This window comes from Sorangium sp. So ce1153 (assembly GCF_051521595.1).
Taxonomy (GTDB): Bacteria; Myxococcota_A; Polyangia; order Polyangiales; family Polyangiaceae; genus Sorangium.
In genome coordinates this window covers 13,602,808-13,718,150 of record NZ_CP150361.1, presented here as the reverse complement: position 1 = coordinate 13,718,150, position 115,343 = coordinate 13,602,808, and the positions used below count along the sequence as shown (strand labels likewise).

79 protein-coding genes and 1 pseudogene (1 of these 80 running past the window's edge) are annotated in these 115,343 nt (G+C 70.4%); 38 read left to right on the top strand and 42 right to left on the bottom strand.

Features of this window, described 5'->3' with window-relative positions; all coding sequences use genetic code 11:
• Positions 1 to 31: 31 nt before the first annotated feature.
• The gene (locus WME85_RS49950) at positions 32 to 241 is read right to left on the bottom strand and encodes a hypothetical protein (protein ID WP_437832450.1); all 210 of its coding nucleotides are present in this window, start codon (positions 239 to 241) and stop codon (positions 32 to 34) included.
• Between the two features lie 1,018 nt (positions 242 to 1,259).
• On the opposite strand from WME85_RS49950, the gene WME85_RS49945 reads away from it, so the two are divergent.
• The 7 genes from WME85_RS49945 to WME85_RS49915 all read left to right on the top strand — a co-directional run bounded on the left by WME85_RS49945 (position 1,260) and on the right by WME85_RS49915 (position 13,244).
• Complete coding sequence (locus tag WME85_RS49945) at positions 1,260 to 2,588, top strand: metallophosphoesterase family protein (protein ID WP_437832448.1); 1,329 nt, start codon at positions 1,260 to 1,262, stop codon at positions 2,586 to 2,588.
• Positions 2,589 to 2,626: 38 nt separating this feature from the next.
• The gene (locus WME85_RS49940) at positions 2,627 to 5,653 is read left to right on the top strand and encodes a hypothetical protein (protein ID WP_437832446.1); all 3,027 of its coding nucleotides are present in this window, start codon (positions 2,627 to 2,629) and stop codon (positions 5,651 to 5,653) included.
• 985 nt (positions 5,654 to 6,638) lie between these two features.
• Positions 6,639 to 7,475 carry a hypothetical protein gene (locus WME85_RS49935; protein ID WP_437832444.1) on the top strand — a complete coding sequence of 279 codons (837 nt, stop codon included), beginning with the start codon at positions 6,639 to 6,641 and terminating at the stop codon, positions 7,473 to 7,475.
• Between the two features lie 672 nt (positions 7,476 to 8,147).
• Positions 8,148 to 9,335: a hypothetical protein gene (locus WME85_RS49930; protein WP_437832441.1), complete on the top strand. Its 1,188-nt coding sequence runs from the start codon at positions 8,148 to 8,150 to the stop codon at positions 9,333 to 9,335.
• A 507-nt stretch (positions 9,336 to 9,842) separates the two neighbouring features.
• Entirely contained in the window at positions 9,843 to 10,754 is a 912-nt protein-coding gene (locus tag WME85_RS49925; RefSeq protein ID WP_437832439.1) for a hypothetical protein, read from the top strand.
• Complete coding sequence (locus tag WME85_RS49920) at positions 10,748 to 12,304, top strand: serine/threonine protein kinase (protein WP_437832436.1); 1,557 nt, start codon at positions 10,748 to 10,750, stop codon at positions 12,302 to 12,304. Before WME85_RS49925 ends, WME85_RS49920 begins: the two co-directional genes overlap by 7 nt.
• Positions 12,305 to 12,353: 49 nt before the next feature.
• The gene (locus WME85_RS49915; protein WP_437832434.1) at positions 12,354 to 13,244 is read left to right on the top strand and encodes a hypothetical protein; all 891 of its coding nucleotides are present in this window, start codon (positions 12,354 to 12,356) and stop codon (positions 13,242 to 13,244) included.
• A gap of 1,029 nt (positions 13,245 to 14,273) precedes the next feature.
• On the opposite strand, the gene WME85_RS49910 is transcribed toward WME85_RS49915, so the two are convergent.
• From WME85_RS49910 to WME85_RS49900, 3 genes are read right to left on the bottom strand one after another with little or no spacing between them, the layout of a single operon-like run.
• Positions 14,274 to 14,840, bottom strand: a complete 567-nt coding sequence (locus tag WME85_RS49910; protein WP_437832431.1) for a hypothetical protein — start codon at positions 14,838 to 14,840, stop codon at positions 14,274 to 14,276.
• The gene (locus WME85_RS49905; protein ID WP_437832429.1) at positions 14,837 to 15,610 is read right to left on the bottom strand and encodes a hypothetical protein; all 774 of its coding nucleotides are present in this window, start codon (positions 15,608 to 15,610) and stop codon (positions 14,837 to 14,839) included. The genes WME85_RS49910 and WME85_RS49905 overlap by 4 nt, the downstream gene beginning before the upstream one ends.
• Positions 15,607 to 16,047, bottom strand: coding sequence for a hypothetical protein (locus WME85_RS49900; protein ID WP_437832426.1), 441 nt, complete (start codon positions 16,045 to 16,047; stop codon positions 15,607 to 15,609). The genes WME85_RS49905 and WME85_RS49900 overlap by 4 nt, the downstream gene beginning before the upstream one ends.
• 764 nt (positions 16,048 to 16,811) lie before the next feature.
• Here WME85_RS49900 and WME85_RS49895 point away from each other — a divergent pair.
• Entirely contained in the window at positions 16,812 to 17,378 is a 567-nt protein-coding gene (locus WME85_RS49895; RefSeq protein ID WP_437832423.1) for a hypothetical protein, read from the top strand.
• 1,603 nt (positions 17,379 to 18,981) lie between these two features.
• Here WME85_RS49895 and WME85_RS49890 read toward each other — a convergent pair.
• Together WME85_RS49890 and WME85_RS49885 are read right to left on the bottom strand one after the other, a co-directional pair.
• Positions 18,982 to 19,905 (bottom strand): hypothetical protein, encoded by a 924-nt coding sequence (locus WME85_RS49890; RefSeq protein ID WP_437832421.1) that lies wholly within the window; start codon positions 19,903 to 19,905, stop codon positions 18,982 to 18,984.
• On the bottom strand, positions 19,902 to 23,822 hold the full coding sequence (locus WME85_RS49885) for an RHS repeat-associated core domain-containing protein (RefSeq protein ID WP_437832418.1): 3,921 nt from the start codon (positions 23,820 to 23,822) through the stop codon (positions 19,902 to 19,904). Before WME85_RS49885 ends, WME85_RS49890 begins: the two co-directional genes overlap by 4 nt.
• Positions 23,823 to 24,662: 840 nt before the next feature.
• Here WME85_RS49885 and WME85_RS49880 point away from each other — a divergent pair.
• Both WME85_RS49880 and WME85_RS49875 read left to right on the top strand, forming a co-directional pair.
• Positions 24,663 to 25,265, top strand: coding sequence for a TetR/AcrR family transcriptional regulator (locus tag WME85_RS49880; RefSeq protein WP_437832415.1), 603 nt, complete (start codon positions 24,663 to 24,665; stop codon positions 25,263 to 25,265).
• A 99-nt stretch (positions 25,266 to 25,364) separates the two neighbouring features.
• Complete coding sequence (locus WME85_RS49875) at positions 25,365 to 26,774, top strand: glycosyltransferase (RefSeq protein WP_437832412.1); 1,410 nt, start codon at positions 25,365 to 25,367, stop codon at positions 26,772 to 26,774.
• Between the two features lie 37 nt (positions 26,775 to 26,811).
• Here WME85_RS49875 and WME85_RS49870 read toward each other — a convergent pair whose 3' ends face one another.
• From WME85_RS49870 to WME85_RS49845, 6 genes are all read right to left on the bottom strand, one after another.
• The gene (locus WME85_RS49870; protein WP_437832409.1) at positions 26,812 to 28,344 is read right to left on the bottom strand and encodes an MFS transporter; all 1,533 of its coding nucleotides are present in this window, start codon (positions 28,342 to 28,344) and stop codon (positions 26,812 to 26,814) included.
• Positions 28,337 to 29,143, bottom strand: a complete 807-nt coding sequence (locus WME85_RS49865) for a PEP/pyruvate-binding domain-containing protein (RefSeq protein WP_437832407.1) — start codon at positions 29,141 to 29,143, stop codon at positions 28,337 to 28,339. The genes WME85_RS49870 and WME85_RS49865 overlap by 8 nt, the downstream gene beginning before the upstream one ends.
• Positions 29,140 to 30,882 carry a PEP-utilizing enzyme gene (locus tag WME85_RS49860; RefSeq protein WP_437832405.1) on the bottom strand — a complete coding sequence of 581 codons (1,743 nt, stop codon included), beginning with the start codon at positions 30,880 to 30,882 and terminating at the stop codon, positions 29,140 to 29,142. Before WME85_RS49860 ends, WME85_RS49865 begins: the two co-directional genes overlap by 4 nt.
• 344 nt (positions 30,883 to 31,226) lie before the next feature.
• Entirely contained in the window at positions 31,227 to 32,462 is a 1,236-nt protein-coding gene (locus WME85_RS49855; RefSeq protein ID WP_437832402.1) for a pectate lyase family protein, read from the bottom strand.
• A 53-nt stretch (positions 32,463 to 32,515) separates the two neighbouring features.
• Positions 32,516 to 33,790, bottom strand: a complete 1,275-nt coding sequence (locus WME85_RS49850; RefSeq protein ID WP_437832400.1) for a pectinesterase family protein — start codon at positions 33,788 to 33,790, stop codon at positions 32,516 to 32,518.
• A 475-nt stretch (positions 33,791 to 34,265) separates the two neighbouring features.
• Positions 34,266 to 36,047, bottom strand: a complete 1,782-nt coding sequence (locus tag WME85_RS49845; protein WP_437832398.1) for a hypothetical protein — start codon at positions 36,045 to 36,047, stop codon at positions 34,266 to 34,268.
• A gap of 195 nt (positions 36,048 to 36,242) precedes the next feature.
• Between WME85_RS49845 and WME85_RS49840 the strand changes: the two genes are divergently transcribed.
• From WME85_RS49840 to WME85_RS49825, 4 genes are all read left to right on the top strand, one after another.
• Positions 36,243 to 36,836 carry an RNA polymerase sigma factor gene (locus WME85_RS49840; RefSeq protein WP_437306099.1) on the top strand — a complete coding sequence of 198 codons (594 nt, stop codon included), beginning with the start codon at positions 36,243 to 36,245 and terminating at the stop codon, positions 36,834 to 36,836.
• Positions 36,833 to 38,113: a FecR domain-containing protein gene (locus WME85_RS49835; RefSeq protein ID WP_437832396.1), complete on the top strand. Its 1,281-nt coding sequence runs from the start codon at positions 36,833 to 36,835 to the stop codon at positions 38,111 to 38,113. The genes WME85_RS49840 and WME85_RS49835 overlap by 4 nt, the downstream gene beginning before the upstream one ends.
• A gap of 3 nt (positions 38,114 to 38,116) precedes the next feature.
• Positions 38,117 to 39,136: a hypothetical protein gene (locus WME85_RS49830; RefSeq protein WP_437832394.1), complete on the top strand. Its 1,020-nt coding sequence runs from the start codon at positions 38,117 to 38,119 to the stop codon at positions 39,134 to 39,136.
• Between the two features lie 289 nt (positions 39,137 to 39,425).
• Complete coding sequence (locus tag WME85_RS49825; RefSeq protein ID WP_437842586.1) at positions 39,426 to 39,902, top strand: YbhB/YbcL family Raf kinase inhibitor-like protein; 477 nt, start codon at positions 39,426 to 39,428, stop codon at positions 39,900 to 39,902.
• Positions 39,903 to 39,947: 45 nt separating this feature from the next.
• On the opposite strand, the gene WME85_RS49820 is transcribed toward WME85_RS49825, so the two are convergent.
• A complete protein-coding gene (locus WME85_RS49820) occupies positions 39,948 to 41,318 on the bottom strand; it encodes a pectate lyase family protein (protein ID WP_437832392.1) in 1,371 nt (456 codons plus the stop codon).
• Between the two features lie 427 nt (positions 41,319 to 41,745).
• Positions 41,746 to 42,765, bottom strand: a complete 1,020-nt coding sequence (locus WME85_RS49815) for a hypothetical protein (RefSeq protein WP_437832391.1) — start codon at positions 42,763 to 42,765, stop codon at positions 41,746 to 41,748.
• 116 nt (positions 42,766 to 42,881) lie between these two features.
• Here WME85_RS49815 and WME85_RS49810 point away from each other — a divergent pair, with 116 nt between their 5' ends.
• The 5 genes from WME85_RS49810 to WME85_RS49790 all read left to right on the top strand — a co-directional run bounded on the left by WME85_RS49810 (position 42,882) and on the right by WME85_RS49790 (position 47,821).
• On the top strand, positions 42,882 to 43,511 hold the full coding sequence (locus tag WME85_RS49810; RefSeq protein WP_437832389.1) for a TetR/AcrR family transcriptional regulator: 630 nt from the start codon (positions 42,882 to 42,884) through the stop codon (positions 43,509 to 43,511).
• A gap of 191 nt (positions 43,512 to 43,702) precedes the next feature.
• Positions 43,703 to 44,503 (top strand): HPF/RaiA family ribosome-associated protein, encoded by an 801-nt coding sequence (locus WME85_RS49805; protein WP_437832387.1) that lies wholly within the window; start codon positions 43,703 to 43,705, stop codon positions 44,501 to 44,503.
• A gap of 204 nt (positions 44,504 to 44,707) precedes the next feature.
• Positions 44,708 to 45,301 carry an HdeD family acid-resistance protein gene (locus tag WME85_RS49800; RefSeq protein WP_437832385.1) on the top strand — a complete coding sequence of 198 codons (594 nt, stop codon included), beginning with the start codon at positions 44,708 to 44,710 and terminating at the stop codon, positions 45,299 to 45,301.
• 100 nt (positions 45,302 to 45,401) lie between these two features.
• Positions 45,402 to 45,743 carry an SCP2 sterol-binding domain-containing protein gene (locus WME85_RS49795; RefSeq protein WP_437832383.1) on the top strand — a complete coding sequence of 114 codons (342 nt, stop codon included), beginning with the start codon at positions 45,402 to 45,404 and terminating at the stop codon, positions 45,741 to 45,743.
• 23 nt (positions 45,744 to 45,766) lie between these two features.
• Positions 45,767 to 47,821 (top strand): amylo-alpha-1,6-glucosidase, encoded by a 2,055-nt coding sequence (locus WME85_RS49790; protein ID WP_437832382.1) that lies wholly within the window; start codon positions 45,767 to 45,769, stop codon positions 47,819 to 47,821.
• A 201-nt stretch (positions 47,822 to 48,022) separates the two neighbouring features.
• Here the strand turns inward: WME85_RS49790 and WME85_RS49785 are convergent, their stop codons facing one another.
• From WME85_RS49785 to WME85_RS49730, 12 genes are all read right to left on the bottom strand, one after another.
• Entirely contained in the window at positions 48,023 to 49,033 is a 1,011-nt protein-coding gene (locus tag WME85_RS49785; RefSeq protein ID WP_437832381.1) for an aldo/keto reductase, read from the bottom strand.
• Between the two features lie 75 nt (positions 49,034 to 49,108).
• A complete protein-coding gene (locus tag WME85_RS49780) occupies positions 49,109 to 50,104 on the bottom strand; it encodes a C-terminal binding protein (protein WP_437832379.1) in 996 nt (331 codons plus the stop codon).
• Positions 50,105 to 50,130: 26 nt separating this feature from the next.
• Entirely contained in the window at positions 50,131 to 51,906 is a 1,776-nt protein-coding gene (locus WME85_RS49775) for an IlvD/Edd family dehydratase (protein ID WP_437832377.1), read from the bottom strand.
• 32 nt (positions 51,907 to 51,938) lie between these two features.
• Entirely contained in the window at positions 51,939 to 53,078 is a 1,140-nt protein-coding gene (locus WME85_RS49770; protein WP_437832375.1) for a glucose 1-dehydrogenase, read from the bottom strand.
• A gap of 374 nt (positions 53,079 to 53,452) precedes the next feature.
• Positions 53,453 to 55,324, bottom strand: coding sequence for a glycoside hydrolase family 15 protein (locus WME85_RS49765; RefSeq protein ID WP_437842583.1), 1,872 nt, complete (start codon positions 55,322 to 55,324; stop codon positions 53,453 to 53,455).
• A 245-nt stretch (positions 55,325 to 55,569) separates the two neighbouring features.
• A complete protein-coding gene (locus tag WME85_RS49760; RefSeq protein ID WP_437832372.1) occupies positions 55,570 to 57,786 on the bottom strand; it encodes a hypothetical protein in 2,217 nt (738 codons plus the stop codon).
• A 9-nt stretch (positions 57,787 to 57,795) separates the two neighbouring features.
• Complete coding sequence (locus WME85_RS49755; protein ID WP_437832371.1) at positions 57,796 to 59,841, bottom strand: DCC1-like thiol-disulfide oxidoreductase family protein; 2,046 nt, start codon at positions 59,839 to 59,841, stop codon at positions 57,796 to 57,798.
• Positions 59,838 to 60,938, bottom strand: coding sequence for a tryptophan 2,3-dioxygenase family protein (locus tag WME85_RS49750; RefSeq protein ID WP_437832368.1), 1,101 nt, complete (start codon positions 60,936 to 60,938; stop codon positions 59,838 to 59,840). The genes WME85_RS49755 and WME85_RS49750 overlap by 4 nt, the downstream gene beginning before the upstream one ends.
• 343 nt (positions 60,939 to 61,281) lie before the next feature.
• On the bottom strand, positions 61,282 to 61,965 hold the full coding sequence (locus WME85_RS49745) for a hypothetical protein (protein ID WP_437832366.1): 684 nt from the start codon (positions 61,963 to 61,965) through the stop codon (positions 61,282 to 61,284).
• 64 nt (positions 61,966 to 62,029) lie between these two features.
• A complete protein-coding gene (locus WME85_RS49740; RefSeq protein ID WP_437832365.1) occupies positions 62,030 to 62,608 on the bottom strand; it encodes a hypothetical protein in 579 nt (192 codons plus the stop codon).
• Positions 62,609 to 62,730: 122 nt separating this feature from the next.
• Complete coding sequence (locus tag WME85_RS49735; RefSeq protein WP_437832363.1) at positions 62,731 to 63,063, bottom strand: hypothetical protein; 333 nt, start codon at positions 63,061 to 63,063, stop codon at positions 62,731 to 62,733.
• 124 nt (positions 63,064 to 63,187) lie between these two features.
• The gene (locus WME85_RS49730) at positions 63,188 to 64,657 is read right to left on the bottom strand and encodes an MBOAT family O-acyltransferase (RefSeq protein WP_437832361.1); all 1,470 of its coding nucleotides are present in this window, start codon (positions 64,655 to 64,657) and stop codon (positions 63,188 to 63,190) included.
• 229 nt (positions 64,658 to 64,886) lie between these two features.
• Between WME85_RS49730 and WME85_RS49725 the strand changes: the two genes are divergently transcribed.
• Genes WME85_RS49725 through WME85_RS49715 form a run of 3 tightly spaced genes read left to right on the top strand, consistent with a single transcriptional unit; the run spans position 64,887 to position 67,046 of the window.
• A complete protein-coding gene (locus WME85_RS49725) occupies positions 64,887 to 65,444 on the top strand; it encodes a hypothetical protein (RefSeq protein WP_437832358.1) in 558 nt (185 codons plus the stop codon).
• Between the two features lie 2 nt (positions 65,445 to 65,446).
• Positions 65,447 to 66,256, top strand: coding sequence for a polysaccharide deacetylase family protein (locus WME85_RS49720; protein WP_437832356.1), 810 nt, complete (start codon positions 65,447 to 65,449; stop codon positions 66,254 to 66,256).
• A gap of 46 nt (positions 66,257 to 66,302) precedes the next feature.
• A complete protein-coding gene (locus tag WME85_RS49715; RefSeq protein ID WP_437832354.1) occupies positions 66,303 to 67,046 on the top strand; it encodes a SirB1 family protein in 744 nt (247 codons plus the stop codon).
• 119 nt (positions 67,047 to 67,165) lie between these two features.
• Here the strand turns inward: WME85_RS49715 and WME85_RS49710 are convergent, their stop codons facing one another.
• Positions 67,166 to 68,890 carry an ATP-binding protein gene (locus WME85_RS49710; RefSeq protein ID WP_437832353.1) on the bottom strand — a complete coding sequence of 575 codons (1,725 nt, stop codon included), beginning with the start codon at positions 68,888 to 68,890 and terminating at the stop codon, positions 67,166 to 67,168.
• 97 nt (positions 68,891 to 68,987) lie between these two features.
• Between WME85_RS49710 and WME85_RS49705 the strand changes: the two genes are divergently transcribed.
• Complete coding sequence (locus tag WME85_RS49705) at positions 68,988 to 71,570, top strand: PAS domain S-box protein (protein WP_437832350.1); 2,583 nt, start codon at positions 68,988 to 68,990, stop codon at positions 71,568 to 71,570.
• 30 nt (positions 71,571 to 71,600) lie between these two features.
• On the opposite strand, the gene WME85_RS49700 is transcribed toward WME85_RS49705, so the two are convergent.
• From WME85_RS49700 to imm31, 3 genes are all read right to left on the bottom strand, one after another.
• A complete protein-coding gene (locus tag WME85_RS49700) occupies positions 71,601 to 73,088 on the bottom strand; it encodes an amino acid permease (RefSeq protein WP_437832348.1) in 1,488 nt (495 codons plus the stop codon).
• A gap of 122 nt (positions 73,089 to 73,210) precedes the next feature.
• Positions 73,211 to 74,668 carry a hypothetical protein gene (locus WME85_RS49695; protein WP_437832345.1) on the bottom strand — a complete coding sequence of 486 codons (1,458 nt, stop codon included), beginning with the start codon at positions 74,666 to 74,668 and terminating at the stop codon, positions 73,211 to 73,213.
• Between the two features lie 171 nt (positions 74,669 to 74,839).
• Positions 74,840 to 75,127 carry an Imm31 family immunity protein gene (gene imm31, locus WME85_RS49690; protein WP_437832343.1) on the bottom strand — a complete coding sequence of 96 codons (288 nt, stop codon included), beginning with the start codon at positions 75,125 to 75,127 and terminating at the stop codon, positions 74,840 to 74,842.
• Between the two features lie 518 nt (positions 75,128 to 75,645).
• Between imm31 and WME85_RS49685 the strand changes: the two genes are divergently transcribed.
• Positions 75,646 to 78,267, top strand: coding sequence for a diguanylate cyclase (locus WME85_RS49685; RefSeq protein WP_437832340.1), 2,622 nt, complete (start codon positions 75,646 to 75,648; stop codon positions 78,265 to 78,267).
• Between the two features lie 76 nt (positions 78,268 to 78,343).
• Entirely contained in the window at positions 78,344 to 78,700 is a 357-nt protein-coding gene (locus tag WME85_RS49680) for a hypothetical protein (protein WP_437832337.1), read from the top strand.
• A gap of 59 nt (positions 78,701 to 78,759) precedes the next feature.
• Here the strand turns inward: WME85_RS49680 and WME85_RS49675 are convergent, their stop codons facing one another.
• From WME85_RS49675 to WME85_RS49640, 8 genes are all read right to left on the bottom strand, one after another.
• Positions 78,760 to 80,013, bottom strand: coding sequence for an outer membrane protein assembly factor BamB family protein (locus tag WME85_RS49675; RefSeq protein WP_437832334.1), 1,254 nt, complete (start codon positions 80,011 to 80,013; stop codon positions 78,760 to 78,762).
• A 222-nt stretch (positions 80,014 to 80,235) separates the two neighbouring features.
• Complete coding sequence (locus WME85_RS49670) at positions 80,236 to 80,706, bottom strand: hypothetical protein (protein ID WP_437832332.1); 471 nt, start codon at positions 80,704 to 80,706, stop codon at positions 80,236 to 80,238.
• A gap of 450 nt (positions 80,707 to 81,156) precedes the next feature.
• The gene (locus tag WME85_RS49665; RefSeq protein WP_437832329.1) at positions 81,157 to 81,546 is read right to left on the bottom strand and encodes a DUF6334 family protein; all 390 of its coding nucleotides are present in this window, start codon (positions 81,544 to 81,546) and stop codon (positions 81,157 to 81,159) included.
• A gap of 269 nt (positions 81,547 to 81,815) precedes the next feature.
• Positions 81,816 to 82,916, bottom strand: a complete 1,101-nt coding sequence (locus tag WME85_RS49660; RefSeq protein ID WP_437832328.1) for an RHS repeat domain-containing protein — start codon at positions 82,914 to 82,916, stop codon at positions 81,816 to 81,818.
• A gap of 116 nt (positions 82,917 to 83,032) precedes the next feature.
• Positions 83,033 to 83,425, bottom strand: a complete 393-nt coding sequence (locus WME85_RS49655; RefSeq protein WP_437832325.1) for a hypothetical protein — start codon at positions 83,423 to 83,425, stop codon at positions 83,033 to 83,035.
• 20 nt (positions 83,426 to 83,445) lie between these two features.
• A complete protein-coding gene (locus WME85_RS49650; protein WP_437832323.1) occupies positions 83,446 to 84,900 on the bottom strand; it encodes an RHS repeat domain-containing protein in 1,455 nt (484 codons plus the stop codon).
• A gap of 21 nt (positions 84,901 to 84,921) precedes the next feature.
• Positions 84,922 to 85,422: a hypothetical protein gene (locus WME85_RS49645; RefSeq protein WP_437832321.1), complete on the bottom strand. Its 501-nt coding sequence runs from the start codon at positions 85,420 to 85,422 to the stop codon at positions 84,922 to 84,924.
• 18 nt (positions 85,423 to 85,440) lie between these two features.
• On the bottom strand, positions 85,441 to 94,530 hold the full coding sequence (locus WME85_RS49640; RefSeq protein WP_437832318.1) for a SpvB/TcaC N-terminal domain-containing protein: 9,090 nt from the start codon (positions 94,528 to 94,530) through the stop codon (positions 85,441 to 85,443).
• A gap of 252 nt (positions 94,531 to 94,782) precedes the next feature.
• Between WME85_RS49640 and WME85_RS49635 the strand changes: the two genes are divergently transcribed.
• Genes WME85_RS49635 through WME85_RS49620 form a run of 4 tightly spaced genes read left to right on the top strand, consistent with a single transcriptional unit; the run spans position 94,783 to position 99,437 of the window.
• The gene (locus WME85_RS49635; protein WP_437832315.1) at positions 94,783 to 95,346 is read left to right on the top strand and encodes a hypothetical protein; all 564 of its coding nucleotides are present in this window, start codon (positions 94,783 to 94,785) and stop codon (positions 95,344 to 95,346) included.
• Between the two features lie 8 nt (positions 95,347 to 95,354).
• Positions 95,355 to 95,852 carry a DUF2505 domain-containing protein gene (locus WME85_RS49630; RefSeq protein WP_437306047.1) on the top strand — a complete coding sequence of 166 codons (498 nt, stop codon included), beginning with the start codon at positions 95,355 to 95,357 and terminating at the stop codon, positions 95,850 to 95,852.
• Entirely contained in the window at positions 95,849 to 98,467 is a 2,619-nt protein-coding gene (gene sppA / locus WME85_RS49625) for a signal peptide peptidase SppA (protein ID WP_437832312.1), read from the top strand. Before WME85_RS49630 ends, sppA begins: the two co-directional genes overlap by 4 nt.
• A gap of 4 nt (positions 98,468 to 98,471) precedes the next feature.
• The gene (locus WME85_RS49620; RefSeq protein ID WP_437832309.1) at positions 98,472 to 99,437 is read left to right on the top strand and encodes an ABC transporter ATP-binding protein; all 966 of its coding nucleotides are present in this window, start codon (positions 98,472 to 98,474) and stop codon (positions 99,435 to 99,437) included.
• Between the two features lie 335 nt (positions 99,438 to 99,772).
• Here WME85_RS49620 and WME85_RS49615 read toward each other — a convergent pair whose 3' ends face one another.
• Positions 99,773 to 100,366 (bottom strand): RNA polymerase sigma factor, encoded by a 594-nt coding sequence (locus WME85_RS49615; RefSeq protein WP_437832307.1) that lies wholly within the window; start codon positions 100,364 to 100,366, stop codon positions 99,773 to 99,775.
• A 941-nt stretch (positions 100,367 to 101,307) separates the two neighbouring features.
• Between WME85_RS49615 and WME85_RS49610 the strand changes: the two genes are divergently transcribed.
• The 4 genes from WME85_RS49610 to WME85_RS49595 all read left to right on the top strand — a co-directional run bounded on the left by WME85_RS49610 (position 101,308) and on the right by WME85_RS49595 (position 105,246).
• Positions 101,308 to 102,033, top strand: a complete 726-nt coding sequence (locus tag WME85_RS49610) for a Crp/Fnr family transcriptional regulator (protein WP_437832304.1) — start codon at positions 101,308 to 101,310, stop codon at positions 102,031 to 102,033.
• 98 nt (positions 102,034 to 102,131) lie between these two features.
• Positions 102,132 to 102,860: a Crp/Fnr family transcriptional regulator gene (locus tag WME85_RS49605; RefSeq protein ID WP_437832302.1), complete on the top strand. Its 729-nt coding sequence runs from the start codon at positions 102,132 to 102,134 to the stop codon at positions 102,858 to 102,860.
• A gap of 278 nt (positions 102,861 to 103,138) precedes the next feature.
• On the top strand, positions 103,139 to 104,035 hold the full coding sequence (locus WME85_RS49600) for a hypothetical protein (RefSeq protein ID WP_437832300.1): 897 nt from the start codon (positions 103,139 to 103,141) through the stop codon (positions 104,033 to 104,035).
• On the top strand, positions 104,029 to 105,246 hold the full coding sequence (locus tag WME85_RS49595; protein WP_437832297.1) for a hypothetical protein: 1,218 nt from the start codon (positions 104,029 to 104,031) through the stop codon (positions 105,244 to 105,246). The genes WME85_RS49600 and WME85_RS49595 overlap by 7 nt, the downstream gene beginning before the upstream one ends.
• 1,135 nt (positions 105,247 to 106,381) lie before the next feature.
• Here WME85_RS49595 and WME85_RS49590 read toward each other — a convergent pair.
• The 3 genes and pseudogenes from WME85_RS49590 to WME85_RS49580 all read right to left on the bottom strand — a co-directional run bounded on the left by WME85_RS49590 (position 106,382) and on the right by WME85_RS49580 (position 110,619).
• The gene (locus WME85_RS49590; RefSeq protein WP_437842634.1) at positions 106,382 to 106,669 is read right to left on the bottom strand and encodes a hypothetical protein; all 288 of its coding nucleotides are present in this window, start codon (positions 106,667 to 106,669) and stop codon (positions 106,382 to 106,384) included.
• Positions 106,670 to 107,113: 444 nt separating this feature from the next.
• Positions 107,114 to 107,443, bottom strand: a pseudogene (locus WME85_RS49585) (DUF1835 domain-containing protein); the annotation flags it as partial.
• Between the two features lie 1,208 nt (positions 107,444 to 108,651).
• Positions 108,652 to 110,619 (bottom strand): NACHT domain-containing protein, encoded by a 1,968-nt coding sequence (locus WME85_RS49580; RefSeq protein WP_437832294.1) that lies wholly within the window; start codon positions 110,617 to 110,619, stop codon positions 108,652 to 108,654.
• Positions 110,620 to 111,017: 398 nt separating this feature from the next.
• Here WME85_RS49580 and WME85_RS49575 point away from each other — a divergent pair, with 398 nt between their 5' ends.
• From WME85_RS49575 to lepB, 5 genes are all read left to right on the top strand, one after another.
• Positions 111,018 to 111,671, top strand: a complete 654-nt coding sequence (locus tag WME85_RS49575; protein ID WP_437832291.1) for a hypothetical protein — start codon at positions 111,018 to 111,020, stop codon at positions 111,669 to 111,671.
• Positions 111,664 to 112,827 (top strand): glutamate 5-kinase, encoded by a 1,164-nt coding sequence (gene proB / locus WME85_RS49570; RefSeq protein ID WP_437832289.1) that lies wholly within the window; start codon positions 111,664 to 111,666, stop codon positions 112,825 to 112,827. Before WME85_RS49575 ends, proB begins: the two co-directional genes overlap by 8 nt.
• A gap of 128 nt (positions 112,828 to 112,955) precedes the next feature.
• Positions 112,956 to 113,483, top strand: a complete 528-nt coding sequence (locus tag WME85_RS49565) for a hypothetical protein (protein ID WP_437306022.1) — start codon at positions 112,956 to 112,958, stop codon at positions 113,481 to 113,483.
• A gap of 397 nt (positions 113,484 to 113,880) precedes the next feature.
• Positions 113,881 to 114,717, top strand: coding sequence for a trypsin-like serine peptidase (locus WME85_RS49560; RefSeq protein WP_437832285.1), 837 nt, complete (start codon positions 113,881 to 113,883; stop codon positions 114,715 to 114,717).
• A gap of 72 nt (positions 114,718 to 114,789) precedes the next feature.
• Positions 114,790 to 115,343, top strand: partial view of a signal peptidase I gene (gene lepB / locus WME85_RS49555; protein ID WP_437832284.1) — the 5' portion only. 85 nt of this gene lie beyond the right edge of the window; only the first 554 of its 639 coding nucleotides appear in the window; its start codon is at positions 114,790 to 114,792; the stop codon falls past the right edge of the window.

Here is a 115,343-nt window from a genome sequence, read left to right as displayed (position 1 = left end):
CGAATTTGCGGTGGCGAACGGGCGCGAGCCGTCACTTCGCTCGGGATTTCGGGGGCACCAGACCGCCGATCGCACCCGTTCGGAAGGTATCGACCCAGCCCGGGCCCAGCCGCCGGCGCTTGAGCATGGCGAGCTCGCGCCAGCCGACCCGTCGCCTCGGGCCGCCGTGGTCGCCTCGCTCGCCGGCACCCTGAGCCGTGCCGTCGCGCTCGGCGATGAAGAGGCGGCCCGGGTCGTTCACGAGGCGATCGGGCGGCTGCTCGGGCCCCCTGTGGCACCGGAGAGGTGCGTAAGCTCGCGCTGACGCTAACCCGCCGTAACGAGACGGCCTGTCTCCGCCGCAGGCGAAGGCGGCTGTCCGGCCGCCGTGCTCCCGCGCAGCGGACAACGGCGCCGGTTGTGCGCCGCCGGATAGGGAGAGCTTTCCGTCACGAATCGGCGGGCCTACATCTCCGGTAGTAACGAGTGCCATAAGGACGAAGTTGCAGAGGCGAACCGTCGCGATGCGTCGGAACGAATTTGCCGTGGCGAACCGTCGCGATCCGTCGCATTCGTCCAGCTTTTTGGAAGACGTGAACCCGGATTGCCCCCGCTCGGAGGGAATGGCCCAACCCGGGCTCAACCTCCGGGCCCCGGGGTCGAGAGCTCGCGCCCATCGAGACGTCGCCACGGGCTGCGGTGATCACCGAGCTTGCCAGCACCCTGAGCCGCCCCATCGCGCTCGCGGACGAGCAGGCGGCCCGGATCGTTCATGAGCCAATCGATCGGCTGCTCGGCCTGACGCCAGCACCGGGCGGGCGAGCGAGGTCGCGCCGACAGTAGCAGTCCGCATGGACGGGGCGCCAAGGTAGGATAAACGCGGAGATCCGCGGAGGCCGAACCACGTCGTCTTAATCCGCTTAGTCCTCGATCTGCCGCGGCCCGGGTACTGCTGATCCCTAGCGGCGCAGCGCGCCGACGACGCGCCCGCGCCCGGTCAACGAACTGGGGCGAGGTCCGAGAAGCCCTGCGACCGGATGAACGTCGCCCCAACATCACCGCCGCGGACAGGCATAATGTGCTCGTGATACCGGGGATCCCGGCCCAGGCCCATCAGGTTGTGCCTGCCGCTCCCGGCGGGCCTCAGGTCCCGCACGCCACGCCGCTAGGGCGACGCGGTGCGGTGGAACTGGGGCGAAAGGCGCTGCTTCCCGCGAGTGCAATCCCTGTGCAGCGGCTTACACTTTAGGTGTAGCCGCACCGCAGGACGCATCTCTAACATGAGCGACGTAGACCGCGCACTCCACGGTACCAGAACCGTGGCGATTGCCGGCGGCTGTCATCTCGTGCAACGATCCAGCGCCACCGTGCCGAGTGGAGCAGCTGGTGAAGCTGCGGCTCGCAATTCAACCCAGGCTATGCCGACCATGACCGCCCCCTCGCTACCTCGCTTCCCCCTTACGCTCCTCCATCTAACGGACCTTCACTTCGGCGATCCCGCTGGGAAGGGACACTACTGGAACACCGAGTCACCGGATCTGCAGCTCGCCATCCACAACCAACGTGGCCTGCTCAAAAGCATGATCCGCGACCTCCGTACGCAAAAGCTAGAGCCTGATCTCGTTTTCGTGACGGGCGATCTACTTGACAAGGCCGACCCTAGGGGCATCCCGCTCGCCATCAATTTTCTCGCCGAGCTTACCGACCAGATCGAACTCCCTCGGACGCGCGTCGTGCTCATTCCGGGGAACCACGACGTGTCCCGCGACCCTGACTTAACAAAGAAGTACGCTGCGTTCGGCGACATCTGGACCGGATTCTACGGTTCTCTACTTCCCTCGTTCAATCCAGCGACGCCGGCGCACTTACGCGTGGAGCGCTTTGACTATACCAGCGACTTGGGCGTCGAGGTGGTCGGCTTCAACTCGTGCGAGGAACTCGACGACTCTACGAACCAGGAGCACGGCAGCGTCAAGACCGGACAGCGCGACCGCGCTGAGGATCTTCTCATGGCCTCCGAAGGTAAAAATCTCTTCCGGATTGCACTTATGCACCATCACCTCGAGCGGCCGGAGGGTAGCATTCGTCATGACTATAGCGTGATGGATGATGCAGCAGCGATGATCGAATGGCTCGCGAGCCACCGCTTCCAACTTGCTCTCCACGGGCACCAGCATGTCGATTGGGACTCGATTCGCATCGTCGACGGATGGACGATTGCGATCGTGGCCGGGGCGAGCGCGGGTGTGGCGAATTACGGCCGTGTCGAGTGGAACCTTCCGCTCGGATATCAGGTCATTGTCCTTGATGAGGCCACGAGCGGGCGGCGTATCCGTCGGGAGTACAACCCCCAGCGCCGGGAGTGGACAGCAGCGGGACGCGGCGCCGCCGAGAAAATGCTGCGCTTCGGGCCAGAACTGACGAGAGCGGGGTTCGTAAAGGGACCCGAAAGCGCGGATGGTGGGGGGGACATCTCGATCGAGCGTGCGAAAAGTCGCACGGGTGGTCTTCGCGCGCATGCCGCCGGACCCGGTAACGTCACGCTCAAGCACATCGATGTTGAGAGAGACATCATCGCGAGCACGGGAGTTCGTGACCCAAAAGCTTAACCCCCGGAGCAAACCCGGGGGCAAGCAGCAACATCTCGATGCGTGGAATCGTGGCCGGGCGAGATGTCATCTTCGCAACCGAGGGCGTCCACATTGTGACGACGACGCCCTCTCCAACTGGTTCAGGCGACCAGCAGCGGCTGCTACCTGCGCAAGGTGGCCGCCGATCCAGCGATGAGTTGCGCCTCATTGCGAAGCGGCTCCTCGAGGACGCGACACCAGCTTCACTGGTGCCACTCTTTTCGGACATCCCTTCCACCATTACCAGCGCGATCGAGGAACTCGCACGCCAACCCCGTCGAGCTCGCTACGACGAGCGTACGACGTTCACAGTCTCTGAGCTAACGAATCGCCAACGCGGCAGGCAGCTGCTCATCGCACCCAGAGGCGCCGGCAAAAGCTTCGCTCTGTGGCACGCTGCTAATACGATGATGACCGACTCCTCGACCATCCCGCTGTTCCTTTCCCTTGGACGGTTCGAATCATGGAGCGAAGCTCTCAATCATATCAAGCTGTTCACACCGGAACCTGACGACATATTGAAGGACCCGCGCATCGTAGTGTTCCTCGACGGCTGGTCCGAGTTTGCGCGTGGGGGAGGAGGCGATTCCGACGCGCATAGGAAGGTGCTCTCAGCGCTCGGTGATCTCCGGATCGTTGCGTCTGCACGCCAAGGCTCCGAGCACGATGCGCGCTTCGAGATCACACATCTCGAGCCGCTTCCTGGAGACGCAGTGCGGCGCGTCCTAAGGATAGCCTTCCCCAAGGCAGCCGCTCCCGCCGGAGCGCTGCTCGAGCTACTGCGACTCCCGCTCGCGCTCATGCTTCACTTGTTGCTGGGTGGCCCAGCAGCGAGTCGCGGAGAGTTGCTTGCAGCACTCCAGCAGCAACTCTCGTTTGGTCTTCCCGCGTCACTCACGACGGCTATCGCCTGCGCAGCGGCAAGGACGGCGCTCGCCTCGGAAACACCTCGCCGTGCCGTGTTCGAGGCCGAGTTGCGGCGAGCGGGAGCCGAGTTCGCTATTTCGGATCCAATAGGACTCACCCGCCGCCTGGGCACCTTCGGGACTAGCTCGACCGACGTCCGTCCGGTTCACGATCTTTATTGGAGCTGGCTGGTCGGCATTGGCTTGATCGAGATCGGCCTGGTGGCTCCAGCCATTGCTCGACTGGATTTGCATGAATCGATCGAGTTGGCAATCGAGGCTGGCACTCGGGTGCCCCAAAATTTGGTCGATGAGACCAGGATGCGAGACGCTGTGCTGGCAACGCGCCTCGCTGCGGCCGTCACGGTTGGCGCAAGCGCGGAACTGTCCGCGCAGACGCAAAGAATGTTAGCAGACGGTCGCGCAGCGATGCGGCGTCGAGGAATTTTGGCTGGCATAAGATCGACCAATTCATCGCTCTTCCGTAGCGCGCTCGACGCCCTGGCGGAGCTCCGCAATAATGGAATTTACATCGATGGCTTTGCAGACGACTTACGCATGGATATCATCTGGGGTCAGCGCGCCGAGCTCGCTGCCTGGATCGGGGCGAAAGGCACGGAGCAACTCCTAGGAACGATCGCGGTTCGAGGCGACAGCCGGTGGGTGAACTGGCTTGAGCAGCTCGTCTCGTCAGGAAGACTTGCAGGCAAAATAGCCGGTCCGATTGCGATCGCGTGCTCACAGACGATCCCCGGGTGGACGAGGCCGTTGCTCGCTAACCTTGGAGATGAACTGTATCGGCTTCGCCATGCGGCAACGCGCGGCACAAACGTCGAGCTGGCCCGGTGGGCGGCTGAGGAGTACCAGAAATTTCCGAGATCGAACTCCGACCCATGGATGGAGTTAAATAATATTCTCGTGCAGTGCGGCGATGATGCCGTTTTCGAGGGGTTGCTACGTGGATTCGACACGCTATCGGCCAAGGCTCAACAGACTCTTGGGTATGCGATTGTGGAGCGCGGGGAGCCTTGGATATCAAAATTTCAGCGCCGGGCATTCGCGGCCGGAACCTGGGGCCACAGTTATCGGCTTTATGATCATGTATCGTCCCTCATCGACGATGATACCGCGCGTCGCTGGATCGCGGAAGGCCCCGTTGTGCTGGGCTGGCAGGTGCTCATCAAGCGGTATGGTAACGCCGTCGTCCCCGAAATTCTCTCGCGATTACCCCAGTCGTTCTCAGGTCTTCACAACATCCCCGAACTGCGTGCGCTGGCATCGCTTGATGACGCGCCTGAAGAAATCGTGGATGAGTTATGGAACCGCCTCCATGGAACTGTAATGGAGTCGGTCTTAGAGGACATGCTCGGTGCCCTCGCACGTGTTCGATTGAAAGGCATCCCTAGCATGATAGCACGCCTTCGATTCGAACCATTCTTTCTCCCTCCGTTAAGCTTCAGTCGCTTCCTGGTTCTGCTTGCCGAATGGGAAGTTAGGATGGGTTTCGTAGTACGAGCCTCGGATGGCCTGACCGATAGGCGGTTCTCCGAATGGATCCGACTGGTGCGCTGGGAGAAAGAGCGGAACCAGCCACTTGTGGGTCACCGCCTCCATCAAGCCGCGTTGCCAATTTCCGACGACGTGCTCGACGACTGGGCAGCTGGTGCGGAATCCCTGAAAAAGTTCGTTTATTTGTCGCGCCCACTCGACCGCTACCATGCGAAGGCGGTCGACTTCCTAATGACACAACCTTCGGGTGGCAAGGAGGTGCTAGTGCTCTTCGGGGACGTGCTTAACAAATTCCCCGAGGCGGCATTGCTCCGGTTATTTGAGAAAATCAAAGAGGAAGGATCTGAAGGCTATCACCGATTACTCCGCGCGGTAGCGGCTTCCAACGAACCGTCCCATCGTGAGTTCCACGCCGCATTGGTCCGTTATTTTCTCGACCAGCCGTTGCTCGATATGCATGCATCGTATGTATTGGCGAACGTGCTTCGCGTGCACTCTACGATCGTGCTTAGGGCGCTGCTGCGCGATGCAGTTGATGTGGCGGCCGGGCTGTGGTTGCTACGTGACGTGGAGCAGACTGCGGGAACGTTGCTAATCGACGAAGAAGGACAGTGGTTGCCACTGCCGTAGATTACGGCACTGATGCTCCATCCTTCAACAATCTCGATGGCTTCGCCGGTACGGGCATGTGCCTCCAGGGCAACGGCTCGGCTGGCTCTGTCCTGCTGGCCTCGGGTGGTGCTACGAACGTGAGCCGGGCAAGACCTGGATGTCCCACCCGATAGTTGCAAGCTTGCTCCCCGCGAAGGTGGTTGCCCGACCCAAGGAGTGAAGCGTTGGAGCTGCGAACTCCACCTGTCAACTAAGGCACTCATCTGCGTGGAGCGCAATGCGAAGACGGGCCGCATCGCGTGGACCGTACGACCGGCGGGACCAGGATCGTCGCACGAACGGCGATGACGAGCGACGTAGCGGAGGAACGTCGAGCCAGACCGTCCGCACGAATTGCGGTGGCGAACCGTCGCGATCCGTCGCATTCTTCGGGATTTCTGGAGAGCGTGAACCCCGATCGCACCCGCTCGGAGGCCATGAGCCCAAGCGGGGCTCAACGGCCGGGTAGAGGGTGTGCCCCCAGCATTGGACGGCCAAAGAATGGGCCGATCCGGCCAGGCAGGGACTTCACGGCCGCCTACAGTACCGTGCTGCAGAGTTTGCCTGCTCGGTCTTCTGGTGGGCCCCGGCGTCGCAGACTCCGACCTGGAATCCGCTCGCCGTCCCAGTGCCTGCCTGGAACTCCGTTTCTGAGGGGCCATGCCTCTGAGAGGCCATCCGGGCCTCAGCCCTCGGCAGGGGGGCGCCCGGCTGACCGAGCTACCGGCGAGCGACTCCTGGTCGTTCCGCTGTGGGCGCACGTGGGCTCCCGGATTCCACTTGCCGCGAGGCACGCACGCTCCAACAGGATACCGGAGCCCGATGGACAGGGAGAGGGTTTCAGCCTCAATGAGAACGACGTGGTGGCCGGACCTGACAAATCGCGGAAATTTCAACGGCCCGGCTGAGCGGCAGCTCCCATCCCCTCTTACGATCTCGGCGCCGCCCTTGTAGGCTCCTCGCCATGAGCGAGGGGATCGATCCTAAGGATGCCGTCGAGGTGGGGGCCACCGCCGCGATCGAGGTAAGCAAGGCGGCAGCGCCGGCTGTGGTCGCCAGCACCGGGCTGACCTTCGCTGCGGGTAGCGTCGCGACTGCAGCCCTGATCGCGACTCTGCTGCCTGGGGCCCTAGGAATGGCGTGGCAAGCGTGGACGACGCGCTACCAGCGCCGGGCCCTGAACCTGCTCGAGACCATCAAGGCCGAGTGGGCAGCCGATGCGGGCGTCACCGCCGAGGAGATCGCTGGGAAGCTGGACGCTGAAGCCCAGCAGAACCCTGACTTTGCGGACGCGATCAGCCGCGCCGTGCGCGCGCTGATGGACGCTCCGAGCGATCGCGCCGCCGTTGCTCTTGGCGTCCTGGTCGCGGAGTACGGTCGTGAAGAGAAGAGCGCAGACGCATTCTTCCGGGGCGTGGTGCGCCTCTTCTCCGAGCTCGACAACGCGGAGCTGGACGAGCTCGCGGGCATCCTGGAATGGCTGCTCGCAACCGTGAAGCGCGAGGAAGTGATCATTCGCGCAGTCGACAGCACGCAGGGCCCCGGTAAAACGTGGGCTCGCATCCCGTGGACTATCTCGATTAATGTCGACGACCCCAAACAGCCTAACCTCCCTCACCAGAAAGGCGAACGAGCGACCTATGAGCTGCACCCGGCCAATGGCGAGCGCCTCCTTCACGTGCTGAAATGGGCCGGTCTCGCCTTCGAGTATGCCAGCGGCGGATTCGGTGGATCCCCACCTCTGGCGGACGTGCGCCGGAGCGTGGCCGGTCGCCTTGCGCGGCTCCTTCGCGTTGCATAGGCGCTCGGGGCGGACGAGTACATAAAACCAGCGCCTCGGTCGGGGGTGCAGCGGGCGCTTGCGCACGGCGTCGACGTACCTGCGGACGGGCCTTGATCGTTTCCTGCCGAAAGCGAAATTCCAGCCTGGCGCGTGACCGGAGCCGCAGGTCACAATCGGGATCCTCGGCATGAAGCCGGCTACGACATCCGTAGGATCCAGGAACCTCCTCGGCCACCGCGACGTGAGCACGACGAGAATCTACACCCACATGCTGAACCACGGCGGACTGGCCGTCCGCAGCTCCGTCAACGGCCCTTTCGGTCCGAGGTGGTGAACGGACCGGGTTGTGTCCGGCAACCTCCCGATGAGACGGACACGCCATGTCATCCAGGCGCGACGCGACGTCTCCGGCTGCGCGTCCGCCGTGCCCCCTCCAGTCGCCTCCGGTCCCCAAAGAGGCGGCGACTGCCGCCAGCGTTAGGTGAATATCGCCTATGGCTCTGGACAGCGTTTGCCTCTTGCCGCGTCGAGCCGATCCGTAAGATTTTCGGTCGGGAAGGTCGCAACGGGCGACGAACTAGACAGACCTGGGCCGGCGGTTTCAGTTGGCCAATCAACTAATAGTTAGGCGCATCCTCTGCCCCGTGCCAGAAACGAAGAACGCAGATGTCGCACCAGGGAGATATTGACATGCCGGAAGCACTCACCGTATACATTCTCGAGGAGGCGGGACTCTCGAAGGGTGCGCTTTCTGCTTACACCACGCGATTTCGTACTGGCGCTCAGCGGAACGCCCTTGCGCTGTACCATACATTCTCCACGGCCGCTGAGCTTGAGCGAGGACTGTTGCGCCTTGCCGAAGCGATTGCGAAACCGCATTGCGGGCGCGCCACCGATGCCCGCACTCATCTTATTATTATCAGTGCACACGGCGCCAAACTCACTGGTACACGTCTCACACTTTCGGGAGCCGACGAGTCAGATCAGTCAGCGAGTGAGATCGATCTGAAGCTGCACGAGGATTACTTTCGGACACTGCCAGTGCAGTGCGTGATTTACCTTTCCGTTTGTTGGGGTGCATATCCTGGACCGATTGGAGCCATCTGCGGCCATTCGAAAACCAGCTCACAGCATATACTTATTGGACCGCTGGTTGAGATTCATTGGAAGCATGCCGTAGAGGCGCAAAATAATATCATTGATTCGATTCTATCCGGGGCTGACATCGAGAGCAAATTCATCGCCCTCATCGAGAAATGGAATAATAGATGGTTTACTAACTATGTCAAGCCCGCCATGCGGGTAGTCACCCTTGATGGGAAGTGGATTCCAGAGCAGGGCAAGGCAGGTCTCGCGACTGAAATTTACAGCGCAAAATGCGAGGTTGTTGCTCTGCAAGGGGGCAATGAGCAGAACCCGACCTATGCGATTCTTCACGACGACAAATCTTTCTTGGAAGTCCGCCTCGCTGGTCTGCTCGCTGTCCTGAACAAGACAGAGATCGGCAGAGAAGATCTAATTGGAACATGGCTTGATATACGTGCAAAGGTATCATTTCCAGCGCTTGCACCGTCGTTCGCCGGACGAGCCGAGATTCTGAAGGCGACACGGCTTCTTGAGCCCCCCGCGGGCAGGGCCAGGTATGTGCCGCTATACCCGCACATGCGAGAGCGAGCCCACGGTTCTGCGCACGCAGGCGTCGAGATGACGCCAGAGGCTATCGGTCGCGCGTGCGGAGCATGCAACTGGGCCGCACTGAGATGGACGAATGTGATATCCGGCAACGAGCGGCGTCCGGTAGTCTCCGCGGGGTGTCGCCGGGATAGCTGTCCCGAACGCGAGCCGGACAGCTCGCAAGAGGAACCTGGCACCACCTAATCCGCCGCTGGTCTGACGCCGCGTCGAGCCTTGCTTCGCTCGGCGCGATGCGGCGCAGCACAGCGGCAGACGTTGAGCAGGCAGACGTGTACAGCCACCCGGAGCCGACGGCGCCAGCGGCCGGCACGGCGGAGCGGAGGATCTCCCCGACGGAGCGGGGGCGGCGGGCAGGACGCATGCTCCGCCGTAACCAGACGACGCGGGCGGACGGCCTGGACGCGCGTATCCGGTGCAGCGCGTCTCGCCCCTCTCGCGGTCATGGGCCGCCGCGAGAGTCGTCACCGGTCGCGGTGTCTTTTAGGTCGCAGATGAGAAATTTTGTCGCTCGATCACAATGCTTGCCACGGAGCACGCGGCACTTCTGCACGCTCGACCGCGTCGCCGCGGTGGTATGAAAAGCAGCGCCGCGCTGGATGGGCCAGCGCGGCGCTGTGGTCCCCCTCGTTTGCCCCGAGGTGAACCGTGCGTGCTTCTATTCTACCGGTCCATCGACGGCAAGCGGCGGCCATGGCCCTCGCCCTTGCTTCCGCGTTCCCCGTACAGGCCGCGGCCGTGGACCCTCCTCCCCGGTCCCGCGAGGTCCAAGAGCTCATCGAGGAGGCGGAGAAGGCCGCCAAGCGGCTCGACCTCGCTCGCGCCCGCGAGCTCTGGGCGCGGCTCAACGAGCTCGAGCCCTCGACGATGGCCATGTGTCAGCTCGGCGTGTTCGACCTGCGCCTCGGCCGGCTCGAGGAGGCCGCGGCCGAGCTCTCCACGTGCGTCGCGCAGATGCCCGCGCCGACCAACGACGTCGAGCGCCGCCGCTACGAGGTCCGACGCGCCGACCTCGCGGCCGTCCGGCAGCGCGTGGCCGAGCTCCACGTGAGCGCCCCGCCGGGCACGGCGCGGCTCCTGGTGGACGGTCGCGAGGTGCGCGCGGGCGGCCCCGTCTTCGTCGCCCCTGGACAGCACGAGGTCACCGCGACGGGCAAGCAGGGCCAGGTAGCCCGTGCGCTCGTCAAGGTGACGGCGGGGCAGTCGCGGCGCGTCGCCCTTGCCCTCGAGGCCCCGAAGGCCGCCAGCGCTCCAGCGCGGGCGCGCAACCCGTGGACCATCGGCACCGGCGCGGCCGCCTCGGCGGCCCTGCTCGGCGCCGGCGTCGGCCTTCACCTGGCCGGCGACGCCGCGGAGAGCGAAACGGCCGCCAAGGTGTCGCGCCTCTCGGACGGCTCCATGCTCCCGAGCAGCGCGCAGTTCCGCAAGACCTACGACGAAGCGCACGCGGCGAACACACGAGCGAGCCTGTTCCATGGCTTCGGCTCGGCTGCGCTCGTCGTCGGGGCAGCGGTCGGCGCCGCAACGGTCGTGTATGTCGTCTGGCCGCGGAAGGCCGAGATCCGCACGAGAGGCGCCGGCGCGGAGGTCAAGCTCGTATGGTAGCCGCCGGCGACGTGTGGGAAGGCCACGAGCTGCTCAACGAGGAGCGCGGCTTGCTCCGTCACTTCCTCGCGCGGCAGGTCGGCGACACGGGGGCTCTGGTCTGGCTGCACTTCCGCGATGGCGCGCGCCTCGATGCGGGCCTGTTCGCCGAGGAGATCGCGCGCCTGCAGCGCCTCGCAGGCGAGGTCCCGGAGGTCGTCCCCATGCTCGACGGAGGGGTGAACGGCGACGTCGCGTGGGCAGCGTCGCCTGTACTAGGCGACGCGATCCCGCTCATCGACGCCACGCGGGGAAATGACCTCGGGCCGGCGGATCTCGAGATGCTGATCGACGTCGGCCGCTGTCTCGTGCGTGCGCATGAGCTCTCCTTCATCCACGGCACCCTCAGTCCGGACCGGGTCTTCATCGGGGGCGATGGCCGATACGCGATCACCCACTTCGGCTTTGCCCGTCTCTTTCAGCTCGGCCCGGAGGACGCTCGTCAAGATCCGTACGGGTACGCACCGCCCGAGCTCTTCTCGGGTGGTCAGCTGGGACGTCGCGCGGACGTGTACGGCTTCGGTACGATCATGTACGAGCTCTTGTGCAGACGCGCCCTCTCGCCGTGGACCCGTCCCCCGAGCTTTCCCAGCGGGATCCCTCCGATGCTTCAGGCAATGATGCAGAGGGCCCTTGAGGAGGACCCCAATCGACGGCAGCCGAGCATCGACAAGATGCTCTCTGTCCTGACTCCCTTTGCCCGCGCGTGGGAAGAGCTCGGCGCACCGCCGGCCCCTCCCCACGCGGACAGCTTCGCCGGACCGTCCGGCGCTCGGCGCAAGCCGGACGAGGCGGCGCCCATCCTCGTGGAGGACGTGGAGGACGAGGCGAACGCGTTCGCCTCGGGCGAAGAGGGAGGGCGAGTTGGCGAGTTCCCCACGCCCCGCCCTTCCGAGGTGCCCGACACGGTCAAGAGCGTGCCGCCGTGGGACGCGGCGGACAGCGTCACCGACGCATCCCCGGTCGCCACGCGGCGCCCTTCCGAGACGCCCTCCACCCTCAAGAGCGCGATTCCGTCGCGGGACGCGCGGGACAACATCACCCACGCGCCTCCGGTCGCGCTGCGGTCGTCTCCGGCGCCCGAGCTACCGGACCTCGAGCCGCTGCTGCCGGTACCGCCGGTGCCCTCGACCCTTCCGTGTTCGAGCCGCACCCCAGGGCGACGTTCGCCCCCGCGCTGGTTCGGCGCGGTGCTCGCGCTGGCGTTCGTGCTGGGCGGCGCGGCCACGGTCCTGTGGTGGGAGCCCGCTCGTCGAACTGTGCCGCGCCTGGGGCCAGTCGTCCGAGCCGCCGCGGTTCGAGCCACCCCGCCACCCTCAGTTCGACCGCTCGATCAATGCCCTGAGCGGCTCGCAGGGGCCGCCGCGCCCCCGGACGCTGCCCCGCCGCGTGTCGTGCCGCGGTCCCCCACGAACCGCCCCGCTGCTCCCACACGGCAGGCGAGGAAGACGCCGGCGCAGGAGCCGGATCTCTGCGACGGTCTCGTTCCTTGCCAGAAGGTCTTTTACTGAGCAGCGGGAGGGGTTCTCGATGCGATCAACGCCTTGTTTTGCCTTCAGCATGGCTGCGCTGCTCGGCTGCGGGGAGGACCTCATGATTCCCAGGCCCCGGACCGATGACAACCCCGTGCTGTTATGGGTGGGCAAAACGCCAGATTTCCCCATCTGCCCTGATGGTCGGCTCGATTACTGGGATGGCTGGGCCGACGTGCGCACGGATCCTCAGTACCAGAACGAATGCGGGACGTGCACCTGCGGCCCCGCCGCGTGCGCGCTGCCGGACGGGATGCTGGTGCACGAGGCGCCGCTCTGCGCGGTCGAAGGGATCAAGATCGACCTCGCCGGTGCAGCCGACCCGCCCGGGCACTGCGTCGAGATCTCGTCCCCTGTCCCGGGCGACGCGTTCGCCGCGGTCACCCTCAAATCGCCTACGATGGCTCGCACATGCGATCCCGCGAAGGACCTTGATCCGCCGCCCCTCAGCGGAACGTTCGCACGAGCTTGCCCGTGGACCGGTGAGTATGAGTCAGCCTTCAACGGGCTGGTATGTATCGCCCCCGAAGACGATGGCTCGTGCCGGCCGGGCTTCTCCACGCGCTTCGAGTTTCAGGAGAAGATCCAAGACGCGCGTACCTGCACGCCCTGCGCGTGTAGCGCCCCCGTCGGTGGAAGCTGCGTGGCGGACGTGCTGCTCTTCAGCGACGCGAGCTGCTCTCACATGCTGTTCTCGGGCAACGGTATCGGCACAAGAGAGGGTGCCTGTTATGTAACACACGAAGATTCGCCTCTGGCAGGGGTGCGTGTGGTGTTCGCGGAGGACGAGCCGGGCACGTGCTCGCCAACAACCGATGTCTCCCTGGTGGATGGCACGATCGAGAGCGGCGAGACCCGAACGTTCTGCTGCTCCAGCGCGACGATGGTGGAGGTGATTCATGCCAATGCTGACAATTAACCCAGGCCGTGGGGTAATAGCCGCGCTGCGCTCGGTCGTGCTCCCTATGCTGGCCACGTGTGTGCCCATCGGTTGCTCCTCGCCGGTGCCCCCCGACAACCTGCCGGAGCCAGATCCGAGCCAGCTCATCCTGCTGTTCGTCGGCCGGCCCGAGAACGCTCCCCGATGTGGTCCACACGGCGACAGCAATCTCTTATGGGAAGGGTGGGCAGGGACACCTGGGCAAGAGGAATGCGAGCCCTGCACGTGTGGACCGTCGCGATGCGTGCTCCCGCATACGATACTGGTACACTCCTCGTCCCTTTGCTCCATCAGCGACCTGGTAGCCACAATCGATCCGGGCATCTCCTGGGATGGGACATGTTTCCCTCTCCCCCAGCCCATTCCGAGCGACTCCTATGCCTTTGTGACCATCGACCCGCCTGGTGCGTCGGGGTGCCAGCCTATCCCCGAGGTTCCTGCGCTGCGGCGAACGGGCATGCGCTTCGTCCGGGCTTGTGGTCCAGATGTGGACTTCCCTTGGCCGGACTTTCTTCAATGTTACCCGCCGCAGCTGAACGGAGAGTGCTGGGAAGCCCACGAGACGCGGCGGGAGTTCCCCCTCTACAACGACACGCGCACGTGCAGCCCGTGCTCCTGTGGGGAGCCGAGCCGCGGCGATTGCCGCGTGCAGACCACGTTGCACCGGCAGGTAGACTGCTCCGAAGATCTCGGAACCGTTCTCATCTCCGGGCTGGATGAGCCGCTCTGCACGGAGACGATCCAGGGGCGCATCGGCGCGGTGAGGTCGATCTTTACGAAGGACGAGCCTACCTGCGCCCCCTCGACCAATTCCATGGTGGTGAGCGGGACGATCGAACCCGGTGACACGCATGTACTCTGCTGCAACCGTTGAGACGAGCATCGCCCCATCCTCCTGGACCGGACCTTCACCGCGACGGGGATGCGGTCGCGCCCCGAGCGCGGCCAGGGGACGATGGCGATCGCACCGAGCTCGGCCAAGTGGACGGCGGCCTCCCAGGGGAATAGCTACGGGTCCACCCAAGTCCAGACGCGCGAGAACAGGCACACATAGATCGTCGCCTCGCCCATAAATGCCCAATCCATCGACACGTCTGGCACGATCTCATTACCAAGCTCCGGGGGGATCGTTTGGTAGCCGGGGTACGTGGCCTCGATCTCTTCTGCAACCGCCGCCGATATCTCGTCGGGCTCACCCCTATTGTGGACTCCATAGTAAGGCCCGAGGAGGCTTACGTGGAAGCTGAGCGAAGCTCTGCTGCTGAGCGAGGGAGCGGGCTCGAAGTCCTTTGGGCGATAGATGCGGGCCGAGTAGGCCGGTTCCATCCCTCCCGACACCAGGCTGAGCGACTCGTTATGAAGGCTGTATCGGTCCCCCAGGCGATGGATCATCGCTTCCCACTTCGGGTAGTCCGCTCGCCCGCGGTTTGCGGCTTCCACCAGGCGGCGGTGCTCCTCGGTGTCGCCGTAGAAGGGCTCGTTGGGGGGTACGTGGATGCGATCGAAGCAATGTACGCCCCGCGGGTAGTAGCAGTAGACGACATTGAGCAGATCGGAACGAGACACCATCATCATTGCTTCACCGAGGAACCGAGTAGGGGGTATCTGAACTTAAATGTAGCCTCCACATCGAGTCGAAACCTGTGACAGAAGATCCCCGGCGGGAGATTGTAATCCATGCGGTTTGCTACGTCCTCCGTGATCTCCTCGCTGAGGGTGGCTGCACGAATTGGATCGATCTTCCCCATGAACTCAGTCCGGAGCGGCATCTGGATCGTGAGAGGGCAGTACCACTCGGTGGTGCTTCGGGCGCCGCGCTGAACAACGGTATACGTGAACTTCAGGTTGGCCTTGGCGACTTGATACCCGCCGGCCTTACCTCGGCCGTCATCCTGGACGGTAGTAACAAATGGAAAGTCCGACGGTTCGAAATTTACGTATAGGAATGAGGCCATTCCAGGCGGCGGACACTTCGAGCTGCATGCATCACTGCAGCCCCATGAGGTCGCCCCATCTCCGGCCAAGTCGCCGACTCCAAAACACTCGTCTCGCGGGCTCTCCGGGCTGTTCGTCGGACGCGGGTCCTCCTCTTCCTCGTCTTCGAGCTCCCACTCGTTGCACGCGATCTTGCGCTCGCTGCCGTCGTTCGGGCCGTCCGGCGGCTCGGCCCCGTAGTCACCGGATGCGGCGGAGGTGTAGACGGGGCGTGGCTCCGAGCCTGGGCCGGCACCTGCGCCCGAAGTTCTTTCCCCGACAGGGTAGCAGTCTCCGATCGTCCAGTTGCACGCCGCCAGCGTCCAGACCGATATGACCACGACCAATAACAGGACTGTTCTCGCGTTCATTTAGCACTCCATCGAAGCACAGGACCAGCAACAACGACGACGGACACGTAGCCCGGCATCACCAGACTGCCCCGACCGACCCAATCCACGTTGGCGCTCACCGACACCCCCAGCGGTCCAGCAACGTACGCGTTGGTCTGCACGTGGCCGCCTACGGCCAAGCCACCGACGCGGCCGCACAAGGTGATGCCACACGCCGGCATCACGTAGAACGCGACCGAGGGCCCCGCGCTGACGTTGCCGTCCTTCCACGCGTACCCGAGGTCAACCGAGGTCTGGTTGTAGACCCAGGGCCCGTCCTCCTGGGTCGGGGGTAGGATCGTGCACAGGTCGTGCACCGTGAACAGGATGTCTCGCTGGATGGGCCACGCTATGCCCGCGTGCGGCCCCACCGCGAGGCGCGGAACGGTGCCGGCCTGGAACCACCCGAGGCTCACACCGGCGCTCAGCTCGTACGCTTCTACGCGCGCCGGGACAACGAGGAGCGGGAGGACAACCCCTGATGCCCGTAAGATCCATCGCTGTGACGCCCTCACCGTTCCCCCCGGTTGGAAGCCCTTGGCCGCTGCGCGCGATGGGCGCTGAGGGCCGCGGGCCATTTCTCTGAGCGTTTCGTGGGCGTCAAAGATAAACTTTGAGGCGAAACCGGAAAGCATGCGGGTCGGCCCGTCCTGGGCATGCGCAGGTACGCACGCGGTTGCGCGGCGGGGGTTTTGGCCAACCAGCTGCTCGATGAACGGCCGGTCACCAGCGCCCGATGGATCCCTCGACCTTCACGGCCGCTCCGCGGCCCGGCCAGGTGACACCGCCGGCCCCGAGCCCGTTCACCTCACCCCCGCGGCCGCTCCCCCGTCAGGCGCCGCCCCAAGCGAGCGGCACGCCCCTGCGGGGGTACAGCCGGCCTTCCATGTCAACGACGGCGCTGAAAGCGGAGAACGAGCGCGGCGCCCATGCCGACGAGCACAAGCAGGACCACGCCGACCCACACCCAATCCCGGGGATCCGAGCTGAAATCGATGGCCACCGCGCCGCACCCGGGAGAACACGCTCGTATCATCAGGCAGCCCATCCTCTCATCAACCACCCCCTCCGGTCCGCCGGAAGGTGCGGACCACGTCGCGGTGCTCCTCGACGCCGCGGCCCCGCTATCTGCTCGGGTGCCATCTACGACGGCGAGTTCGCCGGTGTCCAGCGCCGCGACGTGGCCGAGCTCGACCAGGTGGACGGCGACGGCCCCGAGCACGCGGAGCTGAGCGCCGGTGTCCAGTCACCAGCGCCCGATGTCGCCCTCGACCTGCGCGGCCGCTCCGAGCTCGCCGGCATCCTCCTCAACACCGCGACCGCTCCGCCATCCGACCCGCTCAAGGCATCGGCAAACGCGGGCGTCAAAGGGGAACTCGGCAAGCAGATCCCCATGCTCTGGGGTCGACGCGTCCCGGGCGGCGCAAGTGCGCATGTGGTTGCGCAGCGCGGATTTCCGTCACGGTCGACGAACGGTCACGGTCGACGAACGGCCAGTCACCAGGCCCGCCTTGGGGGCTGCGCCGCGCTCACGCTCGAGAAATCCCGTCCTGGTCGTCACAACGTGCCGAGCAGGCTCAGGGATCAAGGCCGCGCCGACGTGCGCCTCGACCTCCGATGGTCCGCGCCGAGCTCGGCCGCGACGATGTGCAACCCGCTGCGCTCAGCTCGAGCTCGGCTTCGGACCGGAACGAGATTGGCAAGCCGTACCCGCAGGGGCGCAATCCATGCCCTGGATCACGGTTGACGCCGCGCCTCCGCACACGCATCTGAAAAAACTTGGAGGATGAGCATGCGCCACAGGCTGAGTGCACGCCCGACGAGACATGCACAGACATGTTCGTCGATTGCCAAGACATCGGCGGCAAGTGCATCACGGGATATCCATGCTGCGACAAATGGCGCCATACATCGTGCAGGAGTTGCTTTGAAGCCTGCGAATCGGGCACACCATACCCGCCAGCGTGCAAATGCAGATCATGCGGATTCAGATGATGAATGATCCGATAGAGGGCGCAGTCTACGTTGCCATGAGCAGGGTTGCCGGAGCGGCTCTAGCCAAGGTGGCATCCCCCGTCGTGGTCGACGATGACGAGCTCCTGCTGGGGCCATCAAGAATCGATCCGAAACGTCATCGCGCTGCGCGCGTTAGATACCTGGGTGGAGAGCCGTCTACCGATCTCAATGAAGTGCTTGCGCGTTCCGATGGGCCGCCGGTCTGTGTGGCGCTTCCGCCGACACCAGGTGGCCTGATGAGCCTCTGTCGGATCTGCGCTTCCGTGGTCGAGGGCGGGCGCACGGTGTTCGTCGTTGATCTCAGCCCAGAGGCCGCCGGAGCATTTCCGCAGGGGCCCGGCCCAGGCAGGGCCATCTCCCTCAATGTCGCGGCTGCTCTGCTACGCAAGCCGCCCGTGGTCCGATGGTCGAAGCTCGAGACAGCTCTCGCGGCTACGCTCTGGAAGTTGTGGTGCCGCCGCTCACCCGTCGCCTTCTCCAGGTTCTGTGCATCCGGGAGCACGTTCCACCCGCAGTTGGCCAACCTTGGACGCTATCACGCCGGGCTCTTTCCCCGACGGGAAGGCCATGGGCTCTTACTATCGCGCTTTGACGAGCTCCTCCTGCGACAGCTATCGCAAGAGTGGCTCTCGCCGGTCAGAGTGTTTGCCAACGCAATCGACGCCAGATCTGAGCTCGATGCATGGTTTTCACACACGGGAGATCTGTACGTGGCCGAACGGCTCAATGAGTGGTATCGCCATACGCGAGGCCGTATCATCGAACGTCGAAACGCGCATCATCCAAGACCTTCCGAGATGACGAGATGGTCCTTTCGATGGCGCGCGGGGAGCGAGGAGATCCTCGAGGCGCTGCCGAGTGTGCAAGCGGCCCCGCCTGTATCTATTGGAGGTGCTACCGCGTATGATCCTGACCGCGCATGGGTATGCCAATTTGACGCACGAGGCACACCTTACCTGAGCCGACTTGGCACCGCATCGTCGGACGACAGGCTGGAATAGGGCGTATCGGATGGCGCCGGCGACGCGTCTTCGTAGGAAAGTGGGGCAGCAACTCATTGCCGGTTCGCAACGGGGCGGCGCGCTCCAGAGACCACCTCCGACGCGCGGGAATTACTCGACCTGAGCTGTTCGAGACCACGGATTCAAGGCTGAACATCCGCTTGCACGACACGCGCGCGACCTTCATCACAATCAAGCTCGCGAACGACCGCACGGAGACGTGGATCTCCGAGCGGACCGGGCACAAGTCGAGCGGCCAGATCCATCACTACAAGCGCGCCGCCATCGTCGCCTCGTGCCCTGCTCGCGCGTCAGGGGCGCAGGCGATGACGCTCACCGGAACGGCCACGGCTCGCCGACGCTCCGCGAGGCGATGCGGTAGTCGCCGGGCTCGCCCCACACCGCGGCCTCTCTGTCGGACGCGTTGGGCCCCATCGCGAACGTGAACGACAGGACAGGCCGCTGCCCCGCACGCGGCCGCCGCTGGGGCCCCGACCAGCGCACTTCCAGGTTCGTGGCGAGCGCCACCTCCAGGGCGGCGACGGCCTCGTCGGCATCGGTGGTCGTGACCCGGGTGCCGACGAAGAAGCCGGGGGTGTTCTGCTCCACGATGTGGAGGTGCTCGCGCAGCCACGCGGCCCCGTGCGCTCCCGATGCCGGGGCGAACGGCGGCGCGTAGAAGACCTCGGCGACCGCGGCGCCGACCAGGCCGGCCACGCTGATGTGGTGCCACTGCAGGCGCTCCGGCTCGGGCGGCCAGGGCTCCGTCTCCAGCTCGATGGCGAGCGCCTCGAGGTACTGCGCCGGCCCGTCGAACGCCGGCGCCACGCCCGCAGCCTCGGTGTCGACCAGGTACACCTTGCCGTCCTCGCCGATCCAGACCGAGGGATACCCCTTCGCCACGACCGGCAACAGCACCTCGCCCTCTCCGAACGCTCGCCGCGGGGCGCGCGGCAGCTTCTCCGGCCCGAGCGGCCGCCCGCCTTCGAGCGCCTTCAGCGAGGCGAACACGCCGAGCCGCTTGTCCGGCGGGAGCGGCGTGCCCCCGGCGAGGCCCTCGAGCTCGAGCGCGCCCTCGTAGGCGGGCAGCCCGCGCGCTTCCAGCAGGGCCCGCAGCGCGTCGGGCGACGTGGTGTGCTCGGGATCGCGGCAGAGGTCGAGCTCCTGGAAGACCTCGACCGCGTGCCGGCTCAGCCGCCGGCGCGCGCTGTCGGCGAGCCGGATCGAACGGTCACTGCCTCTACGTGCCTTGCTCATCTCCGTCGCTCCCGGCGGCGCTGCTGCCGCATGCCCTGCGCCCATCGCGGGTCAGGCGGCGTGCTGCGAAGCGAGTCTGTCCCGGTCTCGCTGCTGGCGCCTGGCTGCACCACGCGCTCCCGCGGCGCGCCCCAGCGGTCGCGCAGGTTCTGCAGGAGCTGCGAACAGTTCGGGCACGGCGCGCGCGCCGTCCCGTCGGGGTGCTGCGCCTGGATCGAGGTGATGTCGCCCAGGCAGCGCTGTATCCGCCGACGATCGCGGGGGTTGTTCGGATCGAGCGGGCGGCCGTTGTTGTTCTGGCGCTCCCAGTTGCGGATGTACTCGCTCATCGCGCCGGGTTCCGCGCAGGTCTCCGGGCTCCGTCGCTCGGCCGGATAGAAGGGCTCGCCGCGGAGATCGACCGGCGGCGGCATCGCAGCGACGACGACCGGGTGTAGCGCCGGGTCGCTGCTCCGGCCCGCGGCACTGGCGCCGCGGCCCCTGACGCCGTGCCCCGAGACGGTGCACAGCACCGGCGTGAGCCCCTCCGGATCAACGACACGGAAGGGCTGCCCTCGGGCGTACTCGAATGCGTTCAGCCCGCCGGCGATCCCCAGCGGGTCGGGGCTCAGGTACAGGCCGACAGCGGCGTCGTAGAAGCGGTAGCGGTTGTATGCGAGCCCGGTCTCATCGTCGTGGTACTGGCCAGGATAGCGCCAGGGGGTCGGAGCCGGCGTGCCAGTCGGGGTATCGAGCGCGCCCCAGACGCGGAGCCGGAGGCGCGCGAGCACCTCGCCCGTGTCCGAGAGCAGCAAAGAGGGCGCGCCGCCGGCGCCGAGCACATAGTGAACCCACCGGCTGACCTCCGGCTCGCCCCCCGGAACCTGCTCCCGGTGCGCGAGCGGGCCCTCGCCCTGCTCGCTCCAGAGGTAGTCGCGCACGCGGACAGCGCGCCGCTGCCCCGCGACGACCTCTTCTGTGATTTCCTGGAGCAGGTCGTCACCGCTCCAGACGAAATGGGTCTCGATCAATGCTCCGTCGGCGCGACATACGCGCTTGAGCAGGCGGCGCGCAGACGCGTCGTGGACGTTCTCGACCCGGGTCCCGTCCGGCAGCACCACCGCGGCGAGCAGCCCACGACCGCTCCACGCGTACCTGTCGCGCTCCCCCGTGGTCCTGTCAACGCGCGCCGTGCGGCGCGCCTCCGCATCGTGCTCGTACGCGATGTCGCCACGCGAGAGGAGCACGCCGCCCGGGCCATAGTGGCGGGCCGGCGCGTCGTTCCCTGCCTCCAGCAGGCGCCCGCCGCCGCCGTGCGAGAACCGCTCGGCCGGGGCGTGCGTCGACAGCCGCGCGAGGATGCGCCCTGCCGCATCGTGCGTGAAGCGCGTTCGCTCGCCGCCCGCCGCGACATGCTCCACCACATCACCTCCTGGCGAGTGCGCGAAGCCCTCGGCGTACGTCGTGCCTGGCGGCAACGGGCCCACCCAGTCCGGCTCTGGCCCGCGCGCAGCCGACCGCCCGAGCACGCGGCGCTCCACCAGCGAGCCGACGCCATCGTAGCGGCAGAGTATGCGGCCACCGCCCGGGAGTTCGCGCACGAGCTCCCGCCCGAAGGCGTCGTAGGTGCGCTCGATCGCGGCGCCGGAGGTCACAACGCGCCGGGCGCGGCCCATTCGGTCGCGCTCGTAGCGCGCCTCGTGCCCTGTCGAGGTCCGGAGCGCCGTGCGACGCCCGGCAGCGTCGTACGCGCTCTCGATCACGACCCTGAGGCCCGCGCAGACCTGCACCTCGCGCACGAGGTTGCCGCGCTGGTCGTACGTGAACTCGCGGCAGGTGGCCTCGGTCTCCGCGCGGATCAGGCGGCCCACCGGGTCGTAGTCGAACGCGTCGAAGGTGTCGTCGGCGTACCCGCGCCGGACAACCCTGCCGCACGGGTCGCGCTCGATCTCGGTCGTGTCCGCGGCCGCGCCCCGGATGTGCTGGACGCGACCCGCGGCGTCGAGCCGGTAACGGAGCTCGCGGCCATCGAAGAAACGCTCGGCCACGATCCGTCCTGCCGCGTCGCGCTCAATGCGGTGCACCTCCCCGCGCTCATTCTCCACCTCGACAAGCTGGCACTCCCGATCATACCGGAAGCGGGTGGTCTCGCCGTTCGGCCTGCGCAGCTCGTGGACGAGGTTGTACCCGCCCCACACGAGCTCGTACGCACCGTCTGGCCCGCGGTAACGCGTGATCCGACCGTCCTCATCGCGCTCGATAGCGACCTCGGCGCCGCCCGGGAAGCGCAGCCCCCAAAGGGCGCCGCGCTCGTCGTAGTGGAAGGTCGTCCTGTGCCCCTCCTCGTCGGTGACAGCGAGCACGCGGCCCACATCGTCGTACTCCATGCGGCGCGGCTTGCCGTGCGGCTCCACGAGCTCGACCAGGTTCCCTTCGGCGTCGTGGCGGAAGAGGGTGACGCCCCCATCCGGCAGGACGGCGCTCATGCGCAGTCCCCGCTCGTCGTACGTGAAGCGCAGCAGCTCGCCGAGCGCGTCCCGGACCCCGAGCAGGTTCGCGGCGTCATCGTAGCTGTAATGGCACGCAGCGCCGAGCGCGTCGGTGGCCTCGACCACGTTGCCCTGCGGGTCGTGGCGATGCTCCATGCGTGCGCCCGTCGGATCGACGATCGCGACGATACGGCCCGCCGCGTCCCGCTCGTAGAGGGTGCGCGCGCCGGTCGGGTCGCTGTACGCGACGAGATCGCCGCGCGCGTCGTACGCGGCCCCCTCGACCCACAAGCCGGCAGCGAGGTCGATCTTGCCGAAGGCGTTGCTATCGAATCGCCGCGCCTGCCGGGAGTCGTACACCATGGTGAAGCTGTCGGCGTACTCCAGGCGGCAGTGGAGCATGCCCCGCGCGGGCGTCCGCCCGTCGGCGAGGACCGTCGGGCTTCCTTCGGCCAGGGCCGGGTCACGTGCGCCAGGGTGTGCGCACCAGGTCTCGGTGCAGCGGCCCTTCTCGTCGTAGCGGTAGAAGACGCGCAGCCCCGAAGGGGACGTTTGCTCGACCAGGCGATGCTCGCTGTAGGCGTAGCGGACGCTCCGGCCGGCGGCGTCCGTGGCGGCGACGAGGTCACCTTGGCCGTCGTAAGCATAGGTCCGGCAGCGCACGGTGCGCCCCCGCACGGTGACGAGATCGAACGCCTCAATCCGCCCGTCCGGGTAGCGGCGGACGCGCACGGTGCGGCCAGCGCTGTCGCGCAGCGATTCAAGCAGGTCGCCCTGGTAGACGAGATCAATCCGATTGCCCGCCCGGTCGACGATCGTGGCGAGCCGGTGGCGCTCGCGGGACGCGGCGAAAGGCTCGAAGAGGTAAACGAGGCCGTCCTCGCCCGTGATCAGGAATCCGTTCTCGTCGCGGCGGAGGCGGCCGCCGTCGTTGAGCGCGACCTCGCCGCCCGGCGACGGGATATCGCGGAGAGACGCGGCGCCGCTCGGCGCGTGGACGACCAGCGTGCGCCGCCGGAGCGCGATCTCCCATGCGAGCGAGTGTGTCCATCCCGCGCCCAGCCCGACGTCGCGCTCACGGGCGAAGGACGAGTAGCTGCGGCGCAGCTCGAAGACCATGGGCCCTGTCAGCACCAGGTCCGTCTGCGGGAGCGTGTAGACCCGCCCCGTCACCGGGTCTACCGGGTCGCCGGCGTGCGTGCCGCCGTTGCCTCCGTGTGCCGGGTTCATGCAGCCGCCGCCGCTGCCAGGCCCGCACCCGTTCGCGCCTGGCCCCCCGCCGTTCGCGCCGTTGCCGCCGTTGTTCCCGCCGGCGCCCTGGCCCGCGCCACTGCCGCTGCCGCCTCGTCCGCCGCCGCCCCCGCCGGCGCCGCCGCCGCCCAGGATGAAGACGCCTGGATTCATGCCAGGGATCGCGGGGATGTTCGGAATCGGAGCCGTGCGCGCCATGGCTGGAGAATATCGCTCAAAGTGTCCGAGGCGCACCAGCGGGAGCTCCCGGGTCCGCCGCGGCCTCATCCGCTTCCTCCCGGGGGGCCGGGGGTGCCTCCTCCACCACCTCCCGGAGCACCTCGCCCTCGCCGCCCTCGGCTGGCGGCCGGCGGTCCAGCCGATCGCCTTGGTCCATCGGCTGGCGTCACCTTTCTACGAATGTGGGTCAAGCGAAGCCGCTCGGCGGCATTGAGCTCATCAAGCCAGGCGATCATCTGGACGGACGTGTCCGGGTAGATATCGAACGTCCGGAGCTCACCCACACAGCGTGCTGGCGCCAAGCATCTGCATGATGCACGCGCTCATCTCTGTGCTCGTGCTGTTCTTTCTCGCTGGGAAAGGCTCATGCCATGCGGTGAAGGTTTCTGTCACCAGACGGCTTCACGCGCTGGCCCGATGCCAATGTACGTCCCAGTACCGGAGGTGGCGTTCCGGCGGCGAGCCGACGCGAACGGCGGGCTAAGCTGTCAGCGTGAGCTTGCGCGCCTCTTCGGTGTAGGCGCCAGGCCGAGCAGCCGACCGATCACCTCGTGAACGACCCACGCGGTCACCTCATCCCCAAAGGCGACCGCGCGGCTCAGGGTGCTGGCGAGCTCAGCAACCAAGGCGGCCCTGGGCGAGACGGATAGGCCGGCGCGTACCCCGCCGGCAGCCTCCAGCGACCAGGTGCGCTCACGGAGCACACCCCACCGGCAAGCCCGCCGCGGGGAGGTCCCGAGGGCAGGCCCAGGCACCGGCGCGCTCCGCTGCCGGTGTGCCGCCTTGCATCCTCGTTCGTAAGTGACATGTTAGTAATGAATGGTCCGCCCGCGTAGCGTCACCGACGAGGAGATCCTCGATGAGGCCCGCGCCTGCTTCCTCGAGCACGGGGCCGGCGTGTCGACGACCGTGATCGCGGCGCGGCTCGGCATCTCGCACGGGGTGCTGTTCCAGCGCTTCGGCACCAAGGAGCAGCTCATGCGCGCCGCGCTGCTCCCCGCGACCGAGCAGCCGTGGATGGCGCGGGCGCGATCCGGCCCCGACGACCGCCCGGCGCGGGCCCAGCTCCTCGAGCTCGCGGAAGAGATCTCCGTGCACCTCGAGCGCATCGTGCCGTGCATCGCGGTGCTCCGCTCGGCCGGGTTCACCCTCGATACCACCTACGAGCGACGGGAAGATCTCCCGCCGGTGCGCGCGCGCGGCGAGCTCGCGGCGTGGTTCGCGCGCGCGGCGGCGCGGGGCGTCCTGCGCCCAGTCTCGCCCGAGCACGCGGCCGACCTCTTCCTCGGCGCGCTGCAGTTCCGCCCGTTCCACCAGCACATCTCGCGCGACGGGTTCACGCAGGCCGAGGGCCGCGCCTACCTCGAGTTCGTGGTCGACGTGCTCTGCCGGACCCTCGATCCGGCCGGAGACCCGCGATGACCGCCGCGCGCACGGCTTCGACCGCGCCTCGAACGGCGAGGCGCCATCCAACGTTCGACAGGTGAACAACGCCACACGCCAGAGGAGCGCCGAGGACGCATGATGAAACCGATCGAATCCAGCAGCGGCTCACCCGAGTCACCCGATCTCCCGGACGCGCCCGCGACATCCGGCGATGTGCCCGGGCCCTTCACCTTCCTCATGACCACCCCGGCCGAGACGGGGCACCTGCTCCGCATCCTCGAGCTCGCGCGGGGGCTGACCGCGCGCGGCCATCGGGTGCTCGTGCACACGCAGGCCTCGGCGGAGGCCGCGGTCAGGGCGGCGGGCGCCGAGCTCGTGCCCTATGGCCGTCACCACAATGTCGTGATGCGGCTCCGCGACCGCCCGGTGGAGGGCGCGCTGCGGTGGCTCCCGACCATCCCCCGCAACCTGATCCGGTTCCGCGAGGCCCTGATCGAGAGCAGCGTGGAGCTCGCCGAGGAGCTCACGCCCATCCTCCGGCGCGAGCGCGTGGACTGCCTCGTCCACGACACCTTCGGCTTCGGCGCGGGCTACGCGGCCGAGCGCGCGGGCATCCCCTGGGCGAGCGCGGGGAACGCCGCGACGGTGCTCGACGCGGCGGGACTACCGCTGCTCGCGCGCTCGCTCAAGCTACCGCGGCTCGTCAGCGAGCGTCCCGCGCTCCTGCACGCCCTCGCCGACAGGGTCCTGCCGCTGTCGCGGGCGCGGGCGGCGCTCGGCCTGCCGCCGCGCCGCCCGGGCGGGCCGGCGGAGTTCGTGCGCGTCGCGACGTCGCCGGAGCTCCACGTCGTGATGGCCCACCGCGGCTTCGTCCCCGACGCCGCGCTCCGGGAGCGGCAGCTCTTCGCCGGCCCGGTCTCGTTCAACGTGCCCGGCGGGCACGGCGCCGGGGCGTCGCGCCCCGCCGCGCCCGTGGAGGTGCAGCCCGGCACGGTCCTCGTGAGCACCACGACCACGGGCAAGGACGGCGGCCTGCTCCGGCGCGTGCTCCTGGCGGTCGCGCCGATGGGGATCCCCATCCTCGCCACGGCCGCCAGCGCGGAGGACGTGCCCACCGGCCTCGGAGAACACGTCCGGATCGAGCGGTACCTGCCCCACGAGGAGGTGTTCCCCAGGGTGGCGGCGGTGATCACGCACGGCGGCTGGGGCACCGTCGGGCGCGCGCTGGAGCACGGGGTCCCGATGCTGATCATCCCGCTCTTCGGCGACCAGCACATCAACGCCGCGCAGGCGGAGCGCGGAGGGTTCGCTCATCGCCTGCCCCTCGCCGAGGCGACGCCGGACGCGATCCGGGCGCGGCTCCGGGCGCTGCTCGCGGACGGGGCCCTGCGCGAGCGCGCGCAGGCCGCCGCCGTCGAGATACGACAGCTCAAGTCAGGCGCGGTCGCCGCCAGGGCGCTCGAGCGGCTGGCCGCCCGCTCCCCCCACCGCGAGACGGCGCGCCACGCGCCGCCGCCGGCGGCCCAGGCGCTCGAGCAAGGGTGACGCAACGCCGGACCGAACGACGCGGGGCACGGGGCGGCTACCGCCGGGCGTCGGCCGGCGCGCGGCTGCGGCCCGGGAGGGTCAGGGCGCAGCCGATCGTCAGGAGCAGCGCCGCGCAGAAGACGGCGATGGCCGTGGTGTGCTCGCGCATCACGACCTCGTGCTCGCGGGTCTCGGTGAGGACGAGGCCGAGCACGGTGAGGCCGGCGATGCCCCCGAGGTAGCGCATGGTCGAGGTGAGGCCCGCGGCCATCCCGCTCCGGTCGCGCGGCACGTCGCTCATCGCCGCCGCCTGCGACGGCGCGGACGTGAGGCCGAGGCCGGCGCCGAGCGCCAGGAGCGCGGGCACCGCGTCGGTGATGGCGCCGAGCGGCCGCGCCGCGAGCAGGACCATGCCGGCCAGGGCGAGCGAGCAGCCGACCAGGGCGACGGCGCGCGCGCCGAAGCGCTCGGAGGCGCGGCCCGCGAGCGGCGAGGCGACGACCATCATCGCCATCATCGCGACGAGCGTGTTGCCGACGTCGCGCGTCCCCACGTCGAACAGCCGCACCCCGACCTGCGGCAGCTCGAACAGGACCGAGTACATGGCGAAGTTCTGGATGGCGATGATCAGGCTGCCGCCCATGAAGGTGCGCCGCCTGAACAGCGAGAAGTCGATGACGGGGTCGGCGACGCGCCGCTCCCAGAGCACGAACGGCACGAGGCCCAGCGCGCCGAGCGCGGCCGCCCAGCGGAGGTGGGCGTTCTCGAGGCCGAGCGCGATGCCCAGGAGCGAGGCGCCGAGCAGCGCCGAGCCCACGATGTCGAAGCGCGCCGGCGGCGCAGGGGGCGCAGACGCGGCGGGCGGCGCAGACGCGGCGGGCGGCGCGGGAGCAGCCAGCGGCACGGCCGCGGCCGCGACCGGCGGCGCGGCCAGCGCCACGGTCGCAGCCGGCGCCGCGGCCACGGCGGGCGCAGCCGGCGCCGCGGCCACGGCGGCCGCGGGCGCTCCGGCGCCGCGCGCGCCCCGCGCCAGCGCGGCCGAGACGAGCAGGACCGGGACGTTCGCGAGGAAGATCGACGTCCACCCGAAGTGCCCCACGAGCAGCGCGCCGACCTTCGGCCCCGCGCCCGCCGCGAGGCCCATCATCGCCCCGAAGGCGCCGAACGCGCGCCCGCGCACCTCCGGCGGCAGCTCCGTGCGGAGCATCGCCGTCGCGCTCGGGGCGAGGATCGCGGCGCCCGCGGCCATCGCGACGCGCGACGCCGTGAGCACCGGGAGCACCGGCCACACGTAGGCCAGCGCGGCGCCGAGCGCGAAGACGAGCTGCCCCAGCGCGAGCGCGCGCCGGTGGCCGAGCCGGTCGCCGAGCTTCCCGCCCGGGCTCTGCAGGACGATGTTCGTGAGCAGGTAGCTCGTCACGAGCCCCTGGCGGAGCTCGCCCGACCCGGCCTGGAGGACGCGCCCCATCTCGGGCAGCGCCACGGCCACCATCGTCGAGTTGAGCGGCGCGAGCGACGCCGAGAGGGCGATGGCGACGAGCAGCCGCACCGGCAGCCGCGACGGCGCCCCGGACGAGGGCTCAGCCACGCGTGATCGCCCGCCGCTGGAGCAGGTACAGGCGCTCGCCCGCGAACGCCCACTCGATGTCCTGCGTGCCGCCGAACGCCGCCTCGCACGCCGCGGCCAGCCCCTCCAGCGCGGCGAGCCGGGCGTCGTCGAGGCACAGCGCCTCGATCCGGTCAGGCTCCACCGCGACCTCCCTCGTGCCGCCCTCCTCGGCCCACAGGATCGCGAGGTCCTTCTCGCCCGCCCGCCGCTCGAGCACGCGCCCGCCGCGCGCCATCCGGTAGCTGTCCGGCGTCACGAGCCCCGCGACCACCGCCTCGCCGAGGCCCCACGTCGCCTCGACCACGCGCTCGTCGGCGCCCGTGGCCGGGTTCCGCGTGAAGAGCACCCCCGCGGTGTCGGCCTGCACGAGCCGCTGCACGACGACGCCCATCCGCGGCTCCGGCGCGAGGCCGAGCTTCCGCCGGTAGGCCAGCGCCGCCTCGGTGCGCGCCGAGCCGTGCACCTTGCGGACCGCCTCGAGCAGCCCGTCGCGGCCGCGCACGTTGAGCTCCGTCGCGTGCTGCCCGGCGAAGCTCGCCGAGGCGCCGTCCTCGCCGATGCCCGACGACCGCACGGCCACGGGCCCGTCGAGCTCGCGGAACGCCGCGACGAGCCGGTCCACGGCCGCGCCGTCCCCGGCGACGACGCGCTCGACGAACGCCGCCGACAGCGCCCGGCCCGGCGGCACCGGCAGGCCGCTGCGGTGCGCCTGCCCGAGCTGCGCCGCCTTGCCCCCGAAGTCCCCCTCGCCGAGCTCGTCGTCGAAGCGCGCGATCAAGGCGACGCCTCCTGCGCGCGGCGCTCGGGCGGCCGCGCGAGGATCGTCACCTCGCCGGCGCCCCCGTCGACGCGCACGCGCGCCCCGTCCGGGATCGTCACCGTCGCCTCCCGCGTGCCGACGATGCCGGGGATGCCGTACTCGCGCGCGACGATCGCCGCGTGGCAGAGCTGGCCGCCGCGGTCGGTCACGATCGCGCCGAGCAGGGGGAGCACGACGTTGAACGACGCCGACGTCGCGCGCGTCACGAGCACGTCGCCCTGCTGGATCCGCCCGAAGTCGTCCGGGCCGGTCACGACGCGCGCCGTGCCCTCGTAGACGCCCTCGTTGATCGAGAGGCCGCGGACGGCCGTCTCGGTGTTCCTGGCCTCGGACTCCTTGAACGCGCTGCTCATGATCGCGTCGACGGCCAGCGACGCGCGGCGCGCCGGGGCGGGGAATACCTCGATGGGCGGCGGCGGTCCAGGAGGCACGTTCAGCCACGGGGGCGCGTCGTCGAGGGTCGCCGTCGCGCGCCAGCGAGCGCGCGCGGCGATCTCGGCGGCGGGCGGCTCCCGCCGGTCGCGCAGGAGGCCGATCATCTCGTCGCGCGAGAGGTCGGCGGCGTGCTCGGGGTCGTCGACCTTGCCGGCGGCGGCGAGGCGGCGCCCCGCCTCGATGACGGCCCGGCGCGCGAGCCCGGTGCCCCAGCTGTCCGAGTAGAGCGCCCGCTCGTCGCGCAGGCGGTTCGTTAGGCGCGCCTCGCCGAGCAGCTCGTCGAACCGCGCGCGGTGGGCCGCGGGCACGCGCTCCCGCAGCGCCTCCTCCTCGGCCTCGCGCGCGGCGGGCGCCCCGGCCCCGCGGTCGCCGTCGACCGCCGCCCTGATCGCGCGGACGAGCGTGTCGGGCAGCTCGCCGCCCGTCTTGTCGGACACGTCGTAGCCCGTCGTGCGGAAGCGCACGAGGTCGAGGTAAGCGCGCGTCGCCGGGCCGACCTCGCCCTCCAGCGCCGCGAGCGCGTCGAGCGTCGCCTGCGGGTCGCCCCGCCGGGCGAGCGCCTCGCGGCCCGCCGCGCTCGCGCGCAGCGCCCGGGCGAGGACCTCGAGCTCCGCGGCCGCGACCCCCTTCGCCAGCGGCGTGCTCCCCCGCAGCAGCGCGAGCGCCTCGCCGGGGCTCGCGCCGGTCCACGCGCTCACGTGCGCGAGGTAGTCGCCCGCCGGGAGGGTGGCGGCGAAGTTGTAGCGGTGGTGCAGGGCGATCATGTCCTCCATGTGCGCCTGGGCGCGCCCGAGGTGCGCGATCAGCGCTTCCGTGTCGAGCTGGGCGGGGTCGATCGCCTGGACGGCGAGGTTCTTCTCGGTGGCGCGCGGCCGGTCGACGCGGTCCCACCGGTCGAGGTCCTCGCGCCACAGCTTCTGCTCGAACGCCCGTCGGGTCTGCCGGATGCGCGCGCGCATGCCCGGGTGCAGGCGCAGGAGGAGCCACAGCACGAGCTTCGGCGGCGGCCCGCTCGCCCCTGGCGGGGCGCCGTGGATCACGGCCTGCGCGTAGATGAAGCCGTTGACCGCGGCCGGCTGCAGGTGGCTCATCAGGAGCCCGTAGCGCGCCGAGCCCTCGGCGAAGCCCCTCGGCATCCCCCGTATCAGCGGCTCGGCGGCGAACCTGGTGACCGGTCGCGTGAAGTGCGCCCGCTCGATCTCCCAGGGGCCCGGCCCGGGGGCCTCGAATCTGACGCCGGTGACGCTCGGATCTCTCTTCATCGCTGCACCACCTCGACCTCCGCGCCGCGCCCGCACGAGCCGCCTTGTCGTCCGGAGGACAGCGGCGACTTTTTGGTGACGGCATGGTCACGGTTTCATGACGACGCCGAGGGTAGGGGCCGCGATCCCGGGGGTCCAGGCCCCCGGCGTTCGCGGCGGGGGCCGGGCATCGGAAGGTTCGGGCGTGCGCGCGTGTGGGATGAGCGCGCAGGTCGGCCCGGGATGGCGTCGCGAGGCGACCCTCATGGTCGTGACGACCCTTGTTCTCCGGCCGCCCTTCACAGTGCGCGAGCAGGTCGTGGAGGAAGCTGCCGAGGTGATCCCCGGCTCTCGCTCCCGGCGGCTCAGAGGCCGATTTCGGGTCTTGGCCCTGCGCACCTGGTGAGCAGCGCCTCGACCTGGTCGGCGGGGTCGAGCGAGTACTCGTAGAAGTCGCTCGGGTCGAAGAAGGAGTACGTGGAGCCGCTCGACTCCTTGTCCCCCGAGGTGGAACGGTAGATGTTCCCCGAGGCGACCAGCGTGCCGTCGTCGAAATAGTGGGGGCGGTTCACCGTGTCGAACACGCTGTTCTCGAGCACCATGTTGGTGCCCCCGCGCGCGTAGTTGCCGTAGGAGTCGATGCGCTGGAGCCAGTTGTTGTAGAGGTGGGCACGGAGCACGTTGTCCGTGCTGGGGTTGCGCTGGTTCAGGTCGCGGAACCAGTTGTGGTGGATGGTCATCTGCGCGGTGACGTTCTCCGTCCAGCCGATCCCGAACGCCTTGTTGTGGTCGCTCAAGACGCTCCAGGACACGGTCAGGTAGGAGGTGTCCTTGCGGCTGTCGATCATGCCGTCGCCGATGTGGTGCAGATGGCAGTGGTCGATCCAGACGTGGTGGGCCGTGTCCATCTGGATCCCGTCGAAGTCCTGCGTCTTTCCTTCCCAGTCTCCTTCGACGAAGGTGTCGCCGATGGTCAGGTTCCGCAGGATGACGTTGTGCACTCCGCTCCCGAGGAAGAACCCGCCCTGGGAGATCTCGGCCGTCGCGCCGATGCCCACGATGGTCTTGTCCGATGCGACCGAGATCTCCTTGCCCTTGGGGGACACCGTGATCTTCCCCTGGACCCGGATCACATGGGGCCCGGACGCCCCGGCGTATCGCTCGAGATCGGCCTGGTTCGTCACGGTGACCGTCTCTCCGTCCCGCCCGCCATGGGTCCCGTCCTGGCCCTCGCCGCTCACCGTGGCAAAGCCCTCCAGGGTCAGGGGACACCCCTCGCTGTCGGCCGCGCCCCCCGCGCCGCCCGTGCCGCCGCCGCCCGAACCTACCGGACCGGCGCTCGACTCGCCGCCGCCCGCTCCCCCCGAGCCGTTCGCCGATCCGCCGCCACCGGCGCCGCCGGAGCCTGGATCTCCGCCCGTGGACGAGCTGCCCGTGGACGAGCTGCCCCCGCTCGCCGCACCTGCCGTCGTCGAGCTCGCGCTCCCTCCTGCCAGCGAATCGACGCTCCCCGAGCCGCCGGGCTCTGATGTCCCGCAGGCCAAGGCGAAGCCGAGAGGAGAGGCCGCAAGGAGGAAGGAAGCGAAGAGGTTCTGTTTCATGGCTCTCTGGTCTTTCTTTGGCCTCGATCGACAGGTGTTCACGAGAGGCGCTCTCAGTCCGCAAACGTGGGCTTCCAGGGCGCGAGCATGTTCTCGACCGTGTAGCTCGCAGCCTCGGCCGCGCTGAGCTGCCTGGACTCGCGGGCTCGCTCGCTCGGCCTCGCGCCAGGTCCGGTGGTCATGTACTCGGCGAAGCGCGCGGTCGCGAGCGTGTTTTCGCTCATGCGGACCCAGCCCACGGGCGCGATGTGCGCGCCGAGATCGGTCCCGAGGTAGGTCGTCGCGCCGTAGGGCCTCCAGTTGCGGCCGAGGGCGACCGCGCCGGCCCGGATCGAGCCGACCGCCGTCGCCTTTCCTCCGAGGAACACGATCCCGAAGGGGATCGCTTGGTCCGTGCTCGGCGCCGTGATCGCCGTCCCCTGCGCGACATTGTGGACCGTACAGTCCTCGAACACGGCCGTGGCGCCTCCGAAGATGAAGTCGACGCTGCCCTCGATGTAGCAATCCCTGAAGTACTGCGTTCCATTCTTCACATAGACCGTGTCCTGGTAGCCGAGGGCCCGGCAGTGACGGAATTGCACGCGGCTGCCGGAGACGAGCAGGGCCACGGCCTGCACGCCCGGGCCCGTGCTGTTGGCGAAGGTGATGTTCTCGGCCGAGACGTCGCTCGCGGAGATGTTGACGCTGAAGCTCCCCGAGGTGCCCAGCGTGCCCCCTGCGCCGTTCGGCGTGTTCGCGTTGTCGCCGTAGGTGAGCACGGTCGTCTCCGCCTGACCTGTCCGGCCGCAGAGCGTGACGTGGGGGCGGTCGACGACGAGCTTCTCGGAGTAGGTCCCGGGGGCGATGCGAAGGATGGTGGGGGTCGTGTTCGACCTGGCGACGCTGTTGATCGCGGCCTGAACCGAGGTGAAATCACCCGAGCCATCCCGGTTCACGTCGATGAGCACCCCACCTGTCACGCTGTTGCAGTCGGACGTCCCGCCGCCGCCTGAACCACCTGCGCCTGAGCCACCTGCGCCTGAGCCACCTGCGCCTGAACCGCCGCTGCCAGCGACGCCGGTCCCCGAGCTTCCGCCCGCGCCGCTCGCCGGGCCGCGGCACAGGCAATAGTCGGACTGGTGTCCCGCGTCGCACGGCAGGGCCGGGCGCGTCTCGTCGGGGCCGCAGCTTCCCTCGAGGTTGTCATAGGCGGCCTCACAGGCGAGACCTGCGGCTCGGCACACCGCCGTGCAGCCGCTCCCGTTCTGGAAGACGGCGCCGCAGAAATCCTCGCCCGAGGTGCACAGCTCGAAGCCGGCTGCCTCGATCGGTGAGCAATCGACGGGCACGCCGGCGCTTCCGCCAGCGCCCGCGCTCCCCGAGCCGCCGGGCGACACCGTGCCGCCGCTCCCCGTCGCACCGCTCGACTGCCCGCTGGGGCCGGCGGGCGAGCCGCCTCCAACGGGTGAGTCGCCTCCAGCGGGTGAGCCGCCTCCGGCGGGCGAGGCCACATCCTCGGCGCCCGGCTCGCTCGAACAGGCGAGCGAGCAAAGGAGAGCGAGGAAGGAAGGGAGCGCAACACAGGGGTAAGGACGCGACATAGGGGAGTTCTCCACGACGCAAGCAGGGAGCGTGTCAGGGGCACCGCACGAGGGACGGTTGTTCGAGGGAGATCAGACCCGTCAAAAAAGAAGGCCCCTCGGCGGGCCCGCCCTCGAGGCCTCGCGAAGGGGCGCGGAGCCCCGCCGGCTCCGCGCCCGGCGCCGCGCGGCGACCCCCGAGCGAGCCGCTCTTCCGGGGGCAACCCGCTTCCGCCCCGCCTCGCTACTCGCGCGCGAGCGGCAGCGCCCAGGGGCCTCCCGCTCCGGCCCGGGAGATCACCTGGGGCAAGGCGTCGCTCGCCCGCTCGGGCTCGTATGCGTAAGGGGGCGTGAAGACCTCATCGGCTGGCTCCTCGCGCTCCTCGCGCTCCTCGCCCTCGCCGCCCAGGTGAACGCCGCTCTCGTCGCGGTAGAGGTTCGAGCCAGGGACGGCCAGGAGGAGCCCGCTGCCCGTCGCGTCGCTGCAGGTCGCGCGCCGCGTCGCTGCCTCGGCGTTCTCGAACACGCTCGCCTCGAGCAGCACCTGCCCCTCGCAGGAAGCGCCGACCGCCCATCCCGAGATGTTCGAGAACACATCGTTGAAGAGGTGGACGCGCGCCCGGGATCCGACGACGTTCGGGGCGCGCGTGCTCACTTCGTCGAAGCGACAGTGGTGCATCGTCACCTCGGCGTCGGTGATCGTGCAGGCCCAGCCCTCGCGGCCGCCGCACTCGGCCTCGTTGCTGCCGTCGAAATGGACGTAGGAGAAGGTGACGCCGCTCGTGCCCGCGAGGACGTCGGCAAAGGCGTCGCTGATCCACTTGATGGTCGTGTGATCGATCCAGACCCGGGAGGGCTGCGTCAGCGTGAACGCGTCGCCCGCCTCGAGCAGGCTCGCGTTCAGGTCGTAGAGGGCGAGGTTGCGGAGGATGATGTTCTGGCTCTCGTCGAGGTTCATGGTCACCCCCGGCAGCGCCGCGCCGCGCCCGAGCCCGACGAGGGTCTTGTTCGAGCCGAAGCGGAGGATGCGATCGTCCCGCGTCGCGCCCACGAGCGGGCGCTCGCAGGTCGCGTCCCCGGTGAGCACCTGAGAGAGCGTCTTCTCGGGATCTTCCGCGCAGGTGCTCGGGCAGACCTCGATGTCCCCGATGTCCGATCCCTTGCGGCGGAAGTCGTGGACGCCCTCGGCGAGCAAGAGCACGGCCGGCTCGTCCGAGCGGGCGAGCCGCTCGAGCTCGGTCCAGCTCGAGACGAGCACGGGCGCCGCCCCCGCGCCTCCCGTCGTGCCCTCGCCAAAGCCGATCGGCGCGATGCGTATGGCTTTCCGGAGGGCGATGGGCCCCCTCGTCCCGGGGGCAGGCCCGATCCAGCGGCCCGCCGTGCTCGATGGGAAGAGCGCCTCGGGATCGCAGCCCGGCAGATCTCCAGGGCTCCCCAGCTCGCGCGCCGCCGTCCAGCCGCTGTCGTCGTAGCCGGGCGCCGTCCAGTCTCCTTCCGGCGCCGTGCTCAGCTTCCAGTCGCTGCCGCTCCCATGGCTGCGCTCCAGCTCATCGAGGTGGACGAGCGCCGCGGGGGTCCCCGCGGCGGCATGGACGCTCACGGCGATCACGTTCTCACCCGGGAGCAAGGAGAGGGGCACGAAGAGCGGAGCGCGCGCCGACTCGCTCACGGCGAGGAGATCACCATTGACGTAGACGCGGAAGGTATCGCGCGCCGTGATGGAGAGACCGGGGCCCTCGAGCGCGCCATGGCTCGCGCTGACGAGCGGGGAGCTCGCGAGCTCGTCTCCCTCCCCGAAGGCGGCGCCCGGCGGGAGCTCCGCGTCGGGCGGCTCGCCCTCGCAGGAGAGCTCCGCGGGGGAAGGAGCGCTGCCGCCGGCGCCCGCGGCCCCGGGGAGCCGCGTGGCCGTCTGGACGAGCTGGTCCTCGCAGGAGAGCCCCCAGGTCGAGGCCGAGAGCGCGGCGGCCCCGAGGAGCCAGGTGCTGCGGGAGAGGCGCATCGACAACAAGCGAAGCTTGGGGGCCATGGCGCAGACCGCAAGCCCGGTGCTCCGAGCTGCCTGCTTCGATCCAGCGTTCTCCAGCGCTCTGGCGGCGGGTGAATGGTAGCGCCCTCCAGCGCTCTGGCGGCGGGTGAATTTTTCTGGAGGGTCGAGACGCCCCCAGGTAACCACGAAGGCGTGGCTCACCCCACGCGCTCTGTCCCGCCGCCCGGACCCACCGTGGCCCGCTTCCCCGCCGAGAAGCGGTCGGACGCGAGCCTCGTCGCCGGGGTCGCCGCCGGAGAGCGCGAGGCCCTCGCCGTCATCTGGGACAGGTATTCGGGTCTCGTGCGGGGTGTGCTTTACGGCGCCCTCGGTCCCGATACGAGCCTCGAGGATCTGGTCCAGGAGGTCTTCCTGGCCCTGTTCCAGGGAGCCGCGCGCATCCAGGACGGGGAGGCCCTCCGTGGCTACCTTGCGTCCGTGGCGGCGCGACAGGCGGCGCTCGAGATCCGGAAGCGCAGGATACGCCGCTGGGTGGGCCTCTCCCCGAGCGGGGAGCTCCCCGAGCGCGCCCTCGAGCGCGTCGACTTCGAGCATCGCGAGGTGCTCCGCGCCCTCCACCGCGTGCTCGGCAAGCTGAGCGCGCGCCGGCGCATGGCCTTCGTGCTGCGCCACGTGCAAGGCCTCGAGATGCTCGAGACGGCCGCGGCCCTCGGCGTATCCGAGTCGACGGTGCGCCGAGAGCTCGAGAGCGCGCGCGAGTTCTTGCTCAAGGCGCGCGAGCCAGCCCTCCAGGAGTTTCTGTCTCGGCGTGAAGGACCTTGGCCATGAGCGACCCCGAACGACAGCTCGATCCCGTCGCGGCGCTCCTGCAGCGCGCCGCGCGGCTGAGCGAGACGGAGCGCCTCGAGGCGCGCGCCGCCTTCTTGCGCCGCGTCGACGAGGAGCAGGCGCGCGCGAGCAAGAAGCGGGTGGCCGTGCGCTGGGCAGCTCCGCTCGCCTTCGCCGCGGTTGTGCTGCTGCTCGCTTTCTTCTTCTGGCGACCGGAGCGAGGTCTCGAGTACGCCGTCGAGGGCGCCGCGGACGAGAGCGGCTATGTGCGTGTGCCGCTCGATCACCCGGCTGCCATCACCTTCTCCGACCGGACGCGGATCCGGGCGGCGGCAGGGACGCGGCTTCGCATCGACGAGACGAGGAACGAGAGCGGCGCCCGCATCTCGGTCGAGCGCGGCCGGGTCGAGGCCGAGGTCACGCACACCGGGCACAGCGATTGGCGCTTCGCGGCGGGTCCGTTCGTGGTCCGCGTGGTGGGCACGCGCTTCGAGCTCCTCTGGGACGCCGACCGCGAGCGGATCGAGGTGATCCTGCACGAGGGCTCGGTCGAGGTGGAGGGCTACGCCGGCTCCGGTGTCGTGAGCGTGCGCGCGGGGCAGCGCTTCGTGGGAGACGCCCTGGCGAGGACCCTGCACGTCAGCGACACGGCGGCGCACGGCCCCGAGCCCGCGCCTCCCGCAGCGCAGGGACAGGGCCCCGAGGTCGCGCCGGCGCAGGGCCCCGAGGTCGCGCCAGCGCCGCCGGAGGCCGCTGCTCCGCCGGAGCCGAGCTCCTCCGAAGCGCCGACGCCGCTGGCCGCCCCGCCGAGCGGCAAACCGTCCTGGACCAAGCTCGTTTCGCAGGGCGAATTCCGGCGCGTCGTCCAGGAAGCCGCGGTGCGGGGCACGCAGAGCTGCCTCGCCTCCTGCGACGCCGCCGACCTGAACGCCCTGGCCGACGCCGCTCGCTATGTGGGGCAGAACGAGCTGGCCGAGCAGGCCCTGCTCGCCCTGCGAGCGCGCTACGCGCCGACAGCGGGGAGCCGTGCGGCCTTCTTGCTCGGGCGCCTTCACGAGAGCCGCGGCGGCGCGGCGCGCGCCAGGGCCTGGTACGAGACGGCGCTCCGCGAGGCGCCGAGCGGCGCCTTTGCCGCCGAAGCGCTCGCGGGGAAGATGCGCGCGGTCCAGAGCCTCGAGGGGCCCGCCGCCGCGCGTGGTATCGCTCAGGAGTACCTGCGCCTCTATCCGGGCGGGGTCCACGCCAAGGCGGCTCGACAGCTCGCCGCTCAGCCGTGATCCATGGTCCAGCGGGTGCGGATGCTCCTCGTCGTGTTCCTGCTGCTCGTCTGCCCTCGAGTGGCCTGGGCGCAGCGCGTGCTCGTCGTGCGGCCACCCCCGCGCGACGCGACGCTCTTCGAGGCCTTCGGACGGCTCTGCGCCGAGCTCCAGCTGCAGTCCTTCGAGGTGGTCGTGCTCGGAGGCTCGGCTCGCTCTCCCGGGCCAGAGGAGCTCGAGCGAGAGGCGCAGGAGAGCGAGGCCTTCGCGGCTGTCGCGCTGCGGCGCGACGGCAGCGGAACGGCCGCCGAGGTGTGCATCGTGGATCGCGTGACCGGCAAGACGACCACGCGCAGGCTCCTCATCGATCCTTCGAGCGACGGCCCGATGCTCCTCGCCGTGCGCGCCGTCGATCTCCTGCGCGCGAGCCTCCTCGAGCTCGGCTCGGGCCAGGCTCCCGCTCGCGACGTGCTGGGCGTCGAGGCCCGGCCGCCCGCCCCCGAGGTGCTCCGCTTCTCCCGGGAGCCGCCCCGTTTTCACGTGCGCGCGGGGGGGCTCGTCCTCTTCACGCCGCCGGTCGGCGGCGGCGTCGGCGTGCACCTCGGGGCGCACTATCGCCTCGACGAGCGCCTCCGTCTCGGCCTGCTCCTGGCCGGTCCACTCTTCGGCGCCGGGTTCCGTGCAGAGGGCGGCGCTGCCCGGGTGCGCCAGGAGCTCGCGCTCGTCCGGGGCAGCTGGAACCTCGGGCAAGCGGCCGCCGGTCATCGCTGGGAGTGGGGGCCGCTCCTCGGCATCGGCGCCTATCACCTGCAGGCGACAGGCGATGTCGAGCTGCCGCTCGTGGGGCGAAGCGCGGAGTTCTTCAGCCTCGCCGCGGACGCGGGGCTGAGCGTCCAGTACTTCTTTCATCCGAGCGTGAGCCTCGGTCTCGAGCTCACCTGTCTCACGCTCCTGCCGCGCCCCATCATCGCCGTTGACGAGGAGCGCTCCGCTCCCCTCATCGCGCAAGCCCTGGGCACGCTCAGCCTGGGTGCCTCGTTCTGAGCGAGCGTGCGGCCAGCAGCCGCCCGGGCGAGCGTGCGGCCAGCAGCCGCCTGGGCGAGCGTGCGGCCAGCAGCCGCAACAGCCACAAAAAGGGCCGGCGCTGACGTGCGCGCCATGGCGCCGGCGCGGGTTCGAACGCACGTTGGTGCGCGGGGGGAGGGAGCGTTCGCCGATGACCCGTGCTGCCCGTTCCATGCTCGGAGCGCTCGTGCTCGTCTCGTGCGCCACGGCCGAGAGCGCTCCGGGCGGCGAGCGCGCCGCGGAGAAGACCCCGCAAGGAGGGAAACCGATGCTGAGCCTGACGTCGCCGGCGTTCTCGCAAGGCGGCGAGATCCCGAGCGAGCACACCTGCGAGGGGGCCGATCGATCCCCGCCGCTCGCCTGGTCCTCGCTGCCGCCAGGCACGCACAGCCTCGCGCTCGTCGTGGACGACCCGGACGCGCCCGACCCGCGCGCCCCGAAGACCACGTGGGTCCACTGGGTGGTTTACAACCTCCCGCCCACCGCGAAAGGCCTGCCCGCAGGCGCTGCGGAAGGCGGCCTCCCCGAGGGCGCCCGGCAGGGCATGAACGACTGGAAGCGCCCCGCCTACGGTGGTCCCTGTCCGCCGGCTGGCAGGCACCGCTATTTCCACAAGCTCTATGCCCTCGATACGGTCCTGCCCCACCTCGGCACACCGACGAAGTCCCAGCTCGAACAGGCAATGGCCGGCCACGTGCTCGCCCAGGTCGAGCTCGTCGGTACGTACGAGAAGAAGCGGAGATAGTGCGTATTCCGGGCCCACGCAGCGGCCGGCTCCGAGCGCGGCGGGTCACGGAGCGAGGGAGTTGATGTACTCCTCGAGGTTCGTGTAACCGTCGCCGTTGCGGTCGCCGTTACGATCCTCGGGGTCGCGAGGGTCGAGCCCGGTGGAGCCCTCCCAGGCATCGGGCATCCCGTCCTGATCCGTATCCGCGGGCGCGGAGCCCCCGGGGATGTCTCCGACGACGCCAGGCAGCCCGAGGCTCGCCTCGTCGCTGATTGTGGCGCCCTCGGTCCCGAGGGACGCGAGCTCTGCCATCAAGAAGTCGTCGACCGGATCACGCCAGAGGGACGCCCCGGCGTGCTTCATCACGTGGTGGAAGGCTTCCTCTGCGCTCATCGCGGGCACGTCGGGGAACTCCACGCTCGGAGCCGTTTCCCAGGTGGCCGAGCCGAAGTCTCCCTGGCCGAGCAAGCGGCCGTTCAGGACACCGTCCTCGTTGCTGTCGTACCAGTTGTCGACGGCGTGGATGTGGTACTCGGGCGTGGGGCTATCCAGGGTACCACCTTTCGTCTCCGGGCCGGTGATCAGGGTGTTGCCGATCATCGCCCCGTCCGAGCGCCCGCTCGTGTCGCCCAGGATGTAGCCGGAGACGACCCAGTTGTAGACGACGTTGTTGACGAACTGCAGCGTCCCACGGGCCTTGGGGTTGCGGGAATTGTTGTCGATGTACAGGGATCGAAGGATCGACGTGGCGCTCGTGTTGACGAGGCCGCCGGTGCTGTGGGTCTGGAGCCCCTGCGCGACGATCGAATCTTGAAGCGTGAGGTTGTGGAGCTCCGCCCCGCTCTCCCGGTTCAGGTCGAAGGTGCCGTCGCGCCCCCAGCTCAGGGAGCAATGGTCCCAGATCACGTCATGGCCGTTGGCCATGGTGACCGTGTCCTTGCCGGAGTCACCGATCTTGCCCATGCGAAACCGCACGTAGCGCACGATGGTGTTCGAGGCGCCGGAGAAGGACGTGCCGTTTCCGTAGATGGTGATGCCGCCGCCCGGCGCGGTTTGCCCGGCGATCGTCTGGTTGTTCTTGAACACGAGGCGGGCGTCGATCTTGATGACGCCGCCGACGTCGAAGATCACGGTGCGGTTCGGCTGGCTGATGGCGTCCCGCAGGGAGCCGGGTCCTGAATCGTTCAGGTTGGTGACATGGTAGACGTCGCCACCGCGCGCGCCGGTCGCCATGCGCCCGAAGCCCTCGGCGCCGGGGAACGCCCGGAGCTCCCCGGCGCTCGCGCCGCCCGTCGCACCGCCGCCGCCCTGACCCGGGCTGGGCGCGCCGCCGGACCCGCCAGCGCCCGTCGTTGCCCCGGAGGCGGAGTCGGCGGAGCCGTCGCTCGATGCTCCTCCGCCCCCTGCCGCTCCGCCCGTGGCGACAGGGTCCACCGGGGGAGCGCCGCCGCCCCCGGAGCCGTCGTGCGGCGACCCGGAACAGGCCCACGCGGCCGTACCCAGCAGAGCACACAAGGACAGCCAGGGAATACTCACCCGGGCTGGGGAGTGTCGCGCCCACGTCTTCATGCCTCCGGAGTTGCGCGAGCCCCCGGGCACCTGCCAGATTTCCGACCCAATCATCAGCCGATTGGTAAACCGGAGCCGCCGGACCAGGTCTGTCTAGCTCGTCGCTACCTGTGACCTGTCCCACCGGGGTGGGGGGCCTCGTGGATCGGCCCTGCGGCGCAAGACCCCAATGCTGTCCAGCGCCGTAGGGTAGCAGGTGTTTCCCTCGTGAAGCCATTGCTACCGGGCAGCTGCTTGCGGTTGAGGGTGCCCAGCTCGCCCAGCCTGTGCTCGATGCCTTCCGCGCCAGGCGTCAGAGGCGCTGGCCCGTGCGGCAGACGCGCGCGCCGAGCTCCTCGATCCGCGCGACCACGCGTGCCGGGTCGAGCACGCTCTCCGGGAGGTAGAGCCCCGGGCCGACGGGGGGACCGCCCGCGAGCCCCAGCAGGCGCTCCGTCGCGATCGCGGCGCCGTACGCGCTGAGGCGCGCGAGGCCGTCCGTATCGACGATGTCGTAGCGCAGCCGCGCGCCCGCGCCGTCGTGGCGCCGCCCCGACACCTCGACGACGAGCTCCGTCACGTGACCCGCGCCGCCCGTCGCGGCGTCGCGCGTCGCGATGTCGACGCGGATCTCTCGCGCGTCGGTCGCCGCCGCGAGGCTCACCACGTCGGGGAGCGGCATGGCCCGGCCAGCGCGCTCCACGCCCTGGGCGTCCGCGAAGCGCCGTGTCGCCGCGTCGCCGAGCAGCCAGGTCCATTTCCCGCCCTGGAGCGCGAGCGGAGCCTGCCCGCTCTGCGCCTCTTGCTCGAAAGCGGCCTGCAACGCGGGGCCGCCGCGATCGTCCGCGTCGACCACGCAGCCGATCGCGATCGCGTCGACGCGCTCGAGCTCCTGCGCGAGGTGCAGCGCCGCCAGCGTCGCCACGCCGCCGAAGGCGTGGCCCAGCATGAGGATGGGAGCGCGCGTCGGTCGCGCGATGGAATGGGCGACCACGGGGCCGATCTCCCCGACGGAGTCCGAGAAGGCGACGTGGGGCACGCCGTCCGCCTGCGCGCGCTTCACGGCGTTCGACGCCTCGTCCTTGACGAGCGCGACGACGGCGCTGAACGACGCGCCTCGATCGAGGCCGAGGCCGTCGCGGCCGACGTCGGCGGCCGTCGCCGTCGTCGGGCCGCCGACCTCCGCGGCGACCTGGGACGCCCTGCCCGCGTCGCGCCCGGCGATCGCGATCGGGAGGTCCGGATGCAGGCGCCGGAGTGCCTTTGCCGCGCGCGCGCCGACCTGGCCGGAGCCGCCGAGCAAGAGGACGGGTGACATCGTTCGTGTGGCCATCTGGATCGACTCCTCCCGCCGAGCGCGCGGACGCGCCCGGCGCGTGCCTGGTGTTAACCTACCATTAGTAGGTTTCCTTTGGTAATATGTACCGGCTCGTGGTAGCGTCAAGGCACATGGCGAAGTCGAGCGCCACACAGCCCGCGGCCCGGCCGAGGAGCGACGCCGCCCGCAAGCGCCTGTCGAAGGCGGAGCGCCGCGAGCAGCTGCTCGAGACGGCCGAGCAGATCGCGCGCGAGGAGGGCACCGACGCGCTGACGCTCGGCCACCTCGCCGAGCGCGCGGGCGTCAGCAAGCCGATCGCGTACGAGCACTTCGAGACGCGGTCCGGGCTCCTCATCGCCCTCGCGCGGCAGATCGACGACCGCCAGGTCGCGGCGCTGCTCGAGGCGCTGAAGCGGACGCGCCGGCGCCTCGAGGACGTCGCGCGCGTCGTCAGCGCCGCGTACATGCATTGCTGCGCGACGGTCGGGCCTCAGTGGCACGCCATCCTCGCGGCGCTGAAGGGCGACGAGCAGATGGACGCCGTCGAGCGGGAGCTCCTCGACAGGTACGTGACGATCTACGAGGACGCGCTCGCGCCGTTCGCCCACCTCTCGAAGCGCGATCTGCACCTCCGCTGCGTCGCGATCATCGGCGCCGCCGAGGCGCTCGCCGCCGACATGTTCCGCGGCCGCACCGACGAGCCCGCTGCCGCGAAGGCGCTCGAGTCGCTGATCGTGCAGTGGCTCTCGAACGGCGGCTGAGCGGCGGCCCTGCGCGTGAGCGCCGGCGCGCGCGGGGATCGGCGCCGATCGAGAGCCGACCGAGGCGCGGCGAACCCGAACGGGCGCACGAGCTCGCCGGTGACCGCGGCGCTTGACAACGGGGGGCCGGTCTCGATGTAGCGCGCATGGGGCGACCATCCACCGGACGACGTCCGCAGTTCCCTTCCACCGTGCCACGACCGGTCCGGGCGCGCGCCGGGCGCACGCCGGCGGAGCGGACCCCGCTTTCGGTGCGGACCTTCGGCGTCGGCGTCGACGAGGCGACGAGGGCGCACGTGCGCCAGAGCCTCGGGGCGAAGCTCGGGCGGTTCGCGCCCCGCATCGAGCGGCTCACCGTGCGCTTCACGGACGTGAACGGGCCACGCGGCGGCGTCGACGTCGCGTGCGACGTGAAGGTCGTCCTGAGCGGGCGCCCGAGCGTCGTCTACCAGATGCGAGGGCAAGAGCCGCGCGAGGCGATCGACAGGGCCGTCCCGGGGCTCGTGCGGGCCGTGCAGAGCGCCCTCGAGCGCGCGCCGCGCGCCGCATCGAGCGCGCCGGCGCGCCGCCCGAAGCGCGCGCCGCGCGCGGCGAAGCGCAGCGCGGCGGCTCCGGCGGCTCCGGCGCGGCTCGGTCATCCATCGCCCGAGGGCAGCTTCATCGGGCGGCGCGTGGGGCGCAGCAAGGAGAACCTCGAGCGCGCGCTGGAGCGGCCCGAGAAGGCGCGGCGTGACGTTCCGGTCGACACGGCCGCTCCGGGGCGGAGCGCGACCGACCGGAAGGCGGGCGGCGGCTCGACGGCGCGGCGCAACACGCTGCGGAGGGCGCCGAAGGCCAGCGCGGCGCTGGAAGACTCGGCGCGGGACCGCCCCTCGCGCAAGTCGACGCGCAAGAGCGCCAATCGCGCGAAGCAGGGCTCCAAGCTCCAGCGACGCAAGGTCCAGCAGACGACCACTCCGAGCGCCCGGGCCGCGAAGGCGACCGCGCGCTGATCAGGCGGTGCGCTCGCGGCCGCCCTCGGCCGTGACGCCTCCCACGAGCGCCAGGCACGATGTTCCCGCCGGCGCGCTGGCACGGACGATGCCTGAAACGATGCCTGAAGTTGGACGTGGTCGCGGACGTGGTCGCGGCCACCTCGTCCGCGCGCGGCGGGTGACCGACGCGACACGCGTGCTCCACGAACCAGAGGGGTGCCCATGGTCCGTCCGCTCGGAGAGTCCTCGACGCCGCTGCGCTTCGTGCCGGCCGATATCGACGCCGTGCGGGAGAAGCGCGGTTGGTTCCTCGCGCTCGGCGTGGCCTCGATCGTGCTCGGGGTGCTCGCGGTCCTCCTGCCCTTCGTCGCCTCTCTGATCACCGCCATCGTCCTCGGCTGGTTGATCGTGCTCGCCGGCGTGGCCGAGGGCATTCACGCCATCCAGAGCCGCGGCTGGGCCGGCGCCGGCTGGGAGCTCGTGAGCGCCCTGGTGCAGGTGGCGTTCGGGCTTCTCCTTGTGCGCTTCCCGATGACCGGCAAGGTCGCGCTGATGGTGCTCGCATCGGCATACTTCGTCGCCGAGGGCGCGCTCAGGCTCGTCCGCGCCTATCAGCACCGCGGGCTGCGGGGCTCGGGATGGCTCGTGTTCGACGGCATCCTGGCGCTGGCGCTCGGGGTGCTGATCCTCACGGGCGGCGTCACCACCGCCGCGACGGTGCTCGGCTTGCTCGTCGGAATCAGCCTCCTGACCGGCGGCACGTCGATGATCCTGATCGCGCTGGGCGCCGCTCGCGTGCTCCGCACGCGCGCGTGAAGGAGGCGACCTCCGCGCCGCGCAGAGGGGCACACCCCTTGCTCGGGGCAGGAGGCGCGAAGGCCAGGTTGGCAACTCGCACACACCCTTTGGTCTGGTCATGTCGCAAGCAAGGAAGCTCATCAAGGCCCTCGCGGCAGGACGCTACGACGCCCGCCTGCGAGGAATACGGAAGGTATGCGCCGTGCAGCTCAGCGACGACGAGCGCGTCGTCGTGGAGATCGCCGACGGGTCGTTCGGTATCGCGCCCGAAGGCGCGAGCGAGGACTGCCAGCTCTCCTGCTCGCTGGACGATTTCCTGCGGATCTTTCGCGGCGAACAGAACCTGATCACGGCGATCATGCAGGGCCGCGTCGGCGTCCGAGGAGACCTGGGCGTCGCCCAGATGTTCCAGAGCGTCTTCTCCCCGGGGGACCAGCAGACCCCGGAAGTGACACGCTGAGCCACCATCGTCGGAGGGAGCCCATGGAACGGCAAGTGAGCATCCTGGACGGCGGCACGTTCGTCGTCAGCGATCTGCGCGGCAACATCGAGCACTCCGTCAGCCGGCCGCTCGGCCTCTTTCACCTCGATACGCGCTTTCTCTCCGAATGGATCCTGACGATCAACGGCATCGTCCCGGCCGCGCTGTCCACCGACGACGTGCAGTACTTCCAGGCCCAGTTCTTCCTCGTCCCGCGGCCTGCCGCGATGTACGTCGAGTCGACCCTCTCGATCGTCCGGAGCCGGTTTGCTGGCGACGGCTTCCACGAGGACCTCCTGCTCATGAACCACGGCAAGGACCCCGTCGACCTCGAGGTCCGCATCCAGGCCGCCGCCGATTTCGCCGACCTGTTCGAGGTCAAGGACATGCTCCCGAAGAAAGGCGAGCGCTACCACCGTATCGAAGACGATCGGCTCGTCCTCGGCTATCGGCGCGAGCGCTTCGTGCGCGAGACATGGATCTCCGCCTCGCAGCCCGCGCAGCTCGATCCGAGCGGCTTGACCTTTCGGGTGAGCATCGCGCCGCACGGCCGCTGGAGCACGTGCCTCGACGTCGTGGCGGCGATCGACGGCCTCGAGGAGCGGCACGCCCGGGTGAAGTACGCCCATGGCGAGAGCCATGCGCGCCCGAACATCGGCATCAGCCTCGAGAGCTGGATCGACAACGCGCCACGGCTCCTCACCTCGAACGAGCCGCTCGCCCGGACGTACGAGCGGAGCCTCATCGACCTGGCCGCGCTGCGCTTCTTCTCCAAGCTGATGCCGGACGCCGCCATTCCGGCCGCTGGTCTACCGTGGTTCATGGCGGCCTTCGGCCGCGACAGCATCATCACGAGCCTGCAAGCGTTGCCGTTCGTGCCCGAGCTCGCGCGCTCCACGCTCCGCTACCTCGCGCGCCGCCAGGGCAGCCGCCGGGACGACTTCCGCGACGAGGAGCCGGGGAAGATCCTCCACGAGGTTCGCTGGGGCGAGCTGACCGCCTTCGAAGAGCGGCCGCACTCTCCCTACTTCGGCGCTGCCGACTCGACGCCGCTCTTCCTGATCCTGCTGGACGAGTACGAGCGCTGGACCGGCGACGCGGAGCTCGTCCTGTCGATGGAGCACACCGCGCGCGCCGCGCTTCGGTGGATCGACCAGTGGGGCGACCGGGACGGCGACGGGTACGTCGAGTACGACACGCGCAACCCCGGGACCGGCCTGGAGAACCAGTGCTGGAAGGACTCGTGGGACTCCATCGTCTTTCATGACGGCTCGCTCGCGCCGCGGCCTCTCGCGTGTTGTGAGATCCAGGGCTACGTCTACGACGCGAAGGTGCGCAGCGCCCGGCTCGCGCGCGAGCTCTGGCGGGACCCCGAGCTGGCGGCGCGCCTGGAGCGAGACGCGGTCGAGCTGAAGCGTCGCTTCAATCAGGACTTCTGGCTCGACGATCGCGGGTTCTTCGCGCTCGCGCTGGATGGCCGGAAGCGCCGGGTCGACTCCCTGGCCTCGAACATCGGCCACTTGCTCTGGAGCGGCATCGTCGAGACGTCCAGGGTCGAGCGCGTGGTGGAGCACCTCCTCGGACCTCATCTGTTCAGCGGCTGGGGGGTGCGTACCCTGGCCGACGACGAGGGCGGGTACAATCCCATCGGGTATCACGTGGGCACGGTCTGGCCGCACGACAACTCGCTGATCGCGCTCGGGCTCCGGCGTTACGGCTTCAGCGTGGAGGCCGGGCGCATCGCGACGGGCAACCTGGCCGCGGCTCCCTTCTTCCACTACCGCTTGCCGGAGGCGTTTGCCGGGTATCCACGAGAGCTCACCAGGTTCCCGGTCGAGTATCCGACCGCGTGCAGCCCCCAGGCCTGGGCCGCCGGGGCACCTCTGCTCTTTCTGCGCGCCGTGCTCGGGCTGGAGCCGATGGGCAATCGCCTGCTCGTCGATCCGGCGGTCCCTGCCGAGCTCGGGGAGATTCGACTGCTCGACATCCCCGGGCGCTGGGGCAGGAGCGACGCCTTCGGTCGAGCGCGCCCGGAGTCGGGGATCCGGGCGGCGTGAATCGCCACGACGACGGTCAGGACACCGAGCAGGCTGAGATCCCGAGAAAATTAACCACAGAGGCACAGAGGGCACAGAGGAAAGAGGAGAGGGAAGGAGAACGCGTCATTGCTTGATCTCTGTCCTCTCCCCTCTGTGCCCTCTGTGCCCTCTGTGGTTCAAATCTCTTCATTCCCGCGCGTTTGAAGCTGATCGTCGTCGTCAGGCCGCGCTGCGCGCCTCGGCGGGGCGCTCCGGCGGCGCCATGAACTCGGGACCCACCGGGTCGCGCACGGCTCCGGTGAGCACGGCGTCGATGTGGGCGCGGGCTTCGTCGTCGAGGCTCCATCCCATCACATCGTTGATCGGCGCGAGCTCCTCCGGCCGTCGAGCTCCCCAGAGCGCCACCGAGACCCCCGGTTGGTCCAGCACCCAGCGCACCGCGAGCGCGAGCACGCCCCGAGCGTAGCGTTCGCGCGCGAATCGATCGAGGCCCCTCACCGCGTCGAGGTACTGCGCGAAGCGTGGAGGCTGGAACTTCGGATCGGTCTTCCTGAGGTCGTCCCCCTCGAACGCGGTCTTCTCGTCGATCGCGCCGCTCAAGAGCCCGCGGCAGAGCGCGCCGTAGGTGAGCGTGGCGACCCCGTTGTCGCGGCACCAGGGCAGGACGTCGCCCTCCGCCTGCCTCTCGAAGAGGTTCAGCGGCGGCTGCGCCGAGGCGATCGGCGCGACGGAGCGGAACCGCTGCATCGCGTCGATCGAGTAATTGGAGACGCCGATCGCGCGGATCTTGCCTTGACGCTGGAGATCGAGAAGCGCCTGGGCCGTCTCTTCGTAGGGCGTTTGTGGATCCGGCCAGTGAACCTGATACAGATCGATGTAGTCGGTGCGCAGACGCATGAGCGAGAGCTCGACCTCCTCCAGGATCTGCTTGCGCGTCCCGTTCCGGAAGAGCGCGTCGCCGCGTCGCTCGAGGCCCACTTTGGTCGCGAGGACCACCCGTTCGCGCTCGCCCCGCTCGGCGATGGCCCGTCCGACGACCTCCTCGGAGTGCCCGAACCCGTAGGCCGGCGCGGTGTCGATCAGGTTGATGCCGAGGTCGAGCGCCGCGTGAATCGTGCGGACCGACACGTCGTCGTCGGCGCCACCCCATTGATACCCGCCCATGGCCCAGGTCCCGAGGCCGACCCGGCTCGCTGGGATCGACACGTCACGAATGTTCGCTCGCTCCATGGTGCACCTCCTCCTTTCATCTCTGTACATTCCAATGCATCCGCCATACCCGCCGGCGCCGGCGAGACGGCGGGCTCAAGCGGCCATGAGGTTCACGGGCGACATCGGCTCCTGTCCGGACAGGACGCGAACGACCTCGCTCGCCGCGAACCGCCGCACGAACTCGATCGACTCTTCCGAGTAGTAGGCAGCGTGGGGCGAGATGACGACATTCTCGAGCGAGAAGAGCGGGCTCGTCGGCCTCCAGTCCGGTCGCTTCGCCGGCTCCTCGGCGATGTCGTCGAGCCCCGCCCCCGCGATCCATCCCTCCGCGAGCGCCCGGTACAGCGCGCCGTCGTCGATGATCGGACCACGGGCGGTGTTGACGAGGATCGCCGTCGGCTTCATGCGCCGGAGCTCGCGTTCCCCGAAGAGACCGTGGGTCCCGCGGGTCAGCGGCGCCTGGATGACGAGGTAGTCGGAGCGCTCCAGGAGCTCGTCGAAGGACACCGGGGCAGCGCCGGCGGCGCGGATCTCGCCCGTGTCGAGATAGGGGTCGTGCGCCGTGACGCGCACGCCGAAGCTCGCCATCCTGGCGGCGATGTTCCGGGCGATCGCGCCGAACGACAGGAGCCCCAGGGTCGCGCCCCGCATCCGGTGGATCGGCCGGCCATCCTGCCAGGACCAGGATCCACCGCGCGTGGCACGATCGTACGCGGGCAGCTTGCGGGCGAGCGTGAGCAAGAGCGCCACGGCGTGGTCGGCGACCTCGTCGGCGCACCAGTCGTTCGGCGCGTTGGTCACGCGGATCCGACGGCGGGTCGCCGCCGCGACGTCGACGGTGTCGACCCCGGTGCCGTACCGAGCGATGACCTGGCAGCGCCGGAGCCCCGAGATGGCTCGCCCCTTGACCTCGGCGTACTGCGTGAGCACGCCGACGGCGTCGCGCGCGACGGCCACGACGTCCTCTTCGGTCTTGCACTGCGCGGCGACCAGCTCGAAGCCGGCCGGCTCCACGAGGGAGCGCTCGATGTCGACGTCGCCGAAATCGTGGTCCAGCACGACGACCTGCCCCGTCCGTTCCACGCTCATGGTCCTTACCTCCGTTCCCGTGCCGTTCAGTGTGAGTGGCGAGGCTGCCCGCGAAGCTGAACGAGGTGCTGGTACCGGACGGCCGGCTCGAAGCACGCGCCGGTGGACAGGGGACCGACCGCGCTCCGGTAGATCTCCTGCCATGGCGTCTGGCTCTCGAGCTCCGGCAGCTTCAGGGACTTGCGGCGCTGCTCGATCTCGTCGTCGGAGAGCAGCACGTCCACCCGACGCCGGCGCAGATCGACCTGGATGAGATCCCCCGTCCGGATCAGCGCGAGGCCGCCGCCCACCGCGGACTCGGGCGACGCGTTCAGGATCGAGGGGCAGTCCGAGGTGCCGCTCTGCCGGCCGTCGCCGAGCGTCGGCAGTGACATCCCCTCCCGGACCAGCGCGTCGGGCGGCTGCATGTTCACGACCTCCGCGGAGCCCGGATAAGCGATGGGCCCCGTGTTGCGCATGACGAGGATGCAGTGCTCGTCGATCCCGAGCGACGGATCGTTGATGCGAGCGTGGTAATCCTCCGGCCCCTCGAAGACGATGGCCCGCGCCACGAAGACATCGGGGTGCGCGGGGTCCGACAGGTAGCGGCTACGGAAGATCTCTCCGATCACGCTGCTCTTCATGACGGCCGACTCGAAGAGGTTCCCGCTCATGACGAGCAGGCCGGCGGCGCGGAGCAGAGGCTCTCCGTACGGTCGGATCACGTTGCGGTCGGCGACGACGGCGCTCGCCACGTTCTCACCCGCGGTTCGCCCGGACACGGTGAGAGCATCCCCGTGGAGACGGCCTGCGCGGAGCAGCTCGTTCATGACGGCGGGCGCCCCTCCCGCGCGATAGAAGTCCTCTCCCAGGAAGCGCCCGGCGGGCTGGCAGTCGACGAGCAGGTGGACGTCTTGCCCGACCCGCTGCCAATCGTCGTTGGTCAGGTCGACCCCGGCGTGGCGCGCGATGGCGTTCATGTGGATGGGGCAGTTGGTCGACGCGCCGATCGCGGAAGCGACGGCGATCGCGTTCTCGAACGCCGCCTTGGTCATGATCGCGCTCGGCGTCAGGTCCTCGTGCACCATCTCCACGATCCGGCGCCCGGTCGCGTAGGCCATCTGCGCCCGCTCCCGATAGGGCGCCGGGATCGCCGCGCATCCGGGCAGCGACATCCCGAGGGCCTCGGCGAGGACGTTCATCGACAGGGCCGTCCCCATGGTGTTGCAGTGTCCCGCGCTGGGCGCCGCCGCGGCGACCATGTCCATGAACTCCGTGTAGTCGATGCTGCCGGCCGCCAGGAGCCGGCGAGCCTCCCAGATCACGAGCCCCGAGCCGGCGAGCCTCCCCCGGTAATATCCGTTCAACATCGGCCCGCCCGAGAGCACGATCGCGGGCAGGTCGACCGTCGCCGCCGCCATCAGGCAGGACGGCGTGGTCTTGTCGCAGCCCGTCGTGAGGACGACGCCGTCGAGCGGGTATCCGAAGAGCACCTCCACCAAACCGAGGTACGCGAGGTTCCGGTCGAGGGCCGCGGTGGGCCTCTTGCCTGTCTCCTGGAGGGGGTGCGCCGGGAATTCCAGCGGGATCCCGCCGGCGTCACGCACGCCCTCCTTGACCCGGACGGCGAGGCTCAGATGATGGCGGTTGCATGGCACGAGGTCGCTCCCCGTCTGGGCGATCCCGATGATCGGGCGGCCGGACTGGAGCTCTCCACGGGTCAGCCCGAAGTTCAGGTAGCGCTCGAGGTACAGCGCCGTCATCTCCGGATTGGTCGCGTCGTCCCACCACGCCTGGCTCCGCAGCCTTCGCTTCTGGTTCATCGCTCACCTCCCTCGACGAGGGGCACCACGGCCTACCCAGCAGCCCGAAGCCCTTCGTCGCGCGTCGCCGTTCCGGCCTCTGCGATGTGGATCACCGTCTTCACGCCGCCCCCCGCTGCTCGCAGCAAGGCCGGCGCCTCGTCGAGCGCGATCCGCCGCGCGATCACCCGGCGCGCGGCGTCGGGAAACAGGATCAGGAACTGCTCGAGCATCCGGACGGCCGCCTCGTAGGACTTGCGGCCGGCGTTCACGGTCCCGAACATCAGCTGGTTCTGGAGGACGAAATCGCGCATCAGGCCGGAGGCGTCGAAGTCGATCGCGGGCCCCGGCGCGGGGATGCCGGTGAGGATGAACGCGCCGTTCGCCGCCAGCGCGGGGAGGGTCTTGAACGCGAACCCCGGCACGCCGACCGCTTCGATGATCACGTCGAACCGCCCGAGGCGCCTCACCAGCCCCGGGATGTCGGTGGACTCGCTCGATACGTAGTCGGCGCCGATGCTGCGCACCAGGAGCGCCCGGTCGCCGTCCGCCGGCTCCCTCGAATACACGACCGCCCGCGTTCCGTTCGCGACCAGCCCCATCGCCGTGAGCACGCCGATCGGTCCGGCGCCGAGGACCAGGCCCCGCGCCCCGTCAGCGTCCCATGGCAGGCGCGTCAGGGCGGCGTCGAGCTGGTCGAACGCCTTGGCCACGACGCTCAGCGGCTCGACGAGGACGCCGAGCTCGCCGACAGCCGGAGGGACGGGGACGAGGTAGCGCTCCTCCTCGACGAAGAGCTCGGTCATGAAGCCGCCCGCCCCGCAGATGCCGCGCTCGATGAACTCGCCCGTCGCGCAGAAGTCCTGGTGCCCGACGCGGCAGGCCGGGCACTCGACTCTGGTACAGGGCCGACGCACGGTCGGCACCACGAGATCTCCGGGACGAAGGCGGACCACGCCCTCACCCGTCTGCACGACCTCGGCGAGAGCCTCGTGTCCCAGCACGAGCCGGTCCGTCCCTGCCGGGGCGGACCCGTACGTGAACGCGGCAATCTCTCGGTCGGTTCCGCACACGCCGACTGCCAGGGTGCGGAGCAGCGCGTGCCCGTACGCCAGCCGGCGAGCATCCGGTTGGTCTTCCTCTTCCACCAGACGCACCACCCTCTCGGCCATCAAGGCAGCGACCGACTTCACGCGTCCCCTCTTCCTGCGGGCACCTGCCCGCTCGTCGTCGTGCGTGCCAGGCGGGGCACGCCGGCGATGGGTCCCATGGGTCGTTCGTATGGATACGGCAAGCCCGTGGCGAGCACCCGCCGGTAACCACCGCTCCGGAGAAGGCGGTCGCTCCCCAACGTGAACGTGCGCGCACGGGCGCGAGGCGGTGAGCTTTCTCGTTCGCTCGCGTTGGACCGGATCTGACGGGACTCGACCGGCCGCTTGCCTTGCTGTCGCTGGCGACCGTCAGCTGCGAGGCCCTCGTCGATCACATGGGGAGAAGGCATCATCGGATGCGTGGCGCCGGCGACGTTGCGTTGCCCCTGCTGGTCCCCGCACATGCCGACCGTGCCCTACGCCGCGGATGGCAACGAGACTTCCTTCCCGGCTTTCCTTGCGTCGATGATGTGCGCGGTGTTGACGACCCCGACGTGAGAGAACGCCTGTGGGAAATTGCCGAGCTGGCGGCGCAGCTCGGGGCTGTACTCCTCGGCGAGCAGGCCGACATCATTGCCGAGGGAGACCAGGCGATCGAGGAGCGCCTCCGCCTCGTCGAGGCGACCGACCATCGCGTAGTTGTCGGCGAGCCAGAAGCTGCAGATGAGGAAGGTCGCTTCGTCCCCCGGCAGGCCGTCCACCCCCGTTTCGGTCGCGTAGCGCAGGACGAGGCCGTCCCGGGTGAGGCCCTTCTCGATCGCCGCGACGGTGGACAGCATGCGGGGATCATCGGCGGCCAGGAAGCCCATGTGCGGGATCAGGAGCACGCTGGCATCGAGCGCCTCCGAGCCGTACGATTGCGTGAAGGCGCCGACGCGCGTGTTGAATCCGCGCGCGAGCAGGTCGCCGCGGATCTCCTCGCGCAGCGCGCGCCAGCGCTGGAGCCGCTTCTCCAGTCGATGCTGTCCGCCTACACCGAACTCCTCGATCATGCGTACGGCGCGATCCACGGCCACCCAGGTCATCAGCTTCGAGTGCGTGAAGTGCAGCTGCTTCCCCCCGCGTACCTCCCAGATGCCTTCGTCCGGCCGCTGCCAGGACCTCTCGACGAAGTCCACGATCTCCACGATAGGGTCCCAGATGTGCGGCAGATCTGGCAGGCCGTGCGCGTGGGCATCGTAGAGCGTGTTGAGCACCTCGCCGTAGACGTCGAGCTGAAACTGATCGTATGCGCCGTTGCCGATCCGCACCGGTCTCGACTCCTCGTATCCTGGGAGCCACGGCAGCTCGATCTCGGTGAGCCGATGCTCCCCGGCCACGCCGTACATGATCTGCAGCTGCGCGGGGGCGCCGGCGACCGCGCGCATGAGCCAGTCGCGCCAGGCCTGGGCTTCCTCGAGGTACCCGCCGCGCATCAGGGCGTCGAGCGTGAGCGTGGAGTCGCGCAACCAACAGTAGCGATAGTCCCAGTTGCGAACGCCGCCGAGCTCCTCCGGCAGGGACGTTGTCGGCGCCGCCACGATCCCACCCGTGGGCGCGTAGGTGAGCGCCTTCAGCGTGAGGAGCGACCGCACGACGGCGTCACGCCAGCGGCCCTGGTAGCGACAGCGGCCCGCCCACTCTCGCCAGTGACGCTCGGTTCGCGCGAGCTCCTGCTCCGCGTCGACGGGGTGGGCCGGCGCGTGTTCATGGGACGGGTAGAACGTGAGGGTGAACGGCAGGCGCTGACCCGCACGGACGACGAAGCTCGCCTCCAGGCGGGCGGCGTTCCAGTCGGGTTCGAGCGGCGCCGGGCTGCTCAACGCAAGCGCGGCGGGTCCAGACGTGAGCGTCGCTCGGCCTCCGTCACACTGGATCCACGGGATCACGCGGCCGTAGCCGAACCGCGCCCTCAGATCGGAGTGCATCGGGACTTCGCCCTCGATGCCTTCGACGATCCGGATGACGTCGTGCTCGACGACGCCATGGGCGCCGTCGGCGAGTCGGGTGGCCTCGTGCGCGGCGACGCCTGGGGGCATGAAGTCGATCAGGCGCGCGCGGCCGCTCTCACAGGTGAACTCGGTCTCGAGGACCAGCGTGTCCCGCCGATAGCGCCGCTCCGAGCTGCGTATCGCCGTGGCTGGCCGGATGGTCCAGTAGCCGTGGTCGTTGCGTCCGAGCAGCTTCGCGAAGCACGCGTCTGAGTCGATGCGTGGCAGGCAGAGCCAGTCGAGCGAGCCGTTACGTGAGATCAGACCGACCGTGGTCGTGTCACCGATGAGACCGTAGTGTTCGAGCGGAGCCGGCATCGCTACAACATGCGTGTCCATGCCTGGACCGCAATCCTGGAGCCGAGCGTCCGCCGCCCAGACTGCCTGATCCGATCCGCGCCGGCGGCGCCATGCCGCAGCACGTTCGCTCGCTCAGCGCGAAGGGCTGATGGGCGAGCGACGTGGCAGAGACCCGCAGGCAACGGCTCTCATTGCAACGGAGCGAGGACCGCGGAGGTCCTCACCCGGACACGCATGCAGAGGGCCCTCGGGTAGCCAGCCCGCTAGTTCCCCGCGCTCTCTTCCTTCCGCAGCGGCGGCAGCGGCGGCAGCCCCGGGCGCGGCCGATACCCCGGCTTCCGGTACGACAGGATCGGGATCGCCTCGTTCTTGTACGGCGCGCTCTCCCCCGGCTTCGGGCACTGGTCCCGCACCCAGTAGACGTCGAACGCGACGATCTCGTCCTCCGGCCGCCCGGTGCGCTCGGAGTACCTGAGCAGGTAGTCCTGGAGCCCGGGCCTGCGGAACACCTTGTTCCGGTCGAGCCGGATCCGGTTGAAATAGTCCTGCTGGATCTGCCCGAGCCCGAGCCCCCGCGCGTCCGTGAGGTCGAGATCGGGCGGGAGCCCCGTGAACGGGTCGACGTGCCGCCCGTCGACGGTGATCGCATCGACGGTGATCGACCCGTCCTCGGTGATCGGGTTCGGCGCGAACATCCCCCATCCCTGGAGGAGGCGCGGATAGACGATCGTCGCCTGCACGAGCTTCGGTTGCGTGTGCTTGAGGAAGGCGGGCACGCTCTTGTTCTCGTTGATGGCCTGGCTCACGGCGCAGAGCCCGAGGTACGCGACGAGCGCCTCCCGCGCGATGACCCTGCCGCGGGCGAGCTTCTCCGAGAGCGGCGACGGGCTCTCCGCGGCCGACGCCCTCGCGCGCGGACGCAGCGTCAGCCCGAAGAACCGGGCGATCGCGTCGCGCCGCCGCGACGCCGCCCCGAGCAGCGCGCCGGGCGCCCCGAGGCAGAGCGCCCAGACGAGCGGCCGCGCATAGCGGCCCCCGGGGAGCGCCTGCAGGATCTCGCGCAGCGCCGCGGCGCCCTGGAACACGCGTCCGCCGGCCGCGTCGCTCGCGTCGCGCACGACGAAGAGCTCCGGCCTGGGCGCCGCTCCCCCGGTCCCTTCCCCTCCCCCGGCCCCCTCCCCTCCCCCGGCCCCCTCCCCGGCGGCCTCTGTGCGCGCCTCCTCGAACCGGAGCAGCCCGAGCCCGTCGAGCCGGGCGAGGAGCCGCATCAGCGCGAAGGCGAGCGGCGAGCTCCCGTCATAGACGACGACCCTGGGCTCCGCGCGGCGGCGATACCAGCGCTCGAGCGCGTCCCAGTGCTGCGCCGTCGGGAGCAGGAACGACCAGGCGATCATGAACCAAGAGAACGGGCCGAGGCGCATCATGACCCCGAACGAGCCGTGCAGGCCCCACATCCCCGCCATGGCGAGCGCGCGCGTGGTGCGGCGGCCATAGGGCGAGAGGATCCACGGCACGAGCATCGCCTCGACCATGAGGACGCCCCAGGTCATTCCCTTCTTCGCCCAGAAAGGGATGTACTCCCGCGCGACCACCGCGAGCCCGGTCACCATGCGGTCGAGGTGCAGCACGTAGTGCACCGTCTCGCCGTGACGCCAGATCTGGCCTGATTTGTTGACGACGTTGAAATAGTAGATGGTCACCAGGTTCAGGATCGCGAGGAGCACGATCCCCGAGACGTACGGCTGCACGGCCCACGCGGGGCGGCTCCGGTCCGCGAGATCGGCGGCTGTTCGCTCCTGCCGCTCGCGGTAGGAGCGGATCAGCGCGTCCACCGAGAAGCGCCTGCCGGTCGGCATGAACATGGCCCAGCACGTGATGATGTTCACGACGACGTAACCGCCGTTCTCGATCATCACGATCCGGTTGTCCCTGCTGGTCACGAGGAGGAACGACAGGATCGAGAACAGCCGCGTGTGCCACCCGACGAAGAAGCAGAGGAAGCAGAAGAGCGAGAGCGCGAACGCGACGTGGACCTCTCCGATCGACGAGAACGCGTGATACAGGCTGAAGTTGTATCCGCTGCTCGGGTGGAAGAGGTGATAGTGGTTGGTGAGCACCCCGTCGTTGCTGTAGATCCAGCTCGCCTCGGCCCAGTGGCGCACGCAGTCGCTCGCCAGCAGGAAGCCGAGCACCAGCCGGAACAGGCCGAGGGTGCGGACGTCGATGGTGCAGTAGTGCTCCTTGATCCAGCGCCCCGCGCGCCGGAGGCGGCCCTCGGCCGGCGCCCTCGGGGCTGGAGCGCTGGCCCCGGGCGGCGCGCTCTCTCCGGATGTCGCGCTGTCCTCGGGGGCGCTCTCTCCGGATGTCGCGCCGTCCGCCGGCGCGTCGTCTCCGGCCGGCGCGTCGTCTCCGGCCGGCGCGTCGTCTCCGGCCGGCGCGCCGGTGGCCGCGGCGCTCGGGTCCTCGTCAGCCCCTCGCATGCGAGCGCCTCAGTTCGGTTTGTTCGGTCGGGCGAGGCTCGGCGAGAGGGGCAGGGGCCGGTCGCCGAGCCGCCCCATGCCGCCGCGCGAGTGCGCGAAGAGCTTCTCCCGCTCGAACGTGCCTGACGCGGCCTCGCCCGGCGGGGGGGTCGGCGCGGAGACCCAGTAGGCGTCGAAGCCCGAGAGCGACATCTCGCGCCCTCCCTCGGCCGAGAGGGGCCCGCCCTTCGCGAGGTAGTCGCGGAAGGCGCGCTGGAAGTCGACCCACTCCGGCCGCCGGATCCGGTCCATGTAATCGGACCAGAGCTGGCCGAGGCGCGCCGCGGGGTGCCCCGCCGGCTGGAGCCGCGGCTCCTCCCCGGTCAGCGGATCGATCGGCTGCGACGCGCGCGTCTGGCCGTCGATCACCAGGAGCCCGCTGCTCCGCGGCGGCTCGGGCGCCATCACGTCCCACTTCGCCAGCATGCGCGGCCACGACGCCACCCCCGCGAGCACCCTCCCCTGCGGGATGGCGGCCGCCCCGGGCAGCGGGTTCTCCTTCGCCGTCTGCGCGAGCACCGCGGCGAGCACCACGAGCACCGCCGCCTCCCGCAGCGACCCCAGCACGAGGCGCGCCGCCCGCACCGCGGGCGCGGGCCGATCCGGCGCGGCGCCCTCGTCGTCGCCGTCCGCGTGGCTCTCGTCGAACAGCGGGATCCCGCACGCCTGCTTGCCGAGGAGCATGCTGATGTGGTGCCGGCGCGTCGCGACCACCTCGTAGAGCACGTTCAGGAGGTGCGAGATGCCGGGCAGCTTGAGCGGCAAGGCGAGCCAGCCGAACGGCAGCGCCAGGAGGCCCTCGGTCACCGCGTCGCCCTGCGTGTGGACGCGCCCCTTCCTGTCGATCGCGAGCACCGTCCGCTCGACGAGCTCCGCCGTGACCTCCTTCGGCATCGGCACGCGCTCCGTCGCCCCGGTCTGGTTGCGCACGTAGAGCTCGTCGAGCGCGCCGTTGCCCTGGAAGGCCACGTGCCCCCGCAGGTCGAGCCGCTTGATCGTGCGGCACAGCGTGAGGCAGAGCCCGCAGTCGGCGTCGTACACGAGCGTGCGCGCCCGCCGCTCGTTCCAGGAGCGCTCGTACACGTCCCAGAGCTCGCCGGGCAGCACCAGCGCCGCCGCGGCGGCGAGCGACCAGCCGAAGAGCCCGAAGTCGAAGAAGCTCCCGAGGATCAGCCCGTGCACCACCATCAGCGCGGCGGCGATGCCCCGCGTCCAGCGGAAGAGGGCGGGGACGAAGAGGAGCACCGGGATCGCGATCTGCATCGCCCAGGTCCCGAAGGTGAGCCCGCGCAGCGTGCCGAGCGGCAGGGCGTCGCGGAGCCACGCGCCCGCGTCGCTCGCCCAGCGATCGACGTGGAGCGCGTAGTAGAACGCCGACCCGTCGCGCCACGCCTCGCCGCGCTGCTGGAGCGCCGTGCAGAGGTAGATGAGCGCGAGCTGGACCAGCACGGCCAGCGCGGCGAGCGAGGTCGGCGACCAGCCGGGCAGGCGCTCGGCCGCGATCTCGGCTTCCGACACCCTCGACCTGTCGTTCAGCTCCGTGTCGCGCTTCTCGTCCCGGAGCGCCAGCGACGTGCGCAGGCTGTCGAGCGAGAAGCGGCTCCCGAGGGGCAGGAAGGCGGTGAGCGCGAGGAGCGCGATCGCCGCGTAGTTGCCGGCGTTCTCGAGCAGGATGTTCCTCGACGTCAGGCTCACGAGCACCACCAGCGCGAGCACGTGGAACACGCGCGTCCGGTAGCCGACGAGGAACAGGGCGTAGACGAGCAGCGCGAGCGCGAAGGCGAAGTGCGCCTCTCCCACCGTCGAGACGGCGTGGAGCAGGCTGAAGACCTGCTGCTTGCCGCGGAGGTTGAAGAGGTGGTTGTGGTTCGGGAGGACGCCCTCGTTCGAGTAGAAGTCCCGCACCCATCGCCACCGCGCGAAGAGGTCGGCGATGAGGACCAGCCCGAAGGTGACGCGAAAAAGCCCGAGCGAGCGGGCGTCGATCCGCAAGAAATGATCGCGAAGTGATTTCACGGAGAGTCCTCGACCCGGAATCCGTAGTCCGATGCGTGCTCGAGCGCAGGGACGCTCGGCTGTCGCAAAAGAAGGGAGCGCACTGTCCAGAGATCGCCGAAGACGCGGTAGCGCAGCGCGGTCTGGTCGAGGTAATCGACCCCCGCGGACCCGCCGGTGCCGGTGCGCCGGCCGATCACCCGCTCGACCATCCGCGCGTGGCGCTGCCGCCAGATGAGCATGGCCTGCTCCATCTCCAGGATGCGGTCGAGCACCTCGCGCGGCCACGCGAGCCGGGGCAGCTCGCGGTAGCTCTCGATGAAGACGATCGCCGCGCGCACGGCCCGGCGCTTCTCGCAGGTGGCCGCGTCGGCGTCCGGGTCGTCCTCGGCGAGCAGGAACGCCTCGGCGTTCGCGTTCTCCGCCTCGTAGCGCGCGCGGAGCCGCTCGACGTCCGCCGCGGTGAGCGCCTTGTCGATCGCGATCTGGACCCGGCGCTCGTTCTCCTCGCGCATCGAGCGCATGTAGTTGCGCAGGAAGCGCAGGACCGCGCCCGGGTCGCTCGAGCCGTCGATCGGCGTCCGCGAGAGCCACTCGTACAGGAAGTGCTTGAGGCTCGGCCCGCTCGCGAGCCGCGCCTCCAGCCGCCGCGTCGCGGACGACGACGAGCCGTCGGCGGTCTTGAGCGCCTCCTTGTAGCTCCCCTCCCGGCCGAGCGGGATCCGGACCGCGTCGTCGAGGCCCAACACGACCTCGATCTCGCGCAGCTGCGCCGACTGGAAGCCGCTCGCGGGGATCAGGCGATCCCGAAAATCCAGGTAATCACGGGTAGTTAGCGTCTCCATCACCCGGAAGTGCTGGATCGCCTGCTCGAAGATGGTGACGACCCGCCGGAACGAGCGCGCCGCCGAGGCGAGCTTCTGGTCGGGGACGGGGTTCTGGCGGAAGAGCTCGCGCGCCGACGTCAGCTCGCGGAGGATGAGCTTGAACCAGAGCTCGTAGATCTGGTGGACGACGATGAAGAGGGCCTCGTCGTTCCCGACCTTCTGCTCGTCGTCGTCGAAGCCGCCCTGGAGCGCGAGCAGCTCCTCGACGTGGATGTAATCCCAGTAGTTCATGTCGTTGGCGATCGCGGGGCCTGCGGCCCCGGGTGCCCGCGCCGCCTGCCCGTTGCAAGCGCTGCGCCGGCTCCCGCGAGCGGCGCGGGGAGTCTACTTCCCGCCCCCCCGAAAACGGAAGCGCGCCGGCGCGGTTCGCAAGGAAAGCGCGCCGGGCGATCGCGTGTTCACCCCTGATCGGGCGGCGGCGCGAGCCGCGCGCTCGCTACCGGGCGGCGGCGCAAATCACGCGCTCGCTACCGGGCGGCGGCGCGTGCCGCGCGCTCGCTACCGGGCGGCGGCGCAAATCACGCGCTCGCGGCGCGAGAGCAGCGCCGGCCGAGACGCGGGGCGAGGCGCGCCCTCAGGGGCTCGCGGCGCCCGGCGGCGGCTCGGCCGGCGCGCGCTGCAGGCCGTCGGGGCCCACGTCGACGGGCGGCGCGTAGCTCTTGAGCTCGGCCTTCTCGTAGCTCGCGCCGCTGGCCGCCTCGAGCGCCACCACGCCGACGTCCGGGCAAAACGTCGACACGTAGCGCGCCGGCCTGTCGCCGAGGCGCTCCTCCACGGTCTGCACGCACCCCGTGAACCGGCCTGCGGGCACCTCGACGGCGGCGTCGACGGCGGCGATGCGGGCGCGGCCGCCGTGCTCGCCGGTCCACGTCGTGCCTGGCGCGATCGGCTCCTTGAGCACGTAGACGCCCGTGTCGCTGCGGACGACGCCCTCGCCGGTGAACTCGAAGCGCTTCACCCCCGACGGGAACCGGAGCTCGCCGTGGCGCTCGTCCGCGCGGTGTACGCGGGCGACGAGGAGGCCCTGCTCGCCGCCCTCGCTCATGGTCACGTAAAGGTAGATGTGCCCGTCGACGAGCGGGAAGTAGCGCTCGGCCCCCGTGCCCGAGGAGGCGCCCTTCTGGCCTTCGGGCGCCGCGTTCCACGCCGCGGGCCGCGCGGCGCCGGGGGTACCCCCGCAGCCGAGCAGCGCGAGCGCGAGCGCGGCGAGCCGGCGCGCGCGGGCGCGGCCCGGGGGACGTGCGCTCGCGGCGCTCACCGCGCTGCCTCCCCGGTCGTCACGGGCGGCGTCGTCACGGGCGGCGTCGTCACGGGCGGCGTCGTCACGGAGACGCGTGGCTGTGGGACCAGTACCAGAGCGACAGGAACGCGAGCAGCGCCACGGCCGCGACGAGCAGGGCGACGGCGAGCGGGTCGGGCTCGATCCGTCGCAGCAGCGCCCGCGCCGCGCGGCGGACCTCGGCGCGCTCGGCCTCGGCGCGCTCGGCCTTGGTGCGCTCGGCCCCCTGCGCGTCGAGCGGCCGGTAGGGATGCCTTTCCGCCGGAGCCGCGCCGTGGAGCTCGTCGGGCCCGGCCCCGCTCAGAAGCCGCTTCGCGCCGGCCCGGACGAGCGCGTAGTCGCCGCGCTCGAACGCCTGCTCGAGGCGCACGAGCTCGGGGTTGCGCGGGAGCGCCGGCGCGGCGCTGCCCAGCGGCGACGACGCCGCCCCGCGCTGCCTCGCGCGCTTCTTCGTCCGGCGCCGCGGCTCGGCCTTCCCGTCCGCCGGGGCGCTCGGCTCCGGGTCGGCCGGCGCTGCCCCTCCGGCGTCGGCCGGCGCTGCCCCTCCGGCGTCGGCCGGTGCGGCCTCCTCGGCGTCGGCCGGCTCGGGGCCGTCCGGATCGGCCGGCGCCTTCGCGGTCACGTGCAGCTCCCGGTTGTGATGATGAAGGCCATGACCGAACCCCTGCGGCGGATCCTCGAGATGCCGCAGGCTACCTCGATCCCGGGCGCAGGCGCCCCAAAAAAGGCCGGGAAACCCGCGGCCTACTGGTGGTCCCGCCCCCGGTCGACGTCGATCGGCTCCGGGCGATCCCGCCAGGGCACGGCCGCCTCGCCCTCGCCGCTCACCACGCAGCGCAGCCCCTCGCACGCGGCCCGGTAGTACGCCTTGCGACCGCAGCCCACGGCCTTGAACTGCCCGCCGAGCTGCTCCTCGACGCGGACGTCCTTGTCCGCGCAGTCGAGGTCGGAGGTGGCGCGCGACCGGACCATCGGCATCGCGTTCGAGGGCACGTTGCCCACGCTGCACGCCGGCGAGAGCGCGCCGGCGAGGAGGGCGGCGAAGGGGGCGAGGGCGGCGAGAGGAGACGGGCGCACGGTGCGAGCGTAGTGTACCGATCCGCTCGAAATCCCGAGAAATGCACCGCGGCGCAAATCGCCGCGCCGCGCCGCGCCGCGCCGCGCCGCCCGGTTCAGCCCGGCGCCCGGATCAGAACGGGAATCAGAACTGGAAGTAGACGAACGGCACGGCGGCCGCGCTCGCCGCCTCGTGGAGCCCGATCGCGACGAGGAACAGCAGCGCGCCCTGCACCGGCGCCGGCGCCACGATGAAGCCGGCGCGGACGCGCTCGTAGAGGCGCTCCGGCACGTAGTGCGACGCGAGCGCGACCCCGAGCAGCGCGACCAGCACGGGCGGGAGGTTCGGGTGGAAGGTCGTCAGCGTGCCGATCTGCCGCAGGATCAGCACGGCCTGCGAGAAGCTCGGCACGCGGAAGAAGATCCACGCGAGGCAGACGTAGTGGAACGTCAGCAGCACGCAGAGGGCGTGGAGCGGGAAGCGGAGGGGGGACGGGCGCGCCGCGGCCTCGCGGTCCTCGCCTCGCCCGCCCCGGCGCTGGACGGCGCGCTGGAACGCGCGCGTCGCGGCGAGGCCGAGGCCGTGCAGGAAGCCCCAGAAGACGAAGTTCCACGACGCCCCGTGCCACAGGCCGCCGAGCAGCATCGTGATCATCAGGTTGCGGTACGTCGCCAGCTCCGAGCCGCGGTTGCCGCCGAGCGGGATGTACAGGTAGTCGCGCAGCCACGTGGACAGCGAGATGTGCCAGCGGCGCCAGAAGTCGGCGAGGTTCCTGGCCTTGTACGGCGCGTCGAAATTCTTCGGGAACCGCACCCCGAGCAGGAGCGCCGAGCCGATCGCGATGTCGGTGTAGCCCGAGAAGTCGCAGTAGATCTGCGCGGCGTAGCCGTAGACGCCCGCGAGGACCTCCAGCGCCGAGTAGTTCTCCGGGCGCTCGAAGACCCTGTCGACGAGGTTGAGCGCGAGCTGGTCGGAGAGCACCACCTTCTTCACGAGGCCGATCGCGATGAGGAACAGCCCCTCGCCGCCCTGCTCGCGGGTCAGGCTCGGGGCGCGCTCGAACTGCGGCAGGAGGTCGCGCGGGCGGACGATGGGGCCGGCGACGAGGTGCGGGAAGAAGGCGACGAAGAGCAGGTAGCGGGGGTAGCTCTTGTGCGGCGGCAGCTCGCCCCGGTAGACGTCGATGACGTAGCTCATCGACTCGAACGTGAAGAACGAGATGCCGACCGGCGGCAGGAGCACCCGGAACGCGTGGCCCACGCTCGCCGGCTCGCCCGTGAGCAGGGCGCGGAGCGCCGCGACGTTCTCGATCGCGAAGTTCCAGTACTTGAAGAACCCCAGGAACCCGAGGTTCAGCGCCACGGTGGCGATGAGCATCGCGCGCCGCGCCCGGGGCCTCGTCTCGCGGGCGATCGCGCGCGCGAGCAGGAAATCGACCGTGGACGAGGCGAAGATGAGCGGCAGGTACCGCCAGTCCCAGGCCGCGTAGAACCCGTAGCTGACGAGCAGCAGGAACACGAGGCGCGGCCAGACGCCGGCGATCCGCACGAGCGCCCACGATCCGACGAAGACGGCGGCGAAGAACTCGGCGTAGCGAAGGGTGTTGAAGAGCACGACCGGTCGGAGCCCGGGTCAGGCCGCCGCGAGGGGCGCGGCGCGCGGCAGGGCCGGGGCGCTGGGGGCTGTGGGGGCTGTGGAACCGTGAAACTGTGATGGCGCTGCCCTGGCGGCGGGCGCCGCCCGGGCGGTGGGCGCCCTCTACCACGGCGCGGCGCCGCGCGGTTGGGCTCGCGGCGCCGCGCCATGTTGAACAGCGCCCGGCGTCGTGCCAAGGATGGATCTGATGCTGGGTCGCCTGATCCTCGGGATTGTGAAGGGGCTCATCGTGGGGGGCTTGCTCGGGTTCGGGCTGGCGAAGCTCGGCTACGCGGCGCCCTTCGCGATCATCGCCTACCTGGCCGCGGCGCTCGCCGGGGTGCTGGTCGGGCTCATCGCGGGCAAGCCCATCTGGGCGAAGGACGCGAAGATCGAGGCGGGCATGAAGGCCTTCGTCGGGGCGCTGCTCGGCGCCGGCCTGATGTACGCCGCGCGCCGGTGGCTGACCGTGCCCGTGCCGGTGCCGCTCGGCGAGCTCGGGGGCGCGAACCTGTCGCTCGGCGAGGCCGCGGGGAGCGCCGGGACGTTCGGCGGCCTCGCGGTCACGTCGCTCGCCGCGATCGCCGCCCTCCTCGGCGGCTTCTACGAGGCCGACAACGACCCTTCGGACGAGGCGACGCCGGGCGCCAAGCCGGCGGCGAAGGCGGCGGCCGGCGGCAACAAGCGCATCGCCGCCGCCGCCGCGGCCGACGATCTCGAGGACGACCTCGAGATCGAGCCCGAGAAGAAGCGCGCGAAGAAGTAGCCGTGCCTCTCGCGCGGGCGCTCCTCTACGCGGCCTCGGCGGGCGCGCTCGCGCTCGTCGCCCGCTCGCTCTTCGTCGCGCCGGTGCCCCTCGCCGTCGCCTGCGCGGCGGGCCTCGGGTACCTCGCGCTCGTGCACTGCGGGGTCTTCTTCCTCGGGCTCGGCATGTTCGTGGACGTGGTGAAGCGCGGCCCGCCCGGCGCGCGCGGGGTCGCGCTCACGTTCGACGACGGCCCGAGCCCGGAGCACACGCCGCGGGTCCTCGACCTCCTCGACGAGGCCGGCGTGAAGGCGACGTTCTTCGTCATCGGCCGCAAGGCCGAGGCGCACCCCGAGCTCGTCCGCGCGATCGCGGCGCGGGGCCACGCCGTCGCGCTGCACAGCCACGCGCACGACCGGCTCTTCTCGCTGCGCTCGGCCCGGTACGTCGAGCGCGACCTCCGCGAGGGCCTCGACGTCATCGAGCGGATCACCGGCGCCCGCCCGGCGCTGTTCAGGCCGCCTGTCGGTCACACAAGCCCGCGCATCGCCCGCGTCGTCGACGCGCTCGACCTCGACGTAATCGGCTGGTCGGCGCGGGGGTTCGACGGGCTCGCCGGGGCGAGGCCCGAGCGGGTGGCGGCCCGGGTCATCCCGGGGCTCCGCGACGGGGCCATCGTGCTGCTCCACGATGCGGCCGAGCGCGACGATCACGCGCCCGCGGGGGTCGCCGCGCTCCCGCGCATCCTCGCGGCGATGAGCCAGCGCAACCTGGCCGGGGTCCGCGTCGACGCGTGGCTCGACGAAGGCGCCGGGGACGACGTCGCGGCCTAGACCATCTCTGTCAGGTGGCGCTACGCTCCGTCCGATGCCTGCGCCGGTGAGTCTGACGCTCTTTGCGCATATCGCCGCGAGACCGGAGGACGAGCTCGACCTCGCCGAGGCGGCTCTCCTCATCGACGACGCCGCGTACCCGGGGCTCGACATCCCCCATTACCTCGGCGTCCTCGACCGCCTCGGCGGCGAGGCGCGCCGCGCGATCGATCGGCCCTGGCGCTCGCCGGAGGCGACGCCGGGCAGCGGCCCCATCGAGGCGCTGCTGCGCTGGTTCTACGGCGAGCTCGGCTTCCACGGCAACACGGGCGACTACTACGACCCGAAGAACAGCTACCTGCACGAGGTCCTCGATCGCCGGACGGGCATTCCCATCACGCTGGCGGTCGTGCTCCTCGAGGTGTGCTCGCGGGCCGGCATGGAGGCCCAGGGCGTCTCGTTCCCGGGTCACTTCCTGGTGAGGACGCCGGTCCGCGGCGGCGTGCTGCTGATCGACCCCTTCGAGGGCCGCCTGATCGGCCGGGACGACCTGCGCGCGCTGCACACCCGCGCCACCGGCGCCACGCGCGACCCGGATCCGCGGCTCCTCGTGCCGGCGCAGAAGCGGCAGATCCTGGTGCGCATGCTGAACAACCTGCGCTCGATCTACTCGAGCCGCTCGGACGCGGCGCGGCTGCGCAGCGTGCTCGAGCGGATGCAGGTGCTCGCGCCGACCGAGGAGCTGCGGAAGGAGCTCGACCAGCTCGGCGGCGAGCGGCCGTGGCCGTCGTCGGGGCGCGTGGTGAACTGACGCGTGGACGCGGGCCGGCGCGGACGCGCGAACGCGGGCCGGCGCGGACGCGCGGACGCGCGGACGCGCGGACTGACGAGCGCCGGCGCGACGGCGAGGAGCGGCGCTCCGCTGCCGCGTCACCCCTCGCGCGACCCCACGGCCGGCAGCAGCACCACGAACCGCGCCCCGCCCTGCTCGCCTCGCTCCACGCCGATCGAGCCGCCGGCCGCCTCGACGAGCCCCCGGCACACGGCGAGGCCGAGCCCCGTCCCCTCGCCGACCTGCTTGGTCGTGATGAACGGCTCGAACAGCGTGTCGCGCACCGCCTCCGCGATCCCCGGCCCGTTGTCCTCGACCTCGATCCGCGCGGCCCCGTCCGCCCCCCGCGACGCGCGCACCGCCACGCGCGCACCACCACGCGCGCGCGGCACCGCGTCGGCCGCGTTCAGGAGGAGGTTCAGCAGCACCTGCACGAGCCGCCCGTGCGACAGCGGCACGCGCGGCACGTCGGGCGCGACGTCCCGCGCGAGCTCGACCCCGCGGAACGCCTTCTGCGGCGCCACCAGCGAGACGACGTCGTCGATCGCCTCCGCGACCGACCCGGAGGGCTCTTCCCCCGCCTCCGCCGCCTCCCCGGCGCCGCCCGCCGCCGGCCGCGCGAAGTCGAGCAGGTCGCGCAGGATCCGGTGGATGCGCTCCGTCTCGCGCTTCATCCGCTCGACGAAGTCGCGCTCCTCCGCCGGCGTGAGGCCCCCCGCGAGCAGCAGCTCCTGGAGCCCCAGGATCGCCGCGATCGGGTTGCCGATCTCGTGCGCGAGCCCCGCCGAGAGCCGCCCCACGGACGCGAGCCGCTCGGAGCGGACCAGCCGCTCCTGCGCGCGCTTCAGGTCCGCCGCGTAGCGCTCGACCTCCGCGATCTTCGCCCGCAGCGACTCCTCGTCGGCGCGGAGGCGGCCCGTCATGAGCGCGAGGCTCGCCCCGAGCTCCGCGAGCTCCCGCGCGCCGGCCTGCGGCACCTCGAGGTCGCGCGCGCCGCCGGCCACGCGGTGCGCGGCGCGCGACAGCGCGTCGACCGGCCGCACGACGAGGCGCGTCATCGCGATGTACGCGAACACGAGCAGCCCGAGCGCCATCACCCCGGTGTAGAGCGCGACGATCCGGACGAGCGGCGCCGCGGCCACCGTCGACGGGTCGGTCGGCACCAGCACGGCCACGGAGCCCACCTGCGCGGCGCCCGCGCTCGGCGTGGCGCCCGCGCTCGGCGTGGCGCCCGCGCTCGGCGCGGCGCCCGCGCTCGGCGCGGCGCCCGCGCTCGGCGTGGCGCCCGCGCTCGGCGCGGCGCCCGCGCTCGGCGTGGTCGACGGCGCGCCCGCGTGCTCCGGGACGATCACCAGGATCGCGCCCCCGCGCGCCGTGCGCGCCGACCGCAGCACCTCCGCGCCCGCCTCCACCGAGGCCGGCAGCGCCGCCGTCGCCTCCGGCTCCCCGGCGCGGTCCACGAGCGCGCCCGCCGCGTCGTAGACGCCGATCGCCGACGCCCCGTCCGGCCCGAGCTGCGCCTCGAGCAGCAGCGAGAGCTCCGGCGCGGGCCGGTTCACCCGCGCCGCGGCGACGTGCCCGGCGATCGCGCGCCCGATCGCGCGGGCGCTCGACGCGCGCACGCCGCCCATGGTGGCCCGCGTGAGGCTCGCCACGGCGAAGAAGAGCGGCACGAACGCCAGCACGAGCAGCGCGCCGAGCGCGAAGAGGAGCTGAAGCCGGATCCCGAGCCGCACGTCGTGTCCCTGACCCTCCGCGCCATCCTCGCAGATCCGCGGCGCGGCGCGCGGGTGAGGTGGGCTGTCGAGCCGCCTCGACCTCACGCGATCGCCGCCTCTCGCGCGCTGCGGGAGGCCTGTGCGCGGGCGCGGGCGCGCGGCGGGCACGGGGCGCGCCGCGACCGACATGCTAGCCTGATACGTGAGTTGTCCGGCGGGCGAGCTCCAGGGTCGAGCCAGAGACGCGCAGCGGGAGCAACTGGACTCATCCCTGCAGAGCCCGGCGCTCTCCGAGGACGACCTGGGCGCGCCGGCCGGTGACCGGTCCGCGTCGGCGCTCCTCGGCGCGCCGGAGGCGCTGATCTGGGAGGTGCGGGGCGACGCGATCGAGCTGCCTTCGGTGCGCGCGCCGGCGAGGGAGCTGTTCGGGCACGCCGCCGAGCGCTGGGCGTGCGACGAGGGGCTCTTCTGGCGACAGCAGCACCCGGAGGACCGGCCGCGGCTGCTGGCGCTGGCGCGCAAGGTCCTCGCGGAGGGGACGAGAGAGCGCATCGAGCACCGCTTCCTCGCCGCCGACGGGCGCGTCGTGTGGCTGAGCAGCGAGATCGTCCGCCGCCGGGACCCGGCCGGCAGGGCGCTCGTCGTCTGCGGCCTCTCCACGGACGTCACGCGGGCGAAGGTCGCCGAGGAGGCGCTCCGCGAGAGCGAGGAGCGCGTGCAGGCGCTGCTCGAGTCGACCGAGCAAGGCATCTTCGGGCTGGATCGCGCGGGGCGGTGCACGTTCGCCAACCGGGCCTGCGTGCGGCTGCTCGGGTACCGCGACGAGGCGGAGCTCGTCGGGCGCACCATGCACCAGCTCGTCCACCACACGCGCTCGAGCGGCGCCCCGCTGCCCGAGTCGGAGTGCCGGATCTGCCGCACGTGCCGGAGCGGGGAGGCCGCGCACCTCGAGGGCGAGCCGCTCTTCCGCGCGGACGGGACGAGCCTCCCCGTCGAGTACTGGTCGCGCCCCGTCCTCCGGCAGGGGGAGGTCGTCGGCGCCATCGTCACGTTCATCGACATCACGGAGCGGAAGCGGGACGAGCAGCTGCTCGCGGTGCAGGCGCTCACGAGCGCGCTCCGGGCCGAGGTGAGCGCGGCGCTGTCCCACCCCGGCACGATGCGGGAGCTCGTGCAGCGCTGCGCCGAGGCGATCCGGGGGCACCTCGACGCGGCGTTCGCGCGCATCTGGCTGCTCGACGAGCGCGCGCAGGTGCTGGAGCTCTGGGCGAGCGCGGGGATGTACACGCACCTCGACGGCGCCCACAGCCGCGTCCCCGTGGGCCGCTACAAGATCGGCCGCATCGCGGAGGAGCGCCGGCCGCACCTGACGAACGACGTCCCGGGCGACCCGCAGGTGAGCGAGAAGGAGTGGGCGCGGCGCGAGGGCATGGTGTCGTTCGCCGGATACCCGCTGCTCGTCGAGGAGCGGCTCATCGGCGTCATCGCGATGTTCGCGCGGACTCCCCTGCACGGGCGGGTGCTCGACGCGCTGGGGACGATCGCCGACATGGTCGCGCAGGGCATCGAGCGCAAGCGCGCCGAGGACGCGCTCCAGCGGAGCGAGGAGCGGCGCGCCGCCGAGCACGCCGTGCTCCGGCGCATCGTCGAGCAGAGCGGCGACGGGATCGTCATGGTGGACGAGCGCGGCGTCGTCCGGCTGATGAACCCCGAGGCCGAGCGGCAGCTCGGGCCGGCCACGGAGCGCGCGATCGACGCGTGGGCCCTGACGACGGCCTTCTTCACGCCGGACGGCGCCCCGATGCCGGCCGCGGAGACGCCGCTCCACCGCGCGCTGCGCGGGGACAAGGTGGAGAGCGCCCGCTGGCAGGTCCGGCGGCCGGACGGCTCGGCGCGCGTGCTCTCCGCGAGCGCGTCGCCGCTGCGCCGGGCGGACGGCGCGCCCGCCGGCGCGGTGATGAGCACCCGCGACGAGACCGAGCGGCTCCGGCTCGAGCAGGAGCGCGAGCGGCTCCTCCGGCGCCTCGAGGAGGCGGTCCAGGTGCGCGACGAGTTCCTCTGCGTCGCGTCGCACGAGCTCAAGACGCCGCTCACGGTGCTCGTCCTCCAGGTGGAGAGCCTGCGGCGGGCGATCCGGCTCGGCCAGGCCGCCCAGGGCATGGAGCGGCTCGACCCCAAGCTCTCGACCATCCACCGGAGCGTCTTCAGGCTGAGCGACCTGGTGAACGAGCTGCTCGACGTCACCCGGATCTCCGCGCGCGGCCTGCCGCTCCACCTCGACGACTTCGACCTCGTCGCGCTGCTCCGCGAGGGCATCGAGCGGTTCCAGGAGCCGCCGCGCCAGGGCTCGTGCATCCGCCTGCTCGGCTGCCCGGAGGTCGTCGTGCGCTGGGATCGGGCCCGCATGGAGCAGGTGATCACGAACCTCCTGTCGAACGCCGTGAAGTACGGCGCCGGCGCGCCGATCGACGTGCGCGTCGAGGCCGACGCGGAGCGGGTCCGGTTCGCGGTGCAGGACCGCGGCATCGGCATCGCGCCGGGCGACCAGGCGCGCATCTTCGAGCGGTTCCAGCGCGCGGCGTCGGTCATGCACTACGGCGGGTTCGGCCTGGGCCTCTGGATCGTGCGGCTCATCGTGGAGCAGCACGGGGGCGCGGTGCGGGTGGAGAGCGCGCCGGGGCGCGGCGCGACGTTCTCGGTCGACCTGCCCCGCGCTGTCGCCGGGGCCGGCGCCGCGGCGCCGGCGGAGGGCGAGCCGCCACGGGGGTCCGCGCCGCCGGGGTAGGGCGCGCGCGATCCACGCCCGTCGCCGACGTTACTGGCTCTCCGTCAGCGCGCTGTGCTTGCGGCTGTAGCCGAAGTAGATCGCGATCCCGAGGAGGAGCCAGACGGCGAGGCGCAGCCAGTTCTCGGTGGGCAGCGAGAACATGAGGATGCAGCAGATCACGATCCCGAGGATCGGGGTGAGCGGATAGAGCGGCACCCGGAACGGACGCGGCGCGTCCGGCGCCTTCCGCCGCATGACCAGGACGGCCGCGCAGACGAACAGGAACGCAAGGAGCGTCCCGATGTTGACGAGCTCCGCCAGGATCCGCAGCGGGAGGAGCGCCGACAGGCTGGCGACCACGAACCCGGTGAGGAAGGTGGACTTCCACGGCGTCCTGAAGACCGGGTGTACCGCTCCGAAGAAGCGCCTCGGCAGGAGCCCGTCGCGGGCGATGGCGAGCAGCACGCGCGGCTGGCTGAGCATGAGCACGAGCAGCACGGAGGTGATCCCGGCGATCGCCCCGAGGGAGATGATGAACTGCGCCCACGGGAGGCCGACGCGCGCGAAGGCGTCGGAGACGGGCGCGTCGATGCTCAGCTCGGTGTAGGGCACCATGCCCGTCAGGATCGCCGCGACGGCGACGTAGAGGACCGTGCAGATGACGAGCGAGGCCACGATGCCGATGGGCAGGTCGCGCTGCGGGCGCTTCGCCTCCTCGGCGTGGGTCGAGATCGCATCGAACCCGATGTAGGCGAAGAAGATGGTCGCGGCGCCGGCGAGCATCCCGAGCGGCTCTCCCCCTTTGCCTGTCTCGCCGAAGATCGTGTGACCGAAGAAGCTGAGCCCCCCGAGCCCGAACGGCGCGAACGGCCGCCAGTTGTCCGGGTTGACGTGGAACGCGCCGACGGCGACGACGAAGAGCACGACAGCGAGCTTGAGCGCGACCATCACCGCGTTGAACGTCGCGCTCTCGCGGATGCCCTTGAGCAGGATCACCGTGACCGCGGTCGTCACGAGGATGGCGGGGAGATCGAGGATCGAGCCCGTGGGCACGAACTCGCCGAGCGCCGGATTGTAGTCGAACGGCGCGCTCCTGAGCTCTCTTGGCAGCTCCACCCCGAAGATCCCGATGAAGTCCTGGAAGTAATGGGACCACCCGTGCGCCACGGCGGCGGCGCCGACGGCGTACTCGAGGACGAGGTCCCACCCGATGATCCACGCCGGCAGCTCGCCGAGCGTGGCGTACGCGTACGTGTAGGCCGAGCCCGCGACTGGCACCATCGCCGCGAACTCCGCGTAACAGAGGGCCGCGAACACGCAGGCGAGCCCCGCGACGACGAAGGACAGCATCAGCGCGGGACCGGCCTTGTCGTGCGCGGCCTGACCGGTGAGCACGAAGATGCCTGTCCCGATGATGGCGCCGATCCCGAGGCTCGTGAGCTGCAGCGGCCCGAGGGCGCGCCGGAGGCGGTGCTCCCCTTCCAGCTCCTTCTTCAGGACCGACAGCGGTTTGCGGACGAACAGCCGACTCCCCATGACCTTCGGTGCGCTGGCTCTCGGGCCCGGCCCCGGCCACGTCAAGCCAGAGGCGGCCCGAGGCGCCGCCGGGCGAGCCGAGCTTGCCCGCGCTGCTCAGCGCTGCGGCGAGGTGCGCGCTTTCATCTCCCGATCTGGGCCACGAGGACGAGCCGCCCGTCGTCGTGGCGGGCGCACAGCTGGTAGTCCGGGTCGGCCCCGGGGCCCTGAGCGAGCGCGCTCGCGATCACGCCGAGCAGGTTCGGCCATGTGCCGGCGGCGGCGATCAAGTAAGCAGCCCAGCCTGCCTCCTTGAACGCGGTGCCGGCCTTCTTCGGGTCGTCGAAGCCCTTCCCCGGATCGCCGAACGCCGCGCGGAGCGCGGGCAAGAGCTCCCTGGCCGTCTCGTCGCCGACGGCGCATCGCTCGGTGGCGAACGCCCTCTCCACGCCGGCGCGCGAGGCGTCCGTCAGGGCCCACGACCCGACGAGGCGGCTCCGCTTGCCCTGCACGGTGACCCCGAGGGTGCCGTCGCTCGCGAGCCGGCGCGCCGGCGCCGCGAGCCAGAGGTTCTTCCGCGCCTCGGCGAGGCCCTGGGCGGCGATCGCCGGCACCACCTTCGGGTCGACCGAGCCTCCGGAGAGCGCGCTCGCGATCTTGCCGTAGCCGTCCGTCGCGCCCAGCGCGCCCAGCCGGTCGGCATCGAGGCACACCGACAGCATGGGGCTCGCGTCGAACCGGGAGCACCGGCCCTCCGGGCCCCCGAGCTCTCCGCTGAACGCGACGAGCTCCCTCATGGCGGCCGGATCGGCGCCGGACACGAAGAGCGGCATCACGATGTCGAGCCGGAGGTCCGCGCCGTCCGCGTGGACCGCGACGGCGGCGAGCCCGCCCTGCGCCACGCCGAGCGGCGCACGGGCGCCGAAGCCGGCGCAGCGCGCGGCGCCCGGGCACGCGTCCAGCGGGGCGCCGCCCGTGAGCGCGCCGATCATGGGCGCCAGGGCGCGCCGCGGGTCCACCCCGCTCGCGAGCGGAACGAGGAGCCGCAGCCGCGTCGCGTCCGGCGCGTGCGCGCGAACGACCTTCTCGAGCGCGTCGCCCGAGGCCCCCTTCGCCATCGCGTCGACGACCGCGCGCGCGCTCTTCTCGGGCGCGGGCACCACCGCGCCCAGGATCGACCTGCGCGTGTCGACGCCGGCCCTGGCGAGCGTCACGTCGGGCGGATCCTGGCTGCCGAGCGCGCGGTTCGCCTCGACCAGGAGCTGGGCGAGCTCGGGCAGGTACTGGAGGGCAACGCCGAGGTCGTTGCTGCGAAGCGAGAAGTAGATCGCCGCGCCCGGCGGGAGGCTCGCGATCTGCTCGGCCAGCGGAGGCGGCAGCTCAGGGGCGGCTTCCCCGGGCGCAGCCGGATCGCCCGCCGCCGCTTGCGCCGACGCTGCCGCGGGGGCGCTCGCCGGTGCGCTCGGCCGCGCCGGCGCCGCGGCGGCGCTCGGCGAGCCCCCGCCGGTCGAGCCTGGTCGCGCGGCGCAGGCCGTGATCCCCGCGCCGAGTGAGATTCCTGCGCCGAGGAGGACAATGGGAAGGAGCTCCCGGAGGGGCATGAATGGGCTCCATGCCCCCGCCGTCGCCGCGCCACAAGCCGCGCGCCCGGCCGCGCCGTGAGCCACTTGCGTGTGGGTACCGGCGTCGTCACGCCGCCCCCGCATGTCCCGCCTGGCGCAGCGCGCCGCACAGAGGCAGCGGATGTGGTTAGCGAGGTGGCCCGACATCGCTCATGTCCGGGGCGACCCCTTCCCGGTCGCTGGATCGACGCGCACGCCCATCACCTCGCCTGTGTACACGTCATCTCTGGACATCTTCCATCCCTCCGTCCGCAGGCACCGCTCCTCCAGCTGCCAGCACAAGTTCTCGTCGGCGAAGGCCTGGATGCCATACTCCCATCCACGGCCGTCGCCGCCGGCTCGCCCCACGACGACGCCGCACGTGCCCCACAGCCGCCCCGGGACTGCGTCGCAGGGGAGAATGGATACAACCTCGTAAAAGTCGAATTGCGGCTCCATAGCGGTGTGTGATCTCTCCTTTCAACGAGACGTTCAGGTGTCGCGCGTGCGGCGACGCCCCCGAGCTGAGCCCTGCGGGTCCTCGAGAGCGGCACGTGTCACTCGAAAGCCTCTCGCGCTGTTCTGGTAGGCCTGCGGACCGTCCGAGATCCCTGCATCCCCGACGATGACGGGCGCGGAGCTGCGAGATCGTCTGGACCGGGACCAGGCACCCGCGCCGGCTCAAGCGCGGTTTCAACCTGGGAGCGTGGCGCCGTACGGGGTCGAGGCGCTCGTCCATCCCCCAGTTGGTTTGCCCACACATAGCGCACAAGCGCGTACTCCTGCGCGGTTGCTCCCAGGGCCGAGCCGCCTCGTTCGATCTCGCGTACCGCTTTCTCCACGTCGCCCTCCCCTGCTGCTCATGCCGCACCACGAGCCGCTCGTGCTGCGCTTTCGCTCGTTTCCCCCACCGGCCGGTCGCGCCCGGCAGAGAACTGGGCCCTCCGGATCGACCTCTGATAGCGGCATGCGAGCCCATGGCCAACCTGGTGCTCGCCGTGCTCACCGCCCGCCGTCTCGCGCGCAATGCGGCGCCGCTCGCCTGCGCGCTGGCCCTCGGGGGGCTCGTGGTCCTCGACGCGTCCGAGCGCCTCCCGCCGCTCGCCGCCGCCGCGGCGTTCGTCGCGCTGGTAGGGCTCCTCGTCCAGCGCGCGCGCCGCCGCGCCGCCGCCATCGAGGCGAGCGCCCTGCTCGACCTCGAGGTCGGCGCCCTCCTCGTCGTCGCCACGTTCGCCGCGGTCCTCCGCCTCGACGGCTCGCTCGACGGCGACGCCCACGCCGCCCTCTACGTCGTCATCGCCCTCGTGAGCGCCTTCGCCCGCCCCGGCGCGTCGCTCCTCGTCGCGCTGGCCGCCGCCGCCCTCGAGATCGCCGTGCGCTCGGCCGCGACGCGCAGCGCGCCGCTCGCCCTCGACGCCGCGCGCGCCGCCGCGCCGCACATCGGCTTCATGGCCGTCTTCTCGGTGCTGAACGCGGCCATCCTCCGCGCCGAGATCGGCCGCGTCCGGAAGGCCTCGCGCACCCACCTCCAGGCCGAGATCGACCGGCTCCGCGACGACGCGCGCAGCTACCGCCTGCTCTCCGCCCCGGCCCAGGCGCGCGGCGGGGCCCAGAAGGGCGACGACGAGCGGCTCGCCCGGTCCGGCGTCGAGGAGATCCACCAGTCGGTGCTCTTCGCGCTGCGCCTGCTCCGCGAGTCGCTGGACCTCTACACCGCGGTGCTCCTCTGGCAGAACGACACCGGCACGCACCTGCGCATCAGCGAGCTCGCGAGCGACGCCCCGAACCTCTCCGAGGGCCCGTTCCTCTCCGGGGACGGCGTCTTCGGCGCGGCGATCACGCAGCGCGCGCCGGTCGTCATCGGCGGGCTCAAGCCCGGCTACAAGCTCCCTTACTACGTCGGCCCTTCCCCGGTGCGCGCCGTCTGCGCGCTGCCTGTGTTCGAGCACGGCCAGCTCCGCGGGGTGCTCGTGGTCGATCGCGTCGAGGACCGCGCGTTCTCGCCGCGGGAGCTCGAGCTCATCGACGAGGCGTGCCGCTACGCGGTGCGCGCGATCCAGAACGAGCGCGTCTTCGTCCAGCTCGAGCGCGCCAAGGTCGAGCAGGGCAAGCTCTACCGCGCCGCCGAGGCGCTCGGCGCCGCCACGACGGAGGCCGGCGTCATCGAGGCGGGCGTCACGAGCGCCCGCGAGATCACGTCGGTCGATTTCGCGGCGGTCACGCTGTACGACGAGGCGCAGAAGGTCCACGAGATCCGCGCCGTGAGCGGCGACGGCGGCGCCGAGCTGACGGGCCAGCGCTTCCGCCACAACGCGGGGCTGGTCTCGATGGTGCTGCAGAACCGGCACCCCCTCCCCTACCGGGGCGAGTACGACGAGAAGCGGCAGGTGGTCTTCACCCGCCGCGTCGCCCCGCCGTCGATGCCGTCGATCATCGTGCTCCCGCTGGTCGTGCACGACCGCCCGCTCGGCACGCTGGTGCTCGGCTCGCGGCGGCGCGCGGCCTTCAACGACTCGGTGCGCAGCACGCTCGAGGTCCTCGCCAGCCACATGGCCGTGTCGCTCTCGAACGCGCGCATGATGCGGCGCCTCGAGGAGCTCGCGACGATGGACGGGCTGACCGGGCTGCTCAACAAGCGCGCGATGCTCGAGGTGGCCGACCAGAAGATCACGGCCGCGCGGCGGTTCTCGCGGCGGCTGTCGGTGCTGGTGACGGACATCGACCACTTCAAGAAGGTGAACGACACGTACGGCCACGACGTGGGCGACGTGATCATCAAGGGGCTCGGCGACGTCCTCAGGCGCGCGAAGCGGACGACCGACGCTGTCGCGCGCTTCGGCGGCGAGGAGTTCGTCGTGATCTGCGAGGAGACGGACGCGCGGGGCGCGATGCTGCTGGCCGAGCGTGTGCGCGAGGAGCTCGGTCGGACGACGTTCCACGCGGCCGGCAGCAACGGCCCGGTGCAGTGCCAGGTGACGTGCTCGATCGGCGTCGCGACGTACCCCGAGGCGGGCAGCACGTGGGAGGAGCTCTTCAAGGCCGCGGACGAGTCGCTCTACGTCTCGAAGCGGTCGGGCCGGAACCGCTCGACGGCGTGGTCGCCGTCGCTGCGGTCCGGCAGCGCGCACCCGCCCGCGGCCGAGGCGCCCGGGCCGGCGAAGCCCGGGGCCGAGGCGAGCGCGCCGGCGAGGCCCGGGGCGGTGCCCGGGGCGAGGTCCGCGTCGGCGCCGCCCGCGCCGGCGCTCCCGGCGGCGAGGTCCGCGTCGTCGGTGCCGCCCGCGGGGGCGCCCGCGCCGGCGAGGTCTGCGTCGTCGGTGCCGCCCGCGGGGGCGCCGGCGTCGGCGAGGTCTGCGTCGGTGCCGCCCGCGGGGGCGCCCGCGCCGGCGAGGTCTGCGGCGGGGTCACCTGCCCCGCAGCGCCGGCCGCCGGTGGGCGGAGGCGCGCCGGCGCCCTCGGGGCCGGACAGCGCGCCGGGCGGGAGGCGCGTCGCGGCCTCGTCGCCGGCGCCGGCGAGGGCGCCCGGCGAGGCCGAGCCCCGGAGCAAGCCGAGGCGTCCGTCGGAGGCTGATCCCGCGAGCAAGCCGAAGACCGCTGCCTGAAGAGCCCGTGCGCGGCGCTTGCGGCACCGGCGCGGCGGGAACATAAGCCTGCTCGAGGGAAGCCCAAGGAGGAGCGATGAGCTCGAACCCCGATCGCGACGACCCCAAGGAGGATCTCAAGCAGGGGCTGAGCCTGCTCTGGCGCGCGGCGCGCAAGACGGCCGTGGACCTGCGCAAGGACCTCGACCGCACGAGCGTCGGCAGGGCGGTCGACGACGCCGGGCGCGAGCTCGTGCGGGCGGCTTCGAACGTGATCGGCCGGCTCGGCGCCGAGCTGAGCAAGGGCCCTCCGGCCGCGCCCCCGCGCGACGAGCATCGCGACGACACCTCGGTGCCCGACGCCCCCGTCACGCGGCCTACCGGGCCCACCCCGGACGACCCTGGGTTCCGCATCGCGGTCGACCCGGAGGACCGGGGCGACAAGCCCCGCTGACGGCGGCCTCGCGGGGGGCCTGGCGAGCGGCCTCGCGGAGGTCCTGTTGCGCGCCCTCCTCACGGGACGTTCGCTGCTGCCTCTTCGCCTCCCGGCTCACCCCGTGCCGCCGCCTTGCCGGCGACCGCGGCCGTCTTGCGGGCGACCGCCGCGGCGGTGAGCCCGTCGGCCTGCACCACGCACGCCTGGACCGGCAGGCCGAGCGACGCGCGCCCGACGACGGCCCCGCCCTGCGCGTCGAAGAACGAGATCTCGCCGCGCGCGTCGCACAGCGCGAAGCCGCCGGCGTAGGCCGCGCCGCCGACGAAGTCGGCCTCGCCGCCCTGGGCCCACGCGAGATCGCCCGAGCGCGCGGCGACGCCGACCGCCATCCGGTGGTACGTCGCCACGAAGCGGTTCCCCTGGAAGCCAGGCCGCCCTGAGGTGCGGGGGCGGGCGTAGATCCGCGCCCGGTCCTCGGCCGAGGCGGTCGGCTCGAGCACCTCGGTCCCTGCGGTCATCCAGACGGGCGCCCCGGGCAGCTCGCGCGCGGGCAGCCGCGCCGTGGACGCGCGCCCTGCCGCGCCGCGCCCGATCGCGGCGTCGAACCGCGTCGCCGCCGCCGCGCCGCCGAAGAAGACCGCTCCGCCGAGCAGGAACGCGCGGCTCACGTCGATGCGGAGCGCCGCCCGCGCCACCTCGCCGCCCGTCTGCAGGTCGAACACGGTGACGTACCGCCCGTCCCACGGCAGGAACGCGTAGCGCCCCACGACGGCGGGCACGCCGATGGCGGCGGAGTCCTCGATCTGGCGCAGCACGAGCCCCTCGTGGTTCACCGCGAGCACCACGCTCCTGGTGCCCGTGGTCGAGACGATCGACACGACGGTGGTCTCGCCGTCGTCGCCCGCGCCGCGGAGCCTGCCGCCGGCGTTCCGCTGCCAGAGCGGCTTGCCGGTGCGCGCGTCGAGGGCGAACAGCTCGCCCTGGCCGAGCCCGACGACGACGCTCCCCGCGACGGCCGGCCGCGCGTCGAGCGGGTGCGTGAAGGTCCACGCCGGGCCGCCGTCGAGCGGCATGCCGACCAGCCGCTGCGGCCCTGGGCCCGCGACGACCCCGACGGCCACGTCCGCGCCGAGGGGGATGGGCCTGCCCGCGAACCGCTGCTGGAAGGCCGCGATGCCGGCGCCGCCGTCGTCCTTCCAGCGCGGGTCGAAGGCCTCGCCCTGCGTCTGGCCGCCGCCGCACGCGACGGAGAGGGCCGCGAGCGCGGCGCCCGCCGCGAGGACGAGCGCACGGGCGCGGGCGGCGGCGCGGGGCGAGCGCGGGGTTCGCATGCGGGGTGACCTGCGGCGGTGGTAGCGCGGCTCCTGCTGGTCGGCCAAGCGGGTGTCGGCGAGAGAGCCGGCCGGCGCCGGCGACAAGGGCCAGGGCTGCCTCGGAGAGCGGAGGGGCGCGGCGTCGCAGGGCGGCGCGATTCGCCGTGCTGCGACGGAGGGTGCCGCACGAGCTGGAGTGGCGTGCCGACGCGAGCCAGACCACGGGCGTTCGACACGAGATCAGTCGCGACCCTCTGGATCTGACAGGGACGCGATGTACGCTCGCGGATCCTGCACATACCTCCAGGCGTTGGACATCTTCAACACATGCACGACCGCCGGCAGTGTCGGCTCGTGCGGCTGCTTCGTCTCGTCGACCAGGAGAACGCCAGCCCGCCGGAGCCCGTCAAGCAATCGCACCAGATCTGCTCTCTGTACGCTCCGCAAGTCGATACGAAGGAGGACCTCGACGACACGGCCTCCCTCTCGAACCATCGTCAGGCATGTTGCATCGTGGTGTCCCCAGATGTCCACCTCGGGCGACCAGCTTGGGCTCCTTCCCAGGACATCGCTCGCCGCCCGTTCGATGGCTTCATCCGGCTGAGCGTGCTCCCAGAGGTCACCGCTCTCGATCCTTTCGAGCAGGACGCCGGCGTCGCGGCCGAGCTCCGTGGAGGGCACAAGAAGAAACGAGCATTGCCAGATGGCCATATTTCCTCATTCGAAGAGCGGGTCTACGAGCCGCCTGGATGATCATCCCGTCCCCCTTCCCGGGACGTCTCGGACCAGATCCAGCTTTCCAGATCAACATCGTCGCTATCGGTACGGGAGGCGCACGGGGCGGCACACGCCACGATCGCGGAGCTCGTTGGCAGGCCGTCTGAGATCAATCCTGGCGGGGGCCGTCCCGTCGTGGGATCCGCGCTCGCTCGGAGGGCGGTTCAAGTTGGGATTCGCGGATGGGCAAGGCTCTCCCCGATGTCCACGAAATAGGCGTCCAGCCGCCGCTGGGCGGCGGTGTCCATCGTGTACTCCACGGCACACCAGGCTGCGTCGCGCCCGCGGAGCCGCAAGCTCCGATCCGCAGAAAGGCTCCAGATTTCCTGGAGATTCCTGGGGGGGCAGCATCGGCTCATCCCGCCCGGTCGCGACACAGTGGTGCTAAAGCGTGCGCAGTACAAGCGTCGAGGCACGAACCACGATCTGCAGCGTGATCGAAGGATGGTCAACAGTACCAAACTCGATCTGCAATCCATCGAGCCTGCCTTGGGTGTTGGTCATTGTCCAAGCCCATAGAATGGGACACCCGATCGCCGAGTCCCATTCGACAGGCGCCAATGCCCTACGAATCGACCCATCCGAAAGAGAAGCAGGAAGTTCTTCGGACAACAATATAGAATCATCTACTGCTTCTGCATGGACAAATAGCTCCTTCTCAGAGAACGCGAAGCACACGCCGACGCATTGCCCACTCAGATCCTCGTCTACATACAGCTCGCACTTGACCAACGAGCGATCTTCTTCCACGAACGGTCGAATCATATCAAGCATGTTCATTTTATCGATCTCTGTTTACTGACCGTGATTCTTGCCGCCGAGCCGAGCGGCATCTTTCAGCAATTCGATCGCTTTGACGGCTGCCCCGTCTCCTTAGGCTGCGGCGTTCGCGAGTTCTCCGATGGTTCTGTATGCCAGATCTCCAGCTTTTCTCGCCACCCCTCCTCCACCTCCTCGCGCCAGGATTCCTTCGCGGAGCGTCTTGTCCTTCATCTGGCGAAGCGCAGGGTCCTGAAGCACTTTCCGGCCGCCACCTGTCAGCCTCACTCCACCATTTGCATCATCGCGCGCTCTGTCGCCTCCGCCTCCAGGCGTCCTCGGCTCTCCCGGCGGCTGCGCCGCAGGAGGCGCTGGCGGCTTGGGAGGCTCCTTCGCCCCGCCATCTCCCGCTGCAGGCGGCGGCGATGGCGCCGCGACATCCTGGGGCGCATCCTCGGGTATCGGAAAAGACTCGGAGGCTTCGGAGGGTCTCCATTCGCGGCGGCATCGACGATCAGATAGCCCGCGTAGCCTATGGTTCCTACAACGAACGCGCCAGCAACGACCAGCTCTCCGACAGGAGTCGGCTCGAACACGGCAGCGGTGGCGGGTACCGAGAGCGCCGTCCCGACGACCGCCGCGCCCTTCACAAACGCCTCGGCGATCGCTTGCGTCGTCAGGCGCCCGTCCGGGTCGATGAGGACGACGGGGTTGTTCCACGCATATGTGTAGAGACTCAGGTTGATCGGCCGGTACACCCCGCCGTTGAGCCTGCCGGCCATGTACTCTGCCAGCACCGGATCCGGGCTCAGCCACACCCCGAGCCGCGGCTCATAGCTCCGCGCCCCGTAGTAGTAGAGCCCCGTCGACAGATCGAGCTCCTTCCCGGTGAACAGGTACGGCTGCCTGTTCTGGAACCGCGAGTCCGTCTGGTCGGCCCACAGCTCCCCGCTCGGCAGGTACTCGACGTGCTGGCTCAGCTGCTGGTCCTGGTCGGTGACGTACTGCGTGCTCCCGAGCTGGTCCGGGTGGTAGTACAGCACCGGCGGCTCCTGGAACCAGTCGGCGTCGATCTTGCTCGCGATCCGCGTCGCGCCCGCAAAGAGGTGCTTCGTCGCGACCACCCCGTTGCGCACCACGAGGTGCTGGCCGACGTACGCCGTCTCCTCCTCCCCGGCGACCCGGTGCAGATGCACGCGCCGCTCCCCCGCGCCGTCGTACAGCGCGCGCGACAGCTCCTGGCCGTTCTCGCTCACCGACACCAGCCGGTTGTCCTCGTCCCAGCTCAGGGTGCGCTGCGGGCTGTTCCGGTATCCCCACTCCTTGTGGTTGCCATTCGCGTCATAGAACAGCTCCCGCAGCCGCCGGTCCGTCTCCGACGGCACGAACTCGTCCACCTCGTTCGCCGCGTGCGGGTCCGGATCGATGGTCTACTCTGATCTGTCCACCCTGGCTGAGCACCATTCGCCGGCCGCATGGAATGTCTTGGCAGCTGAATATTTCATGCCACTTGGGGGTAATACTCTGCGAGGTTGAGCGACTCGAGCGAGAATTCGTCGCACACGACGGTGATGACCATGCCGCTGCCATGAATACTGACAATCCAAAACGAACGGTCCGAATCTCCATATTCGACGTACTGGTACCGATGGCGCTCCTCGCTACTCATCACTCTACGTTCTGTAGTTGTCTCGACGACACTATACCGTGCTTCATCATAATCCGTCGAGTCGTGCGAGCAGTTCAGGTAAACAAGACCAATTGGCATGAATCTTAGCAATCGATCCATGCACAGCAAATCAATAATCCACGCAACCGATGGCTCATCGAACCTAACACCGAGCACAGCGGACACGTTTTCGATTGATCGACCTTTGTGCGCGGACTCTGTCATATCTGGCATCCTTCTCCGTTCTATTTTGTTTTTAGCTGTTCTACTGGGCGCTGCTCATGGGGCAAATCACGCGGAATTGGCTTACCACTCGCGTCCAAGCGCTGTCCCTTGTTGATTCTTGCACGCCCATCAGGACCTCGCTCCGGCGCAGCGGTCCTAACCATTCTTCCTGTCTTCCAATTCACGTCGACCTTCGACCCGTCCGGATGTTTCCAACTTTGCCATCCGCCATCTGAAACCTTCTTTCCGTCGAATCCCGCTTCAGCCAGAGCTCGTTCTGCCTCGCTCCTCGTCATGTTGCTCAGGTCCCGAAGTCCGGCCGCACCCGTTGCAGGCTTCCGCGGTGGCTCCGGTGATTCCGCCGCAGGAGGCGCAGGAGGCGCAGGAGGATCCTTCGCTCCACCGCCTCCCGCAGCCGGCGGCGGCGACGGCGCCACGGTCTCGTTGGGGGTGTCCTCGGGTATGGGGAACGACTCGGGAGGCTTGGGCGGCTCTCCGTTCGCGGCAGCGTCAAAGATCAAGTAGCCCGCGTAGCCTATAGACCCTATGACGAATGCGCCAGCAACGACGAGCTCTCCGACAGGCGTCGGTTCGACCGCCGCCGCCCCAAGCGCGGCGGCAAAAAACTTCAGAGTCGCATCATCGTATCTACCGGTCGGGTCAACGAGGACCACAGGGTTGTTGGACGCATACGTGTACAGCCCCAGGTTGATCGGCCGGTACACCCCGCCGTTGATCCTGCCGGCCATATACTCTGCCAGCACCGGATCCGGGCTCAGCCACACCCCGAGCCGCGGCTCATAGCTCCGCGCCCCGTAGTAGTAGAGCCCCGTCGACAGATCGAGCTCCTTCCCGGTGAACAGGTACGGCTGCCTGTTCTGGAACCTCGAATCCGTCTGGTCGGCCCACAGCTCCCCGCTCGGCAGGTACTCGACGTGCTGGCTCAGTTGCTGGTCCTGGTCGGTGACATACTGCGTGCTCCCGAGCTGGTCCGGGTGGTAGTACAGCACCGGCGGCTCCTGGAACCAGTCGGCGTCGATCTTGCTCGCGATCCGCGTCGCGCCCGCGAAGAGGTGCTTCGTCGCGACCACTCCGTTGCGCACCACGAGGTGCTGGTCGACGTACGCCGTCTCCTCCTCCCCGGCGACTCGGTGCAGGTGCACGCGCCGCTCTCCGGCGCCGTCGTACAGCGCCCGCGACAGCTCCTGCCCGTTCTCGCTCACCGAGACCAGCCGGTTGTCCTCGTCCCAGCTCAAGCTGCGCTGCGGGCTATTCCTGTACTTCCACTGCTTGTGGTTGCCGTTCGCATCGTGGGACAGCTCCCGCAGCCGAGGCTGCGTCTCTGCCGGCACGAACTCGTCCACCTCGTTCGCCGCGTGCGGTCTCGGCCCCGTGTAGCGGTACTCGTTGCGGTACGTCCGCTCCCGGATCACGTCCTGCTTCTGCCACTCCCCCGGGGCCCCCGGCTTCGGCACATACCGGGCGACCTCCTGTATTTAGCCAATCACCATGCACCTTTCTCTTATCATTGCCTTACCTACACATAGCAGACGCACAATACTCGACACATCGCCAACAGTAAACTGCTCTGGCCTGCTGCCCAGCACATGAGACAAAACCGTCGAAGACAAGCGCGCGTGCAGTTCCGAGACATCTTCACTACAGCGAACAAATTCGCTACAATTCAATGATTTTCCCATGTCATCAAGCAAATTCCACATATCCAAAACATCTTTGGAGCAAAACGAGCACGGATCGTCTTTCTGACACAGTACAAGATCCATATCGAATGCAGCGGATGCCCCCGGTTCGCTAGCAAGACGGAGCCCCTCTCTCATCGCATGACTTCGCGCCATTTCTTCACTGCGCCAAAACATAATTTTTCCCTCCTGAGCAACAACGCCATCCGATCCATTCGTGTACCAAATGCAGTACAGCTCTTCACCATCGACAGTTACACGACATGTAAAATACTCATGCTCTTCTTCGTTATCCATAGCGATTGATCCGGTTACCTATTTCGGGTCCTCGAAATGCCTATCGGCATACTTCTTCAATTGATTGTATTCGCTCTTAACACCTTTGTCCCAGTTGCCCTTGCCATATTTCTCATTGAGCAATCGCTCAGCATACCGCCCGCCCGCCTCGCCCTTGTACGGTCGCTGCCCCCGCGCCCAGCTCGGAATGTCCTTCGCCCCCTCCTTTCCGCTCTGTCCACTGCGGGGAACTTTGAACTCTGGCTGCCCCCTTCTCGCTGGTGGCTCCGCCGCGACAGCCGCAGGGACCTTCGGGGGCTCCTTCGCCCCGCCGTCTCCCGCGGCCGGCGGCGGTGGCGGCGGCGACGGCGCCGCGACATCCTCGGGCATGTCCTCGGGTATGGGAAACGACTCGGGCGGCTTGGGGGTATTCCCACTCGCGGCAGCGTCAAAGATCAGGTACCCCGCGTAACCTATAGATCCTACGACGAATGCGCCAGCAACGATCAGCTCTCCGACAGGCGTCGGTTCTACCGCCGCCGCCCCAAGCGCGGTGGCGAAAAACTTCAGAGTCGCATCATCAAAGTTCCCGGTCGGATCAACGAGGACCACTGGATTGTTGCTTGCATACGTGTACAGCCCCAGGTTGATCGGCCGGTACACCCCGCCGTTGATCCTGCCGGCCATGTACTCTGCCAGCACCGGATCCGGGCTCATCCACACCCCCAGCCGCGGCTCATAGCTCCGCGCCCCGTAGTAGTAGAGCCCCGTCGACAGGTCGAGCTCCTTGCCGGTGAACAGGTACGGCTGTCGGTTCTGGAACCGCGAGTCCGTCTGGTCGGCCCACAGCTCCCCGCTCGGCAGGTACTCGACATGCTGACTCAGCTGCTGGTCCTGGTCGGTGACGTACTGCGTGCTCCCGAGCTGGTCGGGGTGGTAGTACAAGACCGGCGGCTCCTGGAACCAGTCCGCGTCGATCTTGCTCGCGATCCGCGTCTCTCCCGCAAAGAAGTGCTTCGTCGCGACCACCCCGTTGCGCACCACGAGGTGCTGGTCGACGTACGCCGTCTCCTCCTCCCCCGCGACCCGGTGCAGGTGCACCCGTCGCTCTCCGGCGCCGTCGTACAGCGCCCGCGACATCTCCTGCCCGTTCTCGCTCACCGACACCAGCCGGTTATCCTCGTCCCAGCTCAGCGTGCGCTGCGGGCTATTCCGGTACCTCCACTGCTTGTGGTTGCCGTTCGCATCGTGGGACAGCTCCCTCAGCCGCGGCTGCGTCTCGGCCGGCACGAACTCGTCCACCTCGTTCGCCGCGTGCGGCCTCGGCCCCGTGTAGCGGTATTCGTTCCGGTACGTCCGCTCCCGGATCACGTCCTGCTTCTGCCACTCCCCCGGGGCGCCCCATTTCGGCACATACCGGGCGACCTCCTGCCCCTTCTTCTTCACGTTGCCGAGCACGTCGTACGTGATCGCCAGCGTGTACCGCTGCTGCTCGTTTCCCCGCTCCTGGTGGATCCCCGACGCCTCGGTCAGCTGGTTCAGGTCGTCGTACGCGAACCGCTGCTGCGTCCTCGCCACCATGACCGCCCCGCCCAGCGATTCGTCGAACGGCGCCTCGTTGTCGAGACCCAGCACGTTGCCCACGAGGTCGTAGTCGTAGTGCAGCCGCTGGAACGCCCGCGGCGCCCTCCCCATCGACCGCATCTGCGGCGTCTGGTGGTCCGCGTCCACGTCCGAAAGGCGCCGCGTCGACGCGTCGTACCGGTACTTCGTCTCCACCCCGTTGCCCGCCACCACGCGCACCCGCTGCCCGAACTCGTCGTACCCGATGTGCCTCAGGTACTCCGTCGTCATCGGCTCGTCCGGGTGCTGCGGATTGACCCGCTGGTTCTCTCCGACCACCGACACCACCGAGCCGCCACGGTCGTACCCGTAGCGCACGATCTCCTCGCCGCTCCCGGGGAAGTGGATCTCCTGCATCCGACCCAGCGAATCGAACACGTACTTCAGCGTCGCCTGGTACGGCCCCCGGTGCGGCTCGCGCAGCCGCGGGAACTCCGCCGCGAGCTCGGCCACGTTCCCGAAGCGGTCGTAGCGGTAGCTCCGCGTCCCCGCCGCGCTCGTCTCCTGGCTCAGCCGCCCCGCGCGGTTGCCCTGCGCGTCGCCCGCCTGACCTGTGCCGCCGTACGTGTAGACCACGTCCTGCGTCACCGGATAGTCGATCTTCTTCAGCCGGTTGTAGTCGTACTCGTACCGGATCAGCTGACCGCGCAGCGCGAGCTCCGCCGTCTGCTTCGCTCGCAGGTTCCCGGCCAGGTCGTACCGCCACTCCGTGCGGCCCGCGTCAGGGCTCACGAGCTCCACCATCCGGCCCACCGTGTCGTACGTCGCCGTCGTCGCGTTGTTGCGCGCGTCCGTCACCCGCACCAGCTCGTCCAGCGGGTTGTGCTCGTACCGCGTCACGATCTGCCGCTCGACCCCGGCGATCGTGTTCCACTCCTCCACCGCCGCGATCCGTCCGCCCACGTCCCGGTAGGTGTTACGCGACTTGCCGTTCGCGTCGATCACCGTCTCCTGGAACCGCAGCTGCCCCTCGAACTGCACCAGGTCCCGCTCGACCCACGTCTGCGCATGCTCGCCCGTCTCGGTTGCCTTGGGGTCCGGCACCTCGACGAGCCGAATTCGCGACAGCACGTCGTGCTGGTAGCGCGTGGCCCTCAGCATCTCCACGGCCGTGAACGTCGTGTCCGGCTCCGCGCTGAACGCCGGCTGCCCCTGCTCCACCACGCGGCCGAGCGCGTCGAACGCCACCGCGCCGCTCACCGTCATCCCGATCTCGGTGCCCGTGCCCGTGTCGCGCTCCAGGTCCTTCTTGGTCTGGATCATCCGCCCGAGCCCGTCCGCGAACGTCACGGTCACGATCGGATCGCCCGGGTGCTCCACGTCCTTGTGGCTCGTCTTTGCCCACGCCGGCAGCGCCGCCGACTGATCCGGCTGGAGCGCGTACTCGAATCCGATCGCCGGCTCGCCCGCTCCGTCGAGATCCTCCTCGCTCCAGATCTTACCCGGCGTGCATCCGACCGGAATCGCCTCCTCCCCCGTGAGATCGCCGGGTCCCCAAACCCCGATCAGCCGGCCGAAGTCGTCGTACCGATGCACCATCGTGTGCCCGTTGAGATCCGTCTCCTGCGCGACCGTGCCGAACAGGGGATTGGGCACGCTGTTCGAGCGGTAGCCGAAGCTGTCGGTCACGCACGTGCGGTAGCTGCGCGTCGGCGCATCATAGCCGTAGGTCAGCGTGTAGCTGCTCGGGTCGGTGAAGGTCTGGAGGTTGCCCAGCTCGTCATAGCCGAAGTGCCAGGTTGCCTCGTCGCCTGCGTACTGCGAGCCGTCCGGCCGCTTGCCGCCGGTGATGACGTTCGTGAGCGTCTCGAGCGCGCCCGTCCCAGGCCAGTACGTCGCCGTGCGCTCGCGCAGCACGCGGGCCTCCGCGTCGGTAGTCCGGACGAGCTCCGGCTTCACGAAATAAGGAGCATCGCCCTGCTCGTACTCGACGTGCTGGTGTACGTCGTCCGCCGCCGTTCCCTCTTCGCCGTACGAGAACACATCGGTGAGGTTGCCGAGATCGTCAAAGAACCGCGTCTCTCGCGTGCTCTTGTGGGTTGCCTCCGGGTCGTCCGTGGTTCCCTCGTAAAATGCGCTCCTCCGCTCCGTCTCCCTCGGGAAGAACCACCCGCTCGCCGCGATCTGCGCCAGATCAGGCGGTAGGTGATCGACCTCCTCCACCGTGTAGAGCATCCCCTCGCCGTCGCGCAGCGTCGAGCGCGCCAGAAACCCACGCCGGTAGACATCCTCGTTCTCGTACTCGACGTCCTCGACCGACATCGCGGAGACGCCGTCCTCGCCCAGCGCCATCGTCGTCACGTGCCTGTAGCCGAGGTCCACCCGTTCATCCCGGTGATAGATGCCGTCCCCGTACGTCTCAATGTGCGTCCGGTACGCGTGCACCCCCGGCGCGCCGCTCACGCCTTCGACGCCGTCGCGCACGACCACGTCGCTCAGCACCCACTGGCTTGACGGCATGTCGACCGCCGCCGTGCGGTCGTCGATCTCCGTGCGCGCGTCGTCCACCGGCAAGCCGCTCTCGTCCACCGGCGCATCCCCGGCGACCTCCCTCGGCACCACCAGATTGCCCTCGCGCCGGTAATCGATCTCCACGCTCCCGCCGAGCGGCCGGTGCACCCGCCAGAGCAGGTTCGCCTTGCCGATCGTGTTCCTCCGCGCCCGTACCGCGCTGTCGCCGTCCCGCTTCAGCACATGGTCGTCGAGCCCGTCGCCGTCGATGTCCTCGAACCCGAGGTGCGACGCCCCGGTTCCCTCGGAGTAGTAGACCGACCCGCCGACGCAGACGAAGTAACAGACCTGGAGCGACACGCTGCCGTCGTGGCTCTCCGAGCGCCGGAACGCCACTGCGTCGCCGCTGCCCATGAACGCGTACTCCGGCGGGTCGAGGTTCACTCCCCAGCTGCCGGCCGGCCATTGCTCCTCCGCGGCGAACCGGTCGCCGAGGTTCAGCTGCACCCGGAAGGACGTCTCCTCCGGATCCTTCATCACCTTGTCCGGCAGTCCGTCGCCGTTCACGTCCACGAAGTCCACGATCGTGCGCGCCGTCGTGCGCGTGTACCCGATCCCCGCGCCCACGCTCGCGCTCACCCCGCCGCTGGAGCCGCCTGCGCTCGCCCCGAACCCGATGCTCTGCGCGCCCGTATCCTCCAGCCGCACCGCCTCCAGGCCCGCCGCGTCCGTGAACAAGCCCAGCACCTCGCCGAGCGCGTCGTTCAGCGCGCCCGCGTTGAAGCTGGCCTTGTTGAATCCCTCCCGCTGCCACGGCACCGGCGCCGTGAACCGGTAGCCGAGGTTCAGCGCCACCGTCATCTGCCCGCTCTCGGGGTTCTGCGTCACCTGATCGAGCAGCCCATCGCCGTTGATGTCGAGCAGCTCCACATGCGCTGCCGACAACCCGTAGCTGGTTCCGGCGCTGAAGCTCGTGCGCAGGTATCCCTGCGAACGCCCCCGGCTGTCGGTCTTGTTGAGCGTCTGCTCCTCTTCGTTCCCCGCGCTGAACGTGAGCGACGCGAGATCGCCGCTCAGCCGCACCGTCCGGTGCTCCACCCGCCGCAGCGCGTCTGGCAGCGAGAACGACGCGCTCGGACCGAACCCCTTGCCTGTATTGAGCACCACGCCCGCGCGCGTCACGCTATCCGGGTAGCGGTCGCCGTTCAGATCGATCAGCTCCAGATCCGTCGTCGTGCTGCCGAAGCTGTAACCCCCTCCCACGGGGCCTGCGCCCGCCGTGAGCTCCGCGTTCCACGTCTCCGCGTAGCGCACGCTGCCCCGCTGGGGCCGCCCCGAGAGCCACCCCACCACCGACGGCAGCACCCGATCGCTGCCCACGAACGCCTCAGACGCCGCCGCGCCCCACACCGGCGCGCCTCCCTCCGGCGAGAGCGGCACTGCGAGCGTGAAGCCGCGCTCGGGGTCGCGGGTCGGGAACAGGATGTCCGCCTCGGAGAACACGCGGTCTCCGTTCATGAAGCCGATCGACCAGCCGTGAAATCCGCCCGCCGTCGGATCCTGCGGCGCCCCGTCGACCAGCGCCTCGGACGCCGCGTCGGGCACGAGCAGGGCGACCGGCACCGCCACTCCGTCGATCGACGCGCTGCTCAGGCCCGCGCTGCTCCCGGACGAGCCCTTCGAGTACAGCGCGACGTAGATCGGCTCGCCGGCCTGCACCTCCAGGTCCACCGCCAGGGGGAACGCCGTTCCGGCGATGCTCGGCGCCACATACGACTGCTTGTACAGCAGCCGATGTACGCCCTGCACCAGCAGCGTCAGCGGTTGAGCCAACGTGCTCGTCCCCGGCACCACCACCGTTCCTTCGAGCCGCGCCGTCCCCGTCTCCGGCGCGATCCAGGCCGTGCGCCGCGTCCCGGGCGTCCACCGCTGCACGGGCATCGCCACGTAAGGCTGCTGCTGGATCAACGCCACCGGCAGCGGCGCGTCCTCGGCCGTGTCGCTGTCCAGCTTGCAGCCGGCGCGGCCATTCGGCTGCACCCCGCATTGCACCGGCCCGCACCGCCGCTCGCCGGTCTGCCGATCCGCGCGGCAATAGGTCCGGTAGTCGACCGTCGGCGTCCAGGCGATGCGTGCCGGGTCGTCGGGTACGTCCGACTTCACCCGGAACCACAGCCGATCGCCGTCCTTCACCTCGACCAGGCCGTTCGCGTCGCCGTGGAGCCGCCCCGCGAGCGCCAGCACCCCCGCGTCCGCGCTCACCACCTCCTCGTCCATGACGCTGTGGAACGCGCCCTCGCTCTCCCGCGCGATCGAGACCCTCAGCGCATCGCTCGTCGGCCCCTTCACCAGATCGCCGGTGATGCTCACGAGCCCGTCCGACGACGCGACCCACGGCACCTCGGGCAGCCCTCCGAGGCGGTGGTCCGCCGCGTACTCGAATCGATGGATGGGCCGCCCGTCCGGCCCCACCTGCCCGAGCCGCTCCTCGCTGACCTCGTAGGTGATCGACGGGCTCCACGACAGCAGGTCGGACGCCGTGTTCACCATCCGCTCCGGGTCGATCTCCGGCGCCGCGCTCACCCGAAAATAAAGGCGATCACCCGCGAGCACGTGAACCGAGAGCGGCGCGCCCCCGCAATCGCCCGCGCCCACCGCACACGGCCCGAGCTCGTCCGGACCGAACACGTGGCTGAACAGCGGCGGCAGCTCCCCATTGCGCACAAGCTCCACGCGCAGCCCGTCGCCCCCCGCCTCCTGCTTCTGGAGCGCGCCCCCGATGCGGACATCCCCCTCGAACGGCGCGGTCCACCGGAGCATCGGGTCGGCCGGATGGAAGTCCGCGCGCGACGCCAGCGCGAAGTCCGGGCGGCCCGACGGCGCGCTGGCGTCGATGTTTCCCCAATCCCTCACGCCCTGGAACCCGCCGCGCCGATCGTTGATCGCGACCTGGAGCTGTCCGACGTCCCCGACTGACACGAGATCTGGGAATCCGTCGCCGTTGAGATCCGAGACGACCCGCTCGTCTTCCGCCCGGCTGCGCGTGTACGCCGCCGACGCGCTGAGCGCATCGCCCACGTTGATGCCCGCGTGAACGCTCCATCCCGAGGTGTCCGTGAGCCCAAGGTCGTCGGTGTAGAGCCCGCTGAGGTGGAACGGATCGAAGTGATCCTCGTCGGGAAGGCGCAACAGGTTGCGCAGCGCGTCCCCGCTGTCGCCGGCGAGGTCGGGCAATCCGTCGCCGTTCAGGTCGAGCAGCCTGGCGCGCGTCGTCTGATTGCCGCTGTACCCGCCGCCGCCCACGCTGACGATGCCGAGGAGCCCCACCGACACGCTGCCGCCGAAGGTCGAGTCCTCCGTGCGCGACAGGCCTTTCTGAGACCCCACCTGCCCCCACGTCTCGGCGTCGGCCGCGAACGCCGCGGGCTGCCCCGACGCCGTCCGCGGCGCGGTGAAATACTCGAACGTGTGGTGATAGAGCTCCTCGCTGGTGAGCGTCCCGTCGGCGTCGCGGCTCCCCTTGCCGGAGACCGCGATCGCCTGGAGCAGGCTCTTGCCGAAATCACCCTCTGCGTACTCGAGCGCGTAGCTGCGGATGATCGTCTCGCCGAACCGCACGTCCACGCGCCGGAGCCGCTCGCTGGTCTGCTCCAGGAAGCCCGGCCTGCCGCTCAGCATCACGTCCGGGCGTCCGCCCTCCGAGATGAAGTCGACGGCATAGGCCGCCTCGACGCCCTGCGACGTGTTGGCCGTGTACTCGATGCGCTCGGGATGCACCTCGATGCGCGGCGCCGTGCCCGCGGGCTCGACCCTATGCGCGTAATGGACGAACATCTGGTTGCCGAACGGGTCGCGGACCTCCTCCAGATACCAGCGGAACGCGTTGCGCGGGCGGCTCGGGTCCGGATCGTCGAGCCGCGCGGTCGCGCTGCGGCCGTAGACATAGGTCGTCCCGCTCTTGTCGGTGACCTCCCAGTGATAGCTGTCCGGCCCGGTCCCGCGGCGCAGGATCCGCGCGAAGCGCCCCTCCACCCGCTGCCGGTAAACCTGCGGCTCGCTCGACGCGTCGCCGACGCGCACGAGTTCACGTCCATCGAGCGCATAGCGCTCCTCGCCCGTCGCGTACGTCGGCACGCCGAAGCGCGTGTCGATCTCGATGCTCGACAGCCGCAGCTCCCAGCCCACGCCGAGCCACCCGTTGCGATGCTCGCTGTCGTAGCCGATGGCGAGCGACGGCTGCATGCCATTGCGCCCCGGCGGCACCTCGATCGGGTGGCTCAGGTGCGCCGAGCCGCTCGAGCTCGCCTCCGGCGGCGCGATCAGCGTTACCCCGGCGAACGGGCTGCCGAGCGCGAGCCCCTTGATGCTGCTCGGATCGAACGAGCGTGCGCCCGGCGCGTCGGGCATCGCCAGCGTCGCGTTGATGAAATCGGTGAAGTGATCGGTCAGGCTCGCCAGCTTGCCCTTCGCCGCCTCGCCGGCCCGTTCGACGCGCTGCCAGGTGCCGAGCGCCTCGTCGAAATAGAAGCCCATCACGTGCTGCGCCGTCATTCCCGGCGGGATCGCGTGCTCGTCATAAGGCAGCGTCAGCCGCACCGGTTTCTTGAACCGGAGCCCGTGCGGTCCGAAGCGGTAGGCCTTTCCGCCGGACGTGACGTTGACCATCGCGCGCCCCATCGGCTGCACCTCGCCCAGGGGCAGCGGGCGAATCGTGATGCGAACGGGCTCGTCCACCGCTCCCTGGGGGATCTCCAGCACGGCCCCCTCGAACGCCACCACGCGCGCCTGGTCGGGGAGCACCATTTCTCCATAGGGCGCCCCCACGTCCTCGATCAGCGGCGCGTCGACCCGGGGCCCGAGCAACAGGCCTCCGACTCCGTCGCTCGGCAGCCGCAAGGGAATCGACGAGAGCGCCACCCCTCCGCCCGGAGGCGACTGCGACAAGAGCGGTGGCCCGAGAGGCCCCGCCAGCGCGAGGCCCTCATGCCCCCGCCCGAGCAGCAGCACCACCGCACAGAACACCGCGAGACGATAGAACCAGCCCGCCTGTCGCATTCGAGGATCTCCCGACGCAAGGTCCGTTGAACTCGCGGCCAGGTATCCACGGCAGAACGCAGCGTGTCAACGACTGCCCGATAACAAGCAATTACACGGCGCCCTCTCCTCTCCTCGCCGGCCGCATTCCCTCGCATGCTGCGCCTGCCAATCGGCGCAGCAGCATTCAGACGCGCAACCTCGTCGAACGCCGTTGACACCTCCCTCTCGATAGCAACCATCACACGGTCACACTCGACCAGGAGGGAGCTCATGCCCCTGAAACGCACCCCGAAGAACACGTCCGCGTCCACATCATCGAAACCCAGGTCGGCCACGAAGACACCGGCCTCGCGCAAGACGAGGCGCGCCTCCTCTCCGGCCCACGACCCCACCGGCGACGACGCGCTCCTCGCGCTGGACCCGACCTACGCGGCCGGCCCCGACATGCCAACGAGCGTCGCGGAGCGAGAGCTCACCTCCCTGGCGCGCCTCGCGCACGCACAGCAAGCGCGTCTGTCGAAGATCGGTATCACCTCCGAAAACGTGGCTCTCCTCGCGCGCTTCGCGCGGCGCCTCGGCGCGCTCGAGAAGGCGTGGCAGCGGGCGCGCGGCGCCGTGCAGCTCACGTCCGCGCAGCGCCGGCTCCGCGATGAGGCCGAGGCGCTCGACGCGAAGCTCGTGGCCGGCGGCCGGTGGGGCTGCAGCGACGACGCCGCCGCCCAGGCGGAGCTCTCGCGCATCGCCGACGGCTCCGGCCTGGCGGACACCATCCAGGACCTGCGGCCCCCGATCCTCTCGCTCCCGCCCCCGATCCTCTCGCCCCTCGCGTGCTAGAAGGCGCCGTGCACTTCACCATCTGCCACGAGCTCGACGCGCCCGTCGACGCCGTCGAGCTCGCCGTGCTCTCGCCGGAGCTCGGGCCGCGGCTGGCCACCAAGGTCGCCTCGCTCGAGAGCGTCGTGACCGTCGAGCACGCGCTCCGCGACGGCGAGCTGCTCCGCGTCCTGCGCTTCCAGGCCAGCGCGCCCCTGCCGATCTTCGCGAGCTACCCCGTCGCGAAGGACGCCATGTCCTGGGAGGAGCGCTCGACCTACCGGCTCTCCGATCACGCCGCCACGTGGCAGGTGAGCCCGAAGGAGCAGTGGCGCAGCTATTTTCGCTCCGCAGGCACGTACCGCCTCGAGCGCCTGCCCCAGGGGCGCACCCGCCGCCGCGTCGAGGGCGACCTCGAGATCCGGCTGCGCCTGCTCGGCCCCCTCGTCGAGCGCATGGCCCTCGCCGAGGTCCAGCGGACGTACGACGCCGAAGCGGATACGCTCCGGGAGCTCCTCACCGCATGAACGACCTACTCCACTCCGCCCACCCCGCCCGCACCGCCCGCCGCGCCCCCCTCGCCCGCTCCGCCGCCGCGCTCCTCGGCCTGTGCGCGCTCGCCAGCGCGCACGCCGCGCACGCCGCGCCGACCGACGGGCCCTCGCAGCCCATCCCCGACCCGGGCAAGGCCGTCGCCAGCAGCGACGACACCTCGGCCATCGCGGTGAACCCCGCGAACCTCTCCTTCCTGCCCGGCACGGAGCTCCGGTGGACCTGGGTCGCCACCGGCTCGGCCTCGCCGCTGCCCGCGCGCGGCCACTCGATCGCGCTCGGCCTGCCGCTCTGGTTCTTGTCGACCGGCCTGCGCTTCGACTTCCTCGACCCGCCCGCGGCCGCGCCGATCGACAGCCCGTCGCGCTGGGTCCGCTGGGGGCTCGCGCTCGACACAGGGCCGGGCTTCGCGTTCGGGACCACCCTCGGCTGGGGCAGCTCCGACGCGCCGGCGCTCGACGGGTACTTCTCGCTCACGAGCGGCATCACCCTCCGGCCCGCCACCTGGCTCTCGCTCTCGGCCGTCGCGCGCGACTGGAACCGCCCCGAGAACCGCCTGAACGAGGCCGTCGAGCGCAGCTACGACCTCGGCGTCGCCATCCGCCCCGTCGGCGGCAGGCGCGCGCTCGAGATCGGGCTCGAGACCGCCTACGTCGAGAACAGCGACCCCGACGAGAGCGGCGCCTGGGTGCCCCGCGCGACGCTCGGCCTGCGCGTGCCCTACGTCGGCACGCTCCGGGGCGACGTGACGCTGCGCGACCTCACGACCGGCGGGGACCCCCACGTCGCGGCCATGGCCGGCCTCGACGTCAACGTCGACGAGCTGCAGCTCTCCGCCGGCGGCGTCTTCGGCGACGCCATCACGAAGAACGGCACCGGCCTCTACCTCGGCGCCGCGCTCCGCAGCTTCTCCGAGCAGGGCGTGCAGCTGCCGGCCCGCGTCGTCCGCATCCGCCTCGACTCGACCCCGGGCGTCCGCAGGCACACGCGCTTCTTGCAGCAGCTCTGGCGCCTCGCCGAGGACCCGGAGGTCTCCGGGGTCGCGCTCGTGCTGCGCGCCGAGCCGGCGAGCTCGCTCGCCCACGCCGAGGAGGTCAGCGACGCGATCCGCAACCTGAAGAGCCACGGCAAGAAGGTCATCTGCCACCTCGAGGACTCCGGCGGGCGCTCGCTCCACGTGTGCTCGCACGCCGACACCATCGCGATGAACCCCGCGGGCGGGCTGCGCTTCTCCGGCATCTCGTCGAGCTACTTCTTCTTCGGCGGCCTCCTGAAGAAGCTCGGCGTCCAGGCCGACATCGTCCGCATCGGCGCGCACAAGCTCGCCGCCGAGCAGTTCGCGCGCGAGAGCGGCACCCAGGTCGGCAAGGACGACCGGCAGGACCTGCTCGAGCAGTTCAACGGCGCCTTCCTCGCGGAGGTGAGCGCCGGGCGCCGCATCCCCGCGGCGGAGCTCGCGCGGCGGCTCGCGCGCGGCCCGTTCCTCGCGCAGGAGGCGCGGCAGTTCGGCCTCATCGACAGGCTCGCCTACGACGACGAGATCGGCCGCGTCATCGACGAGGTGATGGGGCGCGCCTCCCGCGTCGTCGACGACGACCCGGGCGACGAGGCCCCGGAGCGCTGGGGCTACTCGCCCAAGGTCGCGCTCGTCTACCTCGACGGCGACATGATCGACGGCGAGAGCCGGTCGATCCCGCTCGTCGGCGTCAAGCTCGCGGGCTCGTACACGGTCGCGGGCGCGCTGCGGCGCGCGCGCGAGGACCGCAGCGTCCGCGCCGTCGTGCTCCGGGTCGAGACCGGCGGCGGCTCGACGCTCGCGGCCGACGTCATCCTGCGCGAGGCGATCCTCACGGCGCGCGCCAAGCCGCTCATCGTCTCGATGGGCTCGCAGGCGGCGAGCGGCGGCTACTACGCGTCGGTCGCCGGCGGGTCGATCTATGCGAACCGCTCCACGGTCACCGGATCGATCGGCATCTTCTACGGCAAGGTCGACGTCACGGGGCTGCTCCAGAAGCTCGGCGTCGCCATCGAGACGTTCCGCACGACGCCCCGCGCCGACGCCGAGTCGCTCTACAGGCCGTTCACCGACGACGAGCGCGAGCAGCTCGGCGTCAAGGTGAAGCAGCTCTACGATCGCTTCATCGCCCGCGTCGCCGAGGGCCGGCACATGCGGCCCGACGAGGTCGACGCCCTCGCGCGCGGGCGCGTGTGGACCGGCGCCCAGGCCCTGGAGCGGCGGCTCGTCGATCGCCTCGGCGGGCTCCGGGAGGCGCTCGCCGAGGCGCGCCGGATGGGCCAGCTGCCCGACGACGCGCCCGTCGTGTCGCTCCCCGAGGAGGACACGTCGCTGCTCGGCTACGCCCTCAGCCTGGTCGGCCTCTCGGCCCAGGCCCAGGGCGAGCTCGCGAAGGCGACCATCCCGCCCGTGATGCTCGACGCCGCGCGCGCCCTCACGCCGTTCCTCGTGTTCGGGGCGGAGCGACCGCTCGCGCGCAGCGAGTTCGCCGGGGAGATCTCGTTCGGCGTCCCCGCCACGGCCCGCGAGGACGAGCCCCCGGCCCCCGCCGCGCGCGGGCTGGAGGAGCGCTGATCGCATGAGCGCGACCGAGGCCGAGGGGCCGCCGCTGCTCGACGCGCGCGACGCGCGCATCGCCGTGGACGACGTCGTCGCGATCGACGCGCTCACGGTGACGACGCGCGGCGATCGCGTGCTCTGCGCCGGCGACACGGGCGCGCTCTTCGCGGCGCTCGCGGGCGTGCCGCTCTCGTCCGCCCGCGGGGCGGCGGCGTACGACGGCGGCGCCGCGGCGGACGACGCCGACGGCGCGGCGCCGGGCGAGGCGCGCGTCGTCGCCGGGCGCCTCGCGGTCGCGGGCCGCGATGTAGGGCGCACCGCGCACCGCGCGGCGAGCGGGGCGGCGCCGCTCGACCCGCCGCTGCCGCTCGCGTGGACCGTGGACGCCTACGTCGCCTGGGGCGCGCGGCTCGCGGGCGCCTCGCCCCGCGCGGCGGCCGAGATGGCGCCCGCGGCCCTGGCCCGGGTGGGCCTCGCCGCCGCCGGCAAGCGCGCCCTCCGGACGCTCGCGCTGCCCGAGCGCCGCGCGCTCGTCCTCGCCCAGGCGATCGCGACCGCGCCGGCCGCGCTGATCGTCGAGGATCCGCTCGTCGGCCTCGACGACGGCGCCGCCGGCTTCGTCCTCGCCGCGCTCGCGGGCGCGACCGAGGGCCGGGGCGCGGTCCTCACGACGGCGCGCCTCGACGTCGAGGGCCCGCGGGGCGTCCTCGCCCGCGGCGCCACCGACGTGCTCGTGCTCACCGGCGGCGAGCTCGCCTTCTCGGGCACGTTCGCGGAGGTCGCCGCGGGCGGCCGCCTCTACGCCCTCACGGTCCGCAGCAACGCGGAGCTCCTCCGCGAGGAGCTCGCCGCCCGGGGCATCGCCCTGCGCGGGGGGCCGGCGCGCTTCTCCGCCGCGCTGCCCGAGGGCGCGACCACCCGCGACGTCGTCCTGGCCGCGACGCGCTGCCGCGCCGCGATCGTCGAGCTCGTCCCCCTGTTTTGAAGGCTCTGGGTCGAGCGTCCACCAGCCGAGCGCAGGGCAAGCAGCGGCTGTCGCGCTCGGCGCCGTAGCCGCTCCGCGGGCGACGAGCCCGGGGCGAGATGGCGCCGTAGCCGCTCCGCGGGCGATGAGCCCGGGGCGAGACGGCGCTGCAGCCGCTCCGCGGGCGACGAGCCCGGGGCGAGACGGCGCTGGAACCGTCAGAAAGACGAGATCCAGCAGCGTTCGCGCCGCCGATCAAACCAGCACGTGCCGCGTTGCAAAATCGCGGCCACGATCGCCGCGACGCGGTCGCGTGGTCGGGTCGTGCGCAGCCCGATCGGCCCACCAACCGGCGTTCACCCCTTCTCCCGGATCCGCTGCGCTCGGGGATCCGGGGCTTCGGGGATGGGCGTTTTATTCGCTGTCGCCTCGGCCATCCGGAAGAGACGCCCGAGCTCATCGCACGCGCGGGTCAGGCGCTTGTACGCGGTCGAGACCGGAAGCGAGAGCTGCGTTGCGATCTCGTCCATCGGCACCCCAGCCAGGTACCGCGTGAGCACGTCGCGCAGCTCGGGGGGGATCTGCTGAATGAGGGCGCGCGCGCGCTGGCGTTGCGACACGTCCTCGACGAGCTCGAGGGCCGTGGGGCCCTCGTCCGGTATCTCGGGATCCGGCTCGGTGCCTGGCTGTTCCCATGAGCGGCGCTGCGCCTTCTCGTGATAGTGCGACGCCGTGAAGACCGCGATGCGGTTCTGCCATCGATCGGCCGGCGAGCGCTCGGCGTCGTACTTTCCCCATGTCCTGAGCATCTGCTCCAAGACATCCTGCGCCACGTCGTGCACGTCTGATGACGGAACACCGAGGCGGACAAGCCATCGAATCAGGCGCCCGAGGGCGCGTTCAGAAAGAAGGACGTCAAACCCCGGATAGCGATTGTCCCCCTTCGCCATGCTCAAACAGTGTCACAAATGCGACACTATGTAAAGAGCGATGAGAGCACCCCGAGCAGGAGCGCCGTCGCGACGCACGCCGAGAGCGCCGACTGGCCATCCCTAACCAGGCGTTCATCCAAGTCGGCTGCGAGCCCCGCCGCGCCTATGCCCCGCGCGTCGCCGCGTCCACCACCGCGCCGGCGGTGCAGCTCGGGGAGCAGGCGGGCCAGACCTTGCGACATCTCTCGAATTCCTGTTTGGGGCTCCTCATGATGTCGCAAATGTGACACAATGCCCCGGCGCGGGCCAGTCCGCTGGCTACTTCCCCGACCATACCCCCGGGGGACGACGCCGACGCGGGGCGCGTTCAAGGCTGGCTGGGCCGCGCTTTGTCCGGAGGTGCCTATGACATGGGCTCAGGTACATGAGATGTTACGCATCAACGCCGGTGTAGCTGGCCGAGCTCCCCGGCGCCCCCGCTCCCGCCGACAGCGCCGAGCCAAAGGCGCCCGCCCCGGTCGAGCCGTTGGTGCCGCCCTCCGTGCCGACGGTGCCCCCGGGCGAGCCGCCTCCGCCCGCGGTCCCGGCGCCGCCGCCACAGCCGAAAGGACCGCCGCCGGGCCGATACGTTCACGTCCCGGGGCCGAGCCCACGCCCATCGCGTCGTCCCGGCCCTGCTCCCGAGGTGGAGGCGGTCGCGGCCCCGCCCGTTCATCCAGCCCCGCCCGCGGGCGAACGCTCCAGGCAGTGGAGGCCGGCCGATGCTGGCCAGGTCGCCGCGCGCGCTGCCGCGCTGACCGAGCTCCCCGTGCTGAGCGAGCCCGGCGAGGAAGAGGAGCCCACCTCGCAATTCCGGCCGGATCGCACCCTGCCCGGTGTGGGCTTGTCATAAGTGTCGTAAAAGCGACACTGCGCCTCCGCTCTTCCGCGCACGCGGCGCGCTCGCATACCATGCGCCCGTGCCCCCGCTCCCCGACGAGATCCTCCGTCACCGTGTCGAGTTGCTGGCGCGCTCGTCGGTGCTCCAGCGTGCGAGCCCCGACACGTTGACCCAGATCGCCGGCGCCGCCACGATCGCGCAGGCCGAGGGGCCCGATCCGCTCTACGCCGAGGGGAGCCCCGCGCTGCACGTGCTGCTGCTCGTCCGCGGGGCCGTTCGGCTCGATGCGACGATCCGCGGGCGCACCGTGCCGACCGGGTGGTACCGCGGCGGGGAGCTCATCGGCGAGGAAACAGCGTATGAGCCCACGTACCGCGCGACGGCGATCCCGCTCAGCCCGACGTCGATCGTCCAGCTGCCGGCCGGCGCCGTGCGCGCGGCGCTCGCGTCCGATGCGGCGCTCGCGATTGCGTGGGGGCACCTGGAGCACGAGCGCCTGGTCGAGACGCAGCTGCGGCTGGGCGCGCTCGCCGCGAAGACGCATGTCCGCCTCGCGGGCTTCCTGCTGGATTACGCGCGCCGGTTCGGCAGCGAGGAGCTCGCGACGAACAAGCTCTTGCTGATCGATCGGCCGACCGCCTCGCAGATCGCCGCGTATCTCGGGGTCGTGAGGCAAACGGTGCAGAGAGACTACGACAAGCTGGAGGAGCTCGGCGGAATCCTGCGCGTGGCGGGTGGCGTGTGCCTCCATCCCGAGGTGCTCGAGCGCATCGCCGACCAGGAAGGTCCGCCCTCGAGCAGGTGAACCGAGCCGCAGATCCGCTCCCGGTGGCGACTTGAGGTACAAACGACGGTCGAGGTCGGGCCTTCCGCGCACCGGTCGCGCTCGTCTACGATACGCGCGTGCCTCCGCTCCCCGACGATCCCCTGCGTGACCACGTCGGGCTGCTCGCGCGCTCGCTGGTCCTCAAGCGTGCGAGCCCCGACACGCTGATCCAGATCGCGAGTTCCAGCACCACGGCGCAGGCCGAGGGGTCCGACCCAATTTATACCGAGGGGAGCCCCGCGGCGCACGCGCTGCTCCTCGTCCGCGGCACCGTCCGGCTGGACGCCACGATCGCCGAGCGCACGGTGCCGATCGGGTGGTACCGCGCCGGCGAGATCATCGGCGATGAAGCCGTTTACGAGGTTGCGTACCGCACGACGGCAACCGCGCTCAGCCCGGTCACATTCGTGAAGCTGCCGGCCCGTGCCCTGCGCGCCGCCCTCGCCTTGGATGCCGAACTCAACTTCGCGTGGGGGAATGAACAGTACCGGCGCATGGTCGAGACCCAGCTACGGCTCGGCTCGCTCGGGGCGACGACGCACGTACGGCTCGCCGCGTTCTTGCTCAACCACGCTCGCCGGTTCGGCACCAAGCGGGCCGGCGCAAACCACATCACCCTCGACGAAAGGCCGACCGCCTCTCAGATCGCGGCGTATCTCGGCGTCGTCCGGCAGACAGTCCAGCGGGACTTCGACAAGCTCGAGACGCTCCGCGCGATCGAGCGAGCGAACGGCGGCGGCCTGCACCTCTTCCCGGAGGTCCTCGCGCGCATCGCCGGCGACGAGGGGCCGCCGTCGAGCAGGTAGCGCCAGAGTCACCTACGCGAGCGCACGGTTGGACGTAGGGAATCGATGAAGGATGGCTCTCCCGTAGGATCAGCGCGCCACGCCGCCTCTTCGTAATCCGCGCCTCCTCTATTACGTTTGACGCGACACAATTTCCTCAAAATCGACCGTCCTCAAAATCGACCGAACGATTCGCGAAGTACGAATGAAGGCTCGGGACGGCCGGCAAGCCCACGGCCGGAGGAGTACTCCCATTGCCCCAGTAGTTTTTTGCGTTTTCTTGCGGTAGCCTCGCCAACATGCGTCCGTTCGGTGTGTGTCTGGCTGTGCTCCTCGCCTCGGCCGGCGCCCACGCCGAGCCGCCGCGCCGCGGCATGCGCGAGCAGACAATCCAGGCGGCCAACCGAGCTGTCGGGGAGCGGCGTTTGGCCGACGCGCGCGAGCTCTGGCGGGCGCTGTGGGAGGCCGAGCAGGCGCCGGAGGCCGCCTGCAACGTCGGACAGCTATCGAGCCGCATGGGCGAGCTCCTCACGGCCCGGGAGTACCTGGCCATCTGCGTGCGCCTGGACCCCGGCGAGGCGCACAGGATCGAGCTCGCGCGGGTCGAGGCGCGGCTCGGGCGCCTGATCGTCCAGGCAGCCCCCGGCGTGACCGTGCGGGTGGACGGGCGAGAGCTCGAGCCCGGGGCCCGCGAGACATGGGTGCGAGCCGGCGACCATCTCGTGGAGATCGAGCGCGCAGGGCGGCGTGCGTCGGCTCCCGTGCTGGTGCCTGCGGGCGAGCGCCGGCAGGTGACCCTCGAGCTCCCCTCGGAGCGGCTCGAGCTCCCGCCGGAGCGGCCCGCCCGCCCCGCGCGCCGGCCCTCTCCGCCGCCCGCGCCGGGCCCGACGTGGTCGATCTATGCCGGCCTCGCCGGCGCCGCGGTGGCCGCCGTGGTCGGCGGGACCGCGCTCGCGATCGCGGAGGACCGGCGCGTCACCGCGTTCCGGCGCGCGCGCCAGATCAGCCCGATGAACGGATGCGCCGTGCCACGGCCCGGCTGTGACGAGGTGACCGAGACGGCGGAGGAGCATTTCACGTTTCGCACGGTCGCGATCGGCGCGTTCATCGGGGCCGCGGTCCTCGGCGCCGGCACGGGGGTTTATTGGTACGTTCGGCCCGATGGCGCGTCCGTGGGAGTGGCACGCCGGTGGTGATTCAGGGCTACGAGATCGGCGATCGGATCGACGCGCCTCCGCCGCTCCAGGGCTGGCGATGCACCAAGGAGGGCAACCCGTGGTGCATCTACGCGGCGCCCCAACGTGACCTCGACTTTCCACGACGGCTAGAATCCCTACGGCGAGTCGAGCTCCCGTGGTCGCCTGCCATCGTCGACGGGGGCGTGAGCGACGACGGGTTGCCGTTCGTCGTCACAGAGCCAGCAGGAGCGCCCATCGTGCTCTCCGGCGCTTGGCAGGGCATCGCCGAGATGCTTCGTCACGCTTTGAACGTCGCGGGGGCGCTGTCAGCCGCTCACGAAATGGGCGTGTACCATGGGGATCTGACGCTCGAGTCGCTGAGCCTCGACGCGCGGGGAGAAGTTCGCATCGCGCGGCTGGGGTTCTTGGCGCTGTTCGGTGTCGAGCTCTGTGCGACAGGTCGCCCCCAGGCGCCGGAAGTGCTGGCGCGCGGCGCTCCGACTGGCCCGCGGGCCGACGTGTACGGCTTGGCGACGATCATCGATCGTGTCGTGCGCGATCGCCTGCCGGCGGGCGGCGTCGTGCCGGCGCCGCTCGCCGAGCTCATCGCGAAGGGAGCGGCGGAGCACCCCGAGGAGCGCTACGCCGACGTGCTCGAGCTCTTCGACGCCTTGAGGGACGCATCGACAGAGGTGCTCGCGGTCCAGCTCGTCGTGCGAGACGATCGCGATACGGCCCCCGTCGCGGTGGACGACGGGCCGAAGACGCCCCGCAGCCCATCGGGCCGGGCGACGGTCCCGGCGTCGATAGAAACACGAACCGTGCGGCGCGGGGCCGCGTCGCCCCCGGCGCCGTCGGTCCCCGAGCTCCCCGCGCAGCCCTCCCGTGGGGCGGGCCCCGTGGCCGTCGTCGCACTCGGCCTCGCGGCGGTGGCGCTCGGGACCGCTGCGAGCCTGGCCGTGCTGCTCCGCCCGTCGCCCATCGTGGTGCAGGTACCTGCGCCGGCCGCTCCACCGCCGCCGTTCGCCACGACGCCGCCCGCGCCAGCGGAGCCGCCCGCGCCGGCGGAGCCGCCCGCGCCAGCGGAGCCGGCTCCCGCCGTCGCGCCGACGCACCCGGCCTCGTCCCCCGCGCCGCCCCCCGGACGAAGAACGCGCGCGCCGGCGGAGGAGATCTGCGAGTCCGAAGGATGGTATTCGTGCACGATGCGCCGTCCAGCCAGGAGGTGATATGTCATCCCGCATGATCGCGTCCGCCGTCGTGACGGCGCTATGGTTCACGATTCCGCTAGCGTGCGATTCTCCCTATACCTATCTCAACTGCGACGTGAGCCAGGATTGTTATACTGGCACACAGAACGTCCCAGGCACGGTCTGCGTTGACGACGTCTGTCAATGCCAAGATTGGAGCTACGCAATCTGCTGCGACTTCAGGCAGGCCGACGATCCGGATTGTAGGCTCGCGTGCCGCCCTTGCTGGGAGTGTCCCGAGGGCACCAGGGGATGCGAGGGCGCGAACGTTGATTGCCGTTCGCCTGCGGATTGCCCTCCCGTACCGACCATTTGCCCTCACGTTAGTTCGTGCGAAGTCGGGCGATGCGGGCACACTTTCCAGGCCGGGTCGACGGAAGTCCAGAAGGTGGGGGACTGCATGCGGCGGAGGTGCGACGGCCTGGGCGTTCTCGAGGATGTCGTCGATCTCACCGATGCACACGACGATGGGAACGATTGCACGATTGACCAGTGCGACGAGACCGGACCAACCCACACGGCGCGCCCCGACGGAACGGGCTGCAGAGGCGGCAGGGGATACTGTATCGCTGGAAAATGTATTGAGTGCTTGTACCAGGCCGATTGTGCGATCACGGCGAATGCTGTCTGCCAGCACCACCAATGCGTCCCGGCGAGCTGCGTTGACACCCAACTTGGCGACGGAGAAACGGACACCGATTGCGGCGGCCCCTGCGCGCCGTGCGCAGAGGGTCAGAGGTGCGAGGTCGATGCGGATTGCTCCTCTGGCGCCTGCAAGTCGGAGCGCTGCGCCGCCCCCACCACCCGCGATGGCCGCGCGAACGGCAGCGAGACGGACGTTGATTGCGGCGGCCCCGACGCGCCCGCGTGCCCCGGCGGTGAGCGTTGCGCGTATCACCGGGACTGCACGAGCGGCGTGTGCATCGGCAACATCTGCCGCGCGCCGACGTGCACCGACGGCACGCAGAACGGCCAAGAGACCGGCATCGACTGCGGCGGCGCGTGCCCCGTCGCGTGCGAGTAGTCCGGCGTCGATTGGGTCGCGTATGGGGAATTGGTAAGCTGGACGCGCTCCCGCGCTGTTGCGGGCCGGTCCCCCTGCCAAGGCTGGCCGCTACATCCGAGCGAGCCGTCCGTCTTCGAGCAGCACCCAGGGAGCCGAAGCCGAGTACGCCTCGATCCCGGCGAGCGGCAGGCTTGGCGCATCCGTGAGCTGGTCGAGCCCCTTGTCTCGGAGCTGCATCCCGCGTTCGGTGAGGCGATAGACCTTCGAGAGCATCGGGTATCCAGGTGGCTTCGGGCCAGGTGCGCGCTCCACGGCCGCGCTCGAGTCGTGCTTCGCCCAGTAGGCCAGACGATCTCCCAGGAACAGGTCCCCTGTGCAGGAGACGAGATCCAGCAAGTCCAGCCCAAGCTGCGATTCGTGACTGTTTACTCTCAATGGCGTCTGCCACTCCTCTAACGAGAGGATAGTCAAAATGAGCTCATCATACCGACTGAGATGCAAGGAACCTTCGGCGGTCCTTCTCGGAAAGAAGCAAGATAGCAGCCCCCATAAGGGGGCAAGCTCTCGGAACCCTTCGACACCGCGCGCGCAGCTTTCCACGAACGGTAAGGGATTCTCATCGACGTAGCTCTCCCAGAGGCAAACGGCACGATCGTGGCGTTCCGCCGGCCACGCGCTTGCCTGGCGGAGACGGCCCAGAAGCACCGGATCGGGGTGGTGAGCGACCGATCCGCAGCAGTCGAACGGTGGTATCCTCGGCGGTTTGGCAAACCTTTTCGCTGTGCCGTAGACCGGCTCGAACTCGACAATAAGGACGTCACTGCACGGGATCCTCAGGTCCCGCAGCCAACTACAGGTCCTCCAGAGGTTCACTCGGTCGTCAAGACTCTCTGTCACCCACACGACAATGGGCGACTCCCAGCGGACATCAGATGAGTATAGACGATCGAAACTTTCGCCTGACTCGTCTCCATCTGAACACTCTTCACACGAAGCAAACCACATCTCACGCGCCCGAACATGCTCCAGCGGATTCCGATGACTCGGCCCAATGAGAAGGCTTTCAAAGACATTTACGATATTCTCGGCACCGAGTTTGGCCAGACGCTCTGCTGTTGGCGGATCGAAGGCCACGTGTGTTCCGCTGGAAAGATCCGGGGTGCTTACCATGATTTCTAGAATCCGCAGCTAAAACATTTTTCGTACGTATATGGCTTGTCTTGCTGGCATTCGTCACGACAGATCTCGCAGAGACTAACGCCGCGACCGTAGATGTTCTTGCGCGTGCATTGCCCACCGATATCATAACATTTTACGTAGCTCTCAGTGCATGAGTGGACTGGTGTGCATCCCGCCATGGCAAGCGATGCGCTGCCTACTTCTTCGTCTCCGCCTTCGCCTTCTTCACCGTTGCTTGGGAAATCTCCCGCCCCTACGGATTCTGTAGGGTACCCAACACCCGCGCCTCCGGACTCTGTTGTGTCGCATGTATAAGCAGGCAGTTCGCATGCCGACGCGAGCATCATCGCGAGCCCGCCACACAGCACCAGCGCGCTCGCCTTCGCTGTCACTCGGTGTCCCATGGCTTCCTCCCCTTTCCGGATGTACGCACCGTTCTCCCGGAGGACGAGCGGTGTCAACAGGTGGACTAGCTTACGTTCCATCCCTGCGGTCCGCGCACCCTGTTGGCCGGGCGTGCTTGGTCGTGGTGGTAGGTCGCGGGGCGCGCGTTGGCGAGCTCGGCGGCTTTTCGTCCACTGGCGGTATAGTTACGTCCGAAGCGGATCGCTCGACGGCGCTCTCCCCGTTACAAGCATCGGGTTGGGCTCGTTCGCCGGCGTGTGACCTCCGTGTGCCCCGACGTCAGGGCACGGGGCTCCACGAGAGGGATTCCGGGTATACGAGAGGAACTGAGCCCTCGATGGTCTCTGACACCGTTCCAACGCATCCGACGCGGCATCCGCCGTATCTCTCGCGCATCCGCCCCGCAGGTTCGTCTCCGGGTTCGATTCCCGGCGCCTCCACCACTCTCGCGAGTCTTTCCACGGGTTTTGCCACGTCCAGACTCGCTCTCGGGCAGAACTCCGGGCAGAAGCGGGTAGTGGTAGGGCACGCCTGTCGCGGCGGCGACCCCCTCGGCGCCGCCCATGCGCAGGTGCGGCGCGAGCTCGTCGCGGGGCACGTCGAACATCTCCTCGAGAACGACGAGCTGCTCGGCGGTCGGCGAGGTGGACGCGCGGATGAGCTCCTCGTCGCCCTCGAACCAGAGGTCCTTGGCGAAAGCCCGGACGGTCGGGCCGGCCGCGCTTCGGAACCTCATCTCCGGTCTGGCAGGGGCATGCAGAGATCGCGGTCGCGACGCCATTCTCGCGGCGCGGCTACGGAAACTCCCACGCCGACGGCCCACCCGTGCGGTCAAGCACCTTGCGCATCTTTGCGAGGAGCACATCGACGGCCTCCAGATCGCGGATCGGCTCGTCCTCGGAGGTCCTCCGGCTCCTCATCAGGTGTCGGTGGTCGATGAGCTTGTAGACGCGGTCGAGCGCGCCGCGTGGAGCGCGTTCGACGGCCTGCTGAAAGAGCGTGCTCGCAGTCGGCACGGCGAGCGCGACGTCGAAGAGCGAGAGGAGCGCGAAGCAGCCGATAACCTGATTCTTCACGAGATGCTCCTCGTCCCAGAGCCAGCACACGATCGGCTCGTTCACAGGTGAATTGTCGGCAGCCATCCGCACCAGCACGCCGTAGGCGGGCCGATAGCGCAGGCCTCCGAGCGCCATCGCCGTGTAGGCCCGCTCGCTCGGGCTGGCGGAGCGGAGCGCTTGGATCAGCGCTGGACCCGCGACCTCGCCCACGTCGTCGACGAGGTGCGCGACGTGGAAGGGATCACGCGGTGGCACCACATCGGAGAGCCGCCGCGCGATCGTGCGTCGAAGCTGGGGCGGGAGGCGCCCGCCGGCGACCTCGGCGCACCGGGCAGCGAGCAGCGTGGCGACCTGCGCCTCACACCGATCCGCTTCGAGGAGCTCCCGAATGAACGCGGCCGCGTCCACCTCCGGTATGCCCGCTGCGTGAACGATGGTCTCATGAGACCACGGGTCGCTTCGCTCTTCGATGAGGCAGTCGAGCGCGCCGATCCTGACATGATCGAGCGCGTTCAGGTACGCCTGGTAGGAGAGGTCCGCGAACGAAAAGGACCCGGGACGTCGCTCGATCAGCAACCCCTGGTGCCGGCGGATCTCTTCGATGACGCGCTCGACCATCCCGTCGATGTCCTGCGCGAGCTCTCCGAGCTCACGGGCGTCGCCGGCCGCTTCGCGCTCGAGCGGGCCGCCCTGGGGATCGCGGTCGCCGTCTTCATCCTCATCCATGTCTTCTTCGTCCGCCCTGCAGAGGACGAGGCGCGGCCCCTCGACCCAGCGAGCGCCGTCCAGCCGCCATCGCAGGAGCGCGGCCAGCGGCTCCACGGGGAGCTCGACGAGCCGATCGCAGTGCATACGCCAGGCGATGGAGCTGAAGAGGAGCCGCCGGTCGCGCAGCTCGAGCGACTTCAGGATCGCGTCGGGCGGGAGCTCTTCGCCGGCGTAGCGCTCGAGCAGCGCGTCGACGGCGGAGGCGATCAAGGACGTGCGGCGCCCCGGATCCCGTCGCGCCAGGAAGTGATGCGCCGCGACCACGCGGGAGCCGGGCTGCGGCAAGAGGGTCGCGGTCACGAATCCGCGCAGCTCCACGCGTGTATAGCCCGGGATGCCCGTGCGACGCGGGCGCGTCGTGACCACCATCGGATTGCCCGGATGGGCCTCGGCGAACGCCTCGACCGACTCGGAGAGCCTCCTCGCGCCGGATCTCGCCTCATCGAGCCCGTCGACGAGCACGAGAGCGCGGCGTTCCTCGAGCGCACGGCGAAGGAGCACGACCCCGCCGATCGGCGAGAGCCTCGCGATGGCGCGTTCGTTCAAGCGAGGGTCGTCGAGGAGCGACACGAGGACGACGAACGGCACGAGCGTCCGCGTGCCCTGACGGTGGTCTGCTGCGGCCCGGGCGGCGAGCCGCGCGATGAGCGCCGTCTTTCCCGAGCCTCGTCCGCCGACGACGAGCACGCGCTCGTGGCGGGCGAGGAGCTCGGGCACGGTGCACCTCGACGGCGCCTCGACCCGGCGCGGCAAGACCTCCATGTCCATCGGACGCTGCTCGTTCCGGATCAGGACGCGACCATCGGTCTGGCTGTGCTCCCTCCAGACCGAGTCCACGTGGTCCCGCTCCACGGACAAGAGGACCCCTGCCGGATCGTTCGGCGCGCTCGCGGTCGCGTCCGTCCACAACCATCTGCGCAGGTTGTCGCCATCCATGGCCTGACAATGCATGGTTGCGGGTACGCGCACCATGCTGTCGAGGCAACAGCTCGCAGTCTCAGCCGTGGGCGGCGGCCTGGGCGTGATGTTGCTCCGCCACTCGAGTGCGGTGCAAGGGGCGCTCGATGGACGCAGCAGCCGCTCCGCGGGCGACGATCCCGGGGCGAGACGGCGCAGCAGCCGCTCCGCGGGCGACGATCCCGGGGCGAGACGGCGCTGGAGCCGTCAGAAAGGCGAGATCCGGCGGCACCGGCGCCGCCGATCGCTTCGGAAGGGGTGCGCCCGCGGCGACACCCGAGGGGAACGGCTCGGTACGCGGCTCGCCGCGGGGCCATCGCGTTTCCCGGCCGTGGCACTGTTCGCCACCCGCCGGGCGCCGTAGTACCGTGCGCGCGATGTCATCCGAACCCGCCGCGAACAAGCCGTCCGCCGCTCAGGTCACCCCGGGCGGCCCGCCCCCCGGAGGCCGCCTCGCCGTGCTCACCGCGTTCGCGGTGGGCGCGTCGTGGCTCCCGGTCCCGGTGCTCCCCGATCGGATGCTGCTGCGCATCCGCGGCGCCATCGTGCAGGACACGGTCGCCCGCCACGGCCTCAGCCTCACCACCGACGCGCGCGCCCTGCTCGCCCAGCCCGGCGCCGAGCAGACCCCGATCCGCAAGGCCGCGCAGCTCGTCACGAAGGAGCTCCTCCGGCGGCTCAACCCGGCCCTCGGCCTCGCCGCCGCCGCGCGCGGCCTCGAGGTCTACGCCCTCGGCCACCTGCTGAACCGCTACATCACGCGCGTCCGCCGGACCAGCGCCGTGCGCATCCACGCGGACGAGGCGCGCTGGATCCGCGACGCCGTCGATCGCGCCGTGCGCCGCTCGCTGTCCCCCTCGCTCCGCCCGGACCTCACCGTCCTGCCGAGCGGCGCGGAGGACCTGCGCGACGAGTTCACGCGCTGGATCGACGCCTTCCTGCTCGCGGGCGCCGCCGTCCCCGAGTACATCGAGCGCCGCCTCGACGCGGCGTTCGACGAGATCGCCGCCGCCGGCCTCCCCCATGACTGACCCCGAGGATCGCACCGCCGCCGCGGGCGCCGCCGACGGCCGCCACGCGGCCGACGCCGCGCCGGACGCCGGCGACCACCAGGGCGCGCGCGGCGCGCTCAAGCGCTGCCGCCGCGTCATCGTCAAGATCGGCTCGAAGAGCCTCTCCGGCGACGCCTGGGACCGGCTCGCCGCCGAGGTCGCCGCGCTCCGCGGCCGCTCCGGCCGGAGCCTCGTCATCGTGTCGAGCGGCGCCATCGCCCTCGGGGTGGCGAAGCTCGGGCTCAAGGCGCGGCCGAAGGACATGGCCTGGCTCCAGGCCGCGGCCGCGGCCGGCCAGAGCGTGCTGATGCAGCGCTACGAGGAGGCGTTCGGCAAGGTCGGCCTGCTCGTCGCGCAGGTGCTCCTCACGCACGCCGACCTCGCCGACCGCACCCGCACCAACAACGCGCGCAACGCCCTGGCCGCGCTGCTCGAGGCGGGCGCCATCCCGATCATCAACGAGAACGACGCGGTCGCGGTCGAGGAGATCAAGTTCGGCGACAACGACCAGCTCGCGGCGATGGTGACCCCGCTCTGCGAGGCCGATCTGCTGATCCTCCTCTCGGACGTCGAGGGCCTGCTCGACGGCGACGGGCGCCGCGTGCCGTTCGTGCGCAGCGTCGCCCGCGAGGCGCGGCACCTCGCCGGCGCGTCGACCTCGGGCGTCGGCACCGGCGGCATGGCCAGCAAGGTAGAGGCCGCGCGGCGCGCCACGCTCGCGGGCTCGCACGTGGTCATCGCCGCCGCCCGCGAGCCCGGGATCATCACGCGCATCGTCTCGGGCGAGGACGTCGGCACCCTCTTCGCCGCCGTGCCGCAGCGCCTCAGCGCGCGCAAGCACTGGATCGCGTACACGCTGCGCCCGCGCGGCGCGATCCTCGTCGACCGGGGCGCCGCCGAGGCGATCGGCTCGAAGAACCGGAGCATCCTCGCGGTCGGCGTCCTCGGCGTGCGCGGCACCTTCCTCCCGGGCGACGCCGTCGCCGTCGTCGACCCGGAGGGCACCGAGATCGCGCGCGGCCTCGCGCGGATGTCCGCGAGCGACGCCGCGCGCATCGCGCGCAAGAAGCGCGACGAGGCCGGCGAAGACGTCGTCGTCCACCGCGACGACCTCGTGGTCCTCCCGAGCGAGTAGCCCCTCCCCGGCCCTCCCGCCCGCCCTGTAGGTGCGCCGACCACCCGATGGCGCGCGCCGCGATCTTCTCGGGAACCTCCGCGCTGCCCGGCTGTCGGTCCGTGCTGTCGCTTGCTGGAGGACGGCTGATGCGCTTCGGGTTGTTCGTCGCCAACGGGTTGGTTCTCGCCGGGGTCGCCTGGACCGTCGGGCTCGGGCCGAGCGTGAAGGCCTCGCAGCTGCTGCCGCCGCGCGCCACGGCCGGGCTCGGCGAGCTCGCGGAGCTCGAGGCCCGCTACGCCGCGGGCCGCACGCCGGAGAGCGTCACCGCGCTCGCCGCGGCCTACCTGGAGCGCGATCAGCCCGGCCTCGCCTCCTCCGCCCTCGACGCAGCGCCTCGCGAGGTGCGCGCGCTCCCGGGGACGGCGCACCTCGCCGCGCGGGCGCTGCTCCGCCGCGGCCGCGTCCGCGACGCGCTCGCCGCGGCCGAGCAGGCCTCGGCGGCCTGCGCGGCCGGCGCCTGCCCCGCGTGGCTCGCGGCGAAGTCCGAGCACCAGCGCGCCTTCCTCGAGCAGCTCGTCGCCGCGGGTATCGAGGACCCGCAGACCGCCCCGGAGGCCGCGCGCGCCGCCTACGAGCGCAGCACGAGCGAGGTCCGCCTCGTTGCGATGCGCTGAGCGCGACTCGAGCACGACGGACGCGACGAGATCCTGCGCCGCGCCGGCGAAGATCTGCCCAGGCCCAATCTATCTGGCCTGGCTGGACAGGGTGCCAGTCGCCGCGAGCCCCGCGTCGCGGCGCAACGACACGATCTCGACGCATGGGCGGGCGGCGGGCGGCGAACGGCGGGCGGCGAACGGCGAACGGCGAACGCGACGATCGTTGGGGTCATATCCAAGCTTGGAAACCCTGTCGTTGTCGAATGACGGTCACCGCCTTCTGTCGTAGCCTTTGGTCTTGCTCGGCGCGTCCACACCGGGGGCGCTGTCCGATTGAACAACCGGTTGCGCTTGGGAGGGTCTCCCTCAGGTGGAACAGCCGCATGCTCGCGCGCGGGGCGCCCTGGCGACCGCATTGACAGGTTCGTACCGAGTCGTCGCGGCGGCCTCCGCCGCGCTCGCGCTCACCGCTGCCGCGGGCTGTAAGCCGCCGATCACCAACGCCGGGCTGCCGATCCCCGCGGCGAAGCCGGGACAGGAGCAGCGCCCGGTCCAGCTGCGGCCGCCGTTCGAGCTGTCGACGAACGAGGACGCGATCGTCCGGATCGTCACCGACGTGACGTGCACGGGGACGCTCATCACCGAGGACCTGGTGCTCACCGCGCACCACTGCGTGGCCGCGCGCGACGAGAACGGCAGGACGCTGCGCCGCGACCAGGAGCCCGAGGCCATCTCGATCGAGCTCGGCGGCGACCACCTGCCCTGGGGCGACGTCACGGTCCGCGCGGTCGTGTCGCCGGACTGCGGGTACACGTCGGGCCAGGGCGACATCGCGATCCTCGTGCTGTCGCGCCGGCTGATCGGGATCCCGACCCTCACGCCGCGGATCGAGGCCCAGCCGGAGGCGAAGGAGTTCGTGACGCCGTACGGCTTCGGCCGCTGCGCGCTCTCGCGCGACGCGATCCACCTCGTGCCACGGCCGGGCGGCACTATCGACGCCGTGAGCCCGGCGCACTTCGTCGCCACGGCCTCCATCTGCCCGGGCGACTCCGGGGGGCCGGCGCGCAGCGACATGGGAGGCGATGTCGTCGGCGTGATCTCGTCGAGCGTGATGGACGGCGACGAGCACACGACCGGCACCTCGTACTTCAGCCGCCTCGACGTGTGGCCCGAGCTCTTCTCCGCGGCCCGCGAGATCGCGGCGGGCGCGAGCCCGAGCGAGCTGCCGCCGTACCGGAGCTGCCTGCGTTGACGGCGCCGCGGCGTCCGCGGCCTCCCCTTGCTGGCCGCCCGCGGCCCGCGCTGCGCTAGGCTGCGGGTCCGCATGCGGAAGCTGTTCAACGGGCTGCTCTGGATCCTCGGAACCCTGCTGGTGGTCGGCGTCGTGCTCCGCGCGCTCGTCCTCGACGTCTGGGTGGTGCCGGACGACCCGAGCCTCGGCGCCGCGATGGCGCCGAGCTTGGCCCCGGGCGACGCGGTCGTCGTGCTGACGCGCGGCACGCCCGGCTTCGGCGAGCTGGTGCGGTGCCCGGATCCCGAGACGCCCGGCAGCTACATCGTCGGCAGGATCGCGGGCGTGCCGGGCGACACGGTCGACGTCGACCACAGCGCCCTCGTCGTGAACGGGCAGAGCTACGACGCCGAGGTCGGGTGCACCGAGCCCAAGCTGACCATCAACGACCCGGCCACGGGCAACGCGGTCCAGCTCTCGTGCGACATGGTGATGATGGGCCCCGGCCTCCACCTCCGCGCGACGGGGCGCAGGCCGCCGCTCGAGCGCCGCCACCACGTCGAGGTGCGGCCCGACACGGTCTTCCTGCTGAGCGACAACCGCAGCTACCACGACGACTCGCGCGACTTCGGCCTGCAGCCGCGCGC

Bases quoted from the DNA above. Each gene is read 5' to 3' on its own strand.
- WME85_RS49945 (WP_437832448.1), top strand. From the start codon at position 1,260: ATGAGCGACGTAGACCGCGCACTCCACGGTACCAGAACCGTGGCGATT.
- WME85_RS49940 (WP_437832446.1), top strand. From the start codon at position 2,627: ATGCGTGGAATCGTGGCCGGGCGAGATGTCATCTTCGCAACCGAGGGC.
- WME85_RS49935 (WP_437832444.1), top strand. From the start codon at position 6,639: ATGAGCGAGGGGATCGATCCTAAGGATGCCGTCGAGGTGGGGGCCACC.
- WME85_RS49930 (WP_437832441.1), top strand. From the start codon at position 8,148: ATGCCGGAAGCACTCACCGTATACATTCTCGAGGAGGCGGGACTCTCG.
- WME85_RS49925 (WP_437832439.1), top strand. From the start codon at position 9,843: ATGGCCCTCGCCCTTGCTTCCGCGTTCCCCGTACAGGCCGCGGCCGTG.
- WME85_RS49920 (WP_437832436.1), top strand. From the start codon at position 10,748: ATGGTAGCCGCCGGCGACGTGTGGGAAGGCCACGAGCTGCTCAACGAG.
- WME85_RS49915 (WP_437832434.1), top strand. From the start codon at position 12,354: ATGGCTGCGCTGCTCGGCTGCGGGGAGGACCTCATGATTCCCAGGCCC.
- WME85_RS49910 (WP_437832431.1), bottom strand. From the start codon at position 14,840: ATGATGATGGTGTCTCGTTCCGATCTGCTCAATGTCGTCTACTGCTAC.
- WME85_RS49905 (WP_437832429.1), bottom strand. From the start codon at position 15,610: ATGAACGCGAGAACAGTCCTGTTATTGGTCGTGGTCATATCGGTCTGG.
- WME85_RS49890 (WP_437832421.1), bottom strand. From the start codon at position 19,905: ATGAGCAAGGCACGTAGAGGCAGTGACCGTTCGATCCGGCTCGCCGAC.
- WME85_RS49885 (WP_437832418.1), bottom strand. From the start codon at position 23,822: ATGGCGCGCACGGCTCCGATTCCGAACATCCCCGCGATCCCTGGCATG.
- WME85_RS49880 (WP_437832415.1), top strand. From the start codon at position 24,663: ATGGTCCGCCCGCGTAGCGTCACCGACGAGGAGATCCTCGATGAGGCC.
- WME85_RS49875 (WP_437832412.1), top strand. From the start codon at position 25,365: ATGATGAAACCGATCGAATCCAGCAGCGGCTCACCCGAGTCACCCGAT.
- WME85_RS49860 (WP_437832405.1), bottom strand. From the start codon at position 30,882: ATGAAGAGAGATCCGAGCGTCACCGGCGTCAGATTCGAGGCCCCCGGG.
- WME85_RS49855 (WP_437832402.1), bottom strand. From the start codon at position 32,462: ATGAAACAGAACCTCTTCGCTTCCTTCCTCCTTGCGGCCTCTCCTCTC.
- WME85_RS49845 (WP_437832398.1), bottom strand. From the start codon at position 36,047: ATGGCCCCCAAGCTTCGCTTGTTGTCGATGCGCCTCTCCCGCAGCACC.
- WME85_RS49835 (WP_437832396.1), top strand. From the start codon at position 36,833: ATGAGCGACCCCGAACGACAGCTCGATCCCGTCGCGGCGCTCCTGCAG.
- WME85_RS49830 (WP_437832394.1), top strand. From the start codon at position 38,117: ATGGTCCAGCGGGTGCGGATGCTCCTCGTCGTGTTCCTGCTGCTCGTC.
- WME85_RS49825 (WP_437842586.1), top strand. From the start codon at position 39,426: ATGCTGAGCCTGACGTCGCCGGCGTTCTCGCAAGGCGGCGAGATCCCG.
- WME85_RS49815 (WP_437832391.1), bottom strand. From the start codon at position 42,765: ATGGCCACACGAACGATGTCACCCGTCCTCTTGCTCGGCGGCTCCGGC.
- WME85_RS49810 (WP_437832389.1), top strand. From the start codon at position 42,882: ATGGCGAAGTCGAGCGCCACACAGCCCGCGGCCCGGCCGAGGAGCGAC.
- WME85_RS49800 (WP_437832385.1), top strand. From the start codon at position 44,708: ATGGTCCGTCCGCTCGGAGAGTCCTCGACGCCGCTGCGCTTCGTGCCG.
- WME85_RS49795 (WP_437832383.1), top strand. From the start codon at position 45,402: ATGTCGCAAGCAAGGAAGCTCATCAAGGCCCTCGCGGCAGGACGCTAC.
- WME85_RS49790 (WP_437832382.1), top strand. From the start codon at position 45,767: ATGGAACGGCAAGTGAGCATCCTGGACGGCGGCACGTTCGTCGTCAGC.
- WME85_RS49785 (WP_437832381.1), bottom strand. From the start codon at position 49,033: ATGGAGCGAGCGAACATTCGTGACGTGTCGATCCCAGCGAGCCGGGTC.
- WME85_RS49780 (WP_437832379.1), bottom strand. From the start codon at position 50,104: ATGAGCGTGGAACGGACGGGGCAGGTCGTCGTGCTGGACCACGATTTC.
- WME85_RS49775 (WP_437832377.1), bottom strand. From the start codon at position 51,906: ATGAACCAGAAGCGAAGGCTGCGGAGCCAGGCGTGGTGGGACGACGCG.
- WME85_RS49765 (WP_437842583.1), bottom strand. From the start codon at position 55,324: ATGCCGGCTCCGCTCGAACACTACGGTCTCATCGGTGACACGACCACG.
- WME85_RS49760 (WP_437832372.1), bottom strand. From the start codon at position 57,786: ATGCGAGGGGCTGACGAGGACCCGAGCGCCGCGGCCACCGGCGCGCCG.
- WME85_RS49750 (WP_437832368.1), bottom strand. From the start codon at position 60,938: ATGAACTACTGGGATTACATCCACGTCGAGGAGCTGCTCGCGCTCCAG.
- WME85_RS49725 (WP_437832358.1), top strand. From the start codon at position 64,887: ATGCTGGGTCGCCTGATCCTCGGGATTGTGAAGGGGCTCATCGTGGGG.
- WME85_RS49700 (WP_437832348.1), bottom strand. From the start codon at position 73,088: ATGGGGAGTCGGCTGTTCGTCCGCAAACCGCTGTCGGTCCTGAAGAAG.
- WME85_RS49695 (WP_437832345.1), bottom strand. From the start codon at position 74,668: ATGCCCCTCCGGGAGCTCCTTCCCATTGTCCTCCTCGGCGCAGGAATC.
- imm31 (WP_437832343.1), bottom strand. From the start codon at position 75,127: ATGGAGCCGCAATTCGACTTTTACGAGGTTGTATCCATTCTCCCCTGC.
- WME85_RS49685 (WP_437832340.1), top strand. From the start codon at position 75,646: ATGGCCAACCTGGTGCTCGCCGTGCTCACCGCCCGCCGTCTCGCGCGC.
- WME85_RS49680 (WP_437832337.1), top strand. From the start codon at position 78,344: ATGAGCTCGAACCCCGATCGCGACGACCCCAAGGAGGATCTCAAGCAG.
- WME85_RS49675 (WP_437832334.1), bottom strand. From the start codon at position 80,013: ATGCGAACCCCGCGCTCGCCCCGCGCCGCCGCCCGCGCCCGTGCGCTC.
- WME85_RS49670 (WP_437832332.1), bottom strand. From the start codon at position 80,706: ATGGCCATCTGGCAATGCTCGTTTCTTCTTGTGCCCTCCACGGAGCTC.
- WME85_RS49665 (WP_437832329.1), bottom strand. From the start codon at position 81,546: ATGCTTGATATGATTCGACCGTTCGTGGAAGAAGATCGCTCGTTGGTC.
- WME85_RS49655 (WP_437832325.1), bottom strand. From the start codon at position 83,425: ATGACAGAGTCCGCGCACAAAGGTCGATCAATCGAAAACGTGTCCGCT.
- WME85_RS49645 (WP_437832321.1), bottom strand. From the start codon at position 85,422: ATGGATAACGAAGAAGAGCATGAGTATTTTACATGTCGTGTAACTGTC.
- WME85_RS49640 (WP_437832318.1), bottom strand. From the start codon at position 94,530: ATGCGACAGGCGGGCTGGTTCTATCGTCTCGCGGTGTTCTGTGCGGTG.
- WME85_RS49635 (WP_437832315.1), top strand. From the start codon at position 94,783: ATGCCCCTGAAACGCACCCCGAAGAACACGTCCGCGTCCACATCATCG.
- sppA (WP_437832312.1), top strand. From the start codon at position 95,849: ATGAACGACCTACTCCACTCCGCCCACCCCGCCCGCACCGCCCGCCGC.
- WME85_RS49620 (WP_437832309.1), top strand. From the start codon at position 98,472: ATGAGCGCGACCGAGGCCGAGGGGCCGCCGCTGCTCGACGCGCGCGAC.
- WME85_RS49615 (WP_437832307.1), bottom strand. From the start codon at position 100,366: ATGGCGAAGGGGGACAATCGCTATCCGGGGTTTGACGTCCTTCTTTCT.
- WME85_RS49600 (WP_437832300.1), top strand. From the start codon at position 103,139: ATGCGTCCGTTCGGTGTGTGTCTGGCTGTGCTCCTCGCCTCGGCCGGC.
- WME85_RS49580 (WP_437832294.1), bottom strand. From the start codon at position 110,619: ATGGATGGCGACAACCTGCGCAGATGGTTGTGGACGGACGCGACCGCG.
- WME85_RS49575 (WP_437832291.1), top strand. From the start codon at position 111,018: ATGTCATCCGAACCCGCCGCGAACAAGCCGTCCGCCGCTCAGGTCACC.
- proB (WP_437832289.1), top strand. From the start codon at position 111,664: ATGACTGACCCCGAGGATCGCACCGCCGCCGCGGGCGCCGCCGACGGC.
- WME85_RS49565 (WP_437306022.1), top strand. From the start codon at position 112,956: ATGCGCTTCGGGTTGTTCGTCGCCAACGGGTTGGTTCTCGCCGGGGTC.